The organism is Acetobacter cibinongensis (genome assembly GCF_000963925.1).
In the GTDB taxonomy this organism is placed as follows: Bacteria; Pseudomonadota; Alphaproteobacteria; order Acetobacterales; family Acetobacteraceae; genus Acetobacter; species Acetobacter cibinongensis.
Genome location: NZ_BAMV01000018.1, coordinates 169,796 through 273,734, shown reverse-complemented (window position 1 = coordinate 273,734; position 103,939 = coordinate 169,796). Strand labels below are relative to the sequence as shown.

General features: G+C 54.3%; 88 protein-coding genes (1 of these 88 only partly in view). 42 read left to right on the top strand and 46 right to left on the bottom strand.

The genetic code is table 11. The features are described from left to right. Positions 1 to 598, top strand: a 598-nt coding sequence (locus Abci_RS12110; protein ID WP_048839399.1) for a hypothetical protein, incomplete at its 5' end; no start/stop codon positions are given. Between the two features lie 60 nt (positions 599 to 658). Here the strand turns inward: Abci_RS12110 and Abci_RS12105 are convergent. Next, the gene (locus tag Abci_RS12105) at positions 659 to 1,072 is read right to left on the bottom strand and encodes a hypothetical protein (RefSeq protein WP_048839398.1); all 414 of its coding nucleotides are present in this window, start codon (positions 1,070 to 1,072) and stop codon (positions 659 to 661) included. Positions 1,073 to 1,444: 372 nt separating this feature from the next. Between Abci_RS12105 and Abci_RS12100 the strand changes: the two genes are divergently transcribed. The 7 genes from Abci_RS12100 (at position 1,445) to Abci_RS12070 (ending at position 9,144) form a co-directional block, all read left to right on the top strand. Next, positions 1,445 to 3,247, top strand: coding sequence for an ATP-binding protein (locus Abci_RS12100; RefSeq protein WP_048839442.1), 1,803 nt, complete (start codon positions 1,445 to 1,447; stop codon positions 3,245 to 3,247). Then, a complete protein-coding gene (locus tag Abci_RS12095; protein ID WP_048839397.1) occupies positions 3,231 to 5,237 on the top strand; it encodes a response regulator in 2,007 nt (668 codons plus the stop codon). Before Abci_RS12100 ends, Abci_RS12095 begins: the two co-directional genes overlap by 17 nt. 48 nt (positions 5,238 to 5,285) lie before the next feature. Further along, entirely contained in the window at positions 5,286 to 5,879 is a 594-nt protein-coding gene (gene hslV, locus Abci_RS12090; RefSeq protein ID WP_048839441.1) for an ATP-dependent protease subunit HslV, read from the top strand. A 12-nt stretch (positions 5,880 to 5,891) separates the two neighbouring features. Then, the gene (gene hslU, locus Abci_RS12085; RefSeq protein ID WP_048839396.1) at positions 5,892 to 7,205 is read left to right on the top strand and encodes an ATP-dependent protease ATPase subunit HslU; all 1,314 of its coding nucleotides are present in this window, start codon (positions 5,892 to 5,894) and stop codon (positions 7,203 to 7,205) included. Then, positions 7,205 to 7,639: a SufE family protein gene (locus tag Abci_RS12080; protein WP_048839395.1), complete on the top strand. Its 435-nt coding sequence runs from the start codon at positions 7,205 to 7,207 to the stop codon at positions 7,637 to 7,639. Before hslU ends, Abci_RS12080 begins: the two co-directional genes overlap by 1 nt. Before the next feature lie 216 nt (positions 7,640 to 7,855). Continuing rightward, positions 7,856 to 8,980 (top strand): hypothetical protein, encoded by a 1,125-nt coding sequence (locus Abci_RS12075; protein ID WP_146806737.1) that lies wholly within the window; start codon positions 7,856 to 7,858, stop codon positions 8,978 to 8,980. Next, entirely contained in the window at positions 8,980 to 9,144 is a 165-nt protein-coding gene (locus Abci_RS12070; protein ID WP_158319795.1) for a hypothetical protein, read from the top strand. Before Abci_RS12075 ends, Abci_RS12070 begins: the two co-directional genes overlap by 1 nt. 91 nt (positions 9,145 to 9,235) lie before the next feature. Here the strand turns inward: Abci_RS12070 and Abci_RS12065 are convergent, their stop codons facing one another. From Abci_RS12065 to Abci_RS12050, 4 genes are all read right to left on the bottom strand, one after another. After that, positions 9,236 to 11,560 carry a xanthine dehydrogenase family protein molybdopterin-binding subunit gene (locus Abci_RS12065; protein ID WP_048839393.1) on the bottom strand — a complete coding sequence of 775 codons (2,325 nt, stop codon included), beginning with the start codon at positions 11,558 to 11,560 and terminating at the stop codon, positions 9,236 to 9,238. Beyond that, a complete protein-coding gene (locus tag Abci_RS12060) occupies positions 11,553 to 12,029 on the bottom strand; it encodes a (2Fe-2S)-binding protein (RefSeq protein WP_048839392.1) in 477 nt (158 codons plus the stop codon). The genes Abci_RS12065 and Abci_RS12060 overlap by 8 nt, the downstream gene beginning before the upstream one ends. Positions 12,030 to 12,049: 20 nt before the next feature. Next, a complete protein-coding gene (locus Abci_RS12055; protein ID WP_048839391.1) occupies positions 12,050 to 13,378 on the bottom strand; it encodes a c-type cytochrome in 1,329 nt (442 codons plus the stop codon). Positions 13,379 to 13,716: 338 nt separating this feature from the next. Further along, complete coding sequence (locus tag Abci_RS12050) at positions 13,717 to 15,189, bottom strand: mannitol dehydrogenase family protein (RefSeq protein ID WP_048839440.1); 1,473 nt, start codon at positions 15,187 to 15,189, stop codon at positions 13,717 to 13,719. Positions 15,190 to 15,608: 419 nt separating this feature from the next. Here Abci_RS12050 and rpmI point away from each other — a divergent pair, with 419 nt between their 5' ends. From rpmI to Abci_RS12025, 5 genes are all read left to right on the top strand, one after another. After that, entirely contained in the window at positions 15,609 to 15,812 is a 204-nt protein-coding gene (gene rpmI / locus Abci_RS12045) for a 50S ribosomal protein L35 (protein ID WP_006557067.1), read from the top strand. A 14-nt stretch (positions 15,813 to 15,826) separates the two neighbouring features. After that, positions 15,827 to 16,186, top strand: a complete 360-nt coding sequence (rplT, locus tag Abci_RS12040) for a 50S ribosomal protein L20 (RefSeq protein ID WP_048839389.1) — start codon at positions 15,827 to 15,829, stop codon at positions 16,184 to 16,186. A 171-nt stretch (positions 16,187 to 16,357) separates the two neighbouring features. Beyond that, on the top strand, positions 16,358 to 17,428 hold the full coding sequence (gene pheS, locus Abci_RS12035) for a phenylalanine--tRNA ligase subunit alpha (protein WP_048839439.1): 1,071 nt from the start codon (positions 16,358 to 16,360) through the stop codon (positions 17,426 to 17,428). Positions 17,429 to 17,431: 3 nt separating this feature from the next. Continuing rightward, positions 17,432 to 19,891 carry a phenylalanine--tRNA ligase subunit beta gene (gene pheT, locus Abci_RS12030; protein ID WP_048839388.1) on the top strand — a complete coding sequence of 820 codons (2,460 nt, stop codon included), beginning with the start codon at positions 17,432 to 17,434 and terminating at the stop codon, positions 19,889 to 19,891. A gap of 608 nt (positions 19,892 to 20,499) precedes the next feature. After that, a complete protein-coding gene (locus Abci_RS12025) occupies positions 20,500 to 21,432 on the top strand; it encodes a LysR family transcriptional regulator (protein ID WP_158319794.1) in 933 nt (310 codons plus the stop codon). A gap of 140 nt (positions 21,433 to 21,572) precedes the next feature. Here the strand turns inward: Abci_RS12025 and Abci_RS12020 are convergent, their stop codons facing one another. The 5 genes from Abci_RS12020 to fumC form a co-directional block, all read right to left on the bottom strand. Then, positions 21,573 to 23,243, bottom strand: coding sequence for a Na+/H+ antiporter (locus Abci_RS12020; protein WP_048839386.1), 1,671 nt, complete (start codon positions 23,241 to 23,243; stop codon positions 21,573 to 21,575). A gap of 252 nt (positions 23,244 to 23,495) precedes the next feature. After that, entirely contained in the window at positions 23,496 to 25,223 is a 1,728-nt protein-coding gene (locus Abci_RS12015) for an ABC transporter substrate-binding protein (RefSeq protein WP_084597654.1), read from the bottom strand. Further along, positions 25,201 to 25,353, bottom strand: coding sequence for a hypothetical protein (locus Abci_RS12010; protein WP_158319793.1), 153 nt, complete (start codon positions 25,351 to 25,353; stop codon positions 25,201 to 25,203). The genes Abci_RS12015 and Abci_RS12010 overlap by 23 nt, the downstream gene beginning before the upstream one ends. A 17-nt stretch (positions 25,354 to 25,370) precedes the next feature. Continuing rightward, a complete protein-coding gene (locus Abci_RS12005; protein WP_146806739.1) occupies positions 25,371 to 25,550 on the bottom strand; it encodes a hypothetical protein in 180 nt (59 codons plus the stop codon). 39 nt (positions 25,551 to 25,589) lie between these two features. Beyond that, positions 25,590 to 27,038, bottom strand: coding sequence for a class II fumarate hydratase (fumC, locus tag Abci_RS12000; protein ID WP_048839385.1), 1,449 nt, complete (start codon positions 27,036 to 27,038; stop codon positions 25,590 to 25,592). Positions 27,039 to 27,374: 336 nt separating this feature from the next. Here fumC and Abci_RS11995 point away from each other — a divergent pair, with 336 nt between their 5' ends. Continuing rightward, entirely contained in the window at positions 27,375 to 30,035 is a 2,661-nt protein-coding gene (locus tag Abci_RS11995) for a cation:proton antiporter (RefSeq protein ID WP_244877665.1), read from the top strand. A 100-nt stretch (positions 30,036 to 30,135) separates the two neighbouring features. Here Abci_RS11995 and Abci_RS11990 read toward each other — a convergent pair whose 3' ends face one another. Further along, the gene (locus tag Abci_RS11990; protein ID WP_048839384.1) at positions 30,136 to 30,690 is read right to left on the bottom strand and encodes an HdeD family acid-resistance protein; all 555 of its coding nucleotides are present in this window, start codon (positions 30,688 to 30,690) and stop codon (positions 30,136 to 30,138) included. A gap of 333 nt (positions 30,691 to 31,023) precedes the next feature. On the opposite strand from Abci_RS11990, the gene rpsD reads away from it, so the two are divergent. Together rpsD and Abci_RS11980 are read left to right on the top strand one after the other, a co-directional pair. Further along, positions 31,024 to 31,641 (top strand): 30S ribosomal protein S4, encoded by a 618-nt coding sequence (rpsD, locus tag Abci_RS11985; RefSeq protein ID WP_048839383.1) that lies wholly within the window; start codon positions 31,024 to 31,026, stop codon positions 31,639 to 31,641. A gap of 101 nt (positions 31,642 to 31,742) precedes the next feature. Continuing rightward, positions 31,743 to 33,290 carry a peptide chain release factor 3 gene (locus Abci_RS11980; protein WP_048839382.1) on the top strand — a complete coding sequence of 516 codons (1,548 nt, stop codon included), beginning with the start codon at positions 31,743 to 31,745 and terminating at the stop codon, positions 33,288 to 33,290. A 77-nt stretch (positions 33,291 to 33,367) separates the two neighbouring features. Here Abci_RS11980 and Abci_RS11975 read toward each other — a convergent pair whose 3' ends face one another. From Abci_RS11975 to Abci_RS11950, 6 genes are all read right to left on the bottom strand, one after another. After that, a complete protein-coding gene (locus Abci_RS11975; RefSeq protein WP_048839381.1) occupies positions 33,368 to 34,591 on the bottom strand; it encodes an MFS transporter in 1,224 nt (407 codons plus the stop codon). A 111-nt stretch (positions 34,592 to 34,702) separates the two neighbouring features. Further along, complete coding sequence (locus tag Abci_RS11970; RefSeq protein ID WP_048839380.1) at positions 34,703 to 35,413, bottom strand: hypothetical protein; 711 nt, start codon at positions 35,411 to 35,413, stop codon at positions 34,703 to 34,705. A gap of 90 nt (positions 35,414 to 35,503) precedes the next feature. After that, complete coding sequence (locus Abci_RS11965) at positions 35,504 to 36,535, bottom strand: isocitrate/isopropylmalate dehydrogenase family protein (protein WP_048839379.1); 1,032 nt, start codon at positions 36,533 to 36,535, stop codon at positions 35,504 to 35,506. Between the two features lie 94 nt (positions 36,536 to 36,629). Then, positions 36,630 to 38,414, bottom strand: a complete 1,785-nt coding sequence (locus Abci_RS11960; protein WP_048839378.1) for an aminopeptidase P family protein — start codon at positions 38,412 to 38,414, stop codon at positions 36,630 to 36,632. Positions 38,415 to 38,484: 70 nt separating this feature from the next. Next, positions 38,485 to 39,402, bottom strand: coding sequence for a 50S ribosomal protein L11 methyltransferase (locus tag Abci_RS11955; protein ID WP_048839377.1), 918 nt, complete (start codon positions 39,400 to 39,402; stop codon positions 38,485 to 38,487). Beyond that, entirely contained in the window at positions 39,402 to 41,639 is a 2,238-nt protein-coding gene (locus Abci_RS11950; RefSeq protein WP_084597653.1) for an ATP-dependent helicase, read from the bottom strand. The genes Abci_RS11955 and Abci_RS11950 overlap by 1 nt, the downstream gene beginning before the upstream one ends. Positions 41,640 to 41,796: 157 nt before the next feature. On the opposite strand from Abci_RS11950, the gene Abci_RS11945 reads away from it, so the two are divergent. Both Abci_RS11945 and Abci_RS11940 read left to right on the top strand, forming a co-directional pair. Continuing rightward, positions 41,797 to 42,447, top strand: coding sequence for a JAB domain-containing protein (locus Abci_RS11945; protein WP_084597652.1), 651 nt, complete (start codon positions 41,797 to 41,799; stop codon positions 42,445 to 42,447). After that, complete coding sequence (locus Abci_RS11940) at positions 42,441 to 43,238, top strand: JAB domain-containing protein (RefSeq protein ID WP_146806741.1); 798 nt, start codon at positions 42,441 to 42,443, stop codon at positions 43,236 to 43,238. Before Abci_RS11945 ends, Abci_RS11940 begins: the two co-directional genes overlap by 7 nt. Before the next feature lie 22 nt (positions 43,239 to 43,260). Here the strand turns inward: Abci_RS11940 and Abci_RS11935 are convergent, their stop codons facing one another. Genes Abci_RS11935 through Abci_RS11925 form a run of 3 tightly spaced genes read right to left on the bottom strand, consistent with a single transcriptional unit; the run spans position 43,261 to position 45,205 of the window. After that, positions 43,261 to 44,430, bottom strand: a complete 1,170-nt coding sequence (locus Abci_RS11935; RefSeq protein ID WP_048839375.1) for a 5-(carboxyamino)imidazole ribonucleotide synthase — start codon at positions 44,428 to 44,430, stop codon at positions 43,261 to 43,263. Then, positions 44,427 to 44,966 carry a 5-(carboxyamino)imidazole ribonucleotide mutase gene (gene purE, locus Abci_RS11930; protein ID WP_084597651.1) on the bottom strand — a complete coding sequence of 180 codons (540 nt, stop codon included), beginning with the start codon at positions 44,964 to 44,966 and terminating at the stop codon, positions 44,427 to 44,429. The genes Abci_RS11935 and purE overlap by 4 nt, the downstream gene beginning before the upstream one ends. Positions 44,967 to 44,998: 32 nt before the next feature. Next, positions 44,999 to 45,205 (bottom strand): YdcH family protein, encoded by a 207-nt coding sequence (locus tag Abci_RS11925; RefSeq protein ID WP_048839374.1) that lies wholly within the window; start codon positions 45,203 to 45,205, stop codon positions 44,999 to 45,001. Between the two features lie 234 nt (positions 45,206 to 45,439). On the opposite strand from Abci_RS11925, the gene Abci_RS11920 reads away from it, so the two are divergent. Beyond that, positions 45,440 to 45,604 carry a YdcH family protein gene (locus tag Abci_RS11920; protein ID WP_084597659.1) on the top strand — a complete coding sequence of 55 codons (165 nt, stop codon included), beginning with the start codon at positions 45,440 to 45,442 and terminating at the stop codon, positions 45,602 to 45,604. Between the two features lie 57 nt (positions 45,605 to 45,661). Here Abci_RS11920 and Abci_RS11915 read toward each other — a convergent pair whose 3' ends face one another. The 3 genes from Abci_RS11915 to rpmE form a co-directional block, all read right to left on the bottom strand. Beyond that, a complete protein-coding gene (locus Abci_RS11915) occupies positions 45,662 to 46,261 on the bottom strand; it encodes a DUF1013 domain-containing protein (RefSeq protein ID WP_048839373.1) in 600 nt (199 codons plus the stop codon). A 211-nt stretch (positions 46,262 to 46,472) separates the two neighbouring features. Next, on the bottom strand, positions 46,473 to 46,967 hold the full coding sequence (locus Abci_RS11910) for an Hsp20 family protein (RefSeq protein ID WP_048839372.1): 495 nt from the start codon (positions 46,965 to 46,967) through the stop codon (positions 46,473 to 46,475). A gap of 192 nt (positions 46,968 to 47,159) precedes the next feature. Beyond that, positions 47,160 to 47,387 (bottom strand): 50S ribosomal protein L31, encoded by a 228-nt coding sequence (gene rpmE, locus Abci_RS11905; protein WP_048839371.1) that lies wholly within the window; start codon positions 47,385 to 47,387, stop codon positions 47,160 to 47,162. Positions 47,388 to 47,669: 282 nt separating this feature from the next. Between rpmE and mscL the strand changes: the two genes are divergently transcribed. From mscL to Abci_RS11885, 4 genes are all read left to right on the top strand, one after another. Continuing rightward, positions 47,670 to 48,128: a large-conductance mechanosensitive channel protein MscL gene (mscL, locus tag Abci_RS11900; RefSeq protein WP_048839370.1), complete on the top strand. Its 459-nt coding sequence runs from the start codon at positions 47,670 to 47,672 to the stop codon at positions 48,126 to 48,128. A gap of 133 nt (positions 48,129 to 48,261) precedes the next feature. Further along, complete coding sequence (locus Abci_RS11895) at positions 48,262 to 48,552, top strand: hypothetical protein (RefSeq protein ID WP_146806743.1); 291 nt, start codon at positions 48,262 to 48,264, stop codon at positions 48,550 to 48,552. Between the two features lie 165 nt (positions 48,553 to 48,717). Then, positions 48,718 to 49,953, top strand: a complete 1,236-nt coding sequence (locus tag Abci_RS11890) for a capsular polysaccharide synthesis protein (protein ID WP_244877664.1) — start codon at positions 48,718 to 48,720, stop codon at positions 49,951 to 49,953. An 86-nt stretch (positions 49,954 to 50,039) separates the two neighbouring features. Continuing rightward, positions 50,040 to 51,104, top strand: coding sequence for a hypothetical protein (locus Abci_RS11885; RefSeq protein ID WP_146806745.1), 1,065 nt, complete (start codon positions 50,040 to 50,042; stop codon positions 51,102 to 51,104). A 37-nt stretch (positions 51,105 to 51,141) separates the two neighbouring features. Here Abci_RS11885 and Abci_RS11880 read toward each other — a convergent pair whose 3' ends face one another. The 4 genes from Abci_RS11880 to secD form a co-directional block, all read right to left on the bottom strand. Beyond that, positions 51,142 to 52,248 (bottom strand): glycosyltransferase family 2 protein, encoded by a 1,107-nt coding sequence (locus tag Abci_RS11880; RefSeq protein ID WP_048839366.1) that lies wholly within the window; start codon positions 52,246 to 52,248, stop codon positions 51,142 to 51,144. Between the two features lie 127 nt (positions 52,249 to 52,375). After that, a complete protein-coding gene (locus tag Abci_RS11875) occupies positions 52,376 to 54,421 on the bottom strand; it encodes a glycosyltransferase family 61 protein (protein ID WP_158319792.1) in 2,046 nt (681 codons plus the stop codon). Positions 54,422 to 54,531: 110 nt separating this feature from the next. Further along, positions 54,532 to 55,446, bottom strand: coding sequence for a protein translocase subunit SecF (gene secF / locus Abci_RS11870; RefSeq protein ID WP_048839364.1), 915 nt, complete (start codon positions 55,444 to 55,446; stop codon positions 54,532 to 54,534). Between the two features lie 14 nt (positions 55,447 to 55,460). Next, complete coding sequence (secD, locus tag Abci_RS11865) at positions 55,461 to 57,026, bottom strand: protein translocase subunit SecD (RefSeq protein WP_181015851.1); 1,566 nt, start codon at positions 57,024 to 57,026, stop codon at positions 55,461 to 55,463. A gap of 302 nt (positions 57,027 to 57,328) precedes the next feature. Here secD and Abci_RS11860 point away from each other — a divergent pair, with 302 nt between their 5' ends. The 3 genes from Abci_RS11860 to Abci_RS11850 all read left to right on the top strand — a co-directional run bounded on the left by Abci_RS11860 (position 57,329) and on the right by Abci_RS11850 (position 61,526). Then, entirely contained in the window at positions 57,329 to 58,309 is a 981-nt protein-coding gene (locus tag Abci_RS11860) for a Gfo/Idh/MocA family protein (RefSeq protein WP_048839362.1), read from the top strand. Between the two features lie 201 nt (positions 58,310 to 58,510). Next, positions 58,511 to 60,445, top strand: a complete 1,935-nt coding sequence (locus Abci_RS11855; RefSeq protein WP_048839361.1) for a ribonucleoside-diphosphate reductase subunit alpha — start codon at positions 58,511 to 58,513, stop codon at positions 60,443 to 60,445. A 64-nt stretch (positions 60,446 to 60,509) separates the two neighbouring features. Continuing rightward, positions 60,510 to 61,526, top strand: coding sequence for a ribonucleotide-diphosphate reductase subunit beta (locus tag Abci_RS11850; protein ID WP_048839360.1), 1,017 nt, complete (start codon positions 60,510 to 60,512; stop codon positions 61,524 to 61,526). A 65-nt stretch (positions 61,527 to 61,591) separates the two neighbouring features. On the opposite strand, the gene Abci_RS11845 is transcribed toward Abci_RS11850, so the two are convergent. Beyond that, entirely contained in the window at positions 61,592 to 62,383 is a 792-nt protein-coding gene (locus tag Abci_RS11845) for a tRNA1(Val) (adenine(37)-N6)-methyltransferase (protein WP_048839359.1), read from the bottom strand. Positions 62,384 to 62,497: 114 nt separating this feature from the next. Between Abci_RS11845 and Abci_RS11840 the strand changes: the two genes are divergently transcribed. Beyond that, a complete protein-coding gene (locus Abci_RS11840) occupies positions 62,498 to 63,568 on the top strand; it encodes a polyprenyl synthetase family protein (protein ID WP_048839433.1) in 1,071 nt (356 codons plus the stop codon). A gap of 91 nt (positions 63,569 to 63,659) precedes the next feature. Here Abci_RS11840 and Abci_RS11835 read toward each other — a convergent pair whose 3' ends face one another. Further along, positions 63,660 to 64,523, bottom strand: coding sequence for a glutamate racemase (locus Abci_RS11835; protein WP_048839358.1), 864 nt, complete (start codon positions 64,521 to 64,523; stop codon positions 63,660 to 63,662). Between the two features lie 11 nt (positions 64,524 to 64,534). Further along, positions 64,535 to 65,287, bottom strand: coding sequence for an orotate phosphoribosyltransferase (locus tag Abci_RS11830; protein WP_048839357.1), 753 nt, complete (start codon positions 65,285 to 65,287; stop codon positions 64,535 to 64,537). 417 nt (positions 65,288 to 65,704) lie between these two features. Here Abci_RS11830 and Abci_RS11825 point away from each other — a divergent pair, with 417 nt between their 5' ends. Continuing rightward, positions 65,705 to 65,944: a hypothetical protein gene (locus Abci_RS11825; protein WP_048839356.1), complete on the top strand. Its 240-nt coding sequence runs from the start codon at positions 65,705 to 65,707 to the stop codon at positions 65,942 to 65,944. A 98-nt stretch (positions 65,945 to 66,042) separates the two neighbouring features. Beyond that, positions 66,043 to 66,432: a hypothetical protein gene (locus tag Abci_RS11820; protein ID WP_048839355.1), complete on the top strand. Its 390-nt coding sequence runs from the start codon at positions 66,043 to 66,045 to the stop codon at positions 66,430 to 66,432. Between the two features lie 31 nt (positions 66,433 to 66,463). On the opposite strand, the gene Abci_RS11815 is transcribed toward Abci_RS11820, so the two are convergent. The 4 genes from Abci_RS11815 to Abci_RS11800 all read right to left on the bottom strand — a co-directional run bounded on the left by Abci_RS11815 (position 66,464) and on the right by Abci_RS11800 (position 69,568). Continuing rightward, positions 66,464 to 67,774 carry a citrate synthase gene (locus Abci_RS11815; protein ID WP_048839354.1) on the bottom strand — a complete coding sequence of 437 codons (1,311 nt, stop codon included), beginning with the start codon at positions 67,772 to 67,774 and terminating at the stop codon, positions 66,464 to 66,466. A gap of 151 nt (positions 67,775 to 67,925) precedes the next feature. Beyond that, entirely contained in the window at positions 67,926 to 68,453 is a 528-nt protein-coding gene (locus Abci_RS11810) for a SixA phosphatase family protein (protein ID WP_048839353.1), read from the bottom strand. Next, the gene (locus Abci_RS11805) at positions 68,450 to 68,773 is read right to left on the bottom strand and encodes a chorismate mutase (RefSeq protein WP_048839432.1); all 324 of its coding nucleotides are present in this window, start codon (positions 68,771 to 68,773) and stop codon (positions 68,450 to 68,452) included. The genes Abci_RS11810 and Abci_RS11805 overlap by 4 nt, the downstream gene beginning before the upstream one ends. A 51-nt stretch (positions 68,774 to 68,824) precedes the next feature. Beyond that, positions 68,825 to 69,568 (bottom strand): metallophosphoesterase, encoded by a 744-nt coding sequence (locus tag Abci_RS11800; protein ID WP_048839431.1) that lies wholly within the window; start codon positions 69,566 to 69,568, stop codon positions 68,825 to 68,827. Between the two features lie 287 nt (positions 69,569 to 69,855). On the opposite strand from Abci_RS11800, the gene Abci_RS11795 reads away from it, so the two are divergent. After that, positions 69,856 to 71,373: a succinate CoA transferase gene (locus Abci_RS11795; RefSeq protein WP_048839352.1), complete on the top strand. Its 1,518-nt coding sequence runs from the start codon at positions 69,856 to 69,858 to the stop codon at positions 71,371 to 71,373. A gap of 100 nt (positions 71,374 to 71,473) precedes the next feature. On the opposite strand, the gene Abci_RS11790 is transcribed toward Abci_RS11795, so the two are convergent. The 8 genes from Abci_RS11790 to Abci_RS11755 form a co-directional block, all read right to left on the bottom strand. Beyond that, complete coding sequence (locus Abci_RS11790; RefSeq protein ID WP_048839351.1) at positions 71,474 to 72,235, bottom strand: PI-PLC domain-containing protein; 762 nt, start codon at positions 72,233 to 72,235, stop codon at positions 71,474 to 71,476. Then, positions 72,219 to 76,772, bottom strand: a complete 4,554-nt coding sequence (locus tag Abci_RS11785; RefSeq protein ID WP_048839350.1) for an AAA family ATPase — start codon at positions 76,770 to 76,772, stop codon at positions 72,219 to 72,221. The genes Abci_RS11790 and Abci_RS11785 overlap by 17 nt, the downstream gene beginning before the upstream one ends. A gap of 37 nt (positions 76,773 to 76,809) precedes the next feature. Next, on the bottom strand, positions 76,810 to 77,442 hold the full coding sequence (locus Abci_RS11780) for a thioredoxin domain-containing protein (RefSeq protein ID WP_048839349.1): 633 nt from the start codon (positions 77,440 to 77,442) through the stop codon (positions 76,810 to 76,812). An 84-nt stretch (positions 77,443 to 77,526) separates the two neighbouring features. Continuing rightward, positions 77,527 to 78,462: a hemolysin family protein gene (locus tag Abci_RS11775; protein WP_048839348.1), complete on the bottom strand. Its 936-nt coding sequence runs from the start codon at positions 78,460 to 78,462 to the stop codon at positions 77,527 to 77,529. After that, positions 78,459 to 78,998, bottom strand: coding sequence for an rRNA maturation RNase YbeY (gene ybeY / locus Abci_RS11770; RefSeq protein ID WP_048839347.1), 540 nt, complete (start codon positions 78,996 to 78,998; stop codon positions 78,459 to 78,461). The genes Abci_RS11775 and ybeY overlap by 4 nt, the downstream gene beginning before the upstream one ends. Continuing rightward, a complete protein-coding gene (locus tag Abci_RS11765; protein ID WP_048839430.1) occupies positions 78,982 to 80,046 on the bottom strand; it encodes a PhoH family protein in 1,065 nt (354 codons plus the stop codon). The genes ybeY and Abci_RS11765 overlap by 17 nt, the downstream gene beginning before the upstream one ends. 44 nt (positions 80,047 to 80,090) lie before the next feature. Continuing rightward, positions 80,091 to 81,509, bottom strand: coding sequence for a tRNA (N6-isopentenyl adenosine(37)-C2)-methylthiotransferase MiaB (gene miaB, locus Abci_RS11760; RefSeq protein WP_084597649.1), 1,419 nt, complete (start codon positions 81,507 to 81,509; stop codon positions 80,091 to 80,093). A 151-nt stretch (positions 81,510 to 81,660) separates the two neighbouring features. After that, positions 81,661 to 82,734, bottom strand: coding sequence for a lysophospholipid acyltransferase family protein (locus Abci_RS11755; protein ID WP_048839346.1), 1,074 nt, complete (start codon positions 82,732 to 82,734; stop codon positions 81,661 to 81,663). Positions 82,735 to 83,008: 274 nt separating this feature from the next. On the opposite strand from Abci_RS11755, the gene Abci_RS11750 reads away from it, so the two are divergent. Both Abci_RS11750 and Abci_RS11745 read left to right on the top strand, forming a co-directional pair. Then, complete coding sequence (locus tag Abci_RS11750; protein WP_371861366.1) at positions 83,009 to 84,958, top strand: autotransporter assembly complex protein TamA; 1,950 nt, start codon at positions 83,009 to 83,011, stop codon at positions 84,956 to 84,958. After that, positions 84,958 to 89,271, top strand: coding sequence for a translocation/assembly module TamB domain-containing protein (locus Abci_RS11745; protein ID WP_048839345.1), 4,314 nt, complete (start codon positions 84,958 to 84,960; stop codon positions 89,269 to 89,271). Before Abci_RS11750 ends, Abci_RS11745 begins: the two co-directional genes overlap by 1 nt. Before the next feature lie 255 nt (positions 89,272 to 89,526). Here the strand turns inward: Abci_RS11745 and Abci_RS11740 are convergent, their stop codons facing one another. Beyond that, positions 89,527 to 90,321 carry an exodeoxyribonuclease III gene (locus tag Abci_RS11740; RefSeq protein WP_048839427.1) on the bottom strand — a complete coding sequence of 265 codons (795 nt, stop codon included), beginning with the start codon at positions 90,319 to 90,321 and terminating at the stop codon, positions 89,527 to 89,529. Positions 90,322 to 90,443: 122 nt separating this feature from the next. On the opposite strand from Abci_RS11740, the gene Abci_RS11735 reads away from it, so the two are divergent. The 6 genes from Abci_RS11735 (at position 90,444) to Abci_RS11710 (ending at position 95,830) form a co-directional block, all read left to right on the top strand. Next, positions 90,444 to 91,508 (top strand): dipeptidase, encoded by a 1,065-nt coding sequence (locus Abci_RS11735; protein WP_048839344.1) that lies wholly within the window; start codon positions 90,444 to 90,446, stop codon positions 91,506 to 91,508. A 284-nt stretch (positions 91,509 to 91,792) separates the two neighbouring features. Then, positions 91,793 to 93,709: an excinuclease ABC subunit UvrC gene (uvrC, locus tag Abci_RS11730; protein WP_084597647.1), complete on the top strand. Its 1,917-nt coding sequence runs from the start codon at positions 91,793 to 91,795 to the stop codon at positions 93,707 to 93,709. 99 nt (positions 93,710 to 93,808) lie between these two features. Further along, positions 93,809 to 94,378: a CDP-diacylglycerol--glycerol-3-phosphate 3-phosphatidyltransferase gene (gene pgsA / locus Abci_RS11725; RefSeq protein ID WP_048839343.1), complete on the top strand. Its 570-nt coding sequence runs from the start codon at positions 93,809 to 93,811 to the stop codon at positions 94,376 to 94,378. 173 nt (positions 94,379 to 94,551) lie between these two features. Continuing rightward, the gene (locus tag Abci_RS11720) at positions 94,552 to 95,070 is read left to right on the top strand and encodes a hypothetical protein (protein WP_048839425.1); all 519 of its coding nucleotides are present in this window, start codon (positions 94,552 to 94,554) and stop codon (positions 95,068 to 95,070) included. A gap of 36 nt (positions 95,071 to 95,106) precedes the next feature. Beyond that, the gene (gene moaD / locus Abci_RS11715) at positions 95,107 to 95,373 is read left to right on the top strand and encodes a molybdopterin converting factor subunit 1 (RefSeq protein ID WP_048839342.1); all 267 of its coding nucleotides are present in this window, start codon (positions 95,107 to 95,109) and stop codon (positions 95,371 to 95,373) included. 7 nt (positions 95,374 to 95,380) lie between these two features. After that, entirely contained in the window at positions 95,381 to 95,830 is a 450-nt protein-coding gene (locus Abci_RS11710; protein WP_048839341.1) for a molybdenum cofactor biosynthesis protein MoaE, read from the top strand. 4 nt (positions 95,831 to 95,834) lie between these two features. Here Abci_RS11710 and Abci_RS11705 read toward each other — a convergent pair whose 3' ends face one another. Beyond that, entirely contained in the window at positions 95,835 to 97,121 is a 1,287-nt protein-coding gene (locus Abci_RS11705; protein WP_048839340.1) for an adenosylmethionine--8-amino-7-oxononanoate transaminase, read from the bottom strand. Between the two features lie 59 nt (positions 97,122 to 97,180). On the opposite strand from Abci_RS11705, the gene Abci_RS11700 reads away from it, so the two are divergent. From Abci_RS11700 to bioD, 3 genes are read left to right on the top strand one after another with little or no spacing between them, the layout of a single operon-like run. Then, on the top strand, positions 97,181 to 98,374 hold the full coding sequence (locus tag Abci_RS11700) for an aminotransferase class I/II-fold pyridoxal phosphate-dependent enzyme (RefSeq protein ID WP_048839339.1): 1,194 nt from the start codon (positions 97,181 to 97,183) through the stop codon (positions 98,372 to 98,374). Further along, positions 98,371 to 99,051, top strand: coding sequence for an alpha/beta fold hydrolase (locus Abci_RS11695; protein ID WP_048839338.1), 681 nt, complete (start codon positions 98,371 to 98,373; stop codon positions 99,049 to 99,051). The genes Abci_RS11700 and Abci_RS11695 overlap by 4 nt, the downstream gene beginning before the upstream one ends. After that, positions 99,052 to 100,458, top strand: a complete 1,407-nt coding sequence (gene bioD, locus Abci_RS11690) for a dethiobiotin synthase (protein ID WP_048839337.1) — start codon at positions 99,052 to 99,054, stop codon at positions 100,456 to 100,458. A gap of 94 nt (positions 100,459 to 100,552) precedes the next feature. Here bioD and lexA read toward each other — a convergent pair whose 3' ends face one another. Next, on the bottom strand, positions 100,553 to 101,218 hold the full coding sequence (lexA, locus tag Abci_RS11685; protein ID WP_048839336.1) for a transcriptional repressor LexA: 666 nt from the start codon (positions 101,216 to 101,218) through the stop codon (positions 100,553 to 100,555). Positions 101,219 to 101,465: 247 nt separating this feature from the next. Here lexA and Abci_RS11680 point away from each other — a divergent pair, with 247 nt between their 5' ends. After that, a complete protein-coding gene (locus Abci_RS11680) occupies positions 101,466 to 102,728 on the top strand; it encodes a carbohydrate porin (RefSeq protein ID WP_048839424.1) in 1,263 nt (420 codons plus the stop codon). A gap of 18 nt (positions 102,729 to 102,746) precedes the next feature. Here the strand turns inward: Abci_RS11680 and Abci_RS11675 are convergent, their stop codons facing one another. Continuing rightward, positions 102,747 to 103,939, bottom strand: partial view of a molybdopterin molybdotransferase MoeA gene (locus Abci_RS11675; RefSeq protein WP_048839335.1) — the 3' portion only. It continues 7 nt past the right edge of the window; 1,193 of the gene's 1,200 nt are visible here — the last part of the coding sequence; its start codon lies beyond the right edge, outside the window; its stop codon occupies positions 102,747 to 102,749.

Genomic DNA, 103,939 nt, shown 5'->3' with positions numbered 1-103,939 from the left:
AGAGCCAGAGCCAGAGCCAGAGCCAGAGCCAGAGAAACCTGCGGTTGACCCCGCCAGATATTTTGCGGCGTCAGCAACCCTGCGGGCACAGCGTATAGGCGCTCTTTCCTCCGCTCAGGAAACCGAGCGTGGTGTGGGTACTGATGGGGACGAACAGAAGGATACCTTGCGCAAGGTGATCCAACCGCATGTTACGGCCTTTCAGGGGCAGTTGCCCGCAGCGTATCATACGCCTAATCAGCCTGTGGCACCGCATGAGCCCAGCGTAAAAGAGCGTGTGGGGCAGGTTTACGCTAACCTTTGGCGGGTCGTGTCAGAAAACGCCCTTGTGCGTAAAATCGCGCAACGTTCTAACGAGAACGCACGTCCTGCGGTTGAGAGCGGAGACGCTGCGGCACAGGGGGCTGTACAGCCTGCGCAGGCGCAAAGTAATGCGCTGACTTCGGCTTCATCCTTCAGCGGTTTGCTCGTTACAGAAGGGTTTTGGCGCGTGGCGTGGGGTGTTAGCCTTGTCTGCGCTTTGAGTGTGCTGCTGGGGGCATGGTACTGGTGGGACAGTATTGTGCAGATGTGGCCACCAGCGGGGCGCTTACATTAATCGGGCTAAAATGCTCCAGCGCGTTACAGGCGCTGGAGTGCTCAAAATGAGCTGATACAGTCAGACGTTTTTACCAGCCACGGTTGCAAGGGTCGCACCGGCAGCGGCCAGCGCCATCAGCAGAATACCATCCCAGATCAGGCCACCGGCTGTCAGATCATGTCCGGCAATAACGATATGGGACGGAATGGCCGAGGCTACCGAACCAATGGCGTCACGCGCCTGTGGGTCTGCAGATGCTGCCGCGTGGGAGAGTGAGCCAACAACAGCGGGCAGCGCCTTCCACAAGACACCGGCTATCAGCAGCAGAGGGGCGAGAAGTTCTGCCAGTTGCTGCACAAAATAAAAGATGAAGAAACAGACGGACCAGATGCCAGTGCGCACCAGGCGCAGTGCAAATGGTGAGCTAGACAGATCCGTGCGAGGGGTGGAGAGCGGCGGACGGGAATATTCGGCGCGATGCGGCTGGTCCATAACGGGGTCGTTCCTTTAAGGCGGCCAAGATAGTGCTGCACATAAGCGGTAGGCTTTCTGCGCGGGCTTTCAGTGTGGCGGACTATACACAAGAGCCGGGGCTCGCGCACTGTCTGGCCATAAAATCATGGTGGGGGTGCCTTACAGGTCACAGGCCGGTCGTCACAAAACTGTGAGGCTATGAATTCTCATTTTAATGAAAAATTAAAATATGCTCATGAAAGAAGTAAGCGGACGCTATGGGCTTAAGCCCTGATCGTAACCGGTTTATTATAACGCCGGAAGATAGCAGGCACGTTGGGAACAGCACAAACAATGGCACTTTCCCCCTTATCTAAGGCTGCGTGTGCTCAGGCCGGAGGGGAAAGCCCTATGAATTTTTTGTCCTGCACGGTCTGGCTTGCGGGGCTTGCAAGCGCCGTAGAAGAGCGGTTTGTGCATCTCCTGCAACAGCGTGGGTTTTCTGTTCGCGTGCTGCCCAACGGGGCTTCGGCCTTTACTGCGTTTGAGCAGGCTTTGCCCGAACTGCTGGTTGTCCCGTCTGATCTGGGGGATATGACAGCCATTCACTTGAGCCAAAAGCTCAGGCTAAACGCTGTCACACGTGGTATCCCGATTGTTGTGCTGACGGAAACCGCAGACCCTCAGCTTGAAAAAGAAATGCTCGAGCGTGGGGCTGATGCCTGCTTCTGCGTGACGTCGGACCCCCTGCTGCTTATGTTCCGCATCTGTACGCTGCTGCGTGAATATGAAGATGATTTGCCCATGCGCGAGGGAGCTACGTTTCAGGCTCCTTCTGTCATGGTCGTGACAGCACCCGGAGGCCTTTTGTGGTCATGGCCACATGCCATACCGGCGGGTCAGGACAGTGCTGGAAATGAGCCCGCCCTCCTGACCCTTCTCCGCAAAAGCGGAGACACGGCAACTTTGCTGGAAGATGTAACTCAGCTTGAGTCAGGCGACACGACCGCGCCGCACTATCATCCTGATTGTGTGTTGGTGGACCTTTCGTGCCCGCAGTTCGATGGTCTGGAAGTGGCCCGTACGCTTGTGGCGCTCCGGCGGCGCAACCGGCAATGCACCCGGATTCTGGGTATGGTGCCAAGCGGGCAGGTTGTTGGCCAGACCGCCACTATTGCCTTTGGCGCGGGTGTGGATGACCTGGTGGATGCGACGATTTCCGCAGACCTGCTCATGGCCCGTATTGGCAGTTTGATCCGCCGCAAAATTTTGCAGGACGAAATGCGCCGGGAAGATGCGCATATTGAAAGTGCGCGCGCGCGTATGGCTTTGGCTGATGCCCTGCGCCGCGTCAACGCAGACCTTGCTGCGGCAAACCGCAAACTGATTGAAGCACAGGCCAAGCTTGTTCAGTCGGCCAAAATGGCCTCGTTGGGGGAACTGGCCGCCGGTATTGCGCATGAGTTCAACAACCCGCTGGCTTTTGTGCTTGCGCATGAGAATACGGTAAGCCGGAGCATTTCTCGTGCTTTGGCGGCGGTGCAGGACGGCGACCTTCAGGAGGCAGAGGCCGCACTGGGCAAAGGGGGAGAACGGCTTTCAGCTTCCCTGATCGGGTTATCACGAATGCGCGACCTTGTAGCCAGTCTGCGTCGTTTTTCGCGGTTGGAAGAGGGGGAATTTGCGCGTCTGGACGTGCCTGAAGCCCTGAGTATGGTGTTAACACTTTTGGCTCCCAAATTGGGGCAGGAAATTCAGGTTTCCTGCCACTTGGATGCCCCTGCCGAACTGTTTTGTCAGGCAGCATTGGTTAATCAGGTGGTGATGAATATTGTGAGTAATGCGGCAGATGCTATTTTAGAAAAACGCAGTTCAGAAAAAAAAGAATATAAAAACACTCAGAACGATAAAATAGAGATTTTCTCCGCTCTGGAAGATGCTGCGGACCGGGAGTCCGGTCAGGATTATGTCATCCGCATTAGTGATACAGGCCCAGGTGTTCCGGAAAGCTTGCAGGAACGGATATTTGAACCCTTTTTTACAACAAAACCTGTAGGCTCAGGGACTGGGCTAGGGCTGGCCACAGCTTATGGCGTTGTACAGGCTCATGGTGGGAGTGTTGTTGTGACCAACATGCAAAATGGCGGGGCCTGTTTTACTTTGCGCGTGCCGTATCGGCCTGTAGAGGAGAAGCGCAGTGACAACGCTGCCTGAGTTGAAGCGCAGGGCGATCGTTCTGATTGTAGACGATGAGCCGGAAATACTTGTCGCCCTGACAGATCTGCTGGAAGACAGTTATCAGGTTTACACGGCATCTTCTGGTCAGCAGGGGTTGGCTATTCTTGCGCAGCAGCCTGATGTTGCCGTTATTATTTCTGATCAGCGTATGCCCAACATGACTGGCGATGCCTTTCTGGCGCAGGCACGCCATATCTCATCCGCCGGTGCCATCCTGCTGACAGGCTATGCAGATATTACAGCTGTGGAAGCCGCGTTGAACCGGGGGCAGATTTCCTTTTTTGCGTACAAACCCTGGGATGGTGAAACCTTACTGTCCATGGTGGGGCAGGCTGCCCGTCGGTACGAATTGGAAAAAGAACTGGACTGTGAGCAGCGGCTGTTACGGAGCCTGCTGGATAACCTGCCCTTTGGCCTTGCGTTCAAGGACGAACAGGGCCGCTTTATCCGTATTAATGCGCAGATGGCCAAGCAGCTTGGACACTCTGTTCAGGACTGCCTTGGCAAAAAAGAAGATGAACTTGTGGATGGCGACCGTCTGGCTAGCCTGGATGAAGCAAAACCTGTTCTGTCAGGTGGGGGGCGAGACCAGCAGGTACTCAAGCTTTCCACACCTTCCGGGCAGGTGCGCTGGCATGATCTGACACGTATCCGTCTTGGCAATGGGAATGACGGAGAGGAAGTGCCGCGCGCGTCGTCCGATCTGGTTGATTATTCCATTGTGATAGACCGGGATGTTACGGATTTGCTCAATCTTGAGCAGCGTTTGCGGCAAGCCCAGAAAATGCAGGCCATTGGCACGTTGGCTGGCGGCATTGCGCATGATTTCAATAATCTGCTCACCGCTATCATGGGGTCTCTGGAACTGGTTCAGGACCTTGAGCCCCCGCAGCAGCCCAGCGTTGTGCGCCTGTATGGCAACGCCATGGAAGCCGCGCGCCGTGGCAGTGTGCTGACACAGAAGTTGCTGGACTTCAGCCGCCCGCGCCATTTGTCCTGCCAGCAGGTGGATGTTGTTGCCCTGTTGCGGGATCTTGAAGGCTTTATGATGCACGGGAAGGTCCCGCAGGACCTTCAGGACGCTTTGGGTGCGGATAGTCTTGAAGCGGCGGGGCGTATTAGTGGTGTGCAGTTTAACCTGCCGGATGAGGCGTTGCCTGTTGTTTGGACAGACGCCATCCAGCTTGAGCTGGCGGTGTTTAATCTGTGCGTCAACGCGCAGGATGCACAGCCGGATGATGGCGCCATCAGCGTGTCCGTAAGAAAAAGCGCCCGCTTGCTGGGGCGTACCTCCTCTGGCGTGCCGGGAGATGCATGGGTGGTTGTGCAGGTGCTGGATACCGGCGTAGGCATGACCGAGGAAATGCAGGCCCGTATTTTTGACCCGTTCTTTACCACCAAGGACATGGGGCAGGGCACGGGCATGGGCCTGTCCATGATTTATGGTTTCATCAACCATTGCGGTGGCGAGGTGCGCGTGGACAGCGTGCCCGGTGGCGGTACGTCCATCGAGCTCTGGTTGCCTGCCATGGCCGCCAACACCAACCACCCGATTATGCAGCAAGGCGTAACGCCGCTTCCCCAAAAGCCGCGCCCCGCACTGCCTGATTTACAGGCTGGCAACGTTATTCTCGTGGTGGATGATGAACCCGGAGTACGGGCGGTCACGGCTGGTTTCCTCCGGCGGGCAGGGTATGATGTTGTGGAAGCCTCCAGCGGACAGGACTCACTTGCTATAGTTGAAAAAAACCCAGCAATTGCTCTGGTCGTAATGGATGTCATGATGCCCGGCATGAATGGGAACGAGGCCGCACGGCGCATACAGCAGCAAAGGCCGCATCTGCCGGTTCTGTTTGTCACAGGCTATACAGATCTGGGCTTGTTGCCTACTGGTGTCACTGTTCTGCACAAGCCCTACACGCGGGATGCCTTGCTGGCGGATGTCAGAGCCATGCTGGCTGCGTAGCCTTGCCTCTTGTGCTGGCGTGGCGAGCACCTATGTTTTGTGACTATGATGCAAAGCTTTCATTCAGCCTCCTCTCCGCATGATCCCGTGGGATGGCACGGGACCACTATCCTCTGTGTACGGCGTGGGCCGGATGTCGCCATGGCGGGTGACGGCCAAGTAACGCTTGGCAGCACCGTCATAAAAGGCAACGCCCGCAAAGTGCGGCGTATAGGGCCATCAGGGTCCATTCTGGCCGGGTTTGCGGGGGCTACGGCAGACGCATTTACGCTGCTGGAACGCCTGGAAGCCAAGTTGGAGCGCTACCCCAATCAGTTGGAACGCGCATGTGTTGAACTGGCAAAGGATTGGCGGACAGACCGCTACCTTCGTCGGTTGGAAGCCATGATGGCCGTGGCGGACGCTGAGCATTCCTTCACGCTAACCGGGAATGGGGACGTACTGGAGCCAGAAGATGGCATTATCGCCATTGGGTCAGGTGGTAATTTTGCGCTGTCTGCTGCACGCGCCCTGCTGACGGTTGATGGGCTGAGTGCAGAGGACATTGCACGCCGCTCTATGAAAATTGCTGGCGATATTTGTGTTTATACCAATCATTCCGTGCGTGTAGAAACACTCTCCGCGCGCTCAGTGGCAGAGTGAGGGGGAGAGACCATGGAAGCACCAACATTTTCCCCGAGTGAAATTGTCTCTGAGCTGGACCGCTTTATTGTAGGGCAGGCGGATGCCAAGCGTGCCGTTGCCATAGCCATGCGCAACCGCTGGCGGCGGGCGCAGTTGGCAGACGGTATGCGTGAAGAGGTTGTACCCAAGAATATCCTCATGATCGGGCCAACCGGCTGCGGGAAAACCGAAATTGCCCGTAGGCTTGCCAAGCTGGCTCAGGCCCCGTTTCTGAAAATTGAAGCAACAAAATTTACAGAAGTTGGCTATGTCGGTCGGGATGTAGACAGCATTATTCGTGATCTGGTGGAAGCCTCCCTTACCATGCTCCGTGATGTCAGGCGGCGCGATGTGAAAGCAAAGGCTGAGCAGGCGGCAGAAGAGCGTTTGGTAGAGGCTCTGGTAGGGCAAGGTGCGTCTGCTGATACCAAAAGCAAATTTCGGACCATGCTGCGGTCTGGTCAGCTTGAAGACAAGGAAGTGGATATTCAGGTTGTAGAAGCCGCCCCATCTGGCACGGGCGAGATGCCCGGTGTCATGCCGGGGAATGTCATCAACTTTGGTGAGATGATGAAAGGCTTCATGAACCGCGCACCGCAGCAACGTAAACTGAAGGTTGCGACAGCCCGCGTTTACCTGGAGCGGGAAGAAGCGGACAAGCTGCTGGATAATGAAGCCCTTACGCGTGAGGCAGTGGCCCACGCCCAGGATAACGGCATTGTCTTTATTGATGAAATTGACAAGGTGTGCGCCCGCGCTTCAGAAAACGGCACAAAAGGAGGCGATGTGTCCCGTGAAGGGGTGCAGCGTGATCTGCTGCCTTTGATTGAGGGGACAACAGTTTCCACAAAATATGGCCCGGTTAAAACGGATCATATTCTGTTTATTGCGTCAGGGGCTTTTCATCTGGCTAAACCGTCTGACCTGCTGCCGGAATTGCAGGGGCGTTTACCCATCAGGGTGGAATTGCAGCCTTTGAGCCGGGACGACCTACGGCGTATCTTGACAGACCCTGAGCATTCTCTGCTCAAACAGTATTCGGCGCTCCTGCAAACTGAGGGGGTGACCTTGACGTTTGAAGATGGGGCAATTGACGCGCTGGCGGAACTTGCTGCAGATATTAACGAGCGTGTTGAAAATATTGGTGCACGGCGTCTTGCCACGGTGCTCGAAAAGCTGTTGGAAGAGATCTCTTTCACAGCATCGGACCGTAAGGGCGAGCATGTGACCGTTGCTGCCTCGCTCGTACAGGACAAGGTGGCTCCTCTGGCCCGCAAGGGTGATCTTAGCCGGTTTATTCTCTAATGGACGCACCTTTTGTACTGCCTCAGGAAGATACTGCTGCTGAAGCAATTGAGGCCATACGCGATGAGTTGGACTTGTTTGATGACTGGATGGAGCGCTACCAGTACATCATAGAAATGGGCCGTAAGCTGCCTGATTTCCCCAAGGAATGGTGTGATGATGCACACCGGGTTCCCGGTTGCCAAAGTCAGGTATGGCTGGAGGCCCGGACGGAGGGGGAAGACCTGTATTTTGCAGGCCTTTCTGATGCCGCCATTGTTTGTGGTCTGGTGGCGTTACTTCTGCGGGTTTATTCCGGTCGGCCTAAAGCTGAAATTTTGCAAACAGACCCTAAATTTCTGCATGATCTGGGTTTGGTGCAGGCTCTTTCTACTAACCGGGGCAATGGCGTAGAAGCCATGGCGCGTGCCATCCGTTCTGCTGCGGCCCAGTAATCAGCGCTTAATTATTTTGTGAAAAATGCTGTGCTCCCGCCTTGTTGGTCAGGCTCAAGGCGGGCACGGTACTGAGGGTCAGGCATATTTTTGCCTTTCTGGTTTCAGGATGTGACACTCCATAAAAAATAATGAAGAAATTTTTCATAGAACTATTATAAAAAGCCCGATTTTAAGTTTGTAAGACTATGTTTTTTATCTAGGTAAAAGCGAAGCATGTTTGGAAAAATATTGTGTCGTGTGCAGGGGATAGCCAATTCCTCTGACGGGCAATTTGGCGTGGTCATTGGTCTATGTTGTCTGTTAGGCGTATTTTTTTCAGCACTTATTGCACTACCTTGGGGTGGGTTTATTTCAGCGTCCTGTCAGTGGGATTGCTCCTGGTATATGAGTGTTGTGACAGATGGTTACACAACGCTGCCGCTGCTTGATGATGCCTCGCGGCGAACGCAGGCAAACTGGGCGTTTTTTCCACTTTACCCCTTATTGGTAAGTGGCCTGAAGAGCGTGAGTTTTTTGAGTGCAAAAACCTCAGGCCTGCTTGTCAATCTTCTGCTTTGGCCGGTACTGATTTTCCTGAGCTATCGTGACCTTGTCTTGCGGCGTATGCCGGTAGACAGGTTATTATTTGCGCTTTTTTTCGTCTGCTACCCATTTAATATTTGGTACATGGCGCAGTATTCAGAAGGAATTTACGGCGTTCTTCTTGTCGGTACTGTTGTTGCACTTCGTAGCCATAAAGTCGTATGGGCTGCTCTTATCTGTGCGCTGATGGCACTGGCACGGCCAACTGGCTTTGTTATGGCGATTGTGATGGCTGCATGGTGGTTGCTCCATTCATGGCCCAAGGAACGTCTGGCGCAAAAAGAGAGAGTTACAGACAGCTTACTTCTGGTCAGTGCTGCGGGGGCCGGGTTATCGCTTTACGTTTTATACCTTTTCCACATTATGGGAGATGGGTTTGCCTTTGCGCATGTGCAAATTGCATGGAATAGGCATTTTGGCTTTTTCCTGAAGCATGTTGCCGATGCATTTACAAATAAGCATCAGGTTAAATACGGTATTTTTGCTGTCTTGGGCTTTATCGTCATCTGGAGAATGTGCAAACAGCAATGGAGCTTGAACGCTCTTGTTGTTGGCGTAACCGCACTGCTTGCTTCATCCACAGGTGTAGAGTCTATAGAGCGGTTTATTTTCAGTAATCCATTTACAATACAGTTTCTGGCATATGCCACAGTGTCGCGGTCACGCCGTTTTATGGGGTGTGTGTTTGTGGGCATGGTCTTGTTGCATGTTGTTACAACTATTCTGTGGTATAATCAGAGACGGTGGGTGATGTAATGCGTATTAAAATTCTCATCATAGTCTGTTTGTTGGCATTTGATGCCTTTGGTTTTTACACAGGGCTTCACCCGTCCGTATCTGATGCGTACCGTGGTTTTTATCTGACTCATACGCTTACAGTAGATGAGTATTATCAGGCCGTTAAAGCAGGCCACCCGTAAAATTACTTATTTGATCGGAGACAATAAAAAACGGCGTTACTGTTGCAAAGCAAATAGTAACGCCGTTTGAGTAGTCTATACCCTCACCAGCTTACGCTGACTTATGGTCTGCCAAACCCTTCAGCACATCTGCCGGGCGGATGGGTTGGTGGCGCAGGCGTACGCCAACAGCGTTAAACACACCGTTCGCAATGGCTGCCCCAATAGTGGTCACACCCGGTTCACCAAGCCCCATCGGCTTTTCAGTGCTTTCGACAAACTCAATGTCGATTTCCGGTGCATCGGCAATGCGAAGCGGCGTGTAGCTGTTCAGATTGAGGTCACGCACATTGCCATCGACAATTTCTGTGTTCTCAAATAGAGCCATGCTCAGCCCCCACAATGCGCCGCCTTCTGTCTGGGCAGCAGCGCCATCGGGATCAATAATGGTCCCAGCATCCAGCACCAGCCAGATTTTCTGGCAGGTTACCACACCTGTTTTGCGGTCCACATGCACCTGTGCTGCACCAGCCGTCCAGGTTGGCATGGCGCGTTCCTGCCCGAAGGTGGTGGCAATGCCAATGGCTGTATCTTTGGGCAGGGTGGTTTTCCCGTACCCACATTTTTCCACCAGACGCTTCAGCACGTCAGCCTGACGCTTGGCACCGCCCACTGAGTCCGGTGCTTTGCCAGCATTGCGGCCTTTTGCTGTCAGCAGGGACAGGCGGAAGTCAACGGGGTCTTTCCCCAGTTCATGTGCCAGTTCATCCAGAAAAGCTTCGTGAGCCCAAGGGGTCCAGCCGGAGCTGACTGAGCGCAGCCAGCCGGGGCGGAAGGTATCGCTGGCCAGATCGTTATCCAGTGCGCGAACGCGCATGGGGCCAACATCGTACCAGTGGTCAGCGCCCGCAATGGCAAACTGGTCGTAGGGTTTGCCATCGGCTCCTTTTTCCATGAAGGCTGCGGCCATAACACGCGTTGGCCAGCCAGCAGAGGCATGGTGCTCCCACCCGGTCGGGTTTTTCTGTTCGTCCAACGCCACGCGCACGGTCTGGATAGACGGAGAGCGGAAGGAGTCAAACAGCATGTCATCCGAGCGGGTAAGGATGAGTTTGACTGGCTTGCCACCAATGGCTTTTGAAATCAGAGCTGCGGGCACAGCGTAGTCCCCATTCAGGCGGCGACCAAAGCCACCCCCCAGCAGGTAGCTGCGCATAACCACATCGCTTTCCGGCACCTGAAGCGCTTTGGCAATGACTGGCAGAAACAGGGACTGCCACTGGTTGCCACAATGCACTTCCCACTTGCCATCCTGCAGGCGGGCAAGGGCGTTAGTGGGTTCAAGCTGGTAATGCAGTACGGACGCACAGGTATAGGTGCGCTCAAAAACCTGCTTTGCGGATTTGAAGGCCTCATCTACGCCAGCGTCATTAAACACGCAGGAGCCACCGGTTTTTTCAGCAATCTGCTTGCGGCCGTGCTCAATGATGTCCTGCTCGGACACTTTGGCTGTCTTGCCTGGTGTCCAGGTAACTTTCAGGGCATCCGTGGCGCGAATGGCCGCCGGGTAGGAAGATGCCAGAACCGCAACCCAGCCGGGAACCGTTTCAGACGGGTCTTCCAGCACAACGTAGCGAATATAGCCTTTAACCTTTTTGGCGTCCGTATCATCTACAGAAACAACTTTGGAGCCGTAGCGGGTTGGGGGCAGCTTGGGGCGGGCATAAACCATGCCGTCCAGCTTGGCATCAATACCATAAATGGCAGAGCCATCCGTCTTAGCCGGAATATCAAGAGACTTGACGTCCTTGCCAATCAGGCGGCGTTCAGACGCTGGTTTCAGGGGGAGCTTGCCCATTTCTTCCGGTGTAAAAGTGCGGGTAGGGTGCACCTTGCTGACAATGTCACCGTAGGAGATGGATTTGCTGCCTGCGATAACCCGACCATTACGGGCAATGCAGTTGGCAGGAGAGGTGCCAAGAAGTTTGGCGCCTTCTTCCACCATGACGGTGCGTGCGGCAGCCCCAGCCTGACGGAAGACATCCCATGTCATCCATACGGACCAGGAACCACCTGTGACCATCAGGCCCCATTTGGGGTCTGTATCAACCTGCGTGATCTGGACCTTGCTCCAGTCCGCTTCCATTTCATCTGCAATAATACGGGCGAGGGCAGTGCCCACATGCTGGCCCATTTCTGCGCGGATAACATTGATGTTGACCGTGCCGTCCGGCCCGATGGAACACCAGACAGTGGGTTCGAACGCGCCATTGCCCGGCATGGTGGCTGATGCCGGGTAAAGCTGCGCTGCCTTGCTTTCCCGCGCAAAACCAAACATGAGGGCAGACCCCATGGCGGTCATCAAAAATCCGCGGCGGCTTGCTTTCAGGCTCGCAGCGCGGTCCTGCCGGGCAGCAATCTGTTCTAGTTTACCCATGAGATGCTGTCTCCTCACGCATGGCGGCAGCGGCTTTTTTAATGGCCTTGCGAATACGAATATAGGTCATGCAGCGGCATAGGCTTCCGCCCATAACACCATCAATCTGTTCATCCGTTGGGTCCGGATAATCCTTCAAAAGGCTTGCCGCCTGCATGATCTGGCCAGACTGGCAGTAGCCGCATTGCGGTACCTGAATATCACGCCATGCTTCCTGCACGGGGTGCTTGCCGTCCGGGTCCAGGCCTTCGATTGTAACAATCTCTGCCCCGTTGATGGAACTGACGGGTGTGATGCAGGAGCGTGTGGCACGCCCCCCGACATGTACGGTGCAGGCACCGCACTGGCCAACCCCACACCCAAATTTGGTGCCGGTCTGGCCTAGTTCATCACGCAGCGCCCACAGGAGCGGGGTATCATCTGGCACATCGACGGTTACGTCACGGCCATTGAGTTTAAACTTTATCATATCTGGCTCCGTGTACCGTCTTAGTGGGAAGAATTGACAGGAATGGGTGTGACGGTCTTGCGCACGTCAGCGGCTTTTTTCTCGAGGTCTTTCCACGGCGGCAGAGTGGTGCGGGTGCGGCGCAGATAAGCGGCAAGGCGGGCCATATCAGCATCCGACAGGGCATTATAGAAGCTCGGCATGGCAACGCCGGACTGGCCTTCTTCTGCTGTCAGGCCACGAAGCATGACCTGGAACAGGTTTGTCGGTTCATCCAGCCACAGCGCATTGTTCAGCGCCAGATCCGGGCGACCAAGCACAGGTGACGGTGCGGCATTGTAATGGCAGGCAGCACACGCACCCTGATAGAGTTTGGCATCCGGGTCAGAATTGGGGCCGATCAGGTCTTTCTTCGACTGCTCCATGGCCAGTGCCAACGCTGCGGGGTCATGTTTTTCACGCTCAGCCGCTTTGTCTACATCGGCAAAGTAATGTGCAATGGCGTGCACATCTTCTTCCGGCACGGTTGCGAGGAAGCGGTGTGCAACAGGCGACATCGGGCCACCAGCCGGACCATGCAGAGGCGCTACACCATTGCGCAGATACTGGTACAGTTCCTCTTCCGTCCATGTGGTTGGGGTCGGGTTATGCTCGTTCAGTGGGGGAGCAATCCAGTTATCCACCACAGCGCCATCATAAGCTGAGCCTTTTTTCTCCGCTCCCATCAGGTTGCGGGGGGTATGGCACGCGCCACAATGGGCATTGCCTTCAGCCAGGTAAGCGCCGCGGTTCCACAAGGCATCATGGCTGGGGTCTGGCTTATAGACGCCAGGTGTAAAGAACATGAGCTTCCACGCAGCCTGACCAATGCGGAGGCTCAGCGGGAAGGGCAGTTCGTTGGGGCGTTGTGTCATGTGCACGGCAGGGCGTGTCATGAGGTAGGCGTACAGATCGGCAATGTCCTGATCTGTCATTTTCGTGAAATGGTCGTAGGGGAAGGCGGGAATAAGATGTTCGCCTTCGCGGGACACACCGTAGCGCATGGCGCGGCGCAGAGCGTCCTCCGACCAGCGGCCAATCCCGGTTTCAGGGTCAGGCGTGATGTTGGAGGAGTAAATGGCCCCGAATGGGGTTTCCATTTTATAGTCACCAGCAAGCTCTGGGCCACCACCCATATCTGTGCGGGTATGACATTCCGCACAATAGCCTTCCGCGGCAACAATACGCCCGCGTTCTATCTGTTCAGCAGAGAAGCTGCTGGCGGCTGGTGGCGTTATGGTCGCAATGGACGGGTACCAAGCGTAATACAGGAAACCCAGCCCACCAAGGACACCAGCCCCGACAACCCCAGCTAAAAGACGTTTAATCACTCTACCCCCAATCTTGTAACAGACTGATAGAGGCCAGAGCAGAAAAGCCATGGTTCTGGCGTTTCCTCCCACAGCGCTGGCGCTTCTCAGTCTTTAATCCCGTTATCTCGTTAGTGTGTATTTATCCTGAATTAAGGAGCAAATAAACGCATAGATGCGGCAGAAAAGCTGTAAAAAATGAATAAGATTTATTTATCAGGTACAAGTTCTGTCCTGATTTACTGCTAACTATATACCATTGTATATAGACACACAATAAAAACGTGTTGTTTTTATTTGGGACTATGACGGTAAACGCACCCCCGCCGCCCAATTTTCGGGAGCGGGGGTGCGCTGTTTTACAGAGACAGGTTCTGAAGTGTCTTGCGTGCGCCGTGAGCGCGGATACTTTGGCGCAGGGTGTCCACATCCTGCACGAAGGCCGGAAAACGGTCTAATTCCCAGCCAGAAAATACTGAAATTTGTAAGGCTGTGGTGGTGTCGTCCTGCACTGCCTGAGTTCGTGCATCATCGGGCAAGCCGGGTTCGGAAAGAGTATAGCGCTTGTGGTTGTCCGTCTCTCCACGCAGATAGTTTAGGAAGCAGGCAACGCCGAAGGCGATACGTTTATGATCTTTACCAGCTTCTAAAACGCCTTTGGCAGTATCTGCCCAGAAAACGGGGAGTTTTGACGCGCTGTCAGAAGCAATACGAATGAGCTGGTCGCCAACGGCCGGGTTACGGAAGCGGCTTAATACCTGCTGCGCATACCGTTGCAGAGTTACACCATCTGGGGGGCTAATGAAGGGTGACGCATCCTGCGCCAAAAACTGCTCAAGCAGTGCAACCAACGCCGTATCCTGCATGGCATCGGGTACCGTGGCATAGTCCATCAGCACACCGGGAAGAGCCAGCATGGAATGAGATGCATTCAGCATCCGCAGCTTTACCTGTTCATAAGGCCCAACATCCTGGGTAAACTCTACGCCCACAGCCTCCAGTTCCGGGCGGCCCGCACAGAATTTGTCCTCAATAACCCACTGGGTGAAGTCTTCGGCAAACAGGGGCATCTTGTCATCTATACCGCTCAGAGCATTCAGGCGCGTCACATCTGCGGCTGAAACGGACGGCGTGATCCGGTCCACCATGGTGGAGGGGAAGGTGACGTTCTCTTCAATCCATGCGCCAAGCTTGGCATCCCGCGCTTTGGCGTAGGAGCAGAAAGCTGTGCGCGCGACCGTGCCGTTATCCCGCAGGTTATCACAGGTCATGACGGTGAAAGGGCCTGCGCCACTCTCACGGCGGAGGCGCAGGGCCTCGGTCACAAGCCCAAAGGCGGTCTCGGGTACATCCCGTTTCAGGTCTTCTGCAATGGCTGGATCATCCAGCATGAACTGGCTGTTGGCATCCACATAATACCCGCCTTCGGTAATGGTCAGGCTCACGATTTTGATGGCAGGGTCCGCCAGACGATGAATAGCCGCTGTGCGGTCTTTTGCGGCCTGCACATACTCGGTAATTGCACCCAGAACGCGGGTTGTGTGGTCACCGTCTGTTGCAAACTCGGTCAGGGTGTACAGACCATTCTGTTCCGCCATAAGGGCGGCGCGTTTTGTCTCGCGCTCATTATCCCGCAGTCCTACGCCAACGATTGCCCATTCCTGCTGGTCAGGACGTGCCAGAACCCGGTCTATATAGAGTGCCTGATGCGCACGGTGAAAATTCCCCACGGCAAGGTGCGCTATGCCGGGAGTTGTTTTTGTGCGGTCATAATCAGGGGTAAGAACTTGAACGGGAAGTTTGGTGAGCGTTGCGTTGGAGAGGGAAATCATGAAAGTGGCGAACCTCATTAATGTTGCGTCATGCGCAATGGCATGATGTGGGGTTAAGGGCAGTGGCATCTGGCGTAATGCAAGCGCCTGTTTCCATGCGGTTTAAAGCGTATGCCAGCCGTAAAGGTTGCAGGTCAGGCAGCCTGCGTGGCACACCTAGCAAAGCATGTGTCTACACAGATCTTTATGTGGCCCGCAGGTGAACATTTTACCTGCCACATAAGGCAAGGGAGTGCGGGCACAGGAGTGTATAGTCCGCAAGATACAGGGAAATCCTTGAGCTTGCCACCTTGTAAAGCTGTGGAGTTTGGGCTATGGGGGCGGCTTCGCACACGCGTCCGGGCTTGTAGGGCATGCCCGGCCGTGGTCTGTTGCGCCGCAAGGCGTAGCGAAGCTTAATAGTTTGCAGGAGTAATGAAATGCCCAAGATGAAGACCAAATCGTCGGTCAAAAAGCGGTTCAAAATCACCGCAACCGGCAAGGTGCTCTCCGGTCCGTGCGGTAAACGCCACGGCATGATCAAGCGCCCGCAGAAAATGAAACGCACCAACCGCGGTGCACAGGTGATGACACCGCAGGACGGTCGTACCGTCAAGCAGTGGGCACCCTACGGGCTGGTTTGAGGAGTATCTAGCATATGGCACGTGTAAAACGCGGCGTAACAAGCCACGCTCGCCACAAGAAGGTTCTGAAGCTCTCCAAGGGTTTCCGCGGCCGGTCTTCTACAAACTACCGTATTGCTCTGGAACGGCTCGAAAAGTCCCTCCAGTATGCATACCGTGACCGCCGGAACAAAAAGCGTGAATTCCGCGCTCTGTGGATCCAGCGTATCAATGCCGCTGTGCGTGAGCACGGCCTGACCTACAGCCGTTTCATCAACGGTCTGGACAAGGCTGGTATTGAAATCGACCGTAAGGTTCTGGCCGCCATCGCTTTTGATGACGCAGCATCTTTCGCTGAAATCGTGAAAAAAGCTCAGGCAGCTCTGGCCGCCTAAGGTTTTTGACCGGTTAAGGTTATCGGAAAAGGCTGCCCCTTATCGGGCGGCCTTTTTTGTTTTGGCTCCCTCATCAGGCAGTTTTCAGGCTTTATGGCGGGATAGGGGTTTTCTCCGGCTACAGGACGGAGTATTCGGCCCTAGCGTATTTTTCCCCTCGTGCGAGGTTTCATGAGCGACGATCTTGAAGTTTTCCGGCAGGAAGTCCTGTCCGAACTGGCTAATGCTGCTGATATGCGGGCATGGGATGCCGTCCGGGTGGGGACACTTGGCAAGTCAGGCCGCCTGACCACCTTGCTCAAGGCGTTGGGAAAAATGGCGCCAGAGGAGCGTAAAGCCCGTGGTGCGGCCCTGAACCGCCTGCGTGATGACCTGAACCGTGCGGTAGAAGAGCGCGGCAAGGCGCTTGAGGCTGCGGCTCTTGAAGCCCGGCTTATTGCTGAGCGTGTGGATGTAACCCTGCCACCTCCGCCGGTTGTGCAGGGCGCTATTCACCCGATCTCCCGCGCAATGGAAGAAATGACTGCCATTTTCGGCGCCATGGGGTTCAGTGTGGCAGAAGGCCCGGATATCGAGACTGACTGGCATAACTTTTCCGCCCTCAATACGCCGGACCATCATCCGGCACGGACGGACCATGACACATTCTATTTGCCGCCCGCACCGGGTCTGGATGTAACACGCGTGCTGCGTACCCAGACCTCCGGCGTGCAGATCCGCACCATGCTGAGTGAGAAGCCGCCCATCCGCGTTATATGCCCGGGTCGGACTTACCGTGCAGACCATGATGCAACCCATTCGCCTATGTTCCATCAGTGCGAAGGGTTGGTCATAGGGCAGGGCATTACGCTGGGGCATCTTAAAGGCTGCCTGATTGAGTTCCTGCGTGTGTTCTTTGACAAGCCGGATCTGCCTGTTCGTTTTCGGTCCTCTTATTTCCCCTTTACCGAACCCTCCATGGAGGTGGATATCGGCTGGTCTCGCCGGACAGGGGAAATTGGAGGCGGTGATGACTGGCTTGAGGTGCTGGGGTCCGGCATGGTGCACCCGCGTGTTCTGGCCAATTGTGGCCTTGACCCGCGTGACTGGCAGGGGTTTGCCTTTGGTATGGGTATTGAACGCCTAGCCATGCTGAAGAACGGTATTCCGGACCTGCGGTCTTTTTACGAGAGTGATATTCGCTGGTTGCGCCATTACGGGTCGGACCCGCTTGCGCCCGCGCTGCTGCATGAGGGGGTGTAAGACATGAAATTCACGCTATCCTGGCTGTATGACCACCTTGAAACACAGGCAACGCTGGAAGAAATCTGCGTAAAGCTGAACCAGATTGGTCTTGAGGTTGAAAGTGTAGAAAATCGGGGCGCAGCGATTGAGCCGTTCCGTACCGCGCGTATTCTGGAAGCGACCCGCCACCCGGACGCAGACCGCTTGCAGGTCTGTCGTGTGGATGCTGGTCCTGGCTTTGAAAACGTGCAGGTTGTGTGTGGCGCGCCTAATGCCCGGACAGGTCTGGCGGTTATTTTTGCACCACCGGGCACTTATGTGCCGGGGTTGGATATTACCATCAAAGCCGGAAAAATCCGTGGTGAAGCCAGCGGAGGCATGTTGTGCTCCTTGCGCGAGCTTGGTTTGGGTGAAGAAAGCAGCGGCATTGCCGAACTGCCGGAGGATACTTTCCCCGGTCAGTCCTACGCTGACTTTGCGGGTCTTGATGATGTTGTCATTGACATTGCCATCACCCCTAACCGGGGGGATGCACTGGGGGTACGGGGTATTGCGCGTGACCTTGCTGCAGCGGGTCTTGGTACACTCCGTCCGTGGCTGGCTGAGGCTGTCGAAGGAACGTTTGCCTCACCCGTCACATGGGAGAATACGCACACAAAAGCCTGCCCCTGGATTTTGGGGCGGACTATTCGCGGTGTTAAAAATGGCCCCAGCCCGGAATGGCTGCGCACCAAGCTGGAAAGCATTGGTTTACGCTCTATCTCCACCCTGGTTGATATTACCAATTACTTCTGTTTCGACCTTGGTCGGCCTTTGCATGTTTTTGATGCCAGCAAAATTGCTGGCGGCCGCCTGATCGTGTGTCAGGGTGCGGGTGAAACGTTCCGTGCGCTGGATGGAGAGGACTACATCGTCACGCCAGAGGATTGCGTGATGACAGACGCCAATGGCGTGCAGTCTCTGGCAGGTATTATGGGGGGTGAAGCCTCCGGCGCGACAGAAGAAACGACAGACGTTTTTGTAGAATGCGCCCTGTTTGACCCCGTGAGCATTGCCTTGAGCGCCCGCCGGGTTGGGTTGGCTTCTGACAGCAGTTACCGGTTTGAGCGCGGTGTGGATCAGGCGTTGCCTGTTGCAGCGCTTGAAGCTGCAACGCGCATGATTATTGATCTTTGCGGCGGTGAAGCTAGCGAGGTTGTATCTGCCGGGGAGCAACCCGCATGGCAGCGTGACGCTACTCTGGCATTTAATCGCGTCCGTGATCTTGGTGGGCTTGATGTGCCTGCGCAGGAAAGCGTGTCCCTGCTGGAAAAGCTGGGTTTTGAAGTGCAGGACCGTACGGATGATGCCGTGCGTGTGAGTGTGCCGTCATGGCGCAACGACATTGCCCAGAAGCCTGTTCTGGCTCAGGCACCGAAACTGGATGAAGCACAGGCTGCCAAAGCCGCAGAGGGCGTTGCCCACTGTGAAGCCGAGAGCGATCTGGTTGAGGAAATCCTGCGTCTCAAGGGGCTGGATAGTGTGCCTGCTGTGCCGCTGCCTGCCGTAAGTGTTGTGCCGGGCACGGCACTGACACCAAAGCAAATTCGCACCGCACGGGCGCGCCGTATTCTGGCAGCGCGTGGCTTGGTTGAAACGGTTGGTTTCTCCTTTGTTTCGCACGAAGACGCAGTGCGTTTTGGTGGTGCGCCTGAGAGCTTGCGTCTGCTCAACCCCATTGCGTCTGACCTAGACCAGATGCGCCCGACCCCTCTGGTTAATCTGGTGTCCGCAACGCAGCGCAATAGCGTACGTGGCTGGGCTGATATTGGGTTGTTTGAAGTGGGGCCAGCATTTTCAGAGGCCGGGCAGCAGCTTGTTGCCGCCGGTATACGAAGTGGGCATACGCCGCGCTACCCGGAGCAGGAAAGCAAAGCTGTTTCCCTTTGGGCTGCCAAGGCCGATGCGCTGGAACTTCTGACCCAGCTTGGCCTTTCACCTGACGCGCTCAGCACAACAGCAGATGCCCCCGGCTGGTACCATCCGGGGCGTTCCGGTGTTGTGCGCCAAGGGCCCAAAAACGTGCTGGCCTATTTTGGTGAACTCCATCCCTCCCTGTTGCAGGCGGCTGGCATTGACGTGCCGGTTGTAGGGTTTGAAGTGTTTATGGACAGCGTGCCAGACCCAAAACGGCGTAAGAAGTCTGCTCCCAAACTTTCAAGCTTCCAGCCAGTACGCCGAGATTTTGCGTTTGTGGTTGCACGGGATGTGCCAGGTGAAAACCTGCTAAAAGCCGTGCGTGGTGCAGACAGAAACCTGGTTGCTGGCGTTACCCTGTTTGACGTCTATGAAGGCCCGCATGTGCCTGAAGGCTACCGCTCTGTTGGGGTGGAAGTTGTTTTGCAACCAATGGATAAAAGCCTGACGGATGCGGAACTGGAAGCGGTGTCAGAACGGATTGTTGCTGCTGTGACCAAAACAACCGGCGCGGCCCTTCGCTAAAGGTAGACAACCCCCGACATTCAGAAGGTGTCGGGGGATTTTTTTGCTCAAATATTATTCTGCTACAGATACGCTGATCTTGTGTCGTGCGTGCCAGCGCATGGTAAGTCACGGTCCAATAGACCCAAGAGCTTTATGGCTTTGGTGCTGACCAGAAGTCGCATGCAGATATCATTTTCAATCTGGGTTTATAAAAACTTAAAGTGCTATCTCATGGTTTGGGAAAGACTGCCTTACTGTGTCGGGCAGGGAGGGGTCATTTGTTCTGCTGTCAGGCTGCGATAATGAGCCTAAGTTCAACAGGCGCTGTAGGCATAATACTGTCAGGCAAAGCTGAAGACTGTGAGTGTTATTTCTGTACAGATAAACAGATTAAGAACCGTTTATTTTCTAAAATACTAAAAAACCTTAGTGGGATTGAAAATTAAATAAATAAAAATGAAACGGGAATTAATTTTATTAACATTATGGAATGTTTATTGAAAATATTAAAAACTCAAATATAGTTATTTTACCTAATCCCACGGATTTACCGTTTTTAAATGGAAGCACACCCTGCGGGGCGATGTTTTGGGGTTTGGGACTGCTCTAAGCAAATGGACGGCCTGATGCCAATAAAAGCTGACCTGCGCGTTCATATGAAACTGCGCCATTTTAGAATTATTGACACTCTAGCAACAACAAAAAATCTCAGATTGGCGGCCCAACATATTGGGGTGACCCCTACCGCTATTTCTAAAGCGTGCCTGGAACTGGAAGATCTGGTTGGGGTCAAGCTGTTTCATAGAAGCAATAATGGCATGTTGCCCAATACGCTATGCCAGCGTGTTGTTACTGCCGGTAGACGGATTGATTCCGAGCTTAAGAACCTGATGTATGACCTTTCTGTGCTCAATAGCAGTGTGCAGGGCCGGGTGCGTATCGGGTTTCAGGCTCCCTCATTAAATAGAGAAATAGCCCAGTGTGTTGCGGATATTATAAAAAACACGCCTAATATTAAAATATCCCTCGAATATGGTGATAGGCGGCAGCTTATTACCAGTATGGAGCGGAATGAGCTTGATTTTATACTGGTTAATTTATCCGGTCTTAATCACCATGACCGATTGCAGTCCCACATGTTGAAAACCGACAAATGTTTTGTAGCCTCTATTCAGTCCCTACATGACATGCCGGAAGTAATTGAAAAATGGGACTCTTTTGTGGAAAAGCCTTGGGTTTTGCCCGTACAGGGTTTAGCCATGCGTGACCGGTTTGAGGCGCTTATTCTAGCGCACGGTCTTGAGATGCCCCAAACTATTGTGGAGATGAACTCTCCCATGGGGGCGCGGGAAATTGTGGCGCTGACGGGAGGGTATGGGCTTTTGACGTTGTCCATGCATGAGCAGATAGGGCATGTCTCCAACATGCCGCCCAATATGAGGTTCCTGCCGGAAATGGAGCTGGAAAGCGGGATTGTGTGGGCAAAGGACAAGAATCACAGCCCGGTGGCTGATTTTGTGCGGGATTACATTATGCGGACCATCCGGCCAGAAGAGTAACGCTCCGTCAGTATCCCCAGAGAGTTTTTGGCAGAATTTAGCCGTTTTAAGGGACTCATTCGTAGTGTTCAAACGATAGTCCCGTTGTTATCCCACAGCCTATCCACAGATTCTGTGGATAAAGAAGACGCGGTGGAGGATTAAGCATGGGGCAGGGCGGCGGCCTCATTAATAAGTTCCTGCTCGTGCACATCAATCTGGCGGGACAGGACACGTTCTGTCTCATCATTAATTTTCCGGTCGTGCAGAAACTCACGGAGGGTTTTGCGCTGTGCGCGAATAATGCGCAGTCTTATGGCCACTTCCGCCCGACGGTTTTTGACAGACAATTCGCGTGTGCTGCCGGGGTCTGGCTGTTTGCTATCCAGTGTCTGCTGTAATTCCTGAAATTCCTGCAACAACAGCGGGACGGCATGGGCAATTTCAGGGGCGTCCGTACTTGTTGCGGGGTCGGTTTTGCTGCGTGTGGTTTCGTTTTTCAAAATGGTCAGGGCTGTGTTGACCAGAGCCAGACGAGTATCATCCAACTCCTGCTGTGGAGTGCTGACCTGTGATGGGGGCGGTAATAACCGAAGGGCAAGGGGAAGGAACAAGCTGGCCAGAAGCAGGGAACTGATAATGACCCCCGCAGCAATCGTGATCAGCAGGTCACGTTGCGGAAAGTCTGCTTCTGAGGGAAGGGTGAGGATAGCCGCAAGGGTTATGGTGCCGCGTGTACCGGCGAGTGCAAGCACCAGTTTTTCGCCCCAGCTTGGCACCACACAGGCGTGATGCCGAATACGGGCTGTGATTTGCCGAATAAAGGCGGAGCCAGTCACCCAGACAAGCCGAATGAGGGTCATAACTGCTTGCAAGCCAAGAATGGCAAGGAGGACGGTCCACAAGGACAGATCACCAGAGGATTGCATGATGAGCTGTGCTTTGTGAACAAGGTGGGGAAGCTGAAGCCCCAGAAGTAGAAAGACCAGCCCGTTGAGTGAGAAAGACACCATGTCCCATATGGCTGTGGCGCGCATACGGGTTTCTATTTGTGTCTCATTCATAACGCCGCTCAGGCGGATGGTCATGCCGCCAGCCACAACGGCCAGAATGCCGGATGTTTCAAGTGCTTCTGCGGCCAGATAAACGGCAAAAGGCAGCATCAAGGCCAAAAGAGCGTGGCTTGGCGGGTCATCATATCCACGCCGCAGCAGGAAAATTTCCAGTTTGCTGCTGATCAGGCCAATGGCGATGCCTGTTAAAACACCGCCCACGGCAACCCAGACAAAGTTGGCCGAAGCCGCTTTGAGCGAAAACAGGCCGGTGGTGGCAGCGGCGACCGCAAATTTGAAGCAGACCAGACCGGATGCATCGTTCAGCAGGGCTTCTCCACCCAGCAGATACAGCAGCCGGGGCGGCACACGACCGCCGCGTAAAATGCCGGAAACCGAAATGGCATCGGTTGGGGAGAGTGCACCTGCCAAGGCAAAGGCCGCAGCAAGAGACACCGCAGGAATAAGCCAATGCACAAAGTAGCCGCCGCCAAGTGTTACGAGTAACACGAGCCCAATAGCCATGGCGGCAATGATATGCCGTAATTCACCAAATTCACGCATGGGAATGCGGTAGGCATCAACAAACAAAAGCGGCGCAATGAACAGCAGCAGAAACAGGTTGTTATCCAGCCCCACATTCATGCCCGCCAGGCCAGCCGCCGCCCCGGCGGCAATTTGCAGAAGCGGCATGGGGATATGCAGCCTGAGCACCCGGGCAACAATGCCCGTTATGCCTGTAATGGCCAGCAGTGACAGGGCAAGAAGCGTTTCATGCATTGGAAAGAATACTAATCCCGATCGAGAGAGGGCATAAACGCAACCCCACAGAGGCTTTCCCGTATCATAGGCGGCATGGCTCTGCCAGTTGCCGCTACTGCTCACCGGATGTGCGCAAAAGCTGAGGTCCTGTGAAGGATTTTAGTAGGACCTTCCGTATGGCGCGGAAGGTTATGCGGTGTCGTGCACCAATAGTCCCGTACTTGTCCCTTATTTCATCCACAGATTCTGTGGATAAACCGAGTGCGGGCGTTAGCGGACCCAGACTTGAGAAAAGAAAAGCTGGTTGACTGTGGTGTAGAAAAAATTACCCAGTCTGGCAGATGTCAGCACAACAGTATCTTTTTCAATCAACGGCGCAGCCGGGGCTTGCTCCATGACCAGACGATCTGCCTGACGCCATAATGCTTCGGTTTCAGCGCTGGATAATGTGACATCCGTTTTGGCGCGGTCCATCAAGCCCTGAATGGTCTGGTTACAGAAGCCGGGAATGTTGATGGAACTGTCTGAATTGGGATGGAAGTTTTCACAACCCAGCAGATCATCCAGAAAATTGGAGGGGGAGGGATAATCAGCCGACCAGTCTTTCAAGGCAATTTGCACATGGTTACTGGTGTTCTGCATATAGTTAAAGGCGAGCGAGGTGCTTAAAGGACGAACCGTGGTTTGGTAACCAAGGGTTTGCAGCATGTCACGTACCCATACGCCCATGGCCATATCAACGCTGGTATTGCCCACCACCAGCGTGACTTTCTGCCCAGCCGTGCCACTTTCCCGCACAAGCTGTTTGGCTTTCTCAAGGTCTGGAGCCTGCCAGACTGCTGCCGGATGCTCAGGTGATGCACCCTTTGTATAATAACAGAAATCTGTTGCTGCAGGCAGAGAGGACGGCAACATGCCGCATAAGGGCCGTGCAACACCGGGGCCGCCGTAAAAAATGACCATAGCCTTGCGGTTTACCGCGTAATTCACCGCCTGACGGGCCTTAAGCACGTTAAACGGCGGGATATTGACGTTCATGGGCAGGAAATACATGGCCGCGTGGGGCATAACATGGGTCTGCGCGGTAAAGCGGCTGCCAAGTTCACCCAATCTGTCCATTGGAATGTCGTCTGCCATCCAGTCGAACTGGCCATTTTCAACAGCCGTAACGGCTGCTTCATCCGGGATGCCAAAACTGTAGTCTATTGCATCCGGGTAGCCATCGGGCTGGGCGTCCGCACTCCATTGACGGAATGCCGGGTTGCGAGAAAGCCGCAGGCTTTTATTCGGGTCGTAAGATGTAATGGTATAGGGGCCAGTGCTGGGGATGGGCGTATTGCCCACATCGTGCTCAGGCGTGTTGGCTGGCAAAATAACGGCATGGGTGAATGCCAGTTTCTGCAAGAATTCGGTATCAGGTTTTGTCAAGTGAAATGTGACGGTTCGTCGGATGGGGTCTTCTTCCAGTCCGCCTTTTAGTGTGCATGTGGCGGGAGTACGCAAACAGGCCTCTGCGCCCACAATGGCAGAATAAAATGACCCGGCGGTAGGCGAACCTACTTTAAAGATACGCCGAATGGACGCCGTAACATCTGCTGTCGTCAGAAGCTGTCCGTTGGAGAAATGAATGTCGGGCCGTAACGTGAATTTATAGGTTAGGCCACCATCCTCGGGTGTCGGGAGGTTTTCAGCCAGATCTGGCACCACGATGTTTCCGTCCGCCCCGCGCACCTTTTTGAAGGTGGCCAGACCGTCATACACCACAGCAAACAGGTTAATATATTTGCCGCTATAGTTGATCTGTGGGTCCAGTGTACCGCCGGAAGCAGCCGCAACAAGCTGTAGCGTGCCGCCGCGATGCGCGGAAAGCAGGCTGTCTGGTGTATCAGCGCTGCTGGCGTTTAAGGGGAAAGCGAGTGGGAGGCAGGCAATAAGGGCTGTGCAGAAACGCCAGACGCGTGTGCCACACTCTCCCTTACTGCTGCGTGGGTGGCGCATGATCGACCGGGGCATCCGCCGCAGGAGGCGCCTGAAGGTGAGAGAAGTTTTTGTACAGCGAGCCCAGTACAAACAGTCCCATAATAAGCGTTGCAATAACGACACCGAGCCGTACGAGCCGACCTGCCATGGATGACATTTCCTACTTTAGCGTGATGGCTGCATGTCGCCCGGTGGTTTGTACCAACCGGGTGTGCGTTGACCGTGATGTTTGTGGGGGTGATAGAAATTATTCTGCGTATGGTTGTCAGCGCAGGCGCTCAGGCTGAGAGCACTTAGGATAATCAGGCCGCTCAGGGCGACAAGGCGGTACAAGGCAGGTTTCATAAGACTACCTTACTGGTGTTTGAGCCTGCGGAAAAGACGTTACGCGCCTGCTACGCCATGGCCAACCATATCAAGCGGATTGACCAGCCGGTCAAAGCTGCTGCCATCAAGGTACCCAGACTGAAGTGCGGCTTCACGCAGGCTCACACCATGTTCTGTTGCAATATGGGCAATTTCCGCAGCCTTGTCATACCCAATCTCAGGGCTGAGCGCTGTGACAAGCATAACGGAGCCGTTAACGTATTGCGCCAGTCTGTCGTGGTTCAGAGTAGTGCCTTCCACGGAAAAAATCCTGAAATTATGGCACCCATCGGCTAGAATGCGGATGCTGTGCAGGCAGTTCGCCAGAATAACGGGGCGCATGACGTTCAGGTCAAGTTGGCCTTGGCTTGCGGCAAAAGTAATCGTGTTGTCGTTCCCTAAAACCTGCGTTGCTATCATGACCATGGCCTCGCACTGGGTGGGGTTGACCTTGCCGGGCATGATGGAGGAGCCGGGTTCGTTCTCCGGTAATATCAGCTCTCCCAACCCGCAACGGGGGCCAGAGGCCAGCCAGCGCATATCGTTGGCAATTTTCAGGAGAGGCACCGCCAAACCACGTAACCCGGCGGACGCGCGTACCATGGCATCCACACCACTCAGGGCTGCAAATTTGTTGGGCGCTGTTACAAATGGGCGACCTGTCAGGTCTGCAATTTTTTGGGCAATGGCTTTACTGAAACCTTCTGGCGCATTTAACCCGGTACCGACCGCTGTCCCGCCTGCCGCCAGAGCAAACAGGCCCTGCCGTGCGTGACGCAGCGTTTCAAGAGCATCCTCCAGTGCTGTTGCCCAGCCAGACCATTCCTGTCCCACTGTCAGGGGGACGGCATCCTGCAAATGGGTGCGGCCTATTTTGACAACATCCTGCCATTCAGCTGCTTTGCGCTGGAGTGTGACCACAAGTTTTTCCACTTGAGGAAAAAGACGGTCTTCCAGTTCCAGAAGTGTGACGACATGCATGGCTGTGGGGAATGAGTCATTGCTGGATTGGCTCATGTTCACGTCGTCATTGGGATGGACGGGTGTTTTGCTGCCTATAACACCGCCCAATAATTGGATGGCGCGGTTTGCAATAACCTCATTGACGTTCATGTTGGTCTGGGTGCCGGAGCCTGTCTGCCAGACATAAAGTGGAAAATGCGCATCCAGCTTGCCGCTGCTGACCTCATCCGCAACAGTGGAGATCACATCAGCTTTCCAGGAGGGTAGGTGCCCGTTGGCAGCATTCACCAGCGCGGCAGCTTTTTTGACTACCCCATACGCATGGTAGAGCGGGAGCGGCATATGGTCTGTGCCGATGGAGAAATGCACAAGGCTTCGCTGGGTTTGTGCGCCCCAATATTTGTCGGCCGGGACCTCAATCTCCCCCATGGAATCCCGCTCCAGACGCATGCCCTCAGCCTGAATGCCAATAGGGCAGAAATGCAATGTTGGCTTGGTGTTCATGTCTTGGTCCTTCATGAATGCAGGAAAGAGTGACTCAGCAGCGTGATGGGGAAGAGGAGCGGCACCCTGTAGTGTTGAGCATGACGCGCAAAAAAACTTCTCACAACTCAGCGACCTATGGGGTTGTGATGCGTTGACCCCGTATCATGACCAGAATGGCCCGAAATAAGGATAAAGCTGTGAAATTATGAGGATACGGTGTGGTCTGACCGATCGGTCAATGCTACAAGTTTGACAATAAAATCTTCCAGCCCGCCATTTTGGTGCCGCAACAGGCGGTTAAGGGGTAGTGAGAGAAGAGCAATAAGAATGTGAGTACGGAAGGGCTGGGGAAGTATGGCGGTAACTGGTCTGGCTGCGGTTCTGCTTGCCATTGGTCTTTTGCTTGTTGTGGTCAGTGCAGTGCAGCCTATTGCGCGCAGACTGGAACTTTCTGAAACCGTTCTGCTGGCTATTGTCGGCATTGTTATTGGTAGTCTGGCTGACTTCGCACTCCGGAACTCCCATTTTTCCGCCCTGAACGGGCTTGCGGAAATGCTGCTTGATTTCCCGATCAACAGCGAGGCCTTCCTGCTGATCTTCCTGCCTGTCCTTGTTTTTCAGGGCGCGCTGGCCATTGATGTCAGGCGTTTGGCGCATGAAACAGGAACTGTGCTGCTTCTGGCTGTTGTGGCGGTTGTGGTTTCAACAGCAACAATCGGGTTTGCGCTTAAGCCGTTTGCGGATGTTCCGCTAGTTGTGTGCCTGTTGCTAGGCTCCATCGTGGCCACCACCGATCCGTCTGCTGTGGCCGGTATTTTCCGTGATATCGGGGCGGCTACACGACTCACGCGCCTTGTGGAAGGGGAAGCCCTGCTGAACGATGCAGCCGCTATTTCCATCTTCTCCATTCTGCTGCCTTCTGTCACGCTGCACCATGCCATTCATCCGGGGGAGGCCATAGTCTCCTTCGTTGTCTCCTTTGTCGGGGCACTGATCGTAGGGGTGGTGTTCGGGCAATTAACCCTGATGATGATTACCGCACTGGGTAACGCGCCTGCTGCAGAAATCACGCTCACCGTGGCGCTGCCCTATGTGGCGTATATTATTTCTGATGAATTTCTGGGCGTGTCCGGGGTAGTGGCAACGGCAGCCGCAGGCCTTACGCTTTCCGTTTATGGTCCTTCAACCTTCCGGCCACAGACATGGACATTCCTGACCCAGCTTTGGCAGCAGCTTGTCTTCTGGGCAGGGTCTTTGGTGTTCGTTCTGGCCTCCATGCTGGTGCCGCATCTTCTTGTTGGCATGACCAAATGGGACTGTGTCCTCATTCTCATTGCCAGCGTGGCGGGGCTGGCTGCGCGTGGGGCGGTTGTGTTTGGGTTGCTGCCCTTTTTGGCCATGACCAAACTGTCACCTCCTGTTCCAACACCATTCAAGGTGACAATGGTGTGGGGGGGCTTGCGCGGGGCCATTACGCTGGCACTTGCTCTTGCCGTAACGGAAAACGAGCGTGTTTCCACGCCTGTTGCACACTTTATTGGTATTATTGCCACGGGCTTCGTGCTGATCACGCTGCTGCTTAACGGCACGACACTTCGCTCTCTCGTTCTGTTCTTAAAGCTGGATAAACTTTCCCCGATTGATGAAGCGATGCGCCATCAGGTGCTCAGTATCGGCCTGGACAAGGTGCGGGATCGTGCTGCCAAAATGGGTGAAGAGCTTGGTTTCTCGACCGATGCCACGCGCCCCGTCTTGCAGCAGATTGACCGGCGGGCGGATGAAGAGCAGTCCGCGAACGAGTTTGACGCGGCAATGAGCGACACCCAGCGCGTTAATCTGGCTCTGTTGACAATCGCCAGTCAGGAACGCTCCGTGCTGCTGGACCTGTTCCGTATTCAGGGTTTATCCCGGCGTGTGATGGAAACGTTGCTTCGCAGCAGCGAGGCCGCCATTGACGGGGCTATTCTGGAAGGGCGGCTAGGGTATGTGCGGGCGTTGCGGCGCAGGCTAAGCCCGTCTGTGCGGTTCAAGATAGCTCAGTGGGTGCATAAGCGGTTGCGCATTGATCGCCCCCTTATGCTGTGCATGGCCGAGCGGTTTGAAATGTTGATGGTGGCGCATTTTGTGTCCATCTCCCTGACCCGCTTCATGCGTGAGCGGCTGGAGCCAACGCTTGGCCCGCGTATTGGTGAAATTGTTGCAGAGGTTTTGCAGCGCCAGCGCAAGATGCTGAACGAGGCGCTGGAAACCTTGCGTCTGCATTATCACGGATATTCGGAAGCGCTGGAAAACCGTATTTTCCGCCAGATTGTTCTGCGTCTGGAGGGGGAGGAGTATGATGCACTTCTCTCTGAATCCCTCATTAGTGATGAGTTGAACCGTGAGCTTCTGAAGGAGCTGGAGCGCCGCCGGACCCGTTTGGATAAGCCGCTCAGCTTTGACCTGAGGAGCGGGATTGAAAGCCGTTTGAAAAACGCAGCAATCTTTAAGGGGCTGCCGGGGGCGGAGTTGCATGATCTTGCAACCACCACGTCTCTGCGTTTTGTCGCGCCACAGGAGTTGATTGCACGGCGTGGGCAGAAAGTGCGGACAGTCTATTTTATTAGTGCGGGTCTGGCTGAGTCCCATGTGGCAGAGCGCGATATCCGGTACGGGGCCGGAGATCTGATTGGCGCATTGGGCGCTTACCGGAACGAGCGCTGCCCGGCCAGTATTCGTGCGGTACAGTTCGGGCACTTCATGGTTATCAGTGCATCGCGCTTCCGCCGCTTGGTGGAGGAATATCCGGTTGTTCTGGAGAATATCGAGAACCTGCGTAAAAAGCGGGAAGTAGGGGAGCGTGCCGTCAAGGTTGTGCCCGGTCAGACGTTATCCGACAAACCAGCGGAGCAGCCGGGTATCGCGGCCCGGACTTTGCTGGGTAACAATGCCCAAGGGCTGATTCCTCATAAAGAGGAAGAGTCCGAGGCTGACGGGGTTGATCAGGAACATCCGGTATCAGACCAGAAGATCTGATCGTAAAAAAGGGGCTGCTTTTAGAAAGCAGCCCCTTTTTTGTGCGTAGCTTCCATCTTCCCCAAGGCCGTGAACGGGCCGGGGTTTGAAAGCGGTTTGTTTAAAAACCGCTTGATGGAGGAAGTTGGTTATGGGTGTTCTGCCGCAGAGCGAGGCCAATCTGAACCCAGCTCAAGCCGCTGACAATCAGTTCAACAGCAATGAACGTGCCGATAAGCCACAGGCCAGACCAGGGAAGAGTCAGATAAAGGCTTACCCCGACAATCAGGCTGATAATGCCGCCGCACAGGATAATACCCCAGCCTGCAAAATTGCGATTTTGGAACGCCACAACGCAGCGCATAATGCCCACAACAATAAAGCAGATGGCCGCAAAAAGAGTGATTAAGGTAGCGCCTGTTGCGGGCTCTTCAATGATAATGACGCCGGCCGCCACATAGAGCAAACCGCCAAGCAAAGAAAACAGAAAGCCGCTCCAGCCGCGTACGGCAAAGGCGTGTATCATCTGCATGATACCTGCCATAATAATCAGGAAGCCCAAAAAGACCGTGCTGGCCAGAGTGACGGATACGGTGTCGATGCAGGCCAGCAAGCCAAGGGCAATCAGGGCAACGCCCAGCCCTACGAACAGCCCCCATTTTCTGGTGAAATCCATATCTTTTCATCCTCGCTTTACATAAGAGTCACTGGGAACAGATTACGCCATTTATGATGCCGGGCACAGCATTTGCTTGTATCAGCACAAGACACCTGCCGGAGCACAGCTGTGTGCAGAGTTGACAGGTGGCCTGCCTTTCCGTAAGTGCTGCACCCATTGCCGGGAACGTGGACAGGACGGCTGCCGTGAATGGACTATGCTCCCATTCATGCAGTAATACGCACTGCGCCCGCTCTGATCCGTGGGGGACAGAGACTACCGGCCCAAATATGCAGGCAGTAAAGCGGTAACGCAGCGCTGTGTGCAGGTGTGAAAAGAGTAGAGCGCACTATGAGCAAGCGTCTCGAGAGCAAGTATAAAATTAACCGTCGCCTTGGCGTTAACCTGTGGGGCCGTGCAAAGTCTCCGGTCAACCGTCGCGAATATGGTCCTGGCCAGCATGGTCAGCGCCGTAAAGGCAAGCCTTCTGACTTCTCCATCCAGCTGATGGCTAAGCAGAAGCTTAAAGGCTACTACGGTAACATCAGCGAAAAGCAGTTCCGCCGCTACTATCAGGAAGCCGTGCGTCGTAAAGGCGATACGTCTGAAAACCTGATCAACCTGCTGGAACGCCGCCTGGATGCGGTTATCTACCGCATGAAATTCGCCATCACGCCGTTTGCTGCGCGTCAGTTCCTCAACCATGGTCACGTCCTGGTTAACGGTCGCAAGCTGAACATTCCGTCTTACATTGTTAAAGACGGTGACGTGATCGAAATTCGTGAAAAATCCAAGCAGCTCGCTATCGTTCTGGACGCAACCCAGACGACCGAACGTGATGTGCCGGAATACATGGAAGTCGATCATCGCCAGATGAAGGGCACGTTCCTGCGTGGTCCTAAGTTCTCTGACGTGCCTTACCCGGTACAGATGGAACCAAACCTGGTGGTCGAATACTACTCCCGTTAATCGGCGCTTCGGCCCGATTTGTGCAGCGCCGGGTGGAGGGTATCCCTCTCCACCCGGCGTTTGCCGTTTTTACCTGTTTTATACCAGCCGGATGATCCGTTATGTCTGATGCGCCCACAACCGACCTGAGCACGGAAATTAAACGCCGCCGTACTTTTGCTATTATCTCGCATCCAGACGCCGGTAAAACCACTCTGACAGAACGGATCCTGCGTGCAGGGGGTGCTATTCAGCTTGCCGGTAACGTGCGCGCCAAAGGGGAGCGCCGCCGTACCCGCTCTGACTGGATGAGCATTGAGCGTGACCGTGGTATTTCGGTTGTCAGCTCGGTCATGACGTTTGAATATGGTGGGTGTATTTTCAACCTGCTCGACACACCGGGCCATGAAGACTTCTCGGAAGATACATACCGCACCCTGACAGCCGTTGACTCTGCCGTCATGGTTATTGACGCCGCAAAAGGTATTGAAGACCGGACACGCAAGCTGTTCGAAATCTGCCGCCTGCGTGACATTCCCATCGTGACCTTCATTAACAAGATGGACCGTGAAGCGCAGGACCCGTTTGAACTGCTGGATGAAATTGCGGCGTCATTGGCACTTGATACGTCCCCCGCAACATGGCCGGTAGGACGGGCTGGCAAGTTTGTTGGCACCTACGATATTCTGACCAAACAGCTCCATACACAGGAAGAACTGTCCCCAACTGACCCACGCATGGTACAGTTGACGGAAGAGCTGGAGCTGGCGGAAGGTGTGCTGCCCCAGTTTGACCGTGAGTCTTTTGATGCAGGGCATCTGACCCCAGTTTTCTTCGGGAGCGCCATGAAGGAAATTGGCGTGACGGATCTGCTGGATGCATTGGTAGCGTTTGGTCCGTCCCCGCGCAGTCAGGTGGCGGAAAGCCGGACAGTGCAGGCGGACGAGCCCGGCATGACGGCTCTGGTCTTCAAAATTCAGGCGAATATGGACCCCAACCATCGGGACCGTATTGCCTTTGCCCGTATTTGCTCTGGCAAGCTGGAGCGCGGTATGCGTTTGCGCCATACGCGTACAGGCAAAAGCTTTGCCGTGCATACGCCGCAGTTCTTTTTTGCGCGTGACCGCCAGTTGGCGGAAGAAGCCTTTGCTGGGGACGTCGTGGGTATTCCTAACCATGGCACCCTGCGCATTGGGGATACGCTGACCGAAAGCGAGGATCTGAAATTTACGGGCGTACCGCACTTTGCCCCGGAAATTCTGCGCCGTGTCCGTCTGGATGACGCCATGAAAGCCAAAAAGCTGAAACAGGCTTTGACCCAGCTTGCTGAAGAAGGCGTGGTACAGCTTTTCCGGCCGCAGGATGGTGCACAGCCTATTGTTGGCGTGGTGGGCACCCTTCAGCTTGATGTGCTTCAGGCCCGTCTTAAGGCGGAATACGGGGTGGCTATCGGGTTTGATGCTACACCGTTCTCGCTAGCGCGCTGGGTTACAGGCCCGCGGGATAAAATTGAAACCTTTGCTCAGATTAACCGTACAGCCATGGCGGATGATCTGGATGATGACCCGGTTTTTCTGGCGACATCCTCTTTCATGATGCGCCGGACGCAAGAGCAGAATCCTGACATCAGCTTCCATGATATCAAGCAGATTGGTCTGGAAATAAAATAAGTCTTCCAAGGCGGGACAATGCAGCCCGCCTTGTTAGCCAATTGTATGCCTCTGGAAAGATGCTGCAGTTGGCAGCCTTATGAGGGCTTTCGTGCCCCTTTTTCCGTCAGGCATACAATAAAGGCGAGAGCGGGCAGGGCTGCACCAAAAGTGGAGGCCAGCGCCCAGCCCCCATGCGCATAGGCCCAGCCGCCTACAGCGGAACCCAACGCACCCCCCACAAAGAAAAGCGCCATATACAAGGCATTTAACCGTGCACGATGCTCTGGTGCCAGAACGAACAGGACGCGCTGCCCCAAAACCAGATTGGCGGTGATGCAAAAATCAATCACCACTCCGGCTACCGCTAAGACCACAACAAACAGCATGGAGGGGCTGACAAGCCATGTTGCGAGGAAGGCTGCTGACGCAAATGCCATGGCCAGAAGTGTTGCAGGCCAGATCCAGCCTCTATCCGCAATGCGTCCGGCAAGCGGAGCAGAAATGGCACCGGCAACACCAACCAGAGCAAATACGGCAATTTCACCTTGGGTCAGGCCATAAGGGGGCGCTGCCAGCAGGAGGGGAGTAACAGTCCAGAAAAGGCTGAAAGCCCCGAACATGCAGGCATGGTAAAAAGCACGGCGTTGAAGTGCCGGGATGGAGATAAGAAGAGACCCCATTGAGCGTAAGAGCGCAGCGTAGGAGTGCTGGGTGGTGGGTTGCCTGCTGGGGAGCATTCTTCCCAAAACTACTGACAAAATCAGCATAATCCCTGCGGACAAAAGAAAAATGGCCCGCCATGAGGCCACATGCGCCACAAGGCTGGCAACGGGGCGCGCCAGCATAATCCCAAGCATGAGTCCGCTCATCACATTGCCTACAACGCGCCCGCGTATGGCAATGGGGGCAAGATGCGCTGCAAAGGGGACCAGAATTTGTACAGAGACAGACAGAAGCCCCACAAGCCAGATTGCCAGAAGAAAAGGCATTGGGTGGCTGGTAAAAGGCAGCAGAAGCAAAGCAACAGCCAGTAGTCGTGTCATCCAGACAATCAGGCTACGATTTTCGAGCAGGTCTGCCAGCGGCACAATGAGCAAAAGGCCAAGGCAATAACCCAACTGGGTAACGGTGACGATCAGACCAGATTGGCTCTCCGGCATGCCCAAAGCCGCACTGATAAGGCCGGAAAGAGGCTGGGCATAATAGAGATTGGCAACGGTTAACCCGCAGGCCGCAGCAATAAGAAAAATAAGATGGGCAGCAATACTTGCCTGATGGCCTGATGGGTCCTGCGGCGAGTGTTGGTGGATGGGGGGCATGGGTTTGGTCCTGCGCGGGAAAGAGTGTCAGCAGGCCAGAAAGACCCGAATCAGTGGTGCGTTGCTTTTGCAAAAGGTTGGAGAAAAAGTAAACTTATGCACCCAATGGCCTTACGCCTGCTCCAGCAGGGCGCGGGAGGTTGGTAATATGTCACCGCGTGCCAGCCATTCTGCACGATGCGTATGGGGCACCAAGGCAAGCTGATCATACTCCCTGTTGGCGGAGGCCTGCCAACAGGCTTTGACCTGCTGGAATGAGCAGTGTGTTTTGAGAGACATGCCAATGTCCAGAATGCGTGTGCCCGGATGACGGGCCACTAGACGCGGTGGGCCAACCTCTAACAGATCCGCTGTCAGCCCTAATTCTTCCTCAGCCTCAGCCAGGAGTTGTTCTTTCAGGTCTACGTTCTGGGTGTTGTCCCGTTTCTCAATGCTTCCCGCAGGTGGGCTTTGCCAAAAGTTCCCTTGGTAAAGCGATGACGGATGCCGCCGCCCCAGTACAAAACCTTCAGGTGTTTCCAACAGGCCAATAACGGCAAGGGGTTGCAGGCGGAGTATGGGGAAAAGTTCAGGCTTCTTCATTTGCGCCAGAACCGATTTATACTCGGTCCAGTAGCCATCAATGCAGCCAGAGGTAATGCGGGTAGCCGAAAATACGCAGCCATTAAACAAGGCAGGTATGGCGCGGCAGGCCTCTGCCCAGATACGCTCTATCTCATCTTGTAATGCGCTGTCATAGGCTGGTTTATGCGGCACAACACGCACAAAGCAGGATGGAAGCAGGGGGAGAAGCGGCCACTGGCCAGAGAATAGCGCGGTCATGGAGGCAGAATACGCTATTAGTCAGCTTGGTTGTAAAGAGGGTAGAAAAACAGGGGATAAAGCCAAAAAGCCTTACCCCCCTGTTTTGTTTTAGACGAGCTGCTGTTTCAGAGCTGCTGTCAGATCTTTTGTTGTGGCATCGCCACCAAGATCTTTGGTGCGGAGGCCACCATCCGTAATGACCTTTTTAATGGCAAGGTCAATGCGGTCTGCAAGGTCCTGACGGCCCACATGCTGGAGCATCATGACCGCAGCAAGCAGCAGGGCCAGCGGGTTGGCAATGCCTTTGCCAGCGATGTCTGGTGCTGAACCGTGCACGGCTTCAAACACGGCAGCCTTGTCACCAATATTGGCACCTGGCGCCATGCCCAGACCGCCAACAAGACCGGCTGTCAGGTCAGAGAGGATGTCACCAAACAGATTGGTGGTTACCACCACGTCAAACTGCCATGGGTTGATGACAAGCTGCATGGCGCAGGCGTCAACAATCCGTTCGTTAAAGGCGACGCGGCCTTTATATTCTTCAGCAACCTTGCGGCCTTCTTCAAGGAATAGACCGGTCAGCAGTTTAAGAATATTGGCCTTGTGCACGATGGTAACCGTTTTGCGGTTATTTTTCAGTGCGTATTCGAAGGCATATTTAACAATGCGGCGGCATTCCGTGCGGGAATTGTAGCCGGAGCTGAGAGCAATGCCCTTGGGGTCATCGCCCACAGGGATGTAGTGCTCCATAGCTGCATAATAGCCCTCTAGGTTCTCACGGAACAGCACGAGGTCAATTTTGTCAAAACGGCCACCCGGCACGATTGTTTTGGTCGGGCGCAGGTTGGCAAAAAGCCCGAATTCCTGACGCAGGGTGACGTTAATGGACTTGAAGCCGCCACCGACTGGTGTTGTCAGCGGGCCTTTGAGTGCCAGGCCTGTGCGGCGAATGCTCTCAATGGTCTGTTTTGGCAGTGGGTCATTGACCGCATCCACCCCAGCCATACCGGCCAGTTGTTTGTCCCATTCGAACGGGGCACCAACCGCGTTCAGGATTTCGATTACCGATTCAACAATCTCGGGGCCGATACCGTCACCGGGTATAAGAGTAGCGGGGATGGTCTTGCTGTCTGTCGTCATTCTGGAAGCTCCCTTCACTTCGCGACTTTTCTGCGCCCGTTCGGCTGATGACGCGATTCCCAATTGCGTGACCAGCCGATTATCCTGTTTGCCTTCACGCCGCCGTGAGGGGCGCGCAGGCGGTTTTCAGCCATTTTTGTGCTTCTGGAGGCAGGTGCGGACCAATCAGTTCCAGCACCCGTGCATGGTAGGCATCCAGAATAGTCTTATCTTCCTGCCCCAGAGTCTGCTCATCAATCAGGCGGCGGTCGAAAGGAGCCAGAGTCAACGTCTCGAACTCAAAGCCGGGGCGTGCCCCTTCGACATGGGGCATGGGGTGAACCAGCACCAGCGTTTCCAGACGGATGCCATACGCGCCGGGCTCATAATAACCGGGCTCATTGGACAGGATCATCCCTGCATCCAGCGCAATGGGGTTTGGTATTTTGGAAATACGGGCCGGGCCTTCATGCACGGACAGAAAACTGCCCACTCCATGCCCTGTACCGTGGTCATAATCCTGCCCGGCTTGCCAGAGGTCAAAACGGGCAAGGGTGTCCAGCGCAGAGCCAGTGGTACCTTTGGGAAAGCGGGCCCGGCCAAGGCGTAAATTGCCTTTTAGTACGCGGGTAAAGGTTTCCTTCAGGCGGGCGGGTGGGGCGTCCGGCCCTGTCCAGAGTGTGCGGGTGACATCTGTTGTGCCCTCCGGATACTGGCCACCGCTATCAATCAGATAAACTTCGTTAGCAGTCAGCGCACGGTCTGACTCTGGGGTGACGCGGTAATGAATAACCGCACCATTAGGGCCTGAGCCAGAAATGGCAGGGAAAGATTCGCCCCGGTAATCCGCGCCTTCAGTCCGAAAGGCATCAAGCGTTGCGGCCGCTTTCAGTTCAGTAGTGTTAAGAGCGTTCTGGTCCAGCCAGTGCAGGAAACGGCACAGAGCGATGCCATCTTTCAAATGGGCCTTGCGGCTGCCTTCCTGCTCTGTCGGGTTTTTTAGGGCTTTGGGCAGCAGGCAGGGGTCCGGGCTTTCCTGCACTGTCGCACCATGGCGGGTCAGTGTTTCCGTAAACCAGACGGCATTGGTTGCCGGATCAACGCTGACCACACGGCCTTTCAGTCCGGCCAGTACCTGTTCCATGGCATCTGGTTCATGCACACGCACAGCGTCTCCCAGCCAGTCACGGACATTAGCAGGGAGTTTGCTGCCCTGAATGAACAGGTCCACCGTGGTATCGGCGTGGAGCACGGCAAAGGCCAGCACAACCGGCAGGCAGGGGATGTCGGCACCACGGATATTGAGCAGCCATGCGATAGAGGAAGAATCGCTCAACACGGCAGCAGCTTGGCCTGCCCGCACCAGCCCCTGCGCCAGACGCTTACGCTTGCTGTCCGATGCTTCGCCCGCATAAGCGAGGGGGTGGATAACGGCTGGGCCTGCTGGAAACGCCGGGCGGTCCGTCCAAAGACGATCCACTAGATTTCCGGCGGTTGCACTCAGGGAATAAGTCTGCGCCGTTGCCTGAAAAGGCAGAAGTTCGGCTTGGCTCATGATCCGGGAATCGTAACCAATGCGTGCGCCTTTTGGGGCATGGTCTGCCAGCCATTGGTTGGGAGGCGTCTGGTACATATGCTCACAGGACCAGCAGCTTTTATCCACCTGTTGGTCCATTTGTGTGACATAGCGGCCATCCGAGAACACGGCAGCGGTTTCAGGAAGAACAATAGCCAGCCCTGCGCTGCCGGAAAAACCGGTCAACCATTCCAGACGCTCAGCACAGGCTGGCGTGTATTCCCCCAGATACTCATCGCTATGCGGGATAATTAGCCCATCCAGTCCCTCCTGTTCCAACAGGGAGCGCAAAGCAGTCAGACGGTTGGCGGAGGGAGAGGGCATTGGCGGGTCCTTAAAACGTAGTCTTTAACAATGAAGCAGTGCAACGCACTGGAGGGTCAGAGGGAGGGGCTTACGCAGCCTGCGGCAGAGCGTAGGGTTTACGGAGGACCAGCGTGGCCCAGTCCCCCTCACGGAAGGTTTTTTCCAGCACCAGCCCTTGCCGTTGATGAGCCGCCAGAACCATGCGGATCTGGGTACGCAGCAGGCCAGCCAGAATAACGGTACCACCCGGAGCCAGATTCAGGGCCAGATCTTTCGCCATCAGGCAAAGTGGACGGGCGAGAATGTTGGCAAATACTAGATCATAGGGCGCTTTGCGGCGAATTTCCGGAGTACGCCAGCCATTGCCCAGACGGCAGGTCAGCGAACGACTCAACCCGTTACGGGCTGCGTTTTCTGCAGAAACCCGGACAGACCAGGGTTCAATATCAACGGCCAGCACTTTCTGGTGCAGCAGGGCTGCTGCGGCCATGGCCAGAATGCCAGAGCCACACCCAAGGTCCAGAATACGGCGGGGCTTGCGGTGCGCCATATATTCAAGTGCCCGCAGGCAGCCACGGGTGGAGCCATGCTCGCCAGACCCAAAAGCCACCCCGGCATCCAGCGTCAGAACAATGCGGGTAGCGTTATGCGTATCGGGCAGATGCGTGCCCCGCACAACAAAGCGCTGGCCTACTTCCTGCTCAGGGAAGGCCTCATATGTCCGGGCCAGCCAGCCTTCTGCCTCGGTTTCGGCCCGCTCAAGCGGAGCGACTGTGCTGCTGGTCAACTGAGCGAGAGTCAGGGCTGTCTCCAGCTCATCATCACGGTGGCCTACGTCTTTCACACCCTCAACACGCCACAAAGTGCCCTCAGGGTTGGCTTCAAAAATACCAACGGTGGTGCATACGGTGCCTATGGCGCTTTCATAGGCTTCAACAGCGGATTCAGGCACGGTGACGCTGACCGTCTCGAGGGCTGTGGCGTGTCTGCGGGGAGGAGGGGCCATTAAATTTTCTCTATAAAGGAGGAGAGGAGGCGTTTGGTGTCACCACTTTCAAACGCAATCTCAAGGTGGTGGCGGTCTGCGCTGATGATAATGCCAACCCCAAAGCGGGGGTGGCGGACATGGTCACCAAGCTGAAAGCTGGCCGTGTTTGCATCTGCCAGCATGGGGTCCTGCCGGCGGCGCGTGGTGAGTGGCCCGTTTGCAAACACGGAGTCTGTCATGTTGAGGCGCTGCTGCGGGGCTGCACCGTTTTCTTTGCGGATAATATGCTCATCCGGCAGTTCATCCAGAAAGCGGCTGGGCATGGAGGGCTGCCAGTTGGCGTAGATACGGCGGCGGTCAGCATGAAAAATAAGGGCATGTTTGCGGGCGCGGGTAATGCCCACATAGGCAAGGCGGCGTTCTTCTTCCAGCCCTTTCAGGCCGCCCTCATCTAACGTGCGTTGGGACGGGAAGACGCCTTCCTCCCAGCCCGGCAGAAACACGGTATCAAACTCCAGCCCCTTGGCTCCATGCAGGGTCATGAGGGAGAGTTTGGCGTCACCCGCGTTTTCGTCATGCTCCATGACCAGCGCAACATGGTCCAGAAACTCACCAAGCGTCCCAAAATCAGAGAGCGCGCGCACTAACTCTTTCAGGTTTTCCAGTCGTCCCGGTGCCTCTATGGAGCGGTCATTGCGCCACATATCCAGATACCCGGTTTCTTCCAGCAGGTGTTCAACCGCAACCACATGTCCCTCGCGGGTCAGGATGTCACGTGTGGTGGACAGGGCGTTCATGAGCGTTCCAAGCTGCGCCGCCATCTTACCTTTCAGGCCCCCTTCATCCAGAAGGGCCTGTGTGCCTGCGGCCAGAGGGACCTGCCGCGCCCGTGCTGCGGCATGAAGCTTTTGAAGAGCAGCCGGACCAACGCCGCGTTTTGGCACATTAATAATGCGTTCAAACGCAAGGTCATCCGCTGGCTGGTTCACAATGCGCATGTAAGCCATGGCATCGCGAATTTCAGCGCGCTCGTAAAACCTTACGCCGCCCACAATCCGGTAGGGCAGGCCGGTCTGGACCAGACGCTCTTCAAATGCACGCGTTTGGAAACCGGCGCGAACCAGAATGGCCATTTCAGCCAGAGACTGGCCTTTGGCGTGGAAGGAGGCTGCTGAATCGCACACAGCACGGGCTTCTGCTTCCGAATCCCACACACCGGTTACCAGAACTTTTTCCCCGCTGGCATCGTCCTTGCCGGAACGCAGGGTTTTGCCCAGCCGTCCGTCATTATGGGCAATCAGGCCCGCTGCGGCACCCAGAATATGTTGGGTAGAACGGTAATTACGCTCAAGCCGGACGATTTGTGCGCCGGGGAAGTCTTTTTCAAAGCGGAGAATGTTCTCAACTTCTGCTCCACGCCAGGAATAGATGGATTGGTCATCATCCCCCACGCAACAGATGTTGGACGGGTAGCCAGTCCGTTTGGCCAGTAGCCGGAGCCAGAGATACTGGATGGTATTGGTGTCCTGATATTCATCCACCAGAATATAACGGAAGAGCCGGTGGTATTGATCCAGAACATCGGGGCGGGTGCGCAGGATTTCTGCCACATGCAACATGAGGTCGCCAAAATCGCAGGCGTTCAGTTCGCGCAGGCGGGTTTGGTAGGCTGTATAAATGGCGCGGGCGTGGCCATCGGCAAAGTCTGAATCTTCAGTGTCGGTCACACGCGCAGGGGTCAGGCCACGGTCTTTCCACCGCTGAATAACGCCCATCAGGCCCGGAGCAGGCCAGCGTTTTGTATCAATGCGCCACGGTTCCATGACCTGCTTGAGCAGACGTAACTGGTCATCTGTGTCCAGAATGGTGAAGCCGTGTGTCAGCCCTACATATTCTGCATGGCGGCGGAGCATTCTGGCGCACAGAGCATGAAAGGTGCCAAGCCACAGGCCTTCAACAGGTTCACCCAACAGAAAACTGATCCGTTCGCGCATTTCCCGCGCGGCTTTGTTGGTAAAGGTAACAGTCAGAATTTGCCAAGGTTTTGCGCGGCCACTGAGCAGAATATGCGCAAACCGCGTGGTTAAAACGCGTGTCTTTCCGGTCCCGGCACCAGCCAAGACCAGAAGGGGGCCATCTGTTGTTTCAATGGCGGCGCGTTGCTCCGGGTTCAGGCGCTCAAGATAGCCCGGCGCTCCTTCAGGGGCGGGAGAAGAAAAAAGCGGCGAAGGGGGATGTTCTGACGTGCTCACTATGGCTTTATAATACCATGTGAAGCGAAGGCCAATCGGAGCCGTTAAAAACCGGGCGGCTTTTTGGCCTGAGCATCATGAAAGCGCCCTCTTGGGGCAAGTGAGGCTGAGCGTGGGGCAGGTTTTTGCAAGTACGGGCCCATCCGGACACAGGAAACGGATGCGCCTGCGTGTGGAACAGAAGGGCGCGAGTGGCCTTGCTGATTACGAAATACTTGAGATGCTGCTTTTCCCCGGTGTGCCGCGGCGGGACACTAAACCGCAGGCAAAGGCACTGATTAATAGCTTTGGCAGCCTGAGCGCCGTTCTGGAAGCACCGGCAGCGGCCTTGAAAGAAGCCGGTGTGGGGCCTGCCTGTGTGAGGCTTCTGGCGCTCATGCCGGAAATAGCCGAGAAGTTGAGCACGCCCCAGACCACAAAACGTGCCGATATTGGCAAGTGGGATAAATTGCTGACTTATTGCCATACGGCTTTTACAGGGTTGCCAGCCGGGCAATTACGCGTGTTGTTTCTTGATATCAAAAATCATCTGCTTGCCGATGAACCGGTTATGGACATGCCGGATAAAACGACTAAAGCCTGTGTGGCCGATATCTTGAAGCAGGCTCTGGCGCATAATGCGTCCGCTTTGGTGACGGTCAGGCTTGTGTCAGACGGGCTTTCCAGAGCGCAGCAGATGCAAAAAGACATCCCGTTTGTCCAGGCTCTTTTAAAGGCGGCACCTCTGCTGGCGCTGGACGTTCATGATCATCTTGTCATGAGAAACGGTCAATGGCTGAGCTTTCGCACTATGGGACAGGATGAGTGGTAAAGAAGGCCAGTCCTTTACTACAGGCGTCTGGCACGGCAGGTACGCCGCATGCCTTGTCCGATGCCGCAAATTTCTCACTCGATGGTGCGACAACGCCTGTAAGGCTTCCGTTTCTGCAAGACTTGCAGCAGGGCCACACACATTGCGGAGATGAAACAGTTGCTCCTGCATGCCCTCCCGCCTCTGACGATGTCGTCCTGCTGACCAAACTTATTCTCGCCATTACGCCGCGTGAAAAACAGGCAGAAGATGTGGCAGTGGAGCTAATCTCGCGTTTTGGGTCTTTTGCCGCAGTGATAAGCGCACCATGCAAAGCGCAGGAAAGGGCATCCGGCGGGAACACGCTGCTCAGCATTTATCTTCAGCTTGTTTATGATGCAGCCCGGCGGATGCAGTTAGCCAAATTAAAGCAGGGAAAAATTCTTCTCAAAAAAGAACAGCTTGAGGCCTATTTGCGCACGGTCATGGGGCATGAGGATATTGAGCAGGTTCGTATCCTCTTTCTGGATTCAGCGTTCAAATTGCTGGCCGATGAGGTCAGTGGTCGTGGCACTATAGATCATGCCCCATTATACCCGCGGGAAGTGGTGCGTAGGGCCTTGGAGCTTCAATCCCCTTACCTTGTATTGGTGCATAATCACCCAAGCGGGGACCCCACCCCATCTCAGGACGATATTGATATAACGTACCGTATTTCCAAAGCTGCACAGCTTATGGGTATTACGGTGTGGGACCATGTCATTGTAGGCCATGGCCTTTTGTTCAGTTTCCGGCAGGAGGGGCTGCTTTAACGCCTTCCTGCCGGAGGGCGCTTTAGGTGTCCGCTAATTCAGGGGCTTTTTCATGCTCTGCCAACGGTCCTAACGCATCCTGAATCCCTAACGGACCGGGTAGGCTGCCATAAGGGAATACAACGTTTACGTGGCCCATCTTGCGACCATGACGGGCTTCTGCTTTGCCGTATAAATGCGGGAGAAGGCCGGGGGCGGCCACAATATCTGGCCACAAGGCCATATCATCAGGGCCAATCAGGTTTTTCATGACGGCATCTGAATGACGAGAGGCTTCAGGCAATGGGAGCCCTGCCACAGCGCGGATATGCATCTCAAACTGATCAACCGGGCAGGCATTCATTGTCCAGTGGCCAGAATTATGGGGGCGGGGGGCTATCTCGTTCACAAGCAGAGTGCCTGTGCGGTCAACGAAGAGTTCTACTCCCATAATACCGATCAAACCGAGTTGCTCGGCAATGGAGGCCGCAAGGCTCTGGGCCTGCGCTGCGACTGTGGGATCTATGGGGGCCGGTGCCAGAGTAAGATCGAGAATGCCGTTTTTATGAAAATTCTGGCCGGGGTCGAAACAACGGATCGTCCCATCATGCCCGCGCACAACCATTACGCTGACTTCACAGGCAAAATCGACCATGCCTTCCGCAACAAGCCTGCGTGGTGCCAAAGCCTCAAACGCTGGGATCATGTCCTGCGGCGTATAAACCCGGCGTTGGCCTTTTCCATCATACCCGTCTCGGGCTGTTTTAAGAATGAAGGGAAAGCCAAGTTTTTCTGCGGCCTCTGACAGGGAGGCCAGATCATCGACCTGATGCCAGGGCGCGATAGGGATACCGGTCTCTGTCAGGAAAGATTTCTCGACACTGCGGTCCTGACTGGTCCGCAGGATGGCCCCAGAAGGATGCACGGGGCAATGTTGCGCCAGACAGTCCAGACCATCTGCATTAATATTTTCGAACTCGAACGTAATGACATCCACCGCACGGGCAAATTTTTCCAGCGCCGTCAGGTCGTCATAGGCACCCAAGGTAACGCCATCGGACACCTGAGCTGCGGGACCGTGTGGATCTTGTGTCAGAATATGGGTTCTAAAACCCAATTTGGCGGCAGCCATGGCCGACATACGGCCCAACTGTCCACCGCCAACAATGCCAATAACGGCATTGGGAGCCAGTGCAGGGGAAAAAGAGGTCATTGGTCTTCGGAGGTTGGTGCGTTAGCGACAGAGGCGGTTTGAAGGGCACGCCATGTGTCCAGGCGGGCAGCGAGGTCAGAATCCTGCAATGCCAAAATTGAGGCAGCAAGCAGCGCTGCGTTTTTAGCCCCCGATGCTCCAATGGCCAGAGTGCCAACCGGCACGCCGCCGGGCATCTGGACTATGGAGAGCAGACTGTCCATTCCCTTTAATGCGCGGGATTCAACCGGAACACCCAACACGGGCAGGCGGGTCCAGGCTGCACACATGCCAGGCAGATGGGCAGCCCCACCGGCACCCGCAATAATGACGGACAGACCCCGGCCCGCAGCAGTTTTTGCGTACTCACACAAACGGTCCGGTGTGCGGTGTGCCGATACAATTAACGTTTCGTGTGGGATCTCAAACTCTGTCAGAATGGCATCCGCGTGCCGCATTGTTTCCCAGTCAGACTGGCTGCCCATGATGATGCCAACTTTGGGGGTAATGTCTGCGGCTTCCGTTGTAGCGGAAGGGAGGGGGGCTGTTTCGCTCACTTTTGGGGTCTGTCCGTTCTGGTCAAGGAAAGTCAGGCAATATCATCAGGGATAAGCTGACTTTCAAGATAGGTAATTCTGTCCCGTAGCAGCAATTTGCGCTTTTTGAGACGCTGAAGATAGAGTTGGTCCACCAGCCCATCCCCCTGAATCAGGCGGTTGATGACGGTGTCCAGATCGCGATGTTCACTGCGAAGCTCGTGGAGCTGGCCAAGAAGAGAATCACGGTCTTTCAGCATGTTCTGAGATCTCCCGAGCACTATTCCCGGTTTTTACAAACGGGTAATAGAGTGCCGTAGCAGTGTTTTCTCACGTCTTTTCATTTTTGAGTCGTATCAGAAGGAGCGGGAAAACAAAAGCCGAAGCCATGAGGGTAATGCATATCTTACTGTCAGTTTTTATGAAAAAAACATGGAAACATTTAAGACTTCTGCGTTACGGTTTTATGACCACCAACATGAATGGAGGCACCGATGACACTCTCTTCGCGGATTGAAAGCTTAAAAACGCGTCACTCACGGATTGATCAGAAAATCTCATCGGAAGGCGGACGCCCCAGACCGGATGCTCGCGTTCTCATGACCCTCAAGCTCGAGAAGCTGAGGATCAAGGAAGAAATAGAACGGCTCTCCTCCTGACCCACACGTCATAAAAAAGCCGCTGAAGGACCAGTCCTCCAGCGGCTTTTTCTTTGCTTATTCGCCTGTAGCGCTTTCGTGCTCACCATAGGCTTCCGGTAGCGGAGCCTGTGGCACTTCGTGGCCTTCACGTTCAAGGCGCAGATTGGCAGCCTGCACAGCAGCATTTAGATCGGCCTGTCGGCACAGACCGATAGTCACGGGATCACGCGGTTTAATGTTAGGCGTGTTCCAGTGTTGCTTGTTACGCACTTTGGCAATGGTGTCCTTTGTTGTGCCCAGAAGTTTGACAACTTCCTGGTCACCCAACTGCGGGAAGTTGCGCAGCAGAAAGGCAATGGCGTCTGGCCGGTCATGGCGTTTTGCAACAGGGGTGTACCGGGCACCCTTTGACCTGCGTTTAACCGGATTGTTGACAGCCAGAATTTTCAGTTTTGCATCAGGACTAGCTTCGCACCGGCGGATCTCTTCCTGTGTGAGCTGACGGTTTGAGACCGGGTCATACCCGACAATGCCCTGAGCCACTTCGCCATCTGCAATGGCCTGAACTTCAAGCGGATGCATGCCACAGAATTCGGCAATCTGGCCAAAGCTGAGGGCTGTTCTTTCAATCAACCACACTGCGGTGGCTTTAGGCATCAGCGGTAGGGTCGTCATTGGTTCCATCCTGTCGTCGGGTGGCGCTTGCGCAGGCACCGGAGAGAGTGACGGTTCGGAACCCTATCCAGTAAGGCCCGCGTGCCTGCCGGCGCGCTTGTGTTGGCGATGATATGGAGGGAGCGCCCCCACAAGGTCAAGAAGCAAATGCATGAAATAAAGAAAGGAGGGAACTTATCCCTCCTTTCCGGGTCGTTCTAAGCTGCTTCAATCAGGCCGCAGCGGCGGGAAAGGAGCCAGGTTGCACTAATGTTGGCTCCGACTGAACAGCCGTGTTGGACGCGCTGGAGCCAACCTGCACTGGTATGCGCCTTGGTTTGAGGGCTTCCGGCACAATCTGGCGCACGGCAATGCGGAGCAGTCCATTATTCATTTCTGCTCCGGTTACTTCCACGTGATCAGCCAAGGCAAAGCGGCGCTCAAATGCGCGGCGGGCAATGCCACGATGCAGAATTTCCCCTTCATTTTGCGGTTCACTTACGCGACCGGAAACAACAAGTGTATTGTCCTGAACCACAAGCTCAATATCATCAGCGCCAAAGCCAGCAATGGCCATGGTCAGGCTATAGCTGTCATTGCCTGTTTTTGCGATGTCATAAGGTGGATAACTGGGGGACGCTGCGGTGCGGGCTGCGGTATCCATCACCTGTGCCAAGCGGTCAAAGCCAATGGCTGACCGGAACAAGGGTGCAAAATCGTAACTCATAAAAACCTCCTCGTTTAGCAAGGTTCTGCCACGTGGTGCGGCCCCCGTTATGGCGGGCCATGCGGCATTAGATTTGAACGCTGAGCAGGAACCCCGACAGGGCATTCTCTACTCGGTGCTAAACGTGGAAAACCCCGCCCCCTGTTTCAAGGGGCGGGGTTTCACAATTTATGCACGATTGTGTGCGGGGTCTTATTTTTTGCGAACGCCAATACCAGCAAAGCGCTTGTTGAACTTTGCCACCTGGCCCCCGGTATCAAGGATACGCTGTACGCCGGTCCATGCTGGATGGGACTTCGTGTCCACGTCCAAGCGCAGCGTGTCACCTGGCTTGCCGTAGCAGGAGCGGGTGGTGAATTCTGTGCCGTCTGTCATGATGACGTTGATTTCGTGATAGTCTGGGTGAATGCCGGTTTTCATGATGGCTCTTTTCCGTTCAAACAAGGCTGTCCCGATACCGACCGGGCTATGCGTGCGAGTGCATATACCGATGTGTGTGGCTGTGATCAACAACTCTTACGCAGAATTCTGCCTTCAAACAGCAACATGATAACGGGGCGTCAGGCTTAGTTCTGTTGCATCAGGGGATTACGGAGGGCGTATAGAGAAAAAGCACGCCTATTTTTTGCTTTATATCTTGAAAAAAACCTCGCATCCTGAGTACAGACGCTGGTGATAGACAAATAAATTCAGGAACGTTTCATGGCTGATGATAAAAAAGGGCTTCACGCCCCAGGTTGGGTTGGCGAGTTTAAAGCATTTATTATGCGTGGCAACGTGGTTGATCTCGCCGTTGGTGTGATCATCGGTGCGTCTTTCACTGGCATTGTAAATAGTCTTGTGAAAGACGTGTTCAACCCGCTTATTGGGTTGGCAATTGGTGGGATTGATTTCTCCAACCTCTTTGTCACGCTTAAAGGCCCCCATCTGGCAACGCTGGCGGAAGCGCAGAAGGCCGGAGCCGTCACCATTAACCTCGGGCTGTTCATCAACGCGGTTATTCAGTTCCTGATTACGGCCCTGGTTATTTTCTGGCTGATTAAGGCTCTCACTCGTATGCATGTACGCGAAGACGCCAAGCCAGCAGCTCCGCCGGAACCAACGAAAACCGAAATCCTGCTGCAACAGATTCGCGACGAACTGGCTTCCCGCCGGGTCTAATACCATGCAGGCTTTTCGTTGACACGAAAGCAAGAAGCAGGTTTGCGGGGAAACGGAGTTGGGCTAGGCTTCAGTCATCATGAAGCATCCTTTCTTTGTTTCCCCTTTTTTTTCTAAACGTTGTTTCCAGAATATGGCAGCTCTGGGAGGGGTGGCCTTGCTGGCAGGGTGTCAAACTGCGCCCAGAGCGGTCAGCCTTGAGCCGACACCGCACACCATGATGTATTCTTATCTTATTGCAAATGGCATGGCGCGTGGGCGCATGATGGCCGGACGAGCAGATGCCGCGCAGGTTATGAGCATGGCGCAGGCAGACCAGGTTGCGGTGGTTGCCATTCTTACGGCAGCTCGTGAGCAATCACGACAGGCAACGCAGGCGGCAAACGCCGCTCTGATATCTTATATTCACGAGATTGAAAAATAATAACATAGAAAAAGCGTTCGTTCAGAGGTAGGCGAAACCCGAACTTGCCGCTACTGTATCTGACAACTATTGCCACTGCTGTCAGGGACACAATCTGTGACGAACTCATCAGATTCATTTTCTATTCATACATTCAGGCCTTATCGCAGACAGAGCGTTGAGTCAGTGCAACAGGGCGAAGTGACGGAGATTCCGGCGGAAGCGCCTTCACCTACAATATCTCTCACGAACAGTTCCCAACCTAAGCGTATGGATGAAATAGAGGTGCCGATTGATTCTGGTAATGGTCAGGTTACAAGTTTTGACGTAGCAGCATTGAGCATAGATCCTCAAGCAAGAGCCTATTTTGATCAAAACGGTCTAAATACCCTTCACGACGTATTTTCTGTTGCGAATATTCTTCATACTAACAGGAATGTAAAAGAAGCTGCCATAATTTATGGCTTGGGTTTTCGAATGCATTCCAAGCAGCCAAACCAACATCCTTCTGCACAAATACTCCTGCATGTAAGGCTATTATGCATGCTTAAGGCAGGCTTACAGCTTCCTAAAAATGAAATTGATATTTTGCGTTCTTATAACATCCCTTTCGCAAAGTATATCGAAGGTGTTGAAATGGCTTGGTCAGGTCAGGATGGGCGGCAGTCGCTTCTTCATATGGGGAATGCATATGAAGAATTTCATACAGGGGAAGAAATAGATTGTCGCTATTTGGAAGTGGCTTTAAAAAACTCTCATGCCTTATTTGGTAAACCCTCGCAGCCTGGTAGTCATTTCACAATACCTAAAAATATATTTATGTATTGGGATCATAATCCGCCTGCGGAAATACAAGAAAACTTTACGTACCATAAAAATATACCAGATTTTAATTTTAAAGTTTTTGATAAAGAAGAAGCTCAAGAGTGGCTTTACCAGAATTATGGAGTAGAAGCGCGTTCTCTTTTTTTAAATATGAGACATCCTGCGGAAGCCGCTGATTTCCTTCGTGTGCATGTGACACAAGTTTATGGTGGGTGGTGGATGGATGCTGACATCCGCCTTCGTGACGATGAATCTTTAAATTTCTTGAAAAAGCAAGAAGCAGATAATGTATTTTTTACAACAAATAATTATTTTGTTCATAATGATTTTTACGGTACAATAAGTAATAGCTCTGTTGGGGAGGATTGTTTATTATCTTTATATAGAAACTGCTATAAATACCACGATCTATATATAGCCTATAAAACAGGCCCCGGTATTTTTAATCGCGCATTAAATCGTCGAACATGGCGTACGCTGCGAGGAATTCAAATAAAAGATAGCGTACAAGTATATGATGCATCTGTTTTTGGTCAAATAATTGACTTGTTCGATACCCCTTACAAGTTTATTTTGCCGTCATGGCATACAGTGTAAATTGGGTCTAATATTATAGTTTATGCTAAAAAAGAGGTTTTAATGCAAAAAAGTTTTATTTGTTTTTTTTTATAAGTATTCCGCTTTTGTTTTGCACAGCAAGTGCAGGCGTATATGCTAAAAAAGAAAAACGCATTATATACACAAAAAAAAGCTTAGATTTTTCTAAAAAAAATATGTTTCCAATAATAAAGTTTGATGAAGATTCTTTAATTTATATTCATAGTATTAATATGTATATTTCAACAGTTACATTACCTAGGTCTGTTGTCGAAAAACGAGGGCATTCTGAAACTTTGTTTTCTCTTTACCTGTCAGGTAATGATAACTGTCCGAAAGAAGCAGAAGAAAGTATGGGATACAATGAAATATTTGAAAAATATCATCATGAAGGTATTGTTTCAAATATAATAAAACAGGCTTATTCAGGAAAAAAATACACATCAATAGATTATTTTTTTAATGAAGACATTCCTTTGAAAGTTAAGAAAGGCAGTTGCATTTTTTCTGTTTTGGATGGCAGTGATTTTTCAAATAAAAAATATAAAATGGCACAAAAAATAAAAATAAAATACCGATATGCTGAAAAAAATTCAAAAGTAAAAAAAATATCACTAGTTGGATTAGGTGGAGAATTTGTAGTTTCTTCTAATAATTATAGAACTCCTACCTTAAATGCATACAGTGTTATACCAGTTTCTAAAAATGGAAAATTACATCCTGGTTGGCTATTAAATTTGTATGGAAATGTGTCTGCTACGACAGAGTCAGATGAAAAGTATAGAAGTAAACCAGAAGGTAATTGGCAGATAAGCCATTATATTATGGTTTATACAAAAAATAGCTGTCAAAAAGCATTTCCAAACCACCAAGGTTCTTTATTTTTTTGGAATGATAAAACAGGAACTTTTAGTCAGAAAAATCCTTCTTCAGCATTCTGGAGTACGTCATTATTACTGCAGAAAGTCTCTTTATCAAGCTATGGAAACTCAAGTGTCGTAGCAAGTATACCATCCCCATCAAAGGAAAAGTTTCTAAAAATTGAAGAGGGTGATTGTATAGTGGATGCTATCGTTCCTAGTGGAGATAGATTTGACAAAGCTCCAATAAATACAGAGCCACAATTTTCCATAGAAGTATTAGAAAGATAAACAGACCCTAACCTCATGAAATTAGGGTCTGTTTAGATCAATAAAAATTTAAGTGTCTAATTTCTTTTTCTATTAATCTAAAATTATTTGTGTTAGTATCTGATTTTTCTAATGCAATTTTAGAATCGCTATCATTAAGGGGTCTATATTCTTTATATCCTAAAGAACAAAAATGCATTAATGGATCGATATTTGCATTTTTAATGTCATGGTTTCTATTTAGATACTGATATTTATTAAAAAATCCAAAATAATACAGAGTATCATTGTCCACAGATGGATATCTAATGAAAAATGTTTGTAATTTTGGTAGCTCTATATTCGTGAAATTATTTCCAAAAATTGATTTTATATCAACAGACAAGAGTTCAAAAATTTTCATTATAGAAGGGAAATAAATATTACCTTTTTCTGTATATAATTTTTCATAATCTTTTTTTGTCATGAAAAAGTATTTTACCAAATGTTCACCATGCCCTGAATAATTTTTTAAACTCTCTTTATCATCTAAATTAACTAAGTGGGATAATTTTCGCGTAGCAGAATTTATTAATTTATCGAATGGTTTATTATGTAAATGCACGTAACCTAATTGGGTATAATAAGGGGTATTCGAATGTTTGGCAATTGGATGATGAAAGCCATGATCTAACAGCCCAATTGTATTTTTCCGGAAAAAACATTTGGGAACTGTTGCCGGATAGAAAAAACCAGGTTCATTAGGAATATTTAATAGCATATTTTGCATAATAAAGGCTTGATCTTGTTTGGTTTTTTTTAAGTAAAGAAAATAGTCGTGAATTTTCTTTTTCCTGCAACTTAAATTTTCATCAAACAATATAATAAATTCATCAACATCTAATGGAATAGCGAAATCGTAAGTATCTTGTTCGTCCCATGCTCTAATAATCTCATTTATTATGTTACCTTTACTCTCAAAAGCATTACTTCCAGTGTATTGTTTGTCGACATTACAACCTATCATTTCGAATTTTTCTAATATTAAGATGGTTTCTTCATCATCAGATCCGTTATCCAATATATATATATTTTCGATTCCGAATAAATATGCATGGTATTTTATCCAAGCTTCTAAATTTTTTCCTTCATTTTTTTGCATAGCAATACAACGAATATCTAACATTGTGTTTCCTTACGTAAAGATTTCTTGCAAGTCTTGCATACCATTATAATAAAAGGAGGCAGACGTTAAGTATTATATATAGAAAAACTGTGAGGAAGCGATAGCTCTCTCACAGTTGTCAGACCAACTAAGCAAAGCAAATGCTTATGCCAATTAGATCGCTCACATGCGGCGAAGTAAACAAACTTCCCCCAGCATAAGAGTAAATTTTGTCATCATTCATGAATTTTGCGTGACACACTATGGAAATTTCTTGACCATTTTTATCGAAAAGTTTTGCAGAATAGCCAGATAAAGTTTTTCCTGCACCAGTGGTGCCTGCAAACTCACCTTCAGAGGTCCACTCAGACCAAGATTCATCTTTTACGAACACTGTATACTTTAGAGTATAATTAGTATCAAAAGTAGTGATATTGATGCCTTCAATGGAACTCTGAAAAGTTTGCCCGGTGTCGATTAAATCGTTCGTCTTTACGTCACCAATAGCACCACGGTGGGTAATTATTTTTCCTTGTAAAATAGTATTGTTTCGTGAGGATATAGCTAAATAGCCATTGATTTTAGAAGAATAGTTTAGCATATTTTCATTGATGTTATTATTCTTCAAATAATATACGTAACAAAATATATCTCTGTATTTGTTTATATAGTAATCCGCATTGCCCCATGATTCGTTAGAGAAGACAAGAGCAATAATTGAACAAATAATATCAACAGAATTTGATATTTCTTTTTTTTCAATTTTTTCTAAAGAATATATTTCCCAAGGAAGTATTTTTTTTGCATCACACTTTAAGTGACCTCCTTGATCTCTAGGGAGAGAGCAAACGTACTTGTCTAAGTTTGGATCATAAAGAGAAATTTTGCCATCCGTATTGTGAAACACAGTTAGGGACAAAGCTGGACCTGAATGAGCAACCCCCATTAAGGAGACATTTGTTATATTTTCATGGTTAGATAAAAGAAAATTATATTTTTTGTCTAACTCAAACAACACAGCATCATGTGTGAATTTATTTTCGTCAACACAGACGTTGCCTGTCCGACTATCAATTTTCACATAATAATTTTCGCGTGTTTTGATTTTGTAAAATCTAGAATTTACTTCATAACCTGTGCTACGTTTTCCCATATTGGGGATAAAAAATTTCTCACGTTTCTTCGAAACAAATTCATAAATATCTGAAGCTGCTTGATGAGGTTTCCTAATCGTTTTTGTAGCATAAAAATTGTAATCAGGAGCTGTGGAGGGGGCAAGCCCATCGTAGACTACGTAATCTATACGAGATGAGTTGATTCCATCCATGGCTAAATAATTAATATCAGGGAAATCTTTCATGTTAATGGCAACGCCTTCTGGCGCGGGGGTAAAAATAGAAGTATGGAATGCCGACCCCAAGACACCAACGACAATATTATTATTTCTGAAAAGTGAAATTTGTTCGTATATAGATAGTTTTTCAGGGTGAAGTATGAGAAAACCTAATTTACTCAATTCATTTTCAAACTCTTTTTCGTTATCAATTTTTATGGTTCCACAAATAAGGTCTGAACGAGACAAATAGATATTTTTATTTTTTGTTATTGTCTCTTCTGAAAGATGCGATAAAGCCATGTCTCCTAGCTCATGGCAGAACTCAGCCATATGTTGATAGCAATATCCTTGTTCAGCAAACAATGCATCAGGAACAAGAAGTTCCTTTATTCGAAGGGGTGAATCAGGGCACAGGAAATCCTTTTTTTCTAATCCCAATAATGAGAATAAATCCCTAGCCCATTGATAAGAAAAAATTTCATTTAAATCTTTAAAGCTACGAACTAAAATAGGAGCTTTTATGTTTAATTTTTTTAAGAACCATATTCTTGATAAGAATTCAGTAATATAATGACCATATTGCTCGTGGAGATGTCCCGCAAAAATAGCCGTTTCTATAACTGGATACGTTTTTGCTGACTGTGGATTGATCCAGGACGGTTGTCCTTTCGTTTCAGATGGATGATGGTGAAAAAACGCAGCTTGGTTGATCAAATAACCTTCTTTAGTGAAAAGACCACTTAGTCCATCAAAATGGCCCAATCCACATTCATATATGGCATCCTTAAAAGTTGAAACTTCAGGCAAACTATAAAAATTTGCTCCCTTAAAGGGGAGAAGTGGAGAAGGTATAATCATTTGGTCGACCCCTATCATGGAACGCTTTGTAATTCTGTATACTGTTTTCTTTAAATACGTTAAAGGGATATCGTGAGATATGATTGAAGTAATCTAGATTTTTAGGCATGTTAGTGTTTGTTTGAAGTCTCTTTTTTCATAAATAATAAAAGCGGTGCAGCGATAAAGATAGAAGAAGATGTCCCAACTACAATACCAAACAGCATGGTCCAGGCAAAGCCGGACAATGTGGAGCCGCCGAACAAGGCCAGGGGCAGGGCTGCGAGGAACACTGTGGAGGATGTGCCCAAGGTGCGGTTCAGTGTTTCATTGATTGACAGGTCAATCAATTCACGTAGTGGCATTGTGCGGTATTTGCGCAGGTTTTCACGTACCCGATCGTACACAACCACTTTATCGTTGGTGGAATAGCCTAAGATGGTCAGAATGGCTGCGACCATAACGAGGTCAAATTCAAAGCCGGTTATGACCAGAAAGCCAACAGTTTTGGTAAGGTCCAGAATGAGTGTGATAACCGCACTGATGGCAAATTCTTTTTCAAACCGGAACCAGATGTAAGCCAAAATCATTGCCAAGCTGAGGCCGAGAGCAAGCATCCCGTTTCGGAACAGTTCGGAAGAAACAGATGCTCCTACAGCGTCGGCTCGCAGAACGGTTGAGCCAGGTTGGGCTTCGGCAACCGCGTGGCGCACGGTGTCGACAACATCGTTGGTTGCCTGTTTGTCTCCGGCTTCCAGTCGGATCAGCACATCGTCCGGTGCGCCAAAGGCCTGGAGGGACGCATGGTCGATGTGATGTGCTGCCAATGTTGAGCGGATTTTGGCAAAATCCGCCGGGCCAGATGTCTTGGCTTCAACAACAATGCCGCCCCGAAAATCCAGGCCCAAGGTAAGGCCCGGATAGAAAAACAGCCCGATGGAAGCGAGTGATAGCACAGCCGAGGTCATAAGCCCGACAAAGCGCCCACGCATGAAGTTGATGTGGGTATCCTTGCGAACAAAGCGCAGGAGGGGACGTCCAAACATGATGCGCCTCGTCTTCAGACAGGAAGGCTGGATGGGCGTGTACGCGCATACCAGCGGACCATAAGCAGTCGGGAAAGAAGGAGAGTAGTGAACAGCGTGGTGGCAATGCCAATTGTAATGGTCAGTGCGAAGCCGCGTACCGGGCCCGTGCCAAACACAAACAGCATGACGTGAGCCAGCAGGGCCGTGGCATTACTATCGATAATGGTTGACGTAGCACGCTCAAAACCCGCCTGCAGGGCTGCCAGTGCTGTACGGCCTTGCGCCACTTCTTCACGGATACGCTCATTAATGAGAATATTTGCGTCCACGGCCATGCCCAGAGTGAGCAGCATCCCCGCCATGCCGGGTAGAGTGAGTGTCGCTTCAAACAGGGAGAGAATGGCAATCATCAGGATCAGGTTGGCCACCAGGGCAATGTTGGCGTACCAGCCAAAGCGCCCATAAAACAGTGCCATGAAAATGATGACCAGCACCAACCCGCAGGCAAGGCTGAGTATGCCGGCCCGGATGGAATCTGCGCCGAGTGACGGGCCAATGGTGCGTTGTTCCACGACAGCAAGCGGGGCAGGCAAAGCACCAGCACGGAGCAGAAGAGCAAGGTCCGTTGCGCGCTGTGCATCAAAACCACCCGTGATCTGACCTCTGCCACCCGTGATGGGGGTGCGGATGACCGGTGCCTCAATAACCTTGTTATCAAGCACAATGGCAAAACGTTTGCCCACATTGGCTTGCGTTATGGTTGAGAAGGCGTGCGTGCCTACTGAGTCGAACGAGAAGGAAACAGCCCATTCGCCGGTCTGGGAATCAACGGCAGCACCCGCATTGGTCAGGTCCGTGCCGTCAACATCCACATGATCATAAACTGGCAGTGGGCTGCCTTCTGCCGGGTTGGACATGGGCACGAGGCTGACGCCCGGTGGGGGCGCTGAGGTATGCAGAGGGTTTGAGTCAACCAACCGGAACGTCATCTTTGCGGTTGTGCCAAGCAGACTCTTAATGCGCTCTGGGTCACTGACGCCGGGCAGTTCAACGACAATACGGTCATCACCCTGGCGGGTAATTTCCGGGTCTACGGCACCGGTTGCGTCAATACGTCGGCGCACAATTTCGATGGACTGTGTAATGGCGTCCCGTGCGCGGGCGGTGATGGCTTCCGGCGCCAAGGTCAGGGCAATGCTACCGTCAGCCTGCTTCTGAACCGCAAATTCGTGCGGAATGGTCTGTGGCAGCTTTTGCAAAACAGCAATGTCTGCGTCCGCCTCATCTGGCGTACGGGGTGTGAAGGAGAGCGAGGCTTTGTTGGCATCCGTCACAATATTACGGTAGCCAAGCTGCGCCTTGATCAAGCTTTCACGCGTACTGTCTGCCAGAGATTGCAGACGGTCATGCGTCAGGCTTTTCAGGTCCACCTGCATGAGGAGATAAGACCCGCCGCGCAAATCCAGCCCCAGGTGGATTTGCCGCCAGGGCATGGACGGGAAGGGGTTGCGCAGGCCATTGGGCAGGCAAAGTAGCAGACCTAATAGGCATACACCCAGTACCGAGGCCATCTTGAGGCGGCTGTAATACATTCTCACCTGAATTAATCGGTTTTTGTCGCCCGGAACATGCCGCTACCGTGCGCGGGATGCAACAGCCCAGACCCATAAGGTTGAGCCCCTCAGGCATTACGTTTTGGAAAGTGGCGGCTGTGCATCACCTGCAATGCGCTAAAAATGGCTAAATTTAGCCATTCTGGGCGGTTTTGGAAAAAATAGGGCTTATGGCAAGAAATTTGGCTCAGGAGGCTGACTTTGCCCGGAGCACCCTTTGGGTTTGGCCCAAGGCCTGCTACCGCTGCACAAACTAAAGCCACCAGGGCAGAGAGCGGAGACACAGCATGCAGACCAGTTTACGCGTGGGCGTTATTGGAGCCGGACATTTTGGGCGCTACCACACGTTGAAGATACGTGACGTGGCGCGTGAGACTCTGGTCGGTCTGTTCGACCCTGACAGCCGCCGCGCTGCCGAGGTGGCTGGAGAGGCAGGGTGCCCTGTGTTCAGCGCGGTTGAGGACCTGCTGGCTGTTTGTGATGCTGTCGTGGTGGCAGCCCCAGCAGAATTTCATTTTGATCTGGCGGTGCAGGCCCTGAGGGCTGGCAAGCATGTGCTGATAGAAAAACCTGTGGCGGCAACGCTGGAGCAGGCTGATTTTCTGGTCACGCTGGCTGAAGAAACCGGGTTGGTTTGTCAGGTCGGTCACCTGCTGCGGTATTCAGCTGAGCATAAGGCCATTACGCAGCGGATTACACGGCCACTCTATATTGAGGCTACGCGTATTGCGCCCTTCAAGCCGCGTGGCACGGATGTGTCTGTTATTCTTGACCTCATGATCCATGACCTCGATCTGGTGCTGGCAATTGTGGACAGCCCCATTGCGCAGGTGGATGCTCTGGGCGCTGCGGTAAGCTCTGCCCATGAGGATATTGCCAACGCCCGCGTACGGTTTGAGAACGGCTGCGTTGCCACCATTACGGCAAGCCGTATTTCCCTGAAGACGGAGCGCCGGATGCGCCTGTTTTCTGAAGAAGGATATCTCTCGGCTGATTTCGGCAAGCGTGAACTGACGATGATTGGCCGTGAGCGCGGGCTGCCCTTGCCGGGCACAGGGGGATTCAAGCGGGAAGCGATCTCATGGAAGGACAGTGATTCGCTGTATGCGGAGCATGAGGCCTTTGTGGCAGCCTGTCTTGATGGTGCCCCTGTGATGGTAGATGCCCGGGCAGGGCGTCGCGCTCTTGAGGCCGCTCTTGCCGTGGCGGAAGGGATAGAGACCACGCGCCGCCGCATGGAACTCTCGGGCCTGATTCGTACGCCATAAAAAAAATTCCGGCCTGAAATATTTTATGATCGCTGAAAACTGCCGCAAATTCAGAAGGCAAGTATTTTTTGGTGGGTTAAGGCAAAAAAAATCACTAGATATAGGGGAGCGTTTAGCGCAAAAGCGCGACATATGGTGTGTCTCTCAAGGCCGCCCACAACCCTGCAAGATAATGCTAATCGCAAGCGGAGCAAATGATCCATGAGTCTGGTCGACGTTCAGGAAAATGAAAGCCGTTCCTCCGACCCCCGTATCTCGGGGACTTGCGATATGTTTGCGCCAGAGCAGCTGGAAGACATGGTGCAGTTGCCCGGGCATTATCAGGTCAGGGTTAACCGCAAGCGTGATGCGTTGCTGACGCCTTTTGGCAAAGCCACGCTGGATAACCGCTATCTGCTGCCGGATGAGAGCTATCAGGACCTGTTTGGGCGCGTAGCGTCCTATTACGGGGCAGATGCAGGCCACGCACAGCGTATTTATGATTATATGAGCCAGCATTGGTTCATGCCAGCCACGCCGGTGCTGTCCAATGGCGGGACCACACGTGGTCTGCCCATTTCCTGCTTCCTGAACGAAGCCAGTGACAGCCTTGATGGCATTGTGGGGCTGTGGAACGAGAACGTCTGGCTGGCCAGCCGGGGCGGCGGCATCGGGTCCTACTGGGGTAACCTGCGGTCCATTGGCGAAAACGTGGGCCGTAACGGCAAGACATCCGGCGTGATCCCCTTTATCCGCGTGATGGATAGCCTGACGCTGGCGATCAGCCAGGGATCCCTGCGTCGTGGCTCCGCAGCAGTTTATCTGCCCGTCTGGCACCCAGAGATTGAAGAATTTGTCGAAATCCGTCGTCCTACCGGTGGGGACCCAAACCGTAAGGCGCTCAACCTCCATCACGGTATTTTGGTCTCTGATGCCTTTATGCGGGCTGTAGAGGCGGACGAAGAATGGGCCCTGCTATCTCCGAAAGATAATTCGGTTATCCGTAAGGTCTCAGCGCGCGCACTGTGGATCCGGATACTGACCGCACGTATGGAGCAGGGCGAGCCTTACATTGTTTATTCGGACCACGTGAACAACGCACGTCCGGAGCACCACAAGCTGGCTGGGCTGGAGGTCAAGACCTCTAACCTGTGCGCGGAAATTACACTCCCGACGGGTATTGACCATCACGGTAAGCAGCGGACCGCGGTATGCTGCCTGTCATCCCTGAACCTGGAAACATGGGACGAGTGGAAAGATAATCCACAGTTCATTGAAGACGTGATGCTCTTCCTGGACAACGTGTTGCAGGACTTTATTGACCGCGCCCCGGCAGAAATGGAGAAGGCGGCTTACGCTGCCATGCGTGAGCGCTCTGTGGGCATGGGGGTTATGGGCTTCCATTCCTTCCTGCAAGCCAAGAACCTGCCATTTGAAAGCGTTATGGCGAAGGTCTGGAACAAGAAGATCTTCCAGCATATTCGTGAGCAGGCAGACGCGGCGTCCCGTAAGCTGGCTGACCTGCGTGGCGCGTGCCCGGATGCCGCTGAATACGGTGTGCATGAGCGCTTTTCCAACAAGATGGCCATTGCGCCCACGGCGTCCATCTCCATCATTGCCGGTAATGCCAGCCCGGGTATTGAGCCGATTGCAGCCAATGTGTTCTTGCAGAAAACACTTTCCGGCTCCTTTACCGTCCGGAACCGGCATTTGCAGAAGCTTCTGCAGCAAAAGGGGAAGGACACGGATGAGGTTTGGTCTCACATCACCCTGAACAAGGGGAGTGTGCAGGCTCTGGACTTCCTGACGCAGGATGAAAAAGATGTTTATAAAACAGCGTTTGAGCTCGACCAGCGCTGGATTATAGAACACGCGGCCGACCGTCAGCCGTTCATCTGTCAGGCGCAGTCCATCAATATCTTCCTGCCTGCGGATGTGCATAAGCGTGATCTGCACCAGATCCACTACATGGCATGGAAAAAAGGCATCAAGTCTCTGTACTATTGCCGCTCTCTGTCCATTCAGCGCGCTGACACTGTCAGTAACGTGTTGACCGCAGCGGACGTACTTGCGGCTGAAGATGCGCAACGTGCCGCCGTGGTGGTGCCACCTACCGCCGCCAGCACGGATTATGATGAGTGCCTTTCCTGCCAGTGATGGGAGGAAAAGGCTGCATTTTCTTGATTTTCAAAGATTATTCCTTTCTGTGAAGGACGCCACCATGAGCGACGCCAAGACCGGCACCAACGAACAGGAACAGCGGTTTGACCTGCTGACCTCCAACCCTGTTTATAAGCCGTTTCGTTACCCATGGGCTTATGATGCCTGGCTGACGCAGCAGCGCTTGCACTGGCTTCCGGAAGAAGTGCCGCTGGCTGACGACGTAAAGGACTGGCACCGTGTTCTGAACGATACGGAACGGCATCTGGTAACCCAGATTTTCCGCTTCTTCACACAGTCTGATGTTGAGGTGAACAACTGTTACATGAAGCACTACAGCCGGGTGTTCAAACCCACTGAAGTGCTGATGATGCTCTCAGCGTTCTCCAATATCGAAACCATCCACATTGCCGCCTACAGCCACCTGCTTGATACGCTGGGCATGCCGGAAGAAGAATATTCTGCATTCCTTAAGTATAAGGAAATGAAGGATAAATACGATTACATGCAGGGCTTCTCGGTTGATAGCAAGCATGAGATCGCCAAGACTCTGGCAGCCTTTGGGGCGTTTACGGAAGGGCTACAGCTTTTTGCCTCTTTCGCCATTCTGCTGAACTTCCCGCGCTTCAATAAACTGAAGGGCATGGGGCAGATTGTGTCGTGGTCCGTGCGTGATGAAACACTGCACTGCCTGTCAGTTATCCGCCTCTTCCGGGTGTTTGTGCATGAAAACCCGGAAATCTGGACGGACAGGCTTCAGAATGAGTTGCGTGAAATTTGCGCCACCATTGTAGAGCACGAAGAAGCGTTCATTGATCTGGCCTTTGAAATGGGCGCAGTAGAAGGCTTGGACGCTGCACAGGTGAAAACCTATATTCACTTTATTGCAGATCGTCGGCTTATTCAGCTTGGGTTGGAACCGCTGTACAACACGACGACCAACCCGCTGCCGTGGCTGGATGACATGCTGAATGCGGTGGAACACACCAACTTCTTTGAAAATCGTGCCACTGAATATAGCCGCGCTTCAACTTCCGGAACGTGGGAAGAAGCCTTCGAAGCCTCTATTTTCGAATAAACGCTGCTGCGTAGTTCTGGTGCTTAAAATAAAAGGCCACCCGGCATGGGGTGGCCTTTTGTGCGTCAGCCGTGTGGGACGGGGGAGCGCGTCATGCCCTGCTGTTTAGGCCCCAGAGCCAAAGCCTGACCGTCTTTTAAAATCAGGCGGCTTTCAGGGGTAAAGCTCCCATCTGCTTCGTGCAGCACCACTCCGGGCACAATGCGCGATGGGCTCCGCACACAGTAGCGGCTTTGAAGAAGCATCAGCCGCGCCTCTCGCCCGGTTTTGGGCCAGAGAGGGCAGAGGGTGGTGCCGCCAAAACGATTCTGTGCCAGCGCATTACAGGCATCAGCCAGCAGGTCGGCTGGTAGAATAAGCGTGAGTGTTCCCTTGTAGCGTAACAGGCGCGTACAGCCCTTTACCCAGCTCTCAAGAGTATCAGGCAAGGCCCGCCGCGCCAGATCCCGGCGAGATAGCGGAGAGGGCGTGCCACTGCTGGCGTGCCAGGGCGGATTCGCAAAACAATGGTCGAAACGGCCAAACGGAACATCGGGTGGCAGGTCATCGGGAAAGAAACAATTTAGCAGTGTGACTTCTGTGCGCTGGTTCGCGTCCAGATTGTGCTGCGCGAGAGCGAGGCTTGGGGCATCAACTTCTATACCCCAGAGGGACAGCCCTGATATGCGTTGACTGAGGCATAAGAGGCCAGCCCCCGCACCACAGCCGATTTCGGCCACACGTTGGCCAGCTTTGGCGGGAATGCTGGCAGCCATGAGAACAGGTTCGAGGCCGGTTCTGTTACCAGAAATAAACTGGTCGTAGCGAATTTTTCCGGCCATAAGTGTACCGGTAGAGAGTGAAGGAAGTTCGGACATACCCGCCCTTGACCAGAACAGTCTGGCTGTCTTGAAGTGGTTGATGCTTGACCGTTTTTCTGGTGCCCCGCATATGAAGGGACGTCAACTCATCCCATGGCTGGGGGAAAGCGTTTGGGTATTGCAGTTAGTCAGCCGGAGATCGGCACGGCCACAAGCCAGGATGGATCTAGTGTTTCTGTGAGTAAGCCAGGAGAAGCGGGCTTAAAAGCCCTTGCCGATTATCTCGCGCCGGATATGCGTGCATGTAATCAGGTTATTATTGATCGTATGCAAAGCCCGGTTGCGCTTATTCCGCAACTTGCGGCGCACCTTGTCGCTGCGGGAGGCAAGCGCCTGCGGCCTTTGCTGACATTGGCCTCAGCCCGGTTGTGCGGTTATGACAATCAGGATGGTAAGCTGCGGCATGTTGAAATTGCCGCCTGTGTAGAATTCATTCACACAGCCACCCTGCTGCATGACGATGTGGTGGATGAAAGCCAGCTCCGCCGCGGTCTTGCCAGTGCCAATGCCATTTTTGGCAACAAGGCCTCCGTTCTGGTGGGGGATTTTCTGTTTGCCAGAGCCTTCCAGATTTTGACGGCTGATGCCTCGCTGGATGTGATGGCCATTCTTTCGGCAGCTTCTGCGACCCTTGCAGAAGGTGAGGTCATGCAAATGACCACCCAGAACGATCTTTCGACCTCGGTCGACCAATATTTACAGGTGATTTACGGCAAAACCGCAGCGCTCTTTGCTGCTGCCTGTGAATCCGGTGCTGTGATTGGTGAAATTTCTGCTGATAAGCGGGAAGCCCTGCGTGTTTATGGTGCCAACCTTGGTATGGCTTTCCAGCTTGTTGATGACGCGCTTGATTACGCAGCGGATCAGGCTGTGCTGGGCAAGGAAGTGGGCGATGACTTCCGGGAAGGGAAGGTTACCTTGCCTGTGCTGGCTGCTTATGAAGCCGGTAGCGAGGAAGACCGCGTATTCTGGCGCCGCGTGATTGAAGAGTCCGAGCAGACGCCGGAAGATCTGGACGCAGCGCTCCAGCGCATTGCTGAAACAAATGCAATTGCCGTGACCATGGCAAAAGCAGAAGATTATGCAGCCAAGGCACGCGATGCTTTGAGTGTATTTGCAGACTGTGAAATCAAGTCCTTGCTCATTGAGACAGCAAGTTATTCGGCCAGTCGGGCCAGCTAGGCTGTTTGCTCACTGGTGAAGGTAAGAAAAGGTCAGACCCACAAGGTCTGGCCTTTTTTATATGGTTGACGACTGAATACTAAGGCGTGATTCAGCCATACATCTGTGGATGGAAACGGGTGTGCTCAGCGCCTGATGCCCACAGAGTAATGGCCTCAAACCCAAAAGCAGGCAGACGTGCGGCCAGAGCTTCACTGCGCTCAGGCATTGCCGTAAACCATGCGCGGGGCGGCAGAACTGTTTCCGTTTTGCCGAGCAGATCTTCAAGGCACGTAAGGGTATGGCGGGCCACCGCGTCAGCAGGGTCCAGCCAGGTTATGTGCGGGGGTGATAAAGCGCGGAGTTGGTCTAGCACGAAGGTATAATGTGTGCAGCCTAACCCCACCGTATCCATCAGGCCCTGCGTATCGCGCTCAAAAAGGCCGAAGACTTCTTTTGGGATGGCATCTGCTGGGATTGGTTCTTCCCTGAAAGCACATTCTGCCAGCGCTGCGAGCCCGGGAGCCGCATGGGCAATAAGGGTACAGTTTGGGGCGTAGAGCGAGTGTAGGTGGGTGAGGTAAGGGCGGCGGATGGTGGCGCGGGTTGCCAGCAGGCCAATAACCTGACTGCGCGTTATGCGCGCAGCCCAACGAATGGGGGGGACGCAGCCAATAAAAGGCATGTCCGGCCAAGCGGCGCGCAAGGCATCCAGCGCCAGAGTGCTGGCTGTATTGCACGCCACAACGACCGCTTGCGGCCGTAAGCGCCTGATAGCCTGAGACAGAAGCGAGACAATGCGCTCGATCAGGAAGGCATCTGCCTGCTCACCGTAAGGAAAAACGGCTGTGTCAGCCAGATAATCAATATGGAGATCAGGCTTAAGAGTACGCAGGGCCCGCACAATGCCGAGGCCACCTATCCCGGAATCAAATGCCAGGACATGGTGGGGGGCAGACTGTACGGGCTCTGTCATGGTGTGCTGGCTTAGCCCTGTTTGGCCTTGTAGGCTGCGGCTTCTTCAAGGCTGCCAACGCCGCCGTGGCGCGCAGACCATGCACAGGGGTCTTCAAGGAAGCGGCGGACTTCAGCCGCAGCCGATTCAGAGAAATAAGGGCGGGTGGAGCAGACTTCCAGCACATCCCACCATGTGCACAGGGAGTGCAATGCAACATTCATGTCGGTAAGGGTGCGGTGTGCGCCAGGGAACACGCCGTAATAAAACACGACAAACGCATGGTTTATAAGCGCGCCTGCATCGCGCAGGGCGTTGGCAAACCGGACTTTGGACGCGCCATCGGTTGTCAGGTCTTCAACCAGCAGGGTGCGCATGCCTTCTGGCACATCACCTTCAATCTGTGCATTGCGGCCAAAGCCTTTAGGCTTTTTACGAACATAGGCCATGGGCAGCAGCATGCGGTCTGCCATCCAGGCGGCAAACGGAATACCGGCAGTTTCACCGCCTACAATGGCATCAAGGCTTTCATAGCCGACATGGCGACCAATTTTCTCCACACCCAGCTCGACAATCTTGGCGCGCGCACGCGGGAAGAAGATAATGCGGCGGCAATCAATATAAACAGGTGACTTCCAGCCGGATGTCAGGGTGTAGGGGTCTTCCGGGCGGAAGTTGACGGCTTTGATTTCCAGCAACAGGCGTGCTGTGGTCAGCGCCGCATCGTGGTCCCAGTCACTGCTGTGGGTGGTATGGGGGGCTGCAAGATTTGCGGGTGACGTCATGAAGCACATCCTTGGCGAAATGGCGGTTGGAATTGGCTTTGGCATACCCTCCGGCGCAGGGAAAATCCATGCCTCATCGTGCTTGAACCGAGCAAGAAATCACAAATGCTGCGTTTGTAGCGTTTCTGGCGTCTATAAAGACGTACGTCGAGGGTATGTGGGGGTAAACATCGTGGCTTTATATTATGCAGCGCAAACGCAGACAGCGGCACCGTGGGAGTCGGATGTGAAGTGATCTTTAAGCTGTAAAAGTATCAGGGCGGCATGGGGTGTCGTTTAAAGCTATGAAGACTATGGCAAAAACAACACGAAAAAGAAGTTGTGATAGGTATGCGTTAGTTTGTTGCTTGCTTCGGTGTGCTTTCTGGCGTTTAATCATCGCTAATGAGATTGATTATTAATTGAGGAATATGTGCTGTGGCTGCTGAACTAAGTCGGATCGCCCGTAAGTGCGAGCGAGCTGTCATTACAGCGTATCAGGAGCTGCGTGAGGTGGGCACAGAAGATATGACCGCTTTTCACGCCTGCACAACGCTCTACCGTATTCATCACCCGGAAGCGTCTTTGAATGAAGCGCGGCGCTTAGTGTCTGAGTGGATTGATCATCACGTTGTCCGCAAGTCTGATGGCCCGACAAAAGGGTGCGACTGCGACTAAAGGCGAGCCCGTTTACCCACTTGCCATTTCAGGGTGCGCTACGGAGCCAGATGGTGTTATAGCCAGTCTGGCTTTTTTTCGTCTTCAGAGTAGCAAACATGACGCAAAATCTGAGTGGGTTATGGCAGGGGCAGTTTAGTTACCCCCGAACCTTTCAGGCAGAATTTTTTACGGCCAGCCTGCTTGAACAAGCCGGAATGTTATCCGGTACCATCACAGAAAAAGCAGTTAATCAGGCAGATGTATCGGGCGTGTTTTTGGCCTATGTCAACGGGCAGCATGACGGCGCAACTGTCCATTTCCTCAAACGCTATGAGAGCGCTACCCGCACACATACAGTTCACTATACCGGTCAGGTTAATAGCGATTCTACCGAGATTAGTGGCGTATGGTCCATTCCTGGTAATTGGTCTGGACCGTTTTTGATGGTGCGTGCTCGACCTCAACAACAGCGTGCTGTGCACAGGCAGACCGAACAAGTGGAATAAAAAAGGGGAGTCTAAGCTCCCCTAAGTCAGGTTACCGTTTGTCAGCCGGTTTAAAGTCGCGTTCTGCAGCCCCGGTGTAAATTTGCCGCGGGCGGCTGATGCGCTGGCCGGGTTCCTCAATCATTTCTTTCCACTGGCTTACCCAACCTGTGGTGCGGGCAACGGCAAACAGCACGGTAAACATGCTTGTTGGGATGCCCATGGCTTTGAGGATAATACCGGAATAGAAATCAACATTCGGGTAAAGCTTACGCTGTACGAAATACTCGTCATTAATGGCGATTTTTTCGAGTTCGATTGCCAGATCAAGCAACGGATCATCTTTAATGCCAAGTTCTTCAAGAACTTCGTGGCAGGTCTGCTGCATGATCTTGGCGCGTGGGTCAAAGTTCTTATAAACGCGGTGACCAAAGCCCATGAGCTTCACGCCGCTGTTTTTGTCTTTCACCTTGCTGATGAAGTCAGGAATGTTTTCCTTGGTGCCGATGGTGTCCAGCATTTTCAGGACAGCTTCGTTCGCACCGCCGTGAGCGGGGCCCCAAAGTGCAGCAATACCAGCAGCAATGCAGGCAAAGGGATTAGCGCCAGTGGAGCCTGCGAGCCGAACAGTGGATGTTGAGGCATTCTGCTCATGGTCCGCATGCAAAATCAGGATGCGGTTCATGGCGCGTGCCAGAACAGGGTTGATTTTATAAGGTTCGGACACCCGCGCGAACATCATGGAAAGCAGATTTTCCGCGTAGTTCAGGTCGTTGCGGGGATAAATGAAGGCCTCACCCTGAGTATACTTATAGGCCCAAGCTGCAATGGTCGGGATTTTGGCAATCAGGCGCATGGCTGCGAGGTCACGGTGCGCTTTGACGGCAATATCACCTGCATCCGGGTAGAAGGCGGAGAGAGCGCCCACCGTTCCGCACAGAATGGCCATCGGGTGTGCATCCCGCCGGAAGCCATTGAAGAAATTGCGGATCTGCTCGTGCAGCAGAGTATGGTTGGTCAGGGTTCTGTTGAAGGTTTCTGCCTCACTGTTATTGGGCAGCTCACCGTTCAACAGAAGATAAATGACTTCTTCATAGGACGCATGCTCGGCAAGCTGAGCAATGGGGTAGCCCCGGTGCAGAAGGACACCTTTATCCCCATCAATAAAGGTGATTTTGCTATTGCATGACGCTGTTTCGCCGTATCCGGGATCGAACGTGAAGACGCCTAGTTCTGCCGGCAATTTACGAATATCAACAACATCCTGGCCCAGAGTGCCGGTGAGAACAGGGAATTCGGCAGTTTTGCCATTGAGCGAAATAGTGGCAGTGGCCTGCTTACCTTCGTTCTGCAACGTGCTCATGATACTTCCTTCTGCATAATAAGACGGCAGAACCTTTATGCGGCCTGCTGTTGGGCTGTTGTCTCTGATCTCATACGAAACCGGAAGGAGGCTGCCGATAAACCGCACGTTATCTCAAAAGCTAAAAGGCAGAAAACTGCCGTTTTCGGCTTTAGGGTCGCGAGAATGTGTCTAAAGTCAGGTTATGATTATCACATATGGACCAATCTGGAGCGTGTGTGCTGCCCTCAGCACCCCAAGCCGTAAACTGGCCAATGGACCCGGTGGCGAATCCCTGATCAAGTTCCATGGCGGTCGGGTCAAGCTTACGGGCCAGAGCGGAAATACCCGGATTGTGCCCTACCAGTAAAACAGAGCGTGCCTGTAGCGGGGCTTTTTGTATTTGTGCCAGCAGGGCTTCTGGCGGTGCTTCGTAAATATCAGGGCAAAAAACCGGTTCCGTGATCAAAGGCCTGAGAAAAGGCAAAAGTCCCGCAAGTGTCTGCCGGGTACGGAGGGCAGGGCTGCACAAGACATAGTCTGGCGAGAGCCCTTTCTGCCTGAGCCAGAGGCCACAACGCTGGGCCGTGGCCTGTCCTGCTGCGGTAAGGGGCCGCGCGCGGTCTGCTGTTTCGCTGAAATCCCCCATAGGAGGGCTTGCGGCCTCGGCGTGCCTAAGCAGCAGCAGGGTGCCGTTCATTTTGCAGGAGTCTCGGCGGACTGTTTGGCAATGGCCTCATGGTGCCGGATGACTTCATGGATAATGAAGTTGAGGAATTTTTCTGCAAAATCCGGGTCCAGATGGGCGTCCTCTGCCAGTGTACGCAGGCGGGTAATCTGCCGCGTCTCCCGCGCCGGGTCTGCCGGTGGCATGCCATAACGCGCCTTGAGAGCGCCCACAGCTTTGGTGCAACGGAAACGTTCCGCCAGCATGGCCACAAGAGCGGCATCAATATTATCAATACTGCGGCGCAGGTCCTGAAGGGCGTCAATGGGGGAAGGCTGGTCTGTCACGGTTATTCTATGTCTCTTTATCATGGGGTAACGGTAAGAATGTTCTGCCATGCTGGCTTACAGAGCAATAGAAAATTCTTCCATAAAATCCGGCGGAAGGTCCAGCCATGCCAGGTGCCCACCTTTGCCTGCGCCTGTATCGGTAAAAATGGCCTCTCCCCCGGTGCGGCCCGGAATGGTCAAGGGGCAGCCGTTGGTAGAGCGTTGATCATGGCCGCAGTAAACGGTGTAGCCTGTGGGGATATGGTTGACCCAGTTGAGGCACCGCTCCGGGTAGCCATCTTTCTGCACACGGTTGGTGGTTTCTCCAAACAGTGCGCGGGACAGAAGAAAAGTTACACGGCCCAGAGCTGGCGGCGGCGGCTCCATGAGCATCCGCACATCAAATGCGCCATGCACAAACACTTTGCGGCCCAGAACAATCCACGCCGGGGCGGCTTCAAGATAGGGAAGGATGGTGTGGAGGACATCCTGATTCTCAGGGCGGTAAAGCTGGCTGAGCGTTGCTTCCAGCGGTGGGTCGGGCCGTAGTTTGCGGCCCATCAGGGCACGACCAAGCTTGCGATCATGATTGCCAATGAGAAAAAGGCCGCGCCCTTCCTGCATAACCTGCATCATGGCGCGCAGAACGCCTGCACTATCAGGGCCGTAATCCACCAGGTCACCCAGTTGGATGATAAAACGATCTGTTGCGATGGCGTGCCGGAAGGCCTGTAGGTCTCCATGCACATCGCCCACGATGCGGAGTCCTTTCCGCAGCGCGTTTTTCACGTTTTCGTCAAGCAGGAAGCCTCTGTCCATCTGTGTTTGTCCACCAATCCTTCCTTCCATGTAGGCTTCCCGCATACGTGCAGAAAAGGGGCGGAGCGCAATTTTTTGTGTAAAAGCATCATGCACAAGCATGTGACAGGCCAGACGGCCTTTTTTCTGCCTAACGTGTGTGCGCACCCCGGCCCCATTTGGAGCCGGTTTGAAAAAGCCAGGAAACAGAGGGCTGTAGCCAAAGGCCAGACACGATATAAGGCCAGCCATTAGTCCGTTGGTTCTGCTTTTTCAGAACGATTTGAACAAGAACAGGAAGCCTCTTCATGGCAGAGCGCATTCGCAATACCTCTTTTCTGAACAAGGTTCGCCCGGCAGAAGCAGCAGCCGAACTGATCCGCCCCGGAGACATTGTAGGGGCCAGTGGCTTTACTGGTGCAGGTTACCCTAAGGCTGTGCCAGAAGCGCTGGCAGGCCTGATGGAAAAGGCCCACGCCAAAGGGCAGGAATACCGCATCAGCCTGATTACAGGCGCTTCAACCGGCCCTCAGCTGGATGGAGAGCTGGCACGTGTTAATGGCGTGTCCTTCCGCTCACCGTTCAATACCGATGCCGGTATGCGCAACCGGATTAACGAGAACGAAACGGATTACTTTGACAACCACCTTGGTCAGGTTGCCAGCCGCGCCGTGCAGGGTAACTACGGCAAGTTTGACGTTGCCCTGATCGAGGCAACGGCCATTACCGAAGATGGCGGCATTATCCCCACATCTTCTGTCGGCAATTCCCAGACATTTCTGGATATTGCGGACAAGGTGATTATCGAGGTCAATGAATGGCAGCATCCAGGCCTTGAAGGGATCCATGATATCTGGGACGGCAATGTCAGTGGCGCGCCGGGCCGGGACATCATCCCACTTAACAAGGCTGATGGTCGTATTGGTGGCCACTCCCTGAAGGTGGACCCTAATAAGATTGTCGCCATTGTTAAAACTAATGACCGTGACCGGAATGCGCCGTTTGCTGCACCGGATGCGGCTGCCAAAGCCATTGCAGGGCATCTGCTCGATTTCTTTGGCCATGAAGTGAAGCAGGGCCGCCTGCCGCCTTCCTTGCTGCCGCTGCAATCCGGCGTGGGCAACGTAGCCAATGCCGTGCTGGATGGCCTGAACGAAGGGCCGTTTGAAAATCTGCTGGGCTATAGTGAGGTCATTCAGGACGGCATGTTGGCCATGCTGGATTCCGGCCGTATGCGCATGGCATCGGCCACGTCCTTTTCCCTCAGCCCGGATGCAGCCGAAGAAATCAATAACCGGATGGATTTCTTCCGTAACAAGATCATTCTGCGTCAGCAGGATGTCAGCAACAGCGCAGGCATTATCCGCCAATTGGGCTGTATTGCCATGAACGGCATGATTGAGGCTGATATTTACGGGAACGTGAATTCAACCCGCGTCATGGGGTCCAAAATGATGAACGGTATTGGAGGATCTGGCGATTTTGCCCGTAACTCCTACCTGTCCATCTTCCTGTCTCCGTCAACGGCCAAAGGGGGCAAGATTTCTGCCATCGTGCCAATGGCAGCCCACGTTGACCACATTATGCAGGACACGCAGATATTTGTGACCGAGCAGGGTTTGGCCGATCTACGCGGGCTTTCCCCGGTTAAACGTGCAGAAGTGATTATCGCAAAGTGCGCGCATCCGGATTATCGCCCGCAATTGCAGGATTATCTTGATCGTGCGCTGAAGCATTCCTTTGGCAAGCACACACCCCATCTGTTGAACGAAGCCCTGAGCTGGCATCAGCGCTTTGTGGAAACAGGCAGCATGTTGCAAAGCTGAGCCATCTTCCGGCAAAGCAAGAAAAAGGGCGGCACTTTCAAGGTGCCGCCCTTTTTGTATGGTCTCTGCAAAAAAGCAGGAGCCTTATGGAGAGGGGAGGTTAGCTGTCGCTGGCCAGAGCCTTCGTGAGCTGCATTGGCTGTTCTGTCACGACAATGTCGACGGGGCGTTCTGCAAAAAACTTGCTGGTTGAAAACGCCGCAGAATGCGGGTTTTCAGTGATAATGGCCTCGGCATCCCGATGCACAAGCGCGAACAGGTCTGGCGTTGCACTGGGCGACAGGTATGCCGCATAGGGGTGACGGCCTGCCATACGGTGCGCCGTGTATGCATCCCGCGTGGAGTGGATGGGGATGGCGACCATCATGGAGCTATCAGCCCGCAAGGCGGCTTCTGTTGTTTCATGGTCTGACGCAACCAGAACGACGCGGTCACGCATCCGGGCGTTGCGTACCAGCTTGGCCACATCCACCGGGTTGGTATCGTTCAGGTCAAGCATCAAGAGGGTATGCCCACGGCGTGAGGAGGCCAGAACCTCGCTCAACTGGTTGGAGCCGGGCACAACCACAACGCGGCCGTTTTCCTGCGTGGCCAGTTGCAGGCGTAACATGCCGGGGGTGGAGGCCGCATGCAGCAGCCCGGTTGAGCCCGGCGTCATGCTGAGCCCGGTACCGGGTGAACAAATGACAAGCCCGTGGTGAATACGGGCCATAAGCCCGTCCGCGTGGGATTTGTGGAGTGCAAGGCCTGTTCCGGCAAGCACGCACACGCCCACGGCAAGGGCAGCTTTTCCCAAACACCTCTTCAGTGGGTTGCACTGGGGTTTGGGGGTATCGGATGTCAGGTCATACTGATGCGACATCTGGTGTTTCCCTGTCCTGTTGGCCTGCCATGGCCGCTGCGCGCGCAAGATCAACCGATAGCACGCGGCTTACACCGCGTTCCTGCATGGTTACGCCGAACAAATGGTCCATGTGGGCCATTGTCAGCTGATGGTGCGTCACAACCAGAAAGCGTGTTCCTGCCTCTGTGACCATGTCGCCAAGAAGAGCACTGAAGCGTCCAACATTGGCATCGTCTAGCGGTGCGTCAACTTCGTCGAGCACGCAGACGGGAGCGGGGTTACAGCGAAAGACTGCAAAAATCAATGAAAGAGCGGTTAAAGCCTGTTCACCCCCTGAAAGCAGAGAGAGTGTGGCCAGTTTCTTACCTGGGGGCTGTGCGTAAATTTCCAAGCCCGCTTCAAGCGGATCATCACTGCCAACCAGCCCGAGGTGAGCGCGGCCCCCGCCGAACATACGCGAAAAAAGTGATTGAAAATGGTGGTCTACCTGCGTGAAGACCGCCATTAACCGCTCTCTGCCCTCTTTGTTAAGAGAACCGATGGAGCCACGCAGCCGCGCAATCGCGGCTTCAAGGTCTGCAATTTCAGCAGCCAAGGTATTCGCTTGGGTTGACGCTTCTTCCGCCTCTATTTCAGCCCGAAGATTGACCGGGCCAAGGTCTTCACGTTCTCGCGTTAGCCGAGAAATTTTACGGCGCAGGGAACTTTCTGCGGAGTCTGTTATCTCGCCCATCGGGCGGCGGGGTGGTTCTGGTGTTTCTGCCAGAAGCTGATCCAGAATGGCCTGCGCCTGCTCACTTTTGCCCTCAGCCTTCAAAACGGCTTCCCGTGCTGTGGCAAGGTCTGCTTCCGTTTTGCGGCGTTGCTCGTTCGCTGCTGTCAGAGTGGCCTCAGCCTGGGCACGGGCCGTATCTGCCTCTGCAAAGGCGGTTTCTGCATCGTGCAGGGCTTTCAGGGTTGTCTGTTTCTGGCGCTCCGCTTCTGCGGGAAGTTCGGAGACACTCAGATGCTCGGTGCGGGCTGCATCCAGCCGTGTGGTTGCCTGTTCAAGGTCTGCACGGGCGGCGGCTGCGCGGGCTGTCCAGTCTGTAACCGAGGTTGCCAGAGTCGTTTGCTGATGCGCCAGAGTGGTTTTTTCTGCCAGCAATGCGGCGCGCAGTTCGCGCAAGGTCTCAAGAGCGGAGAGGATCTGCGTGCGTTTGTCCTGCTGGGCTGCAATGTCAGCGTCTGCGGTGGCAGGGATGGAAGCAGCGGCCTCAGCCAGCGCTTGGGTGGCTTGCTCCTGCTGCGCTGCAAGCTCTTGGGTTTCTGTGGTCAGTTCAGCTAACCGTGGGGCTAGAGCATCCAGCCGTGACTGGAGTTCCAGCGTTTGCTGTTGAAGAGCCTGGTGGGCCGAGCGTGCCGCTTCAGCCGCTTTCTCCGCTACTGACAGCGCCTGTTCTGCGTTCTGGTAAGCGGTGCTGCTGTCTGCCTGATGTTTTTGGGCCGCAAGCAGGGCCTCTTCAAACTTGCGGTTGCTTTGCGCCGCGGTAACGCGTGTTTCAAGCTCCTGTAACGTGCCTTCTTCAGTGGTAACATTTTGCCGCAGGCGGTCACGTTCCGGTAGCAGGGTCTCAAGGCGTGCTGTTGCCGTGGCCTGCTGGTTTTCGGCTTTGGACAAGGCACTGTTGGCTGTTTGCAGCGTGTGTTCAGCTGTTTTGAGGGCTGAACGCGCTTTCTGCTCGGCCTCCTGTGCCGTGGTGTCCTGCTGGCGGGCGGTCTGCAAAGCTGTGCGCAGCGCATCGGGTGACGGCAAGTCTGCCTGTGCCTGCATAGCGGCTGCCAACGCGGCGTCAGCATCTGCGCACGCACCCACAGCCCGTTCATGCTGCGGCCGGAGGGCATCCAGCCGTGCGCGGGAAGCAGCGTGACGGCGCTGTGTTTCTGCTTCCTGCGTACGTGCGTGCTGAAGGCTCTGCTCCAGCTTGGCGCGTTCTGCCCGGTGCTGTGCCGCAATACCATCCTGTTGCTGCACAGCCTGATTGGCGCTGACAGCGGCCTGCTCCACTGCGGGTGCCTTTTGCGCAAGGTCAGCCAGACGTTGCTCGGTTTCTTTCAGAATCCGGCGTTGGCCGAGGCGTCGGGTAGCGGCATCGGGCTCGCCTGCGCGGGTGTAGAAGCCATCCCAACGCCACAGGTCACCCTGACGGGACACAAGGCTCTGGCCGGGATGAAGGCCTGCTTGCAAGGCTGAACCATCCTGCCCATCCGGAAGGAGGCCGATAAACCCCAGCAGATGGGTCAGTACGGCGGGTGCTGTAATAAAGGCAGAAAGTGGTTTGGCCTGTGCAGGCAGGGCCGGGGGAGGTGTTTGCCCCTTTAAGGTATGCCAGCCGCGTGGCGCATTCTCCGCAACGGGGGCATCCAGTCCTTCAGACAGGGCCGCTGCCAAAGCGGCTTCATAGCCTTCAGGCACATCCATCTGAGCGGAGACTGGTTCAGCGCTTGCCTCAGCCTCATTACCCAGAGCGTGTGCCAACCCTTCAGCCTGCGCCTTAAGGCGTGTGATTTCCGTGCGGAGCGTATCGCGCTCGGTTATTGCATCCTGCTGGGTGGCTTTAAGAGCAGCAAGCTGAGAATCGGCCTCGTCCAGCGTTGTGGTAAGTGCCTTGAGGTCGGCTTCCAAGGCAGCCCGTTTGCTCTGTGCTGCTTCCAGAACAGAATCGGGGATGGCGTCCTTGGTGGCTTGCTCAAGGCCACGCTTGAGGGTCTGCTCCTCTTGTCTGGCCCGCTGAAGTGCGCTTTCTGCTGCGCGCTTAGCTTCTGCAATGGTTTTGCGCTGCGCCTCATCCGTTTGGAAAAGACGCGTGGCCTCGGTCAGGGCATCAGAGGTGTCACGGCGCTGTGCGGCGGCTGTGTCCAGTGACTGCTGGGCTGACTGATGGGCTGTAGTGGCCTCTGCCGCAGCGGAGCGCAGACTGCCGAGCACTTCGGCGGACAGCAGAGACGCCACGGTCTCAGTCTGTCGTTTTTCAAGTTCAGTCAGATCGCGCCGCAGAGTGGCAAGGCGGTTGCGGGCCTGCTCTAGCGCCTTTGTTGCTTCAGACTGTGTTTTGCGTGCGTTTTCGGCATCATTTTGTGCAATGGAGAGCGCTACACGCGCTTGAGACCGCGTGCGTTCAGCCTCTTCTAAGGCAGTGCGGGCAGCGTTTTGGGCCTCGGATGTGCTTTCCAGAGCCGTTTGGGTCTGCTGCTTATCCGCTTCGGACGGCAAGCGGCTTTGCAGGCTCTGTAGTTCGACTTGAAGGCTGGAAAGAGCTTCGGCACTCCGTGTGTGGCGTGTCTGCGCTGCCACAAGGGCGTCCTGCGCCCGGTTGTGTGTGTCCCGGGCCGCAGTGAGTGTGGAGGTCAAATTGGCAAGTGTTTGTTCCGCTTCCGCCAGATCTGCTGTCAGAACTGTGTAGCGCTCATCAGCCTCCGTCGTGCGTGTTGGGAGGGATGTAATAGCGGCGTCTGTGGCCTGTTGCTCAGTCTGGAGCCGGTCGAGCGTGGCGGCGGCATCGTCCACGCGGGTTTGTGCGGCGGTAAAATCCGACTGGTGCTGGTTCAGCCGGTCAGATGCGGCCTGTGCCTGAGCGGCGGCGCGTTGTTCTTCCCGCGCAACCCCTTCTGCGGTGACGCGGTAGCGCTCCAGTATGGTGCGGGCGGTATCTGCTTTTTCCCGAATTGCGGGCAGAGCCTGTGTGGCTTCATATTCTGCGATGACAGCTGTTTCTGCTGCATCCGCCTGCTCGGTCAGGGCTTTGCGGGCGCGGGATGCGGTTTCAATGGCACGTTCTACGGCTTGCCGCGCACGGGCGTGCAGCACGGCCAGAAGTTCGGTCTCGGCCTCACGCAGGCCTGCTGACAGTTCCCGGTAGCGGCTGGCCTCGCGGGATTGTTCGGCCAGGCCGTCCAGCCGGGTTGAGAGTTGTTGGCGCAGGTCTTCCGCGCGGGTGAGGTTGCTTTCGGTTGCGCGCAGTTTCAGTTCGGCTTCATGCCTGCGGACATGAAGGCCGGTAATGCCTGCGGCTTCTTCCAGAATAACGCGGCGTTCTTCAGGCCTTGCGCCAACCAGCATGGCCACACGGCCCTGGCTGACCATGGCGGAAGATCGTGCGCCAGACGCAAGGTCTGCAAACAGGGTTTGTACGTCACGCGCGCGGCAGACTTTACCGTTAATACGGTATTCGCTTCCGGCACCGCGTTCGGCACGGCGGGTAATTTGCAGTTCATCCTGATCAGCAAAGGCAGCAGGCCCTAGACCCTGCGTGCCTTCCAGCGTGACCGTAACTTCGGCCAAAGCGCGGGCGGCACGGCTGGTTGTACCTGCAAAAATCAGGTCATCCAGTTCTCCACCGCGCAGGGAGCGGGCGGAGGATTCACCCATGACCCAGCGCAGGGCTTCCACGACATTGGATTTGCCGCAGCCATTCGGCCCCACAATACCTGTGAGGCCGGGAAGGATTTCCACGGTGACGGGGTCTGCAAAGCTCTTGAAGCCTGCAATCCGAATACGGACGAAGCGAACGGTCATAAAACGCTGTGACGTGAGCGGCGCATGCGTATGGGGGTTAGCTGGCTTCAGACAGATGTTTTACGAATTCATCGTAAGCCATATCGTTGGAAACCTGCACCTTGTCGTTAAAGCGGAAGGTGGGGGTTGAGTCGAAATGGTATTTATTCTGGGCGTCTGTCTGCTGGTTCAGGATGAACTGCATAAGCTGCTGATCGGCAATGGTTTTATCAAACGTATCACCGGGCATACCAGCAAAGGCTGCCATTTTCTTCAGGGCTTCAACCGGGCTGGCCTCCCGCACATAAGCCCAACGGTCAAGGCTAGAGAGCAGGGACAGTGCAAAAGCCTCGTAGCGGTCAACTGGCAGGGTCCGTGCAACCATGGAGGCCAGAATGGCGAGCTGATCGGTTGGGAAGTCGTGGAAGACGTAGCGGATTTTGCCGGTATCAATCAGGTTTTTCTTGACCTGTGGGAAGGTGTTTTCAGCAAAATGGGCGCAATGAATGCAGGTGAGGGAGAACCATTCTTCCACCACCACTTTGGCGTTGGGGTTGCCCAACACGCGGGGGGCAAAGCGGCTGTCTGTTGCAGGAGTACCAGCGCTCTGAGCCTGTGCAAAGCGGCCTGTAGTTCCAAGAAGAAGGCCCGTGCCAGCTGTGGCGAGAAGTGAGCGGCGGGAAAAAGCCATGGAAGTCCTGCTCCGTGAAAAGAAAGCTTTAATGGTTCTGGTGTATAGGCATGACGGCAGTTTTAGGCTGCCGTCAACCTGTAGTTAGGTTTGCTCTGTATTTTGGCCGGTGTTAGCGGGCGCTTCCGGCGCGTTTGGCAGCTTGCGCAACCTTACCCGGCGAATATGCCGTGCATCGGCATCCAGCACCCTGAATACATACCCGTTTTCGTGGTTCAGAACCTCGCCACGGGTCGGAACATGCCCGGCCATACGGAAGACAAGGCCGCCAATGGTCTCAATTTCCGCCTCTTTTTCTGAAGAGGTCAGAATCGGACCAACGCGCTGTTCAAATTCTTCAACCGGGCACCGGGCATCCACGTCAAAAGAACCGTCTGGCCGCTCCACAATCATGGTGACAGCCGGTTCGTCATGCTCGTCAGAAATATCCCCGACAATGGTCTCGATCAGATCTTCAATCGTCACCAGACCGTCAATGCCGCCATATTCGTCAATCACGAGCGCCATATGCGTCTGGCGCTGGCGCATTTGCAGCATAAGGTCCAGCACCGGAATTTGCGGGGCAACCATAAGCGGTTGACGCAGCAGAGCTTCCAGATTGAAAGCCTCACTTGTGCCAACATAGGCAATGAGGTCCTTTACGTGAATCATCCCGACAATATCGTCGAGTTGTTCACGATAGACGGGCATACGGGAATGGTTTTCCCGCCGCATCATGGCCAGTGCGTCATCCAGACTGATGGAGACGGACATGGCTACGATATCTGGCCGCGGAACCATGACATCATCCGCAGAGATGTTGCGGAGCCGCAGGATGTTGGCAATGAGCGCGCGCTCCTGCCGGTCCAGTTCCGGCTTTTCACCATCTGCCGTGTCTTCTTCCGATTCATCCGCTGCCTGCTGCACAAGCGCTGCGATGGAACTGCGGAGGCCCGGCGCATTTTTTTTGCGGCCGAAGAAGGAGAACAGGCCGTTGCGCTGAGTTTGCTGCGCATCCTGCTGTGGGTCAAAGTCACTCATGAGCGGGGTTTCCACGGATTAGGAACGCCAAGCCGGGACAGAAGGCGGGATTCCAGCATTTCCATTTCTCGGGCTTCCCCCGCATGGTGGTGGTCATACCCTGCAAGATGCAGGCTGCCGTGAATAACAAGATGCATCAGGTGGTTACGCACGGGGCGGCCTGCCTTTTGTGCTTCCCGTAGCACCGTCTCAAAAGCAAGAATGATATCCCCTCCGGGGAAACCGGGCGGTGGTTCAAAGGTCAGCACATTGGTGGGCTTGTGCTTGCCGCGGTGAGTGCCATTCAGGCGTTTGACCACACGGTCACAGGACAGGACAACGCTGCCCGGTTGCAGGCCTATGCCTGCGCAGGCGGCCAACGCACGCCGCACTGCGGTTTCTGCCCCTGTGACATAAGAGCGCCAGCGCCGGTCTTCTACAAGAATCTCGGGCTCGGCCTCAAAAGCGGATTGGGGAAAGTTACCCGGAAAACCGGGGCTTTCCCAATGAGCCACGTCCAGATCCTGAGCGTGGCTGCTACTACTTGGCGGTTCCATTGTTCTCCTGACGGCGCCTTGTGTGGGACACTTCCCTGTTTGCCGTCGCCTTTGCATCATACGCTTCAACAATGCGCGCGACCAGCCTGTGGCGCACAACATCTGCGGCTTCAAAACGGGTTATGGTCACGCCGCGTACATCGGCCAGCGTATCAATGGCATCACGCAGGCCGGATGTTATGCCCGGCGGCAGGTCAACCTGAGTGAGGTCTCCGGTAACAACCATGCGGGAGCCAGGACCAAGCCGGGTGAGGAACATCTTCATCTGCGCGATGGTGGTGTTCTGTGCTTCGTCCAGAATAACAAAGGCGTGGGAGAGGGTGCGCCCACGCATGAAGGCGAGGGGAGCGACCTCAATATCTCCGGCGGCCATGCGCCGCATGACCTGATCGCCTGGCAGCATGTCATGCAAAGCATCGTAGAGGGGGCGGAGATAGGGGTCGATCTTGTCTTTCATGTCACCGGGCAGAAAGCCCAGTCGCTCGCCTGCTTCCACGGCAGGGCGGGAGAGGATGATACGATCAACCGATCCAGCCTGAAGCATGGCAACAGCCTGCGCCACCGCCAGATAGGTTTTACCAGTACCAGCTGGGCCAATACCAAAAACCAGCTCCTTGCTGGCGAGGGCTTTCATGTACCCGGCCTGACCGGCGGAGCGGGGCTCAATGGCGCCATGGCGCATTTTTAGGGTGGGCATGGCCCCTTCGGGCAGGAAGGCGGGAACGGCTGCATCTGTAGACGGAGAAGAGCGCATGTCAGGTTGCCTTATGCTTGCGTGAAGCGTGGTCATGCGGATGGTGGCTTCAAGAGCGCTCACATCCATGGTGCCGCCTGCGGCCAGTTTTTTGTAAAGTGACGTCAGTGTGGTGCGGGCTATGGCCGTCTGGGGCGCTGGCCCGGTAATGGCAATGCGGTTGCCGCGGCGGGCAACCGTTACATTCAGCCCCTCTTCCAAATGCCTCAGGTGGCGGTCATGGTCCCCCACCAGTTTGGCAAGCAGGGCGTTATCTTCAAAAAGTAACGTGACCGGAGCCACCTGCTCGGACATGGCCGGAGCAGGGCGGCGGGCGGAAGAAGGCTGGCGCGTGGTGGTCAAGCGTATTCGGTCTCCTCTACCAGTTCACCAGACAAAGAGTTGGTGAGACGCTCGGTAACTTTGACGGAAAATGTCTGCCCAATAAGAGAATGTGGCCCCTGAACGTGAATAGGCTGGAGCCATGGTGAACGGCCGACAATCTGCCCCGGTTTGCGGCCTTCTCCAGTAAAGAGCACAGGAATGGTTTTGCCAACAAGTGTTGCGTTAAATTCGTCCTGCTGCTGGCGCAAAAGTGCTTGCAGGGCTTGCAGCCGGGCATCTTTCACATCCTCGGGTACCTGAAGCGGGGCGCCTGCTGCCGGGGTGCCGGGGCGCTGAGAATATTTGAAAGAATATGCCAGTGCGAATTTGACATCGCGCACCAATTGCATGGTGGCTTCAAAATCCTCATCCGTCTCACCGGGGTGACCGACAATGAAGTCTGACGACAAAGCGAGGTCCGGGCGCACGGCGCGGAGTTTAAGCACAATGTCACGGTACTGGTCTGCCGTGTGCCCACGGTTCATGGCAGCAAGGATACGGTCAGAGCCAGACTGGACGGGCAGATGCAGGAACGGCATGAGTTCTGGCAGGTCACGGTGTGCGTTAATCAGCGCGTCATCCATATCCCGTGGGTGGGATGTGCTGTAACGGATACGGGAAAGGCCCGGAATTTTGGCCAATTCGTACGCCAGTTGCGCCAGCCCCCAGACAGTCCCGTCTGGGCCTTCACCATGATAGGCGTTGACGTTCTGGCCAAGCAGGGTGATGTCCTGCACGCCACTTTCTGCCATGCGGCGGGCTTCCGCCAGAACAGAGGTCACCGGGCGGCTGCTTTCAGCGCCACGCGTATAAGGGACGACGCAGAAGGAACAGAATTTGTCACACCCTTCCTGAATGGTCAGGAAGGAGGTGTAGTTGCCTTTGGTCTGCGGGGCGGCTGCTTCCGGCAGGAAGTCAAATTTTTGTTCCGCAGGGAAGTCCGTATCAATCACGGCACCACCGGCGCGGGCTGCGCGGGCCACCATTTCCGGCAGACGGTGGTAGGTTTGTGGGCCAAGCACGATATCAACATACGGGGCGCGGGTCAGGATTTCCTGCCCTTCTGCCTGCGCAACGCAGCCAGCAACAGCAATAATGGTCTGCTGGCCTTCTGCTTTACGGGCTTCCTTGATAAGGCGCAGGCGGCCGAGTTCAGAAAACACCTTTTCCGCAGCTTTATCGCGGATGTGGCAGGTGTTGAGAATGATCATGTCCGCAGCGTCTGGCAGGTCAACGGGCTGGTAGCCAAGCGGGCGCAGCACATCGCTCATGCGGGCGCTATCATAAACATTCATCTGGCAGCCCCATGTAATGACATGCAGGCCACGGCGGGCGGAAGAAGGTGCGGTGGTTCCAGTCATGACAGCAGACGCTCCGGCAGACCGCAGGCCCATTCCGTGCGGCAGGAGCAGGGAATCAGGCGGACAGCGCCCAAGGTCAAGCTTCTTTTCTTGTACGCAGCAAGATTATGTCCTGACCGTGGGGTCTGGGGAACGCTCTGTCGGCCCTCAGACTCAAGGGGCGCGGTGGAGGAGAAAGCTGATATTACAGCCTCTTTCTACACGCGGTGAGTGCTGCACCCACCGTATCCAGCAGCTTTGCCACGCCACGCACTTTAGTGTGGGGAAGCTCCGCCGGGTCATACCTGCCGGGGGCAGGCGCTGCGTCCCGGTTCTGCCGGAGTTCGGCTGCACCCTGTGCAACAGCGTTCCAAGCGGCCTGAGCCAGAGCCTTGCGGCTGGGGAACAGGTCGGGGTCGAGCGGTTCGTGCAGGATGACGGAGGCGCGGAGTTCCTTCCACTGCACGATCTGCCAAAGATGCGGGCCAAGGTCCATGTCGCCATACCATGCAAAGACAGAACGACGCAGGCGATGGACTGGCAAGCCTTCCAGCCGGTCAAACACAACGGAAATAGGCTGGATAAGCGGCGTCATGCCCGGTTCGTAGGAGATTGGCAGGAGTGAGAGGTCCATCCCCTCCTTGAGTTTGGGCAGTTTGGCGATGGCAAAAAAGGCGGACATGAAGGGCAGCACCCGCGAGCCATCCGAGGATGTTCCTTCTGGGAACAGCACAAGGTTGTCGCCTTCCACCATGCGGCGAATCATTTCATCACGCTCACGGCCCGTCGTGCTGCGCTGGCGGCTGACAAAAATTGTACGGCCAATTTTGGAGATCAGGCCCATAACGGGCCATTTTTCGATATCGCCTTTGGCAACGAAAACTGACGGCAGAATAGTGCCCAATATGAGCACATCGACCCAAGAGGAATGGTTGGAAATGTAAATGACCGGGCGTTCGCCACGTTTACGCGCCTTGAGACCGCCAACTGTACCAGCGCGCTCCCCCACAACCCGAATGCGTAGCCCCAGCAGTTTGCAGAGAATACCCCAGATCACACGCGTCCAGCGGATTTTTGCAGTGCCGGGAACAGCCAGCAGGCAGGCTTCAAACCCGACAGAGAGGGGAACCCAGAAAACAACGCCACCCAACCGCAAGGCCCCACGGGCCTGGGCGGATAAGGTGCACAGCTTCTCAACCCAGCGAGGGAGGGGAGAAAGCTTCTCTGGTCCTATCGGCTCTATGGGCGAGCGCGGCGTAGAAACGCGACGGCGGGTCATGTAGTGGCCCCTGCCAGAATGTGGCAGGGCGTCATGAGGTTAGGGAAGAAGAAAGCCATGTGCTTTCATAACGCGAAGTTGTGCGGCTGGACAATCTTGCTTGGTGTTGTGTCTATAACGAAACACAAGGACGAAAAAGGCCGTTTTATGTGGCAATACAGGCTGTAACACCGTAATTTTGTCATGGTGTGTGTGCAAAAAATGTTCAGACAGTCGGGTTTGTGGTTTCGTAAAAGGACAAAAAAACAGTGACGGTGTGGGTGGGAAAACAAGGGTGCGCATAAAGGGGTGGAATGTTCTGCACGGTTTTGCCCTGACAGCGAATCGCGTTATAGCGGGGTTTTCGTTGTGCAGTGTGGCAAGTGCAGGATGTGCATGGGCAGCAGATCCACAGCCCTATGTGACTCAGCTTAAACCTACCGGACAGGGTGATCTGGATGCTGCCATAAAGGCGTCTTCAGATCTGCTGAACCTCCAGGCAACCCATGCCGTTGGGCCTTTTGCGTTATCCGGGCGCATCCGGAACGATTATGACCGCCTGCGTACAGCTCTGGAGAGCTGCGGCTATTACGAGGGCACCGTCACCATTACCCTGCACCGGACCGGTGCAGGGAAGGACGCGGTCAAAGTTGATGGTCAGTCAGCAGATGTCGCAGCTTGGATAGACTCGGTTCCTGCTAAAGAAAAAATTGCCGTGGATGTGACCGTTGAAAAAGGGCCACTCTATCACGTTGGGGTCGTAACGCTGCATGACCCAAAAACCGATGCCCCCGTTGAGCTTACAGCGCAGCAGAAAGCGGCCTTTGGCCTGAAGTCGGGTATGCCTGCCGTTGCGGAGACCGTACTGGGTGCAGGCGGCCATTTGCTGGATGCCTTGCGCGAAGACGGCCACGCTCTGGCCACGGTAGAGACACCCAAAGCCTATTTGCGCCCCCAGACACGCACGTTGGATATTGCTTACAAGGCGGCACCCGGCCCCGTGCTCAATATTGGCCAGATTTCAGTCGGTGGTTTGGAGAAGGTGAACGAATCCTTTGTGCGGCGGCGCATGACCATCAAGGAGGGGCAGTTGTACCAACCCTCCCAGATTGATGCTGCCCGACAGGATTTGACCGGGGTTGGCGTGTTTTCAAACGTGGCGGTCAAGGATGGCTCTACACACGCCGTAAACGGCACCATGCCGTTGGATTTTACATTCAAGGAAGCTAAGCGCCACGCCATAGGGGCTGAGGCAGGATATTCAACCGACCTTGGTGTACGGGGCGGCGTGAACTGGACGCACTTTAACCTGTTCGGGAATGCTGAAAGGCTCAAGCTGGCTGCCTTGGTGACAGGTTTGGGCGGGTCCGCCCAGCAGGGTTTGGGCTACGATGTGTATGCTGATTTTTTCAAACCTGATTTTTACAGCCGTAAGCAGAACCTGAGTGTACGGCTTGAAGGCCTCCGTCAGTTGTTCTGGTCTTACCAACAGACGGCACTGTTAGCCCGTGCCGGGCTGACACGGCAGATTGGCCGGTACTGGAACGTCAATTATGGCCTGCTGGCCGAGCAGGAAAATATCAAACAGTTTGGTGTCTCACGCGACTACACCATTCTTGCCGCACCTCTTGGGGCTGCGTTTGACAATACAGGCGTTGGAAACCCGATTGAACCTGCAACACATGGTATGCGGGCCAGCATAAACGCCGCCCCCTCGGTTTCCTTGGGAAACAAAGGGAGCGGGGTTTCCTTCTTCACTATTCTGAATGCTACGGCCTCGGCTTATCTGGACCTCACGCATATTGGCATTAGCAAGCCGGGCCGGAGTATTCTGGCGTTTCGTGGTACGATAGGCAGCATTCAAGGGGCTGGCACCTATGATATTCCACCAGACCAGAGGTTGTATGCAGGGGGCAGTGCCACCGTGCGCGGGTTCCGCTGGCAGGGTGTAGGGCCGCAGTATAACAAGACCCGTTATGCGATTGGCGGAACATCGTTGGATGCAGGTACGGTGGAATACCGCCAGCGTATTCTCAAAAGCTTTGGCATGGCCGGGTTTATTGATGCCGGGCAGGTGGGAAGCAGTAGTTCTCCGTTCACAGGGACGTTGCGTGTGGGTGTAGGCGGTGGTGTGCGGTACTACACGCCTATTGGCCCTATCCGGCTGGATGTGGGCGTACCCCTTAACCGCCCGGACCGTGGCGATAAGTGGGATTTATATATCGGGCTTGGGGAAACATTCTGATGGCGGCGCATGATGAGGCAAACGGAGCACCCCGGCGGTCTGCTCTGCGTCGTACCCTGCGGATAACTGGCCTGACGGTTGGCGTGCTGGCCGGTGTGGCCGGGATTGCCGTGGGTGTTATTCTGGTAGGCGCCAACACAGGTGCCGGACGCCGTTTGCTCATGCAGCAGACAACGGCGCTGACGGGTGGCACCGTAACCATTACCGGGCTTTCCGGCCGCTTCCCTGATAACCTGCATGTTGGTGAAATAGCGCTTAAAGACAAGCAGGGCGTATGGCTGAGCCTTAAGAACCTGACGCTGGACTGGTCACCTCTGGCCTTGGTGGGGCGTACCGCCAAAGTCTATGCCGTAACAGCAGATGAGCTTGATATTCCACGGCTCCCGGTTGCGGATGACACTCAGGCCACGCCTGCATCGTCCTCCACCGCTCCCTCCAAATTGGGAATGGGCATTGATATCCGTAAACTGGAAGTGGGGCGTATTCAGGTTGGGCCTGCTTTGGCGGGCGAGGCCGCAAGTTTTGCCCTGTCGGGCCATGCCAGTCTGGCGTCCATTGATGATGTGCTGAATGGGGTTTCTTTGCCCCATCTGCCAAAATCCAACATTGGTCTGACTGTAAAGCGGCTGGACAAGGAAGGGCTGATTGACCTGACTACCAGCACAGGCACAAAAACGCTGGCTCTGCACCTGACCGCCAAAGAGGGGGCTAATGGGTTTGCTGCAAGCAAGCTGCAAATGCCTCAGTTGACCCCTCTTAGCCTGACGCTTGACCTCAAAGGCCCTACCAATGCAGCCGCTCTGGGGTTTGCCGCGAATGCAGGCCCGGTAACAGCCAAAGCCCAGGGTGTGCTGGACCTGATAGATCAGCGCCTTGGTGGACTGAATGCCCAGCTTGACTCGCCCCAACTGGCGCTACGGCCCGATATGGGATGGGGAGCCATTCATCTGGTGGCGCAGCTTAAAGGCAAAATGGCCTCGCCTGACGGGACCGGCACGCTCCAGATTGACCGTCTGGCCGCCAGTGGTGCGGAGGTGGGTCGCCTTAAAGCCGCCTTTACCGGCCAGAGCGGCCATGCTGGGCAGGAAGATCTGCTACACCTGCTGGTGACGGCGGATGGCATACGCATACCAGGCTCTGCGCCGACCTTGCTTGCCAGCGCGCCGTTGACGCTGGATGCAACATTAAAGCCCCAAGGGCCGGGTAAACCGCTGGTTCTGGATGTATCACACCCCTTGTTGCATCTGACTGGCCAGATACAAAGTGCAGCCCCGCAGCGGGGGACGCTCGCGCTTGTGCTGCCAGATCTCAAGCCGCTAGGGCAGGCTGCGAATACTCCGTTGCAAGGGCAGGCGGCCATGAACGCCCGCTTTGACCTGCCAGAAAAAACCGAGGGCGACACGCATGTGAGCGCCGATGGTACGCTGGCCATTACGGGCGGGCAGCCGCAGGCCGCGGGGCTGATTGGCCCAAAAGGGACGTTTGCGCTTGAAACGACCCTGCGCCCTTATTTTCCGCACACAGCCTCCCCTGTGCAGCCTGAAACACCATTGCCGGAAAAGAAAGGTCATGGGGCGGATAAAACTAAAAAAGGCACAGAAAAACAGCAGCCAGCACCTGTTCAGGCAGATGGGCAACAGATTGATCTGAAGAAATTTGTGCTGGATGGGCAGGCCCTGCATCTGGCGGCACAAGGGCAGGTGAATACAGGTCACGACATGGCGCTGTCTTCCACCCTGTCTTTGCCAGATCTGCGCAAAGCATTGCCTAGCCTGCGGGGGGGCGTGACCGTGGCGCTGGACGCCACTGGCCCCATGCAGGATTTTGCGGCTAATCTGCATGTTAAAGGTGATCCGGGTACGGCAACCATGCCGCAGGGGCCGATAGCGCTGGATGCAGCGCTCAGCCATCTGCCCTCAACGCCCACCGGTACGCTGGATGCGCACGGCTCCGTTGATAAAGCGCCCCTCTTGCTCAGTGCAGCTTTTGCACAGGATGCGAAAGGCGCGCGCCAGATCGACCTGAAAAAACTGTCTTGGAACAGCCTGCAGGGCGAAGGGGCTTTGTCTCTCCGTCAGGGTGAGGTGGTGCCGTTTGGGGACCTGAACCTCAAAATTGGTAGGCTGGCCGATTTTAAAAACATGATAGGGCAGCAGATAGCAGGGGCACTGGCTGCGTCTGTCCACACAACAGAGGTGAATGGGAAACCGCAGGTTGCCCTGAAATTGGATGGTAATGTTACCACGCCACAAGCCAAAATAGGGTCTTTGGCGCTGAGTGGCAGAGTGATTGATCCAGCAGCCCATCCGGATGCAGACCTGACGCTCAAGCTGGCGGGGCTTTCTGCCGCTGGCGTAACAGGGCAGGCTAAAGTCACCGCCAAAGGGCCAGATAACGCCATGCAGCTTACTGCGCTGGTTGGCCCTGCAACCTGGTCAGGTAGCCCATTGTCTCTTGATACGGCTGCGTTGCTGAACCTGCCTGCAAAGCAGGTGAAGGTGCAAAAGCTTGCAGCAACGGCCAAAGAAGAAACGCTTAAGCTGCTTGCGCCTGCTCAGGTTTCGTTTGGGGATGTCATGGGCGTTGACCGCCTGCGTGCCACCGTGGCTACCAGAGGAGCTGAACCCGCGACCCTGGATGTAGCGGGCCGTATTAAACCAACTCTGGCGGTTACAGCAGATATTCAGCATGTAACTCCGGCTTTAGCACGGCCTTTTGCGCCGGACTTCAAGGCGCAGGGTACGCTTGGCCTACAGGCAAAAGTTGCTGGTACGCTGGATAAGCCAACTGGTCAGGCTAAACTGACGGGCCGGGGCCTGCGGTTGCAGGGCAGTTCGGCTGCTGCATCTATCCCTCCGCTGTCTCTGGATGCCTTGGCCAATCTGGCGGGAACATCCGCCACGGTGGATGTAAAAGCCTCTGCCGGACCAAAGTTGAACCTTACTGTAGCGGGCAAGGCCCCTCTTTCCAGCACAGGCCCGCTTGGTTTGCGTGCTAATGGTAATCTGGATTTGTCTATTGCAAACGGTGTTCTGGGGGCACAGGCGCGGCAGGCAGAAGGGCAGGTGCAGCTTGCCCTACAAATTGCGGGCACAGCCGCCGCACCGAGTGTGACTGGTACCGTTGACCTCCATAATGCAGACATTCAGGACTTTGCGCAGGGCTTTCATCTCTCCGCCATTAACGGCCGGATTGTGGGTGAGCGAGATACCGTTGTGCTGCAATCCCTGACAGCCAAGGCGGGGGAAGGCACTATGGGGGTGACAGGCTCCGTGGGGCTGACAGCACCGGGCATGCCGATAGATTTGCACCTGACGGCAAACAAGGCACGCCCTGTTGCTAGTGACCTGATGACAGCAATTATGAATGCTGACATCACGGTTAAAGGGCAGGTTAAAACCCGTATGGACGTTGCGGGGGATGTCACCCTGAAACGGGTTGAGATAAATATTCCCAACTCTCTGCCATCGTCTGTTGCGCGGCTGGACGTGGTGCGGCCGGGAGATAAGGTGCCAGACCCCAAGCAGCAGGCGGAGGCAAATGCGCAGGCAGCTGTTATTGGCCTGAATTTGAAAGTGACATCGCCAGGTGAGTTCTATGTGCGGGGCCACGGTCTGGACGCGGAGATGGCCGGTCGTCTGAAGGTGGATGGGACTGCGCAGGCACCGCAGGTGAGTGGTGGTTTTGACCTGAAGCGCGGTAACTTTGACCTTGCTGGTATTTCGCTGAACTTCACCAAGGGGCGGGTGGCATTTAATGGCAGTGGCGTAAGCCATAAGCTTGACCCGACACTGGCCTTTGAGGCGGACCGCGTGGTCAACGGGCAGACGGCCATGCTGAAAGTGGGTGGCTATGCCAGCCAGCCCAAGATCAGCTTTGAATCCAACCCCTCATTGCCGCAGGATCAGGTGCTGGCCATGCTGTTATTCGGGACAGATGTGCACTCACTGTCCTCTACGCAGATGCTGGAATTGGGTACGGCTCTGGCAACCTTGACCGGTGCAACATCTTTCGACCCCATGGGCGCCATCCGCAAAACACTTGGTCTGGACCGTCTGGCTGTTGGTGGTGGTTCCGGTGTTGGGAATGGCGGTACCACAGTTGAAGCCGGTAAATATGTGATGAAGGGTGTGTATGTTGGCGCAAAGCAGGCCACATCCGGTTCTGGTACGCAGGCGCAGGTTCAGGTTGATCTGACCAAACAGTTGAAACTGAACACAACAGTGGGTACCGGCGGCAACGTGACAGGCTTTACAACGCCAGAAAATGACCCTGGTAGCAGTGTCGGCCTTTTGTGGCAGCATAGATACTGACCCGGTTGAGGGCGGGTATGGCTTATTGGAGAGTCAACTCTTCGCCCTTACCAGTGCCGGTTAGAAAGCGCGGTTCCCATTGCTCCGAAATCAAGCGCCAAGCATAGATAGTGATCATGATAGGCACAAAAAAGGAATAAGCCCCGGAAAGAGAAGGGCTTATTCCTAATAACGTTTTTGAGTACTATTCTAGACGCCTGCACAATCATGTTCAGAGTGTTCTGAAATAAAGTCTCTGGCGTGTAGGTGGGCTAGTTATAACGTAAAATCCACAGCCACCGGCACATGGTCGGAAGGGGATGTCCAGTCGCGTGCATCGCGCAGTACGGTCATGGTGCTGAGGCTGGGCACCAGATCGGGTGTGACCCATACATGGTCCAGTCGGCGGCCACGGTTGGATGTTTTCCAGTCCCGGTTACGGTAAGACCACCATGTATAAAGTTTTTCATGAGCAGGCACGAAGTGGCGCATGGCATCGACAAAGCCAACATTCTGCCAGGCGGTCAGGCGTTCAATTTCCGGCGGCGTGTGGCTGACAATTTTGAGAAGCTGCTTGTGGCTCCAGACATCGTGCTCCAGCGGCGCAATGTTGAAGTCCCCTACAAGAATGGTCCGTTCCCGTGTGCGGTTCTTAAACCACGCGGTAACTTCCTCCACAAAAGCCAGTTTATGGGCAAATTTGGGGTTAATGGTTACGTCAGGTTCATCACCACCTGCAGGCACATAAAAATCATGCAGTTCAACCGGCGCGCCCGGTGTGTGCACCAAAGCACCCACATGGCGGCAGTCTTCCTTGCCGTGCCAGTCAGGCAGGCGGTCAAGCGGTGTCAGCGGATAGCGGGACAGAATGGCAACGCCATTATAGCTCTTCATGCCTTTGTAATGCAGGTGCTCATAACCGAGAGCGCGCAATGCCTCCGCCGGAAACAGAGGGTCAGGGACCTTGGTTTCCTGCAGGCAGATGACATCCGGGCGGAGGGTGCTGGCCAGCGTTTCTAGGTGAGGAAGACGCAGGCGGAGGGAATTGATGTTCCACGTTACAAGTCGCATAGCTAGGGCATTACCCATCCCGGTTTGCGGAGCAAGTAAAATTCGGCCCATAAGGGAGGGATAGGGAGGAAGTCTTGGGCGCAACCTCTTGCAATGACAGCAGACAGGACCATTTTTGCAGCATGACGCATTCTTCATCGGCTCAGGAGAGCCAGTTCCCGGTTTCTGCCGCAGCGCAGGCGCTGCATACCAAGCTGTTAACACTGGACAGCCATATTGATATTCCATGGCCGGACCAGAAGGATGCGTTTGAGGATACGCCAGCGCGCCGCGTTGACCTGCCCAAAATGCATCGGGGTGGCATGTCTGCTGGGTGCTTTGTGGCCTATATCGGGCAAGGCCCGACAACAGATGCAGGCCACGCTGAAGCCCAGAGCCAGTGCCTTGCCATGCTGGATGTCATTAACCAGATGCAGGGCACACATAATGGCCTGACCGCGCGTGTCTGTTCTACCGTGCAGGAAATTTTGACAGCCCATACGGATGGAGTTCTGGCGGTGATACCGGCCGTTGAAAACGGTTATGCTATGGGGGATGACTTGGCCCTTCTTGGGCAGTTTCGGGCCAAAGGTGCGCGGTACGTCACCTTGACCCATAACGGGCACAATGTGCTGGCAGATGCTGCGGTGCATCGCCCAAGCCTTGGTGACAAACCGGAAAATCATGGAGGTCTCTCTGCTTTGGGGCGTGACGCCATTGCGGAGATGAACCGGCTCGGTCTGGTTCTGGACGTTTCCCATGCGTCTAAAAAAAGCATGTTGCAGGCTGTGGCTGCGTCCCGCGCCCCTATTGTTGCCAGCCACTCCTGCGTGCGGACATTGTGTGACCACCCGCGTAATCTGGATGACGAGCAGCTTGACGCCCTGAAGGATGCCGGTGGGGTTATTCAGATTACGGCCATGCCAGCGTTCCTTAAGCCCAAACCGGATGAGGGGAAGCGGACCGCAAACGTGGCGGACTTTGTGGACCACATTGATTACGTGGTGAAGCGCCTGGGCGTGCCGTATGTCGGGATCTCGTCCGACTTTGATGGTGGCGGTGCCATTGAGGGGTGGGAGAACGCTACTCAGGGCGTGCATCTGACCCAGGAGTTGATGAACCGTGGCTACGGTGAAAGCGAGATAGCCGCCTTCTGGGGCAGAAATTTCCTGCGGGTTCTGAAAGCGGCGGAGGACGTGGCCGGCTAAGAGAGCAGAAGACGGTGTGAAACATGGACGGATTTTTAGGACTTTTGTCCACTTCCATCCCTTGACTTCCTTATTCTGTCACAAAAAGTTCGCATTGACTGATGGCTTTGCAACTGTTCTTTGTCAAAATCGTTAAAAATCAACCACTTGTTCTGTATGGCTAAAAAATATGCAATACGAGGAAGGGGGGAGAAATCTGCCATTTTTGGGGGTGCTGAGGGGGGTATTCCACAGCGTTATCCACAGAAACGGTGGATGAAATTTTTGTGTCGAAAGAACGTGTCATGACGACTGACAGGCCTGCAACAGCAGGGCCGGAAGGCGCTGCTACGGAGCAGGCAATGACCGCACCCCTCAAAGGGGTGGAGGTAATCCGGCTGGCATTGAAGACCATGCCGCTTTCCCCTGGCGTTTACCGGATGATCGGCGGGAAAGGCGAGGTTCTGTATGTGGGGAAGGCGTTAGCCCTTAAAAAACGGGTTACCTCCTACACGCATGTTAACCGCCTGCCAGAGCGGCTGCGGCGTATGGTGTCTGAAACGGTCTCCATGGAGATTGTAACAACCCATACCGAGGCTGAGGCACTGCTGCTTGAGGCCAACTACATCAAGCGCATGAAGCCGCGTTTCAACATTTTGCTGCGGGACGACAAAAGTTATCCGTGGCTTATGATGACCGATGCACACCCTTTCCCCCAAATTGCCAAGCACCGGGGCAAACCGGTTAAGGGAGCAAGCCTGTGGGGGCCTTTTGCGTCAGCCTGGGCGGTTAATCAGACACTGAATATTCTGCAGAGGGTGTTCCTGCTCCGCTCCTGTACGGATACTGTGTTTAACAGCCGTGTCAGGCCTTGCCTGCTTTATCAGATCAAGCGGTGTTCTGCTCCCTGTGTGGAGCGGATCAGCGTGCCCGACTACGCGCAACTGGTGGAGCAGGCGCGGGAGTTTTTGACTGGTAAGGATATGGCACTGCGTGAGCAGATGAGTACCGCCATGCACCGCGCTGCGGAGGCCATGGATTTTGAACGGGCAGCCGTTTTGCGGGACCGCATCCGTGCCTTGGCTCAAATGCAGGAATCCAGCGTTATCAATCCGTCTTCTCTGCATGAGGCCGATGTTTTTGGTATCTGGCAGGAAGCTGGCCAGACCTGCATTCAGGTCTTTTTTATCCGTGGTGGGCGTAATAACGGCAACCGCTCATTTTTCCCGGCCCATGCGCGGGAAGAAGAGGCTGGGGATATTCTCTCAGCCTTTATTGCGCAGTTTTACGATGACAAACCGTGTCCGGCGCAGGTGCTGGTGAATCAGGACCTTTCTGAAGAGGGTCTGTTAAGTGAGGCTTTGTCCCTCAAGCGTGGGCGTAAAGTTGAAGTGCTTGCGCCGCAACGGGGGGAGAAGAAGCATGTGCTTGACCACGCCGTAGCAAATGCGCGCGATGCGCTGCACAGAAAGCTGGCGGAAAGTGCAGGGCAGGCCCGACTGCTGGACGGTGTGGCCAAGGTGTTTGATCTGGAAGAGCCGCCACAACGTATAGAGGTGTATGACAACAGCCATATCATGGGGTCTCATGCTTATGGGGTCATGATTGTTGGTGGGGCAGAAGGGTTTGACCGCCGGTCTTACCGAAAGTTCTCGATCAAAGGCCCCGTTACCCCCGGCGATGACTTTGGCATGATGCGGGAAGTTCTGGAGCGGCGCTTTGGGCGTGCTCTTAAAGAGGCGGCAGAGGGTGATACCTCTAACTGGCCGGATGTGTTGCTGATTGACGGCGGCGCTGGCCAGTATTCTGCCGTTCGGGGCGTGTTGGATGATCTGGGTGTGACCGGAGTGAAGCTTGTTGGTATTGCCAAAGGCCCAGACCGTGATGCCGGACGGGAATGGTTTTATACGGACAACAAGGAGCCGTTCCAACTCGACCCTCGAGACCCTGTTTTGTACTACCTACAGCGCTTGCGGGATGAAGCGCACAGATTTGCAATCACTACACACCGCGCCGGGCGTTCTAAAACATTGGTGCGCTCTGAACTGGATGAGGTGCCGGGCATTGGGCCAGCGCGTAAAAAAGCACTCTTGAATGCCTTTGGCTCTGCACGGGGTGTGAAGCAGGCAGGGTTGGCGGAACTCGAATCGGCATCTGGGATTAATCGGGAAACAGCGCGGGCTATTTATGGTCATTTTCACCCCGGATGGACGCCTGATTAACGTGCCAAACCAGCAATGCGGTGCATTTCTAAGTGAGTGGATCAAAGAGGGGCGCTAAAAGCGTTTCAGCAGCGCGTAAAATAGGATAGGCTCCCGCCAATGCTGACAGATTTGCCGAATGTTCTGACTATTTCGCGTATTGTGGCTATCCCCATAGTCGTGGGTTTTGCCGCATGGGGAACGCCACAAGCGGATGCTGCGGCCTGCGTGCTGTTTATTCTGGCGGGTATTACGGATTATTTTGACGGCAAACTGGCGCGATCCCGCCATCAGCTCTCAGACTTTGGGCGCATGTTCGATTCAATAGCAGACAAGCTGCTGGTCGGAGCCTGCCTTATGGTGCTGGCAGGGCTTTTGCGCTTGCCTTATTACAGTCTGTGGCCTGCAATCATTATTTTATGCCGGGAAATTCTGGTATCCGGTATGCGGGAATATTTGGCAGAGCGGCGCGCCAGCCTGCCTGTCACGCGACTTGCTAAATGGAAGACCGGTTTTCAGATGACGGCAATTGGCTTTTTGCTGGCCGGGGATGGAACGGGCATGTTGCTGGGTATGCCCTGGCTGCCTGTGGCGCTTATTGGTGCCGTGTTGCTTTGGATTTCAGCCGTGCTCACTCTTATTACCGGGTGGGACTATCTGACAACTGGCTTGCGTCACGTTGAACTGTAAGAGCGTGACGGTTTGCGTAAGTCCTATAGCGTAAATGAGCGTGGACGCGTGCAGTCTCTTGTATCTGGCTGATAAAGCGGTATTTACCCTAGAGTAGTAAGAGTGGGATATGGTAGCCGTGGCAGGTAAGGCTTGAGCGCCTGCATAATAGTGAAGGGTAGCACAGTCAGATGATGCGGAAAGCAGCGCTTCTTGGAGCGTGCCTTATGATGAGCGGATGCTCAGGTTTTGGAAAATACGTTTCAGACACCGCATCCCTTCCCGGTGAAAACCCAAACGCTCCCGCTGGTTCTGACCTGAATATGCGGCGCATCAACGGCTACTCCACGGCTGAAACGCCCATCCTCCCGCAAGGCGGGGATATCTGGCCGGGGCCACCTGCGCCATTGCCTACGCTGGAAGATGTTGAAAAAGACCGTATTGGCACCGTGCTGGGTGGCGGTGGCGCAGATACGGGAAGCATTCTGCCAGACGGCGGAGAAATGGGGCTGGGTGGCGAGGCGGACAAAGAGCCTGCCAGCGGTAAACTCCCTGATGCCGAGCCTGATGCTGCGGGGAAATACGGTGCTAAACGCGGCAATGCTTCAACCATTGAAATTCCCAATGGTGATGGGACTGTAACCCTTATTCATCCAGACGGATCTGTCAGCACGGTGAATGGTAAACAGAAGCCAGCGGCGTCTCAGCACTGAAAATCCGACTATGTGGCCGGGTAGGTAAGGAAGCCTATGACATTAGAGGTAACAGTCCTGTATTTTGCATCCCTGCGGGAGCAGGTCGGGCGGGAGCAGGATAAGGTTGTGTTGCCTGCGGGAGCTACGGTGAGCGTGTGTGCGCTGCTGGATATCCTGAGCCAGAATGATCCAGAGCTTAAGGCGATCTTTGAGCGTATGCCGCGTTTGCGCGTTGCCATTAATCAGGCATTGGCCACGTTTGATGGCGTTGTGAAGGCTGGAGACGAGATTGCTTTCTTCCCGCCTATGACAGGGGGCTAGGCTGCCAATGCCCCGCATAGTTGTCACATCTGACAGGTTCGATGTTGGGCAGGAAGCCGCGCGACTTTCTGGTCTGTCGGCTGGTGTTGGTGGTCTTAGCCTTTTTATCGGACAGGTCAGAGGGCAGGGTGATGGGTTGGAAAGCCTGACGCTTGAGCATTACCCCGGCATGACCGAAGCCATACTGACCCAATTGGGCCAAGAGGCTGTGGAGCGCTTCCAGCTTCTGGACTGCACCATTATTCATCGCGTTGGGACTATGGGGATCGGTGAGCCGATTGTTTTTGTGGGGTCTGCTGCCGCTCATAGGGCGGAGGCCCTACAGGCAACAGCGTTCCTGATTGATCGCCTGAAAACGGGAGCACCGTTCTGGAAGCGTGAGCAGTTTGCGGACGGCCGGAGTGCCTGGGTGGACGCCAAGGCTGCGGATGATAACGCCGCAGCCGCGTGGGACTAAGCTTCTAGGTTTGTTCTGACAGAACACGATAAATAGTGGCAGTGAGTTTGCGGAGGTCCTGTTCCATAATCGTGAAGGCGGGGGTGAGGTACACGATTGAACGGAAAGGCCGTATCCAGACACCCTGAGCAATAAACCGCTGACGCAGGGCATCCGGGTTGGCAATTTTTTCCAGTTCAACCACGCCAATGGCCCCGAGGGTTCTGACATCCTTGACGCCGGGCAGAGCACGGCACGGCTCCAGAGTTTCTGCCAAAACCGCTTGAATACGCTGGACCTGTTCCAGTCTTGGCTCTTGCTCAAACAGATCCAACGATGCGTTGGCGCACGCACAGGCCAGAGGATTGGCCATAAAAGTTGGTCCGTGCATGAGCGCATGTTCTGGATTGTCTGATAAAAAGGCCTCAAACACATGCCGCAGCGCCACGGTGGCTGCCAAAGCCATGGTACCACCGGTTAACGCTTTGGAGAGCGTTATGATATCCGGCACAATACCAGCCTGTTCACACGCAAACAGTGTGCCCGTCCGGCCAAAGCCTGTAAAAATTTCGTCCAGAATAAGCAGCATATCGTGCTCATCCGCTGCTTTGCGGAGGATGCGCAGAACCTCTGGCGTATGAAAGAGCATACCCCCGGCACCCTGAACCAGTGGCTCAGTGATAATGGCGGTTATTTCATGCGCATGATGTTTGAGCAGACGATAAAACTCCGCCGTACTGGCTTCATCCTGCGGGAGGGGGGCTATGATATGTTTTGCCAGAGCCTGACCGTAAAGATGGTGCATCCCTTCTTCCGGGTCGCAGACGGCCATGGTGGCGAGCGTGTCACCATGATACCCGCCTTTGAACGCCAGCATTTTGGTGCGTTTCGTCTGACCTTTGTTCAAGCGATACTGAATGGCCATTTTCATGGCAACTTCAACAGAGACCGAACCAGAATCCGTAAAAAATACGCGCTCCAGGTCGCCGGGTAGCATGGCGCTCAAACGGCTCGCCAAGCGCAAAGCGGGCTCATGTACGGTGCCCCCGAACATGATGTGCGGCATGGTGGCTAACTGAGTTTCAACCGCTTTACGGATATGCGGGTGGTTATAGCCGTGGCACGCAGTCCACCAAGCGGCCACACCGTCCGTCAAAGTGCGTCCATCTGCCAGTTCCAGAGTTGTCCCGTATGTCTTAACAGCAGCCAGAGGAGCGGATGCTGTTTTCATTTGCGCATAGGGTAGCCAGATATGGGGCAGGCCTTCCTCATACCATTCTGGGTTGGTTGGACCGTTTGGAGCCGCTTGCATCTGGTTCTTCTCCTTCTTGGTGATTGACCGAAAGCGACGGCTCCGGCACGAGTGGTGTCATGACGCGGTTTGATACTCTTTTCCAGCACGGCGTGGAAAAATTGGCCGAACAGGGGCGTCTTCGTACGTCACGCAGCCTTAACCCGGCGCAACCAGGCCTGCTCAGGCGGGCAGATGGCACTGTTCTGGTCGATTTTTCCTCCAATGACTACCTCGGTTTGCGTACGCACCCTCTGTTATTGGAGCGCGCGCTCATATGGGGTGAGCGCTATGGAGTAGGCTCCGGGGCATCGCGTCTTGTGACGGGCACCTGTGACGGGGCGTTGAAGCTGGAGGCTCGGCTGGCGGCGCTAAAAGGGATGGAGGCAGCGTGTATTCTGTCTTCAGGCTGGCAGGCAAATGCTACGCTTGTGCCGTCTCTGGCCCGACTGTCACAGGCGGTACTGGGTGCACCAGCCGTCGTGCTGGTTGATAAGTTGATCCATGCCAGCCTTTACCATGGCTGTGCCGCGGCGGGCATCCAGCCTTTGCGGTACAGACATAATGACAGCGCCCATCTGGAAGCATTGCTGGTCAAGACCGCCCACCAGCCGGGCCTGAAAATTGTGCTGACAGAAAGTGTGTTCAGCATGGATGGAGATAAGGCTGACATTGCAGCCCTCTCCCGTCTCTGCTGCCAGTATAATGCGTTCCTTTGTGTGGATGAGGCCCATGCCACCGGCATATTGGGGCAAAAGGGCGAGGGCTTGGCTGGTGGGGTGGCAAACCTTGTTATAGGCACCTTCAGCAAGGCCTTGGGAAGTATGGGGGCGTTTGTTGCCTCCTCGTCTGCGGTTTGCCAGTGGCTTATTAATAGTGGGTCTGGCTACATTTATTCCACCGCACCATCGCCCTTGGTGTTGGGTGCGGTGGATGCCGCGCTTGACCTGATTGATACTGACGCCATGGCCCATACAAGACAGCGGGTAGGCCAGCTTGCAAGCCAACTGCGCCAGCGGATGGAGAAGGCAGGGCTGGATGTTGGCCCGTCCTGTACCCAGATTGTTCCCATTATTGTGGGGCCTGAACACACTGCATTACGGGCCGCTGCTGCGGTGGAGGCTGCTGGTTTTCTGGCCGTGGCCATACGGCCCCCCACAGTTCCGCCGGGGGCTTGCCGGTTGCGTGTTGTGCTGAACGCACATCACACTGTTGAACAGGTGGATCAGCTTGCAGAAGTTTTGGTGCAAGCGGTCTCCGGGGCAGCATCATGAGAGCGCCGTTACGCCCCGTTTTTATGCATGGATGGGCCTGTGGTCCGGAGATATGGCAGCCACTTCAGCAGAAGTTGGGCTGGCAGCAGGCCATAACCGTTGACGGAGGGTATTTTTCCGACCCATCCAGTAGCGGCCCTACAGCTTTGTCGCAGGTAAGGCAGCAGAGTGGCACACAGCCAATTCTGGGAATAGGGCACTCTCTGGGGTTTATGCAGCTTGTGCTGGCTGGGCCTTGGCCGGAGGGAAGCCGGTTTATTGCCATTAACGGCTTCAGCCGTTTTGCAAGCGATGCTGAGTTTAAGTGTGGCGTACCGCCGCGTATCTTGGCACGGATGCAGGCAGGATTGTTGCGGGATGCTGGCCAGGTGGTCAATAATTTCCGTGCCCGATGTGGTTTGGCAGCGCAGGATCAGAAGTTCTTTAATCTAACAGCGCTGCAAGCCGGGTTGTCCCTGCTGGAACAAGGGGACGTCAGACCACTGCTTTCGGCGGGCATGACACCGGGGCTTGTGCTGGCAGCAGACGATGACCCCATAGTGCCTTCCGATATGACCCGCGCTGCTTTTGAAGGTATAGACGCCGTAGCATGGCATGCCGGGGGGCATATGTTGCCCCTGACACAGCCCGAATTTTGCGCGCAGCAAATACAGAATTTTGTTGATAAGGCCGTTTGAGTGACCCAGCTTTCTAACCGTGAGGCGCGTATTCGCCACAGCTTTAACAAAGTAGCTGAAAGCTATGACTCTGCGGCATTTTTTCAACGGCACACCGCCAGAAAACTCCTGGTTCACTTGCGGCAAAAATTAGGGGATCGTCAGCCACAGCGCATTTTAGAAGTAGGCTGCGGCACTGGATTTTTGACGCAGTTATTGCGTGAGGAATGGCCAGAGGCGGACATTCTCGCCACCGATATTGCGCCACATATGCTTGAACAGGCACAGAAGCGGGCAGGAACAGGCGTTTCTTTCCGGATAATGGATGCAGCGCAACCAGATGTGGCAGGTCAGTTTGATTTGGTGTGCGGTAACCTTGTTTTTCAGTGGTTAGCACATCCACAGGATGTTCTGAATCGTCTGAATACTATTGTGCAGCCCGGTGGAATTGTAGGATTTTCGACACTTCTGGATGGCACATTTTCTGAATGGCAAGATGCCTGCGCCCCTGACCAGGCGGGAACGCCAGTTTATCCGTCCGTCGCTGCGGTACAGTGCCTCAGACCCGCTTTGAGTTCTGGCGTGTGGGTGACGGAGACCTGTGTTCAGCAATTCCAGAATGCTGCCGCCTTCTTGCAACATTTGCGGCAGACAGGGGCGCAGGTGCCTCGGGCTGATCATAAGACCATGAGCGTTCGTCGTTTAAAGCGTGCCATGGCCCGGTTTGATGCTGCCGGACAGGGTGTTAGCTGGCAAGTTGCTTACGGATGCTTTCAAAAACCAGCGAGAGCCGGGGTATTTGTCACTGGCACCGATACAGGGGTGGGAAAAACCTTTGTCTCGGCCTGTTTGGTCAAGGCTTGGAAAGCGCTTTACTGGAAGCCGCTGCAAAGTGGTCTGGCTGACGAGCAAGGTGACACGCCTACAATTGAAAACCTGACAGGTTGCGGGGCAGAAGCCTGTTTCCCACCTGCGGGTGCGTTCCAGGCTTCCTTGTCACCCGAGGCGGCAGCACATGCGGAAGGTGTCAGCATAGACCCAGCCAGCTTGGCTCTGCCCCTACATGATGCAGGGAGACCGCTGGTTGTAGAAGGAGCGGGCGGCCTTATGGTGCCCGCAACCGACAGCCTAATGATGCTGGATCTGGCACAACAATGGGGCCTGCCAGTTGTGCTGGTGGCCCGGAGCGGGTTGGGGACGATTAATCACACACTGCTAAGTCTGGATGCTCTACGCCAGAAAGGTGTGGCTATTGCGGGTGTGGTGATGAACGGCCCACTCAACCCCGCCAATAGTCAAACGATTGCACAAAAAGGCAGAGTGCGCATTTTGGCGGAAATACCGCATCAGGCAGAAGTCTCACCACAGGCCGTTTCCCACGTGGCGGAAACGCTACCGTCATGGGCGGATATATCCGCTGAGTGTTGAGTTTAAAGTTCTTTCTTCATTTTTCTTGAAGAAAGAGATGGCATACAAAATGTGCCGTAACCGGGGAGGGTTTTTACTCTTCTCCAGCCTATTTTTAATGATAACGCCGGATGAGGGCTGCCAGTCTGCCCTGAATTTTCAGGCGTTCAGCAGGCACGATACGCGTTTCATAATTCGGGTTTGCGGCCTCAAGAGCGATGGCTTTGCCTTTGCGCCGTAGCCGTTTAAGCGTGACATCATTATCATCAATAAGCGCCACCACAATCTGACCGTTCTCCACGGTGTTTGTCCGCTTGATGATGACATAGTCCCCGTCCATGATCCCGGCCTCGATCATAGAATCTCCCGCAACTTCCAGAGCGTAATAGTCGCCTGTTCCGGTCAGTTCTGCGGGAATATCCAAGAAGGCAGTCGTGTCTGACAAGGCTTCAATCGGAAGGCCCGCAGCAATGCGACCATAAAGGGGAATTTTGTGTGGTGGCGCACTCGACCGCGAAAAATCGCCACGAATGACGTTGGAAGGCAGATTTTCGGTAGGGTCCGTCATTTCTGGTAACTGGATGACTTCCAGCGCACGGGCTCTGTGATGATGACGGCGCAGAAAGCCGCGCTCTTCCAGCCCTGAAATAAGCCGATGAATGCCAGACTTGGAGCGTAGGCCCATAGCTTCCTTCATTTCATCAAACGAAGGAGAGAATCCGGTCTGCTTGAGGTGAGAATCAATAAAAAGCAAAAGCTTGTGCTGTTTACGGGTTAGCATGGGGTGACACCTCAAAACAGAACGATGTTCTTGGTCAAAAATCTTTATTTGTTCTATATAGGTTCTCTTTTTGGGTCAAGGGCTTATATCGTTTTTTCTCGTGCCATAACGGCGTATCAGGCGTCCGACATTAGCCGTTTCCAGTGCTCTCTATTCGCGCTAGGCCCTGAGGTATGGACTATTTCTTTCCAGCGGCAAGACCATGAGCTCCTTCTATTTTTTGAGAAGGAAGCTGTTGGCAGAAGGCATGATAACGGCTCTTTGCCTTGCCAGTGGCGCGCAGCAGAACGCCTGGGCCGATGCTTCCCCCTATTCAGAGACTTTGACGGGAGATTGGGGTGGTTTCCGTACAACGTTATTCAAGCACGGCGTTGATTTTAAAATAAATGATCAAAATGAATATTGGGGTATTCCCGTAGGTGGGAGCCAGCCGTCAAACAATTATATTGGCGCGACTACCGTGGCAATGACACTCGATTTACGGAAAATAACCGGGCTTGAGTTAGGGCAGTTTGGAATAAGCGCTATTGATATAAGAGGAAGGCCGTTTAGCAACACGCCTCTCTATGTGTTCAATCAGGTTTCAGGCATTGAGGCAGATGACAACCTGAGGTTGTATGAACTCTGGTACGGTCAGGCATTCTGGCAGGATAAGCTGGATGTGCGAATTGGTAAGCTGGATCTGAGCCACGATTTTATGAGCAGCGATACGGCTCAAAATTTTCTCAATGCCTCTTTTTCCTGGCCGATGCTGCCGGATAATAACCTTTATGATCAAGGCCCTACATCACCACTCGCAACGCCTGCTATCCGACTGAGCTATAAACCGGATCAGGCTTGGCAGATCTTGGCATCCGTAGGGGACGATAACCCCATAGGGGCAGGGTTTTATAATAAAGATGATCCGTGGAACCAGAACCAGGACCCCAGTGGCACACGTTTTCATTTTGGCACAGGCGCTCTGTTTTTCCTTGAAACGCAATATCACCGGCAAAATGCTGTTTATGAAGGAAATTTCAAGTTGGGTGGCTATGGGGATACCGGCTCATTCCCAGATCAAGCAACACAAGAGCTAAAACATAAGGGCAACTGGGCGCTGTATGCTGTGGCGGATCAGATTGTGGCCCGTTTGCCTGGTAAGGAACGTCTGGCAGCGTTTGCCAGAGGGACATGGACAAACCGCGCTGACCGCAACCAGATTGTGTACAGCATTGATACCGGAATAGTGCTGCAAGCGCCGTGTCAGCGGAGTGATGATGCGCTGGGGCTGGGGTTTGGTATGGGAGCACCCAGCTCTGTTTTAGCCCGCTCGGAGCGACGTGCTGGCACGACACCGCAAGGCAATGAATATCATCTGGAACTGACGTATCAGTATCAAGCTGTTGGCTGGTTGTCAGTCCAGCCAGATATTCAAGGCATTATCGCCCCCAGCGGGGGTGTGCAGGACAGCTCTGGCCACCGAGTAAAAGACGAAGCGATCTTTGGGCTTCATACGAGCGTTTCATTTTAAGGTATTGTTCTTAAAACATTAGGGAAGGCGAATCATGCGGCAGGCTGACCCTGTTTTTTCTGCTGGGGCAAAAGGTGCACGTACAAGCAGTGCATGGCTTTGCGCCAGAATGTTAAGCTGTGCGGAATCCTGAGACGGAAAGGGCGTAACGACAGGCAGTCCCTTTTCAGCGTGTAGGCTAAGCGTACAGCGCATGAAATCCTGCCGCTGGTCGTTCTCACCTACATCTGCGCCCAGTATGGCAGCTTCAGTCTCAAGTTCTGTGCCTATATGCTGGCCCATTAAGGCCCGTACAGCAGGGGCTACAAATACCAGAGAGCACACCATGGCAGCCACCGGATTGCCGGGTAGGCCGATCATAGGGGTGTTGCCCAGTTTGCCAGACATGAGTGGCTTACCGGGGCGCATGGCTATTTTCCAGAAATCCAGCGAAAGCCCGTGATCTTTGAGCGTTTGCTGCACCAGATCATAGGTGCCCACGCTTGCCCCGCCAATGGTGACCAGAAGGTCCAGATGGGCTGCGTGTGCGATCGAGGCTGAAAGAGAGGCCGCGTTATCCCGCGCTACGGGCAGTAGGATAGCCTCTGCACCAATACTGTTCAGATAAGCGCTCACCATAAACGCACCGGAATTGACGATGGAATCTGGTTTTGCAGGCTCACCGGGCAGAATAATCTCATCCCCGGTGGCCAGAATACCCACACGGGGGCGTCTGGCAACGGGCAGCCATATGTGGCCTGCGGCGGCTGCCAAGCCGATATCGCGGGCAGAAAGAGTTTTGCCGGCCGGCAGAAGCGTTTGCCCTGCCGTAAAATCCTGCCCTTGGTGACGGATAAACTGATTAAGCCTGCCTGCTGCTTGCAGAGTGGCCAGAGTGCCGTCTTGCCGGACATTCTCCTGTATCACTATACAGTCCGCTCCCGCAGGGATCTGGCTGCCCGTAAATACTCTCAGGCACTCACCGGGGCCGACCGTGAGTGGAGAGGGGTGGCCTGCCGGGGCTTCTCCCACTACGCGTAGGGTAGCACCTACCAAGGCATCCTCCGCACGGGCGGCATAACCGTCCATGGAAGAGACGGATACTGGCGGATTGGAGAGGTTCGCCGTAAGAGGCTGAGCAAGAACACGACCGCATGCGGCTGCGAGTGAAACGGTTTCTGACCCACAGGAAGACAAATTTTCTAGGATTCGGGCGCGCGCAACAGCCACAT

Coding starts and splice junctions, on each gene's coding strand:
- Abci_RS11775 (WP_048839348.1), bottom strand. CDS start 78,462: ATGAGTGACTTTGACCCACAGCAGGATGCGCAGCAAACTCAGCGCAAC.
- hslV (WP_048839441.1), top strand. CDS start 5,286: ATGCAAAGCTTTCATTCAGCCTCCTCTCCGCATGATCCCGTGGGATGG.
- Abci_RS11965 (WP_048839379.1), bottom strand. CDS start 36,535: ATGACGACAGACAGCAAGACCATCCCCGCTACTCTTATACCCGGTGAC.
- Abci_RS12015 (WP_084597654.1), bottom strand. CDS start 25,223: ATGCGCCACCCACGCAGCAGTAAGGGAGAGTGTGGCACACGCGTCTGG.
- Abci_RS12080 (WP_048839395.1), top strand. CDS start 7,205: ATGGACGCACCTTTTGTACTGCCTCAGGAAGATACTGCTGCTGAAGCA.
- Abci_RS11700 (WP_048839339.1), top strand. CDS start 97,181: ATGACGCGGTTTGATACTCTTTTCCAGCACGGCGTGGAAAAATTGGCC.
- Abci_RS11705 (WP_048839340.1), bottom strand. CDS start 97,121: ATGCAAGCGGCTCCAAACGGTCCAACCAACCCAGAATGGTATGAGGAA.
- Abci_RS12020 (WP_048839386.1), bottom strand. CDS start 23,243: ATGCATGAAACGCTTCTTGCCCTGTCACTGCTGGCCATTACAGGCATA.
- Abci_RS12075 (WP_146806737.1), top strand. CDS start 7,856: ATGTTTGGAAAAATATTGTGTCGTGTGCAGGGGATAGCCAATTCCTCT.
- Abci_RS11850 (WP_048839360.1), top strand. CDS start 60,510: ATGAGCGACGCCAAGACCGGCACCAACGAACAGGAACAGCGGTTTGAC.
- moaD (WP_048839342.1), top strand. CDS start 95,107: ATGACATTAGAGGTAACAGTCCTGTATTTTGCATCCCTGCGGGAGCAG.
- Abci_RS12065 (WP_048839393.1), bottom strand. CDS start 11,560: ATGGGTAAACTAGAACAGATTGCTGCCCGGCAGGACCGCGCTGCGAGC.
- Abci_RS11925 (WP_048839374.1), bottom strand. CDS start 45,205: ATGCTGAAAGACCGTGATTCTCTTCTTGGCCAGCTCCACGAGCTTCGC.
- lexA (WP_048839336.1), bottom strand. CDS start 101,218: ATGCTAACCCGTAAACAGCACAAGCTTTTGCTTTTTATTGATTCTCAC.
- rpmI (WP_006557067.1), top strand. CDS start 15,609: ATGCCCAAGATGAAGACCAAATCGTCGGTCAAAAAGCGGTTCAAAATC.
- Abci_RS11935 (WP_048839375.1), bottom strand. CDS start 44,430: ATGACCTCTTTTTCCCCTGCACTGGCTCCCAATGCCGTTATTGGCATT.
- Abci_RS12060 (WP_048839392.1), bottom strand. CDS start 12,029: ATGATAAAGTTTAAACTCAATGGCCGTGACGTAACCGTCGATGTGCCA.
- Abci_RS11990 (WP_048839384.1), bottom strand. CDS start 30,690: ATGGATTTCACCAGAAAATGGGGGCTGTTCGTAGGGCTGGGCGTTGCC.
- Abci_RS11765 (WP_048839430.1), bottom strand. CDS start 80,046: ATGTCCGAGCAGGTGGCTCCGGTCACGTTACTTTTTGAAGATAACGCC.
- Abci_RS11875 (WP_158319792.1), bottom strand. CDS start 54,421: ATGATTATACCTTCTCCACTTCTCCCCTTTAAGGGAGCAAATTTTTAT.
- Abci_RS11835 (WP_048839358.1), bottom strand. CDS start 64,523: ATGACAGAGCCCGTACAGTCTGCCCCCCACCATGTCCTGGCATTTGAT.
- Abci_RS11810 (WP_048839353.1), bottom strand. CDS start 68,453: ATGAACGGCACCCTGCTGCTGCTTAGGCACGCCGAGGCCGCAAGCCCT.
- pheT (WP_048839388.1), top strand. CDS start 17,432: ATGAAATTCACGCTATCCTGGCTGTATGACCACCTTGAAACACAGGCA.
- Abci_RS11720 (WP_048839425.1), top strand. CDS start 94,552: ATGCGGAAAGCAGCGCTTCTTGGAGCGTGCCTTATGATGAGCGGATGC.
- Abci_RS11880 (WP_048839366.1), bottom strand. CDS start 52,248: ATGTTAGATATTCGTTGTATTGCTATGCAAAAAAATGAAGGAAAAAAT.
- pgsA (WP_048839343.1), top strand. CDS start 93,809: ATGCTGACAGATTTGCCGAATGTTCTGACTATTTCGCGTATTGTGGCT.
- Abci_RS12010 (WP_158319793.1), bottom strand. CDS start 25,353: ATGGCAGGTCGGCTCGTACGGCTCGGTGTCGTTATTGCAACGCTTATT.
- Abci_RS11975 (WP_048839381.1), bottom strand. CDS start 34,591: ATGCCCCCCATCCACCAACACTCGCCGCAGGACCCATCAGGCCATCAG.
- Abci_RS12005 (WP_146806739.1), bottom strand. CDS start 25,550: ATGAAACCTGCCTTGTACCGCCTTGTCGCCCTGAGCGGCCTGATTATC.
- miaB (WP_084597649.1), bottom strand. CDS start 81,509: ATGGGCCTGCGGTCTGCCGGAGCGTCTGCTGTCATGACTGGAACCACC.
- mscL (WP_048839370.1), top strand. CDS start 47,670: ATGGCTGATGATAAAAAAGGGCTTCACGCCCCAGGTTGGGTTGGCGAG.
- Abci_RS11830 (WP_048839357.1), bottom strand. CDS start 65,287: ATGACGTCACCCGCAAATCTTGCAGCCCCCCATACCACCCACAGCAGT.
- Abci_RS11980 (WP_048839382.1), top strand. CDS start 31,743: ATGTCTGATGCGCCCACAACCGACCTGAGCACGGAAATTAAACGCCGC.
- Abci_RS11790 (WP_048839351.1), bottom strand. CDS start 72,235: ATGTCGCATCAGTATGACCTGACATCCGATACCCCCAAACCCCAGTGC.
- Abci_RS11915 (WP_048839373.1), bottom strand. CDS start 46,261: ATGACGACCCTACCGCTGATGCCTAAAGCCACCGCAGTGTGGTTGATT.
- Abci_RS11785 (WP_048839350.1), bottom strand. CDS start 76,772: ATGACCGTTCGCTTCGTCCGTATTCGGATTGCAGGCTTCAAGAGCTTT.
- Abci_RS11820 (WP_048839355.1), top strand. CDS start 66,043: ATGACGCAAAATCTGAGTGGGTTATGGCAGGGGCAGTTTAGTTACCCC.
- Abci_RS11795 (WP_048839352.1), top strand. CDS start 69,856: ATGGCAGAGCGCATTCGCAATACCTCTTTTCTGAACAAGGTTCGCCCG.
- Abci_RS11910 (WP_048839372.1), bottom strand. CDS start 46,967: ATGAGTTACGATTTTGCACCCTTGTTCCGGTCAGCCATTGGCTTTGAC.
- rpsD (WP_048839383.1), top strand. CDS start 31,024: ATGAGCAAGCGTCTCGAGAGCAAGTATAAAATTAACCGTCGCCTTGGC.
- Abci_RS12105 (WP_048839398.1), bottom strand. CDS start 1,072: ATGGACCAGCCGCATCGCGCCGAATATTCCCGTCCGCCGCTCTCCACC.
- Abci_RS11845 (WP_048839359.1), bottom strand. CDS start 62,383: ATGTCCGAACTTCCTTCACTCTCTACCGGTACACTTATGGCCGGAAAA.
- hslU (WP_048839396.1), top strand. CDS start 5,892: ATGGAAGCACCAACATTTTCCCCGAGTGAAATTGTCTCTGAGCTGGAC.
- Abci_RS11895 (WP_146806743.1), top strand. CDS start 48,262: ATGGCAGCTCTGGGAGGGGTGGCCTTGCTGGCAGGGTGTCAAACTGCG.
- Abci_RS11680 (WP_048839424.1), top strand. CDS start 101,466: ATGATAACGGCTCTTTGCCTTGCCAGTGGCGCGCAGCAGAACGCCTGG.
- Abci_RS11745 (WP_048839345.1), top strand. CDS start 84,958: ATGGCGGCGCATGATGAGGCAAACGGAGCACCCCGGCGGTCTGCTCTG.
- Abci_RS12025 (WP_158319794.1), top strand. CDS start 20,500: ATGCCAATAAAAGCTGACCTGCGCGTTCATATGAAACTGCGCCATTTT.
- Abci_RS11755 (WP_048839346.1), bottom strand. CDS start 82,734: ATGACCCGCCGTCGCGTTTCTACGCCGCGCTCGCCCATAGAGCCGATA.
- Abci_RS11710 (WP_048839341.1), top strand. CDS start 95,381: ATGCCCCGCATAGTTGTCACATCTGACAGGTTCGATGTTGGGCAGGAA.
- Abci_RS11995 (WP_244877665.1), top strand. CDS start 27,375: ATGGCGGTAACTGGTCTGGCTGCGGTTCTGCTTGCCATTGGTCTTTTG.
- Abci_RS11960 (WP_048839378.1), bottom strand. CDS start 38,414: ATGCCCTCTCCCTCCGCCAACCGTCTGACTGCTTTGCGCTCCCTGTTG.
- rpmE (WP_048839371.1), bottom strand. CDS start 47,387: ATGAAAACCGGCATTCACCCAGACTATCACGAAATCAACGTCATCATG.
- Abci_RS11780 (WP_048839349.1), bottom strand. CDS start 77,442: ATGGCTTTTTCCCGCCGCTCACTTCTCGCCACAGCTGGCACGGGCCTT.
- pheS (WP_048839439.1), top strand. CDS start 16,358: ATGAGCGACGATCTTGAAGTTTTCCGGCAGGAAGTCCTGTCCGAACTG.
- Abci_RS11735 (WP_048839344.1), top strand. CDS start 90,444: ATGACGCATTCTTCATCGGCTCAGGAGAGCCAGTTCCCGGTTTCTGCC.
- Abci_RS12100 (WP_048839442.1), top strand. CDS start 1,445: ATGAATTTTTTGTCCTGCACGGTCTGGCTTGCGGGGCTTGCAAGCGCC.
- Abci_RS11740 (WP_048839427.1), bottom strand. CDS start 90,321: ATGCGACTTGTAACGTGGAACATCAATTCCCTCCGCCTGCGTCTTCCT.
- secF (WP_048839364.1), bottom strand. CDS start 55,446: ATGTTTGGACGTCCCCTCCTGCGCTTTGTTCGCAAGGATACCCACATC.
- Abci_RS11815 (WP_048839354.1), bottom strand. CDS start 67,774: ATGAGCACGTTGCAGAACGAAGGTAAGCAGGCCACTGCCACTATTTCG.
- uvrC (WP_084597647.1), top strand. CDS start 91,793: ATGACGACTGACAGGCCTGCAACAGCAGGGCCGGAAGGCGCTGCTACG.
- Abci_RS11695 (WP_048839338.1), top strand. CDS start 98,371: ATGAGAGCGCCGTTACGCCCCGTTTTTATGCATGGATGGGCCTGTGGT.
- fumC (WP_048839385.1), bottom strand. CDS start 27,038: ATGAACACCAAGCCAACATTGCATTTCTGCCCTATTGGCATTCAGGCT.
- Abci_RS12070 (WP_158319795.1), top strand. CDS start 8,980: ATGCGTATTAAAATTCTCATCATAGTCTGTTTGTTGGCATTTGATGCC.
- rplT (WP_048839389.1), top strand. CDS start 15,827: ATGGCACGTGTAAAACGCGGCGTAACAAGCCACGCTCGCCACAAGAAG.
- Abci_RS11945 (WP_084597652.1), top strand. CDS start 41,797: ATGCGCCTGCGTGTGGAACAGAAGGGCGCGAGTGGCCTTGCTGATTAC.
- Abci_RS11855 (WP_048839361.1), top strand. CDS start 58,511: ATGAGTCTGGTCGACGTTCAGGAAAATGAAAGCCGTTCCTCCGACCCC.
- Abci_RS11920 (WP_084597659.1), top strand. CDS start 45,440: ATGACACTCTCTTCGCGGATTGAAAGCTTAAAAACGCGTCACTCACGG.
- Abci_RS11955 (WP_048839377.1), bottom strand. CDS start 39,402: ATGGCCCCTCCTCCCCGCAGACACGCCACAGCCCTCGAGACGGTCAGC.
- Abci_RS11800 (WP_048839431.1), bottom strand. CDS start 69,568: ATGGACAGAGGCTTCCTGCTTGACGAAAACGTGAAAAACGCGCTGCGG.
- ybeY (WP_048839347.1), bottom strand. CDS start 78,998: ATGGAACCGCCAAGTAGTAGCAGCCACGCTCAGGATCTGGACGTGGCT.
- Abci_RS11860 (WP_048839362.1), top strand. CDS start 57,329: ATGCAGACCAGTTTACGCGTGGGCGTTATTGGAGCCGGACATTTTGGG.
- Abci_RS11970 (WP_048839380.1), bottom strand. CDS start 35,413: ATGACCGCGCTATTCTCTGGCCAGTGGCCGCTTCTCCCCCTGCTTCCA.
- Abci_RS12050 (WP_048839440.1), bottom strand. CDS start 15,189: ATGATTTCCCTCTCCAACGCAACGCTCACCAAACTTCCCGTTCAAGTT.